This is a genomic window from Neptunomonas antarctica (assembly GCF_001305295.1).
Lineage (GTDB): Bacteria > Pseudomonadota > Gammaproteobacteria > Pseudomonadales > Balneatricaceae > Neptunomonas > Neptunomonas antarctica.
In genome coordinates this window covers 1-115343 of the sequence record NZ_LJSI01000042.1, presented here as the reverse complement: position 1 = coordinate 115343, position 115343 = coordinate 1, and the positions used below count along the sequence as shown (strand labels likewise).

The 115343-nt window shown below is 45.4% G+C and carries 96 protein-coding genes and 1 pseudogene (1 of these 97 running past the window's edge); 44 read left to right on the top strand and 53 right to left on the bottom strand.

All coding sequences use genetic code 11. From position 1 onward, the window contains the following. Positions 1-618: the 3' end of a Y-family DNA polymerase gene (locus Nant_RS10495; protein WP_054341601.1), read on the top strand. Its footprint begins 684 nt before the window's first position; only the last 618 of its 1302 coding nucleotides appear in the window; its start codon lies beyond the left edge, outside the window; the stop codon is at positions 616-618. A 91-nt stretch (positions 619-709) separates the two neighbouring features. Here the strand turns inward: Nant_RS10495 and Nant_RS10490 are convergent, their stop codons facing one another. From Nant_RS10490 to Nant_RS10480, 3 genes are all read right to left on the bottom strand, one after another. After that, positions 710-2293 (bottom strand): FMN-binding glutamate synthase family protein, encoded by a 1584-nt coding sequence (locus tag Nant_RS10490; RefSeq protein ID WP_054341600.1) that lies wholly within the window; start codon positions 2291-2293, stop codon positions 710-712. A gap of 77 nt (positions 2294-2370) precedes the next feature. Then, on the bottom strand, positions 2371-2655 hold the full coding sequence (locus tag Nant_RS10485; RefSeq protein WP_054341599.1) for a hypothetical protein: 285 nt from the start codon (positions 2653-2655) through the stop codon (positions 2371-2373). 238 nt (positions 2656-2893) lie between these two features. Next, a complete protein-coding gene (locus Nant_RS10480; RefSeq protein ID WP_054341598.1) occupies positions 2894-3511 on the bottom strand; it encodes a TetR/AcrR family transcriptional regulator in 618 nt (205 codons plus the stop codon). A 422-nt stretch (positions 3512-3933) separates the two neighbouring features. Here Nant_RS10480 and Nant_RS10475 point away from each other — a divergent pair, with 422 nt between their 5' ends. From Nant_RS10475 to Nant_RS10465, 3 genes are read left to right on the top strand one after another with little or no spacing between them, the layout of a single operon-like run. Next, a complete protein-coding gene (locus Nant_RS10475; RefSeq protein ID WP_054341597.1) occupies positions 3934-5181 on the top strand; it encodes an efflux RND transporter periplasmic adaptor subunit in 1248 nt (415 codons plus the stop codon). Positions 5182-5209: 28 nt separating this feature from the next. Then, positions 5210-8380: an efflux RND transporter permease subunit gene (locus Nant_RS10470; RefSeq protein WP_179078929.1), complete on the top strand. Its 3171-nt coding sequence runs from the start codon at positions 5210-5212 to the stop codon at positions 8378-8380. Positions 8381-8383: 3 nt separating this feature from the next. Then, positions 8384-9796: an efflux transporter outer membrane subunit gene (locus Nant_RS10465; RefSeq protein WP_054341595.1), complete on the top strand. Its 1413-nt coding sequence runs from the start codon at positions 8384-8386 to the stop codon at positions 9794-9796. 125 nt (positions 9797-9921) lie between these two features. Here Nant_RS10465 and Nant_RS10460 read toward each other — a convergent pair whose 3' ends face one another. From Nant_RS10460 to Nant_RS10450, 3 genes are all read right to left on the bottom strand, one after another. Further along, positions 9922-10176: a hypothetical protein gene (locus Nant_RS10460; RefSeq protein WP_054341594.1), complete on the bottom strand. Its 255-nt coding sequence runs from the start codon at positions 10174-10176 to the stop codon at positions 9922-9924. A gap of 2 nt (positions 10177-10178) precedes the next feature. Continuing rightward, positions 10179-11993 (bottom strand): Na/Pi cotransporter family protein, encoded by a 1815-nt coding sequence (locus Nant_RS10455; RefSeq protein WP_054341593.1) that lies wholly within the window; start codon positions 11991-11993, stop codon positions 10179-10181. A 121-nt stretch (positions 11994-12114) separates the two neighbouring features. Next, positions 12115-13683, bottom strand: coding sequence for an inorganic phosphate transporter (locus Nant_RS10450; protein WP_054341592.1), 1569 nt, complete (start codon positions 13681-13683; stop codon positions 12115-12117). A gap of 540 nt (positions 13684-14223) precedes the next feature. Between Nant_RS10450 and Nant_RS10445 the strand changes: the two genes are divergently transcribed. Then, the gene (locus Nant_RS10445) at positions 14224-14427 is read left to right on the top strand and encodes a hypothetical protein (protein ID WP_054341591.1); all 204 of its coding nucleotides are present in this window, start codon (positions 14224-14226) and stop codon (positions 14425-14427) included. Position 14428: 1 nt separating this feature from the next. Here the strand turns inward: Nant_RS10445 and Nant_RS10440 are convergent, their stop codons facing one another. Both Nant_RS10440 and Nant_RS10435 read right to left on the bottom strand, forming a co-directional pair. Beyond that, on the bottom strand, positions 14429-14854 hold the full coding sequence (locus Nant_RS10440) for a VOC family protein (protein WP_054341590.1): 426 nt from the start codon (positions 14852-14854) through the stop codon (positions 14429-14431). 78 nt (positions 14855-14932) lie between these two features. Then, a complete protein-coding gene (locus Nant_RS10435) occupies positions 14933-15262 on the bottom strand; it encodes a YnfA family protein (RefSeq protein WP_054341589.1) in 330 nt (109 codons plus the stop codon). 127 nt (positions 15263-15389) lie between these two features. On the opposite strand from Nant_RS10435, the gene Nant_RS10430 reads away from it, so the two are divergent. After that, positions 15390-16283 (top strand): sensor domain-containing diguanylate cyclase, encoded by an 894-nt coding sequence (locus tag Nant_RS10430; protein WP_054341588.1) that lies wholly within the window; start codon positions 15390-15392, stop codon positions 16281-16283. Positions 16284-16350: 67 nt separating this feature from the next. On the opposite strand, the gene Nant_RS10425 is transcribed toward Nant_RS10430, so the two are convergent. From Nant_RS10425 to Nant_RS10400, 6 genes are all read right to left on the bottom strand, one after another. Further along, entirely contained in the window at positions 16351-16962 is a 612-nt protein-coding gene (locus Nant_RS10425; RefSeq protein ID WP_054341587.1) for a glutathione S-transferase family protein, read from the bottom strand. A 189-nt stretch (positions 16963-17151) separates the two neighbouring features. Further along, positions 17152-17427: a hypothetical protein gene (locus Nant_RS10420; RefSeq protein ID WP_054341586.1), complete on the bottom strand. Its 276-nt coding sequence runs from the start codon at positions 17425-17427 to the stop codon at positions 17152-17154. After that, the gene (locus Nant_RS10415) at positions 17424-18083 is read right to left on the bottom strand and encodes a response regulator (RefSeq protein ID WP_054341585.1); all 660 of its coding nucleotides are present in this window, start codon (positions 18081-18083) and stop codon (positions 17424-17426) included. Before Nant_RS10415 ends, Nant_RS10420 begins: the two co-directional genes overlap by 4 nt. 76 nt (positions 18084-18159) lie before the next feature. Next, on the bottom strand, positions 18160-18606 hold the full coding sequence (locus Nant_RS10410; protein ID WP_054341584.1) for a hypothetical protein: 447 nt from the start codon (positions 18604-18606) through the stop codon (positions 18160-18162). 63 nt (positions 18607-18669) lie between these two features. After that, positions 18670-19509 carry a DNA-binding protein gene (locus Nant_RS10405; RefSeq protein ID WP_054341583.1) on the bottom strand — a complete coding sequence of 280 codons (840 nt, stop codon included), beginning with the start codon at positions 19507-19509 and terminating at the stop codon, positions 18670-18672. Positions 19510-19652: 143 nt separating this feature from the next. Next, on the bottom strand, positions 19653-20324 hold the full coding sequence (locus Nant_RS10400) for a 3'-5' exonuclease (protein ID WP_082400199.1): 672 nt from the start codon (positions 20322-20324) through the stop codon (positions 19653-19655). Positions 20325-20521: 197 nt separating this feature from the next. On the opposite strand from Nant_RS10400, the gene gap reads away from it, so the two are divergent. Next, positions 20522-21526, top strand: coding sequence for a type I glyceraldehyde-3-phosphate dehydrogenase (gap, locus tag Nant_RS10395; protein WP_054341582.1), 1005 nt, complete (start codon positions 20522-20524; stop codon positions 21524-21526). A 45-nt stretch (positions 21527-21571) separates the two neighbouring features. Here the strand turns inward: gap and Nant_RS10390 are convergent, their stop codons facing one another. The 3 genes from Nant_RS10390 to Nant_RS10380 are packed head-to-tail and all read right to left on the bottom strand — an operon-like array spanning position 21572 to position 26742. Then, a complete protein-coding gene (locus Nant_RS10390; RefSeq protein ID WP_054341581.1) occupies positions 21572-24628 on the bottom strand; it encodes an AAA family ATPase in 3057 nt (1018 codons plus the stop codon). A gap of 3 nt (positions 24629-24631) precedes the next feature. After that, complete coding sequence (locus tag Nant_RS10385) at positions 24632-25831, bottom strand: exonuclease SbcCD subunit D (RefSeq protein ID WP_054341580.1); 1200 nt, start codon at positions 25829-25831, stop codon at positions 24632-24634. Between the two features lie 35 nt (positions 25832-25866). Further along, positions 25867-26742, bottom strand: a complete 876-nt coding sequence (locus Nant_RS10380; RefSeq protein WP_054341579.1) for a hypothetical protein — start codon at positions 26740-26742, stop codon at positions 25867-25869. Positions 26743-26928: 186 nt separating this feature from the next. On the opposite strand from Nant_RS10380, the gene Nant_RS10375 reads away from it, so the two are divergent. The 5 genes from Nant_RS10375 to Nant_RS21555 all read left to right on the top strand — a co-directional run bounded on the left by Nant_RS10375 (position 26929) and on the right by Nant_RS21555 (position 31061). After that, positions 26929-27786, top strand: coding sequence for an SDR family NAD(P)-dependent oxidoreductase (locus Nant_RS10375; RefSeq protein WP_054341578.1), 858 nt, complete (start codon positions 26929-26931; stop codon positions 27784-27786). A gap of 97 nt (positions 27787-27883) precedes the next feature. Next, on the top strand, positions 27884-28405 hold the full coding sequence (locus tag Nant_RS10370; RefSeq protein ID WP_054341577.1) for a MarR family winged helix-turn-helix transcriptional regulator: 522 nt from the start codon (positions 27884-27886) through the stop codon (positions 28403-28405). 13 nt (positions 28406-28418) lie between these two features. Continuing rightward, entirely contained in the window at positions 28419-29159 is a 741-nt protein-coding gene (locus Nant_RS10365) for a siderophore-interacting protein (RefSeq protein WP_054341576.1), read from the top strand. A gap of 44 nt (positions 29160-29203) precedes the next feature. Next, positions 29204-29608: a DUF4259 domain-containing protein gene (locus Nant_RS10360; protein WP_054341575.1), complete on the top strand. Its 405-nt coding sequence runs from the start codon at positions 29204-29206 to the stop codon at positions 29606-29608. Positions 29609-30308: 700 nt separating this feature from the next. After that, positions 30309-31061 carry a LamG-like jellyroll fold domain-containing protein gene (locus Nant_RS21555; RefSeq protein ID WP_054341574.1) on the top strand — a complete coding sequence of 251 codons (753 nt, stop codon included), beginning with the start codon at positions 30309-30311 and terminating at the stop codon, positions 31059-31061. Between the two features lie 332 nt (positions 31062-31393). Here Nant_RS21555 and Nant_RS10350 read toward each other — a convergent pair whose 3' ends face one another. The 4 genes from Nant_RS10350 to Nant_RS10335 form a co-directional block, all read right to left on the bottom strand. Continuing rightward, on the bottom strand, positions 31394-32431 hold the full coding sequence (locus tag Nant_RS10350) for a hypothetical protein (protein ID WP_054341573.1): 1038 nt from the start codon (positions 32429-32431) through the stop codon (positions 31394-31396). Between the two features lie 238 nt (positions 32432-32669). Then, entirely contained in the window at positions 32670-33464 is a 795-nt protein-coding gene (locus Nant_RS10345) for a DUF3047 domain-containing protein (protein WP_054341572.1), read from the bottom strand. 96 nt (positions 33465-33560) lie between these two features. After that, positions 33561-34298 (bottom strand): hypothetical protein, encoded by a 738-nt coding sequence (locus tag Nant_RS10340; protein ID WP_054341571.1) that lies wholly within the window; start codon positions 34296-34298, stop codon positions 33561-33563. 74 nt (positions 34299-34372) lie between these two features. Beyond that, positions 34373-34987, bottom strand: a complete 615-nt coding sequence (locus Nant_RS10335) for an SMI1/KNR4 family protein (RefSeq protein WP_054341570.1) — start codon at positions 34985-34987, stop codon at positions 34373-34375. A 156-nt stretch (positions 34988-35143) separates the two neighbouring features. Between Nant_RS10335 and Nant_RS10330 the strand changes: the two genes are divergently transcribed. After that, entirely contained in the window at positions 35144-35575 is a 432-nt protein-coding gene (locus tag Nant_RS10330) for a DUF3010 family protein (protein ID WP_054341569.1), read from the top strand. Positions 35576-35732: 157 nt separating this feature from the next. On the opposite strand, the gene fahA is transcribed toward Nant_RS10330, so the two are convergent. Together fahA and Nant_RS10320 are read right to left on the bottom strand one after the other, a co-directional pair. Continuing rightward, positions 35733-37070: a fumarylacetoacetase gene (fahA, locus tag Nant_RS10325; protein ID WP_202904990.1), complete on the bottom strand. Its 1338-nt coding sequence runs from the start codon at positions 37068-37070 to the stop codon at positions 35733-35735. Positions 37071-37202: 132 nt separating this feature from the next. Further along, on the bottom strand, positions 37203-37745 hold the full coding sequence (locus tag Nant_RS10320) for a VOC family protein (protein ID WP_054341568.1): 543 nt from the start codon (positions 37743-37745) through the stop codon (positions 37203-37205). 205 nt (positions 37746-37950) lie between these two features. Here Nant_RS10320 and Nant_RS10315 point away from each other — a divergent pair, with 205 nt between their 5' ends. Further along, on the top strand, positions 37951-38433 hold the full coding sequence (locus Nant_RS10315; protein WP_162224937.1) for a MarR family winged helix-turn-helix transcriptional regulator: 483 nt from the start codon (positions 37951-37953) through the stop codon (positions 38431-38433). Between the two features lie 97 nt (positions 38434-38530). Then, a complete protein-coding gene (locus tag Nant_RS10310; protein WP_054341566.1) occupies positions 38531-38959 on the top strand; it encodes a hypothetical protein in 429 nt (142 codons plus the stop codon). 19 nt (positions 38960-38978) lie between these two features. On the opposite strand, the gene Nant_RS10305 is transcribed toward Nant_RS10310, so the two are convergent. After that, positions 38979-39896, bottom strand: coding sequence for a DMT family transporter (locus tag Nant_RS10305; protein ID WP_082400181.1), 918 nt, complete (start codon positions 39894-39896; stop codon positions 38979-38981). A 136-nt stretch (positions 39897-40032) separates the two neighbouring features. Here Nant_RS10305 and Nant_RS10300 point away from each other — a divergent pair, with 136 nt between their 5' ends. Continuing rightward, positions 40033-40488 carry an Lrp/AsnC family transcriptional regulator gene (locus Nant_RS10300; protein WP_054341564.1) on the top strand — a complete coding sequence of 152 codons (456 nt, stop codon included), beginning with the start codon at positions 40033-40035 and terminating at the stop codon, positions 40486-40488. A gap of 20 nt (positions 40489-40508) precedes the next feature. On the opposite strand, the gene Nant_RS10295 is transcribed toward Nant_RS10300, so the two are convergent. Next, complete coding sequence (locus tag Nant_RS10295; protein WP_162224936.1) at positions 40509-42242, bottom strand: GGDEF domain-containing protein; 1734 nt, start codon at positions 42240-42242, stop codon at positions 40509-40511. Positions 42243-42349: 107 nt separating this feature from the next. On the opposite strand from Nant_RS10295, the gene Nant_RS10290 reads away from it, so the two are divergent. After that, positions 42350-42625, top strand: coding sequence for an HlyU family transcriptional regulator (locus Nant_RS10290; RefSeq protein ID WP_054341562.1), 276 nt, complete (start codon positions 42350-42352; stop codon positions 42623-42625). 74 nt (positions 42626-42699) lie between these two features. On the opposite strand, the gene Nant_RS10285 is transcribed toward Nant_RS10290, so the two are convergent. Continuing rightward, positions 42700-44211, bottom strand: a complete 1512-nt coding sequence (locus Nant_RS10285) for a two-component system sensor histidine kinase NtrB (protein ID WP_054341561.1) — start codon at positions 44209-44211, stop codon at positions 42700-42702. Positions 44212-44595: 384 nt separating this feature from the next. Between Nant_RS10285 and Nant_RS10280 the strand changes: the two genes are divergently transcribed. Continuing rightward, positions 44596-46311: a proline--tRNA ligase gene (locus tag Nant_RS10280; protein WP_054341560.1), complete on the top strand. Its 1716-nt coding sequence runs from the start codon at positions 44596-44598 to the stop codon at positions 46309-46311. A gap of 117 nt (positions 46312-46428) precedes the next feature. On the opposite strand, the gene ppsA is transcribed toward Nant_RS10280, so the two are convergent. Further along, positions 46429-48804 carry a phosphoenolpyruvate synthase gene (gene ppsA / locus Nant_RS10275; protein ID WP_054341559.1) on the bottom strand — a complete coding sequence of 792 codons (2376 nt, stop codon included), beginning with the start codon at positions 48802-48804 and terminating at the stop codon, positions 46429-46431. Between the two features lie 127 nt (positions 48805-48931). Then, entirely contained in the window at positions 48932-49558 is a 627-nt protein-coding gene (locus Nant_RS10270) for a DTW domain-containing protein (RefSeq protein WP_274378329.1), read from the bottom strand. Positions 49559-49639: 81 nt separating this feature from the next. Between Nant_RS10270 and ppsR the strand changes: the two genes are divergently transcribed. The 4 genes from ppsR to Nant_RS10250 are packed head-to-tail and all read left to right on the top strand — an operon-like array spanning position 49640 to position 54852. Continuing rightward, positions 49640-50461: a posphoenolpyruvate synthetase regulatory kinase/phosphorylase PpsR gene (gene ppsR / locus Nant_RS10265; RefSeq protein WP_054341557.1), complete on the top strand. Its 822-nt coding sequence runs from the start codon at positions 49640-49642 to the stop codon at positions 50459-50461. 60 nt (positions 50462-50521) lie between these two features. Then, complete coding sequence (locus tag Nant_RS10260) at positions 50522-52867, top strand: efflux RND transporter permease subunit (protein WP_054341556.1); 2346 nt, start codon at positions 50522-50524, stop codon at positions 52865-52867. Then, positions 52842-53639: an outer membrane lipoprotein-sorting protein gene (locus tag Nant_RS10255; RefSeq protein WP_054341555.1), complete on the top strand. Its 798-nt coding sequence runs from the start codon at positions 52842-52844 to the stop codon at positions 53637-53639. The genes Nant_RS10260 and Nant_RS10255 overlap by 26 nt, the downstream gene beginning before the upstream one ends. Before the next feature lies 1 nt (position 53640). Then, a complete protein-coding gene (locus Nant_RS10250) occupies positions 53641-54852 on the top strand; it encodes a hypothetical protein (RefSeq protein WP_054341554.1) in 1212 nt (403 codons plus the stop codon). 103 nt (positions 54853-54955) lie between these two features. Here Nant_RS10250 and Nant_RS10245 read toward each other — a convergent pair whose 3' ends face one another. The 3 genes from Nant_RS10245 to Nant_RS10235 all read right to left on the bottom strand — a co-directional run bounded on the left by Nant_RS10245 (position 54956) and on the right by Nant_RS10235 (position 58052). Then, positions 54956-55489: a cupin domain-containing protein gene (locus tag Nant_RS10245; RefSeq protein ID WP_054341553.1), complete on the bottom strand. Its 534-nt coding sequence runs from the start codon at positions 55487-55489 to the stop codon at positions 54956-54958. Between the two features lie 170 nt (positions 55490-55659). Beyond that, entirely contained in the window at positions 55660-56877 is a 1218-nt protein-coding gene (locus Nant_RS10240) for a CaiB/BaiF CoA transferase family protein (RefSeq protein ID WP_054341552.1), read from the bottom strand. Further along, a complete protein-coding gene (locus Nant_RS10235) occupies positions 56877-58052 on the bottom strand; it encodes an acyl-CoA dehydrogenase (RefSeq protein ID WP_054341551.1) in 1176 nt (391 codons plus the stop codon). Before Nant_RS10235 ends, Nant_RS10240 begins: the two co-directional genes overlap by 1 nt. A gap of 573 nt (positions 58053-58625) precedes the next feature. Between Nant_RS10235 and Nant_RS10230 the strand changes: the two genes are divergently transcribed. The 4 genes from Nant_RS10230 (at position 58626) to Nant_RS10215 (ending at position 63464) form a co-directional block, all read left to right on the top strand. Further along, a complete protein-coding gene (locus Nant_RS10230; protein WP_054341550.1) occupies positions 58626-59741 on the top strand; it encodes an ABC transporter substrate-binding protein in 1116 nt (371 codons plus the stop codon). A 62-nt stretch (positions 59742-59803) separates the two neighbouring features. Beyond that, the gene (locus Nant_RS10225) at positions 59804-62113 is read left to right on the top strand and encodes an EAL domain-containing protein (protein ID WP_162224935.1); all 2310 of its coding nucleotides are present in this window, start codon (positions 59804-59806) and stop codon (positions 62111-62113) included. A gap of 233 nt (positions 62114-62346) precedes the next feature. Further along, positions 62347-62718, top strand: coding sequence for an MbcA/ParS/Xre antitoxin family protein (locus tag Nant_RS10220; protein ID WP_054341548.1), 372 nt, complete (start codon positions 62347-62349; stop codon positions 62716-62718). Beyond that, positions 62718-63464 (top strand): RES family NAD+ phosphorylase, encoded by a 747-nt coding sequence (locus tag Nant_RS10215; RefSeq protein WP_054341547.1) that lies wholly within the window; start codon positions 62718-62720, stop codon positions 63462-63464. Before Nant_RS10220 ends, Nant_RS10215 begins: the two co-directional genes overlap by 1 nt. Before the next feature lie 13 nt (positions 63465-63477). On the opposite strand, the gene moaE is transcribed toward Nant_RS10215, so the two are convergent. Continuing rightward, positions 63478-63957, bottom strand: coding sequence for a molybdopterin synthase catalytic subunit MoaE (moaE, locus tag Nant_RS10210; RefSeq protein WP_054341546.1), 480 nt, complete (start codon positions 63955-63957; stop codon positions 63478-63480). An 81-nt stretch (positions 63958-64038) separates the two neighbouring features. Here moaE and Nant_RS10205 point away from each other — a divergent pair, with 81 nt between their 5' ends. From Nant_RS10205 to purB, 4 genes are all read left to right on the top strand, one after another. Next, positions 64039-64482 (top strand): NUDIX hydrolase, encoded by a 444-nt coding sequence (locus Nant_RS10205; protein ID WP_054341545.1) that lies wholly within the window; start codon positions 64039-64041, stop codon positions 64480-64482. A 34-nt stretch (positions 64483-64516) separates the two neighbouring features. After that, on the top strand, positions 64517-65623 hold the full coding sequence (mnmA, locus tag Nant_RS10200) for a tRNA 2-thiouridine(34) synthase MnmA (protein WP_054341544.1): 1107 nt from the start codon (positions 64517-64519) through the stop codon (positions 65621-65623). A 6-nt stretch (positions 65624-65629) separates the two neighbouring features. Further along, positions 65630-66313 carry a high frequency lysogenization protein HflD gene (gene hflD / locus Nant_RS10195; RefSeq protein WP_054341543.1) on the top strand — a complete coding sequence of 228 codons (684 nt, stop codon included), beginning with the start codon at positions 65630-65632 and terminating at the stop codon, positions 66311-66313. Between the two features lie 89 nt (positions 66314-66402). Next, on the top strand, positions 66403-67767 hold the full coding sequence (gene purB, locus Nant_RS10190) for an adenylosuccinate lyase (protein ID WP_054341542.1): 1365 nt from the start codon (positions 66403-66405) through the stop codon (positions 67765-67767). Between the two features lie 106 nt (positions 67768-67873). On the opposite strand, the gene Nant_RS10185 is transcribed toward purB, so the two are convergent. Further along, on the bottom strand, positions 67874-68404 hold the full coding sequence (locus tag Nant_RS10185; RefSeq protein ID WP_054341670.1) for a hypothetical protein: 531 nt from the start codon (positions 68402-68404) through the stop codon (positions 67874-67876). A 403-nt stretch (positions 68405-68807) separates the two neighbouring features. Next, complete coding sequence (locus tag Nant_RS10180) at positions 68808-69122, bottom strand: DUF6172 family protein (RefSeq protein ID WP_054341541.1); 315 nt, start codon at positions 69120-69122, stop codon at positions 68808-68810. A 172-nt stretch (positions 69123-69294) separates the two neighbouring features. Here Nant_RS10180 and Nant_RS10175 point away from each other — a divergent pair, with 172 nt between their 5' ends. The 5 genes from Nant_RS10175 to Nant_RS10155 all read left to right on the top strand — a co-directional run bounded on the left by Nant_RS10175 (position 69295) and on the right by Nant_RS10155 (position 73239). After that, positions 69295-70131 (top strand): alpha/beta fold hydrolase, encoded by an 837-nt coding sequence (locus tag Nant_RS10175; protein WP_054341540.1) that lies wholly within the window; start codon positions 69295-69297, stop codon positions 70129-70131. Positions 70132-70196: 65 nt separating this feature from the next. Beyond that, positions 70197-70934 (top strand): tRNA (cytosine(32)/uridine(32)-2'-O)-methyltransferase TrmJ, encoded by a 738-nt coding sequence (gene trmJ, locus Nant_RS10170; RefSeq protein ID WP_054341539.1) that lies wholly within the window; start codon positions 70197-70199, stop codon positions 70932-70934. Positions 70935-70938: 4 nt separating this feature from the next. Further along, positions 70939-71190: a hypothetical protein gene (locus tag Nant_RS10165; protein WP_054341538.1), complete on the top strand. Its 252-nt coding sequence runs from the start codon at positions 70939-70941 to the stop codon at positions 71188-71190. A gap of 23 nt (positions 71191-71213) precedes the next feature. Beyond that, a complete protein-coding gene (locus tag Nant_RS10160; protein ID WP_238377115.1) occupies positions 71214-72350 on the top strand; it encodes a cupin domain-containing protein in 1137 nt (378 codons plus the stop codon). Between the two features lie 85 nt (positions 72351-72435). After that, positions 72436-73239 (top strand): ComEA family DNA-binding protein, encoded by an 804-nt coding sequence (locus Nant_RS10155; RefSeq protein WP_143773525.1) that lies wholly within the window; start codon positions 72436-72438, stop codon positions 73237-73239. 85 nt (positions 73240-73324) lie between these two features. On the opposite strand, the gene Nant_RS10150 is transcribed toward Nant_RS10155, so the two are convergent. Continuing rightward, positions 73325-74266, bottom strand: a complete 942-nt coding sequence (locus tag Nant_RS10150; RefSeq protein WP_054341535.1) for a LysR family transcriptional regulator — start codon at positions 74264-74266, stop codon at positions 73325-73327. 173 nt (positions 74267-74439) lie between these two features. On the opposite strand from Nant_RS10150, the gene Nant_RS10145 reads away from it, so the two are divergent. Both Nant_RS10145 and Nant_RS10140 read left to right on the top strand, forming a co-directional pair. Beyond that, positions 74440-76038 carry an isocitrate lyase gene (locus Nant_RS10145; RefSeq protein ID WP_054341534.1) on the top strand — a complete coding sequence of 533 codons (1599 nt, stop codon included), beginning with the start codon at positions 74440-74442 and terminating at the stop codon, positions 76036-76038. A gap of 180 nt (positions 76039-76218) precedes the next feature. Next, positions 76219-76782: a hypothetical protein gene (locus Nant_RS10140; protein WP_054341669.1), complete on the top strand. Its 564-nt coding sequence runs from the start codon at positions 76219-76221 to the stop codon at positions 76780-76782. Between the two features lie 78 nt (positions 76783-76860). Here Nant_RS10140 and Nant_RS10135 read toward each other — a convergent pair whose 3' ends face one another. Next, on the bottom strand, positions 76861-77343 hold the full coding sequence (locus Nant_RS10135) for a hypothetical protein (protein WP_054341533.1): 483 nt from the start codon (positions 77341-77343) through the stop codon (positions 76861-76863). A 170-nt stretch (positions 77344-77513) separates the two neighbouring features. Here Nant_RS10135 and Nant_RS10130 point away from each other — a divergent pair, with 170 nt between their 5' ends. After that, positions 77514-78347, top strand: a complete 834-nt coding sequence (locus tag Nant_RS10130; protein ID WP_054341532.1) for an enoyl-CoA hydratase-related protein — start codon at positions 77514-77516, stop codon at positions 78345-78347. 8 nt (positions 78348-78355) lie between these two features. Here the strand turns inward: Nant_RS10130 and Nant_RS10125 are convergent, their stop codons facing one another. The 7 genes from Nant_RS10125 to Nant_RS10095 form a co-directional block, all read right to left on the bottom strand. Continuing rightward, entirely contained in the window at positions 78356-78631 is a 276-nt protein-coding gene (locus Nant_RS10125; RefSeq protein ID WP_054341531.1) for a hypothetical protein, read from the bottom strand. A gap of 315 nt (positions 78632-78946) precedes the next feature. Continuing rightward, positions 78947-82432 carry an EAL domain-containing protein gene (locus tag Nant_RS10120; RefSeq protein WP_076496007.1) on the bottom strand — a complete coding sequence of 1162 codons (3486 nt, stop codon included), beginning with the start codon at positions 82430-82432 and terminating at the stop codon, positions 78947-78949. Between the two features lie 14 nt (positions 82433-82446). Next, positions 82447-85971 (bottom strand): PAS domain-containing hybrid sensor histidine kinase/response regulator, encoded by a 3525-nt coding sequence (locus Nant_RS10115; protein WP_054341530.1) that lies wholly within the window; start codon positions 85969-85971, stop codon positions 82447-82449. A gap of 165 nt (positions 85972-86136) precedes the next feature. Then, positions 86137-87852, bottom strand: coding sequence for a sensor domain-containing diguanylate cyclase (locus tag Nant_RS10110; RefSeq protein ID WP_082400176.1), 1716 nt, complete (start codon positions 87850-87852; stop codon positions 86137-86139). Then, positions 87831-88217 (bottom strand): response regulator, encoded by a 387-nt coding sequence (locus tag Nant_RS10105; protein ID WP_054341528.1) that lies wholly within the window; start codon positions 88215-88217, stop codon positions 87831-87833. The genes Nant_RS10110 and Nant_RS10105 overlap by 22 nt, the downstream gene beginning before the upstream one ends. 13 nt (positions 88218-88230) lie before the next feature. After that, entirely contained in the window at positions 88231-92058 is a 3828-nt protein-coding gene (locus Nant_RS10100) for a PAS domain S-box protein (RefSeq protein ID WP_054341527.1), read from the bottom strand. Positions 92059-92332: 274 nt separating this feature from the next. Continuing rightward, on the bottom strand, positions 92333-94519 hold the full coding sequence (locus tag Nant_RS10095) for an OsmC domain/YcaO domain-containing protein (protein ID WP_054341526.1): 2187 nt from the start codon (positions 94517-94519) through the stop codon (positions 92333-92335). A gap of 666 nt (positions 94520-95185) precedes the next feature. On the opposite strand from Nant_RS10095, the gene Nant_RS10090 reads away from it, so the two are divergent. After that, the gene (locus Nant_RS10090; protein ID WP_082400195.1) at positions 95186-95749 is read left to right on the top strand and encodes an SOUL family heme-binding protein; all 564 of its coding nucleotides are present in this window, start codon (positions 95186-95188) and stop codon (positions 95747-95749) included. 318 nt (positions 95750-96067) lie between these two features. Here the strand turns inward: Nant_RS10090 and Nant_RS10080 are convergent, their stop codons facing one another. Continuing rightward, on the bottom strand, positions 96068-96913 hold the full coding sequence (locus Nant_RS10080; RefSeq protein WP_054341523.1) for a mechanosensitive ion channel family protein: 846 nt from the start codon (positions 96911-96913) through the stop codon (positions 96068-96070). A 464-nt stretch (positions 96914-97377) separates the two neighbouring features. Here Nant_RS10080 and Nant_RS10075 point away from each other — a divergent pair, with 464 nt between their 5' ends. After that, positions 97378-98028, top strand: a complete 651-nt coding sequence (locus Nant_RS10075; protein ID WP_054341667.1) for a peroxiredoxin — start codon at positions 97378-97380, stop codon at positions 98026-98028. Between the two features lie 313 nt (positions 98029-98341). Here the strand turns inward: Nant_RS10075 and Nant_RS10070 are convergent. Continuing rightward, positions 98342-98803 (bottom strand): annotated as a pseudogene (locus Nant_RS10070) (IS5 family transposase); the annotation flags it as partial. 122 nt (positions 98804-98925) lie between these two features. Between Nant_RS10070 and Nant_RS10065 the strand changes: the two are divergent. From Nant_RS10065 to Nant_RS10045, 4 genes are all read left to right on the top strand, one after another. Further along, positions 98926-99549 (top strand): PEP-CTERM sorting domain-containing protein, encoded by a 624-nt coding sequence (locus tag Nant_RS10065; RefSeq protein WP_054341521.1) that lies wholly within the window; start codon positions 98926-98928, stop codon positions 99547-99549. Positions 99550-99627: 78 nt separating this feature from the next. Beyond that, positions 99628-102363 (top strand): XrtA/PEP-CTERM system TPR-repeat protein PrsT, encoded by a 2736-nt coding sequence (gene prsT / locus Nant_RS10060; protein WP_054341520.1) that lies wholly within the window; start codon positions 99628-99630, stop codon positions 102361-102363. 640 nt (positions 102364-103003) lie between these two features. Beyond that, the gene (locus Nant_RS10050; protein ID WP_054341518.1) at positions 103004-103852 is read left to right on the top strand and encodes a PEP-CTERM sorting domain-containing protein; all 849 of its coding nucleotides are present in this window, start codon (positions 103004-103006) and stop codon (positions 103850-103852) included. A 914-nt stretch (positions 103853-104766) separates the two neighbouring features. Continuing rightward, complete coding sequence (locus Nant_RS10045; protein ID WP_054341517.1) at positions 104767-106344, top strand: PGAP1-like alpha/beta domain-containing protein; 1578 nt, start codon at positions 104767-104769, stop codon at positions 106342-106344. A 903-nt stretch (positions 106345-107247) separates the two neighbouring features. Here the strand turns inward: Nant_RS10045 and Nant_RS10040 are convergent. Genes Nant_RS10040 through Nant_RS10005 form a run of 8 tightly spaced genes read right to left on the bottom strand, consistent with a single transcriptional unit; the run spans position 107248 to position 115288 of the window. Next, positions 107248-108654, bottom strand: coding sequence for an amidase (locus Nant_RS10040; protein WP_054341516.1), 1407 nt, complete (start codon positions 108652-108654; stop codon positions 107248-107250). Then, a complete protein-coding gene (locus Nant_RS10035; protein ID WP_054341515.1) occupies positions 108647-109918 on the bottom strand; it encodes a Zn-dependent hydrolase in 1272 nt (423 codons plus the stop codon). Before Nant_RS10035 ends, Nant_RS10040 begins: the two co-directional genes overlap by 8 nt. A 15-nt stretch (positions 109919-109933) precedes the next feature. Next, a complete protein-coding gene (locus Nant_RS10030; protein ID WP_054341514.1) occupies positions 109934-110629 on the bottom strand; it encodes an ABC transporter ATP-binding protein in 696 nt (231 codons plus the stop codon). Beyond that, entirely contained in the window at positions 110622-111383 is a 762-nt protein-coding gene (locus Nant_RS10025) for an ABC transporter ATP-binding protein (RefSeq protein ID WP_054341513.1), read from the bottom strand. The genes Nant_RS10030 and Nant_RS10025 overlap by 8 nt, the downstream gene beginning before the upstream one ends. After that, entirely contained in the window at positions 111380-112372 is a 993-nt protein-coding gene (locus Nant_RS10020) for a branched-chain amino acid ABC transporter permease (RefSeq protein WP_054341512.1), read from the bottom strand. Before Nant_RS10020 ends, Nant_RS10025 begins: the two co-directional genes overlap by 4 nt. A gap of 1 nt (position 112373) precedes the next feature. Continuing rightward, a complete protein-coding gene (locus tag Nant_RS10015) occupies positions 112374-113231 on the bottom strand; it encodes a branched-chain amino acid ABC transporter permease (RefSeq protein ID WP_054341511.1) in 858 nt (285 codons plus the stop codon). A gap of 60 nt (positions 113232-113291) precedes the next feature. After that, a complete protein-coding gene (locus tag Nant_RS10010; protein ID WP_054341510.1) occupies positions 113292-114485 on the bottom strand; it encodes an ABC transporter substrate-binding protein in 1194 nt (397 codons plus the stop codon). A 56-nt stretch (positions 114486-114541) separates the two neighbouring features. Continuing rightward, positions 114542-115288: a FadR/GntR family transcriptional regulator gene (locus tag Nant_RS10005; RefSeq protein ID WP_054341509.1), complete on the bottom strand. Its 747-nt coding sequence runs from the start codon at positions 115286-115288 to the stop codon at positions 114542-114544. Between the last annotated feature and the right edge of the window lie 55 nt (positions 115289-115343).

The following is a 115343-nucleotide window of genomic DNA, read 5'->3' as shown; positions in this document are numbered from 1 at the left end:
GAGCTCAACGGAATACCCAAACTAAACTGGGACGAGGTCCGATCTCCCAAGCAGCAGATATTTTCAACGCGCTCATTCGGGCAACGCGTGACTGATAAAACGGAATTACGACATGCCCTCATCTCACACGTAACTATCGCGGCCAGTAAACTAAGGCGACAAAATAGTCTGCTTAAGACGCTTCAGGTCTTTGCTTGCAGCTCGCCCCACGATAACGATAGTTATTACCGCCAATCAATACTGCATACCTTTCCAGCGCCGACCAGTGATACAAGTATCATCGCTCATGCGGTCAGCACTTTGGTTGATAGCGTTTATCGTAAAGGCGTGAAGTTTTATAAATGCGGAGTGGGTCTGATTGAGCTTGTTGATGCCGCCCATTATCAGCAAGACCTGTTTAATGTTTTACATGATAAAACAGATTTAATGCATTGTATTGATAGAATAAACTCTCGATATGGACGCAATACTGTGCATGTTGCAGCACAAGGAACTATACAGAGTACTACACAAAGCACTACACAAGGAGCTACTCAAAAATTTGCGATGCGTAGGGAGTTTTTATCTCCACAATATACGACTCGACTAGCCGACATACCGAAGATTTTTTGTGATTAATAAAAAATTATTGAACCGCACCCTGCTGGAAATTCACTCTTAAAGATCAACCATCGTACTGAACAAACTTATAAATATATCACTCAAAGGACTACCAAGATTCATAGCTCGCATCTTGCCAATCACTTGCCCAGTCTTCAGGTACAGTTTTCTCATCTAACAAACAATTTATGGTAATTCCTGGATAGAGTTGCGCATAGGTTTTAACATTTGTTCCCTGCACCCTGTGGTTAATATGTTTAGGCTTAAGCTCTGATATATGACCCAGTCCGGCCGCCGCCACGAGTTCCATTAAATTAAACACCGTTTCTTTATGAAATCTGGCGACTCTGGCGCCTTTGTCAGTCACGACTAAACCATTGTTTCTGGAAGGGTTTGACGTGGCAATACCCGTGGGGCAGTGGTTGCTATTGCAGGTTCTCGATTGAATACAGCCTAGCGCTAACATCATCCCACGCGCTGAATTGACTGCATCAGCTCCCAGCGCCATCGATCTTAATATATGGAAGGCTGTAAACATTTTTCCTGAGGCTATAATGCGTATTTTATCGCGTAATCCAACACCCACTAATGCATTATTAACAAAAACTAACGCATCTTTAAGCGGCGTCCCAACCGAATTTGTAAATTCTATTGGCGCAGCACCTGTGCCACCTTCTCCACCGTCTACGGTAATAAAATCAGGTAAAATATTCGTTTTTAACATGGCTTTGCATATAGCAAGAAACTCGTCCCGGCGACCAATACATAGTTTGAAGCCCACCGGCTTTCCGCCACTCAATGTACGCAATTGACTGACGAACTCTAATAGTTCAACCGGCGTGGAAAACGCAGAATGCGCTGCAGGAGACACAACATCGGCTCCCATAGGTACGTGCCTTATTAGTGCAATTTCTTCTGTTAGTTTAGCGGCAGGAAGAATTCCACCATGACCAGGCTTTGCACCTTGGCTCAATTTAATTTCGATCATTTTAACCACGTCGCGTTTTGCATTGTCTTCAAACGTAACAGGATTAAAATCACCGTTATCGTCTCGACAGCCGAAATAACCCGTACCAATTTGCCAGACGATATCTCCCCCGTGCTCCAGGTGATAGGGGCTGATACTTCCTTCGCCAGTATTGTGATAAAACCCGCCTATTTGTGCACCGCGATTAAGTGCCATGATGGCATTTTTACTTAAGGCGCCGTAGCTCATAGCGGAAATATTCAGCGGGGATGCCATGTAAGGCAAGGTGCACTGGTCGCCACCAAATTTTATTCTTGGACGGAAATCTATAGCGTGTTTAGGCTGTAAAGAGTGGTTCACCCATTCATAACCGGCTCGATTAACGTCAAAGACAGTACCAAAAGGACGCGTATCTCTATCCCCTTTCGCTCTCTGGTATATGATCGAACGAAACTCCCGACTAATGGGCATACCATCTGTTTCGGACTCGATAAAATACTGCTGTAATTCCGTACGCACGGATTCGAGAAAATACCGAAAGTGCCCGACAATGGGATATAAGCGACGAATAGTGTGGCGAGTCTGAGTGACATCGATCAACCCTAAAGTAATTATCGGTACGACTAAAAAAAACATCCAAATCATAGAAGGCCAAACTTGTGCACCCAGCAATATTAAAATCGGGCTGATAACAGCGAATATGAAAAAATACTGGCGAGCGCTCATAAAAAATACCCTACTAAATAGTCCAATTTCAGTACTATATTGCATAAAAATTACTTATTTATAGACGACCTTAGCATTTACCTTACAGACAAATGCAGCCATTCAAAAAGCATGCAAAGCTTTCCTTTCGCAGTGCGTTGCAAGGGTGAATAAGGAGGCGATACTTCCTGCTTAGTGACTTTTCTGTCGATGGTTTGACCTTCTTCTGAGCGTAGCGCTGCTTTTTTAGCTTCTCTTCGTTCGAAGGCCGAATTAGCTACTTTAGCAAAGGATGCATACTGCCCAGTAGACATCTGGGTAGCGCCAGTGGGACATTGATTTCTGCTGCTGGACGTGTTTTTTCCTTTCGGTGTGCTACACATAGCAACCCCTCCTGAGTGAACAAAGTTCCCGGAAAAATGTAAGTACCACAGCAATTTAGCAAATGAATATGAAACGAAACTGAAAATATCTTCAGGAGTTTTGACGAAGTGGTTAGCGGGCCAGTAAGCCCCTATTTTGTTGTGATTAACTGGCCATTAGTCAGGTATATCGATGGCATAGATATCTCGTACGGTTACGGAGTACGAAGGATATTAGTGCTCTGAATAGATAGAAGTGCTATTGAGCAATGGGTGGCATAGCAGAGAGTGCTAAATCAGCCACTTCCGTTAATTCTTCCGAGGTCGCACCATTATTGGCCTGGATCGCCATGCCTTGAATAACCGTGCCTATGTAACGCGCCAAAGCACCTACATTAGTTGTCGCCGGGATATCCCCTTCGGCTTGGGCACGTGCTAAGCGATCACGCACACGTTGCTCACCCTCTTGTCGACGGGCAATAAGCGCTTCTTTCACGGTACTGGCTGTTTCGCTGCAAGACAAAGCGCCCTGTATAATGACGCAGCCTTGCGGGTGGCTTTTGTCTGCAAAATTTGCGGCGGCTCCGTACAGCATTTTTTTAACGACTTGGTGGGCGGTTGGTTCATCGAGTGCGGGTCCAAAAAAAGCACAAGGACGGTTTTCATATACCTCGATTGCTTTTAAAAATAGCTGATCTTTATTACCAAAAGTAGAATATAAGCTCGGCTTGTTAATGCCCATCGCTTCCGTCAGATCTGCTAACGAAGTACCGTCGTAACCTTTACGCCAAAAGACTTCTAAGGCTTTCTCTAACGCAACTTCTGGATCAAAGGCACGCGGTCTACCAACCGAAGCTGCACAACGTGAATCCGACATGACTCTTCTCCTAAGAACAATTTTTGTATCGCAAACCTAACCAGACAATTTACCCAGACTCACTAGCCTGCACAGCTACTAACTACCAACCCGGCAGGATGAGGCAAGAACCGCTCAGTTTTGGCATTCAAGTGTAACGCATAGCTACCTAAACTACAGGTATGTACGTACATACAGATTCAATTACATTGCCTGACATTTCTGATTAAAAGCATTGTTGCAATCGCAAGATACAGTGTTCGATAAATATAATACCAATCGGTACAAAATAGATTGTACATACGAGTTACTCATTATATTCTTACCACTCGGTACAAAACTAGTGCAAGCGTCAAGAAAAACTGGATTTCTTCATCGCTGTACTCAGGCACTCGCTTTAATGCGGTTTTATTAAACATCATATGACTCAAGAGACTAACGCTATGAGCACCAAAAAAATGATTAGAAACCTTACGCTTGGCAGTATTGCTGCCATGGTGCTAACAGCGTGTGGTGGTGGTAAAGAAGCAGCCGCCCCTGGTGCGCCACCTCCACCGGAAGTCTCCGTTGCGCACGTCATTCACGAACGCATTACCGAATGGGATGAGTTCACCGGCCGCTTACAAGCTCCGCAGACCGTGAACCTTGTCCCCCGTGTTTCTGGCTATATTGAAAAAGTGATGTTCCAGGAAGGCGCGCTGGTTAAAAAAGACGACGTACTCTTCCTTATTGATTCGAACCCGTTTGATACCGAAGTAAAGCGTTTAACAGCAGATTTAAGTAACGCTAAAGCGGCTGCACGACTGGCTGGCAACGATTATGATCGCGCAAAAAAGCTGAGTAAGCAGCGTGCTATCTCTACAGAAGCAGTAGATAACCGACTCGCTCAGCAACAGCAAACGGCTGCACAAGTCGCCTCTGTACAAGCGGCATTAACACGTGCGCAATTAGACGTGGCTTATACCAGAGTAACGGCCCCGATTGATGGTCGCGTATCCTATGCACGGGTGACTGAGGGGAATTTTGTTAATGCAGGCCAAAGCGAGCTAACCAGCCTGGTATCTACCGATACCATGTATGCCTATTTTGATCTGGATGAACAAACTTACCTAAAATACGGGCAGCTTGCTAATACCGGAAAACGCGCGGATACACGTGATATCGATACCAGCAACCCTGTTTATATGGGGCTGGCTAATGATACTGGTTACTCTCACATCGGTCATATCGACTTTGTTGATAACAGCATGAATCAACAAACCGGCACTATTCGGGTACGTGCCCGCTTTGCAAACAAGGATAACAACTTAATTCCGGGTTTGTTTACACGCCTCAAACTTATCGGCAGCGATACATACAAAGGCATTCTTGTCGACAATAAAGCCATCGGCACCGACCTCAACAATAAATTTGTTTTGGTTGTAAATGCCGAGAACACACTGGAATACCGCCCTGTTACCCTGGGTGAAAGCATCAACGGGTTACGTATTGTGACCCAGGGATTATCGCCTGACGATGTGATTGTTGTTAACGGTTTACAGCGCGTTCGCCCCACCATGAAGATCAAACCTAAGTCCGTTGCCATGGCTAGCGATGCAGCACTCGCTGCCCTACACGCTGAACAACAAACCTTAGATACCGCTAGTGCCGCACTTAGCAGCGCGACAGAACCCACAGACAACCGCGGTTAAACCAAAGGCCAAGGTTCAGTAAGGAGCCATTATGTTATCCCAGTTTTTTATCAAGCGACCGATATTTGCGGCCGTGCTCTCACTGTTGTTTTTTATTGGTGGCGCCATCGCGGTATGGCAATTACCTATTACCGAATACCCTGACGTCGTACCACCCACGGTTGTTGTCACGGCTAACTACCCGGGTGCCAACCCAAAAGTTATCGCTGAAACTGTTGCTTCACCGCTGGAGCAGGAGATTAACGGCGTTGAAGACATGCTGTATATGTCATCTCAGGCAACGTCCGATGGGCGCATGACACTGACCGTCACCTTTGCGATTGGTACTGATATCGATCTGGCTCAAACTCAGGTACAAAGCCGTGTTGAGCGGGCTAAACCGCGCTTACCACAAGAAGTACAGCGTTTGGGTGTGGTAACAGAAAAATCATCACCCAGCCTCACCATGGTGGTGCATTTAACCTCCCCGGATGAAAGGTACGACATGCTCTACCTTTCAAACTATGCGGCACTCAACGTAAAAGATGAGCTAGCCCGTATTGAGGGCGTAGGTGCCGTTCGCTTGTTTGGTGCGGGCGAATACAGCATGCGTGTTTGGCTTGATCCCAATAAAGTCGCTGCACTGGGTTTATCTCCCACAGACGTTATTGCGGCGATTCGCGAGCAAAACCAGCAGGCGGCGGCCGGTAGTCTGGGTGCCCAGCCAAGTGGTAGTGCAGACTTTCAATTACTGATCAATGTAAAAGGCCGTCTTTCAAAAGTAGAAGAATTTGAAGACATTATCGTTAATGTCGGTGCCCAGGGAGAGATTACACGCTTAAAAGCGATTGCACGGGTCGAACTCGGCTCTTCTACTTATGCCCTTCGCTCTTTACTAGATAACAAAGAAGCGGTGGCGATTCCGGTCTTCCAGGCTTCCGGTTCGAATGCCATTCAGATCTCTGATGATGTGCGTTCGAAAATGGCAGAGCTATCACAAACATTCCCGCAGGGCTTGAGCTACGACATTGTCTACGATCCAACCGTGTTTGTACGCGGGTCCATTGAAGCCGTGGTTAAAACCTTGCTTGAAGCGATCCTGCTAGTCGTGGTGGTTGTTATACTCTTCTTGCAAACCTGGCGCGCGTCTATCATTCCCCTGGTAGCGGTGCCTGTCTCTTTAGTAGGCACCTTTGCTTTTATGCATTTTCTGGGTTTTTCATTAAACGCACTCTCGCTATTCGGATTAGTCTTAGCGATCGGGATCGTCGTAGACGATGCCATTGTTGTTGTTGAAAACGTTGAGCGTAATATCGAAGACGGCCTATCACCTGTCGCGGCAACACAAAAAGCCATGAAAGAAGTGACAGGTCCCATCGTGGCAACCACATTGGTGTTAGCCGCGGTCTTTATTCCTACCGCCTTTATGTCGGGTTTAACGGGGCAGTTCTATAAACAGTTTGCCCTCACTATTACCATCTCTACCTTTATTTCTGCGATCAATTCGCTAACCCTCAGCCCTGCTTTGTCTGCTTTGCTATTGAAGGGCAAGCACGAAAAAAAGGATGGGTTAACACGCGCCATGGACGCCTTATTAGGTGGCTGGTTATTCAAGCCGTTTAACCTGTTTTTTGCAAAGCTATCTCACGGTTACGGCTGGCTGGTTAAAAAAGTCATCCGCTTTGGCGCACTGATTGGCTTAATCTACATTGGCTTAATTGCCTTAACCGGTTACCAATTTAACACCACGCCCACAGGCTATGTGCCGGGTCAGGATAAGCAATACCTGATTGCCTTTGCTCAATTGCCCGATGCAGCATCGCTGGATCGTACCGAGGCCGTTATCAAAGAGATGTCTCGTATTGCCCTTGAGCAGCCTGGTGTGTCTCACTCGGTCGCATTTCCGGGCCTTAGCATCAATGGTTTCACCAATAGTCCCAACAGCGGTGTGGTATTCACCCCATTAACTGACTTTGATCAACGCACCGACCCTTCGCTTTCTGCACAAGCGATAGCCGGCGCACTCAACCAAAAGTTTGCAGGGATCGAGGACGCCTTTATTGCCATTTTCCCGCCACCACCGGTGATGGGCTTAGGCACCATTGGCGGATTTCGTCTACAGATACAAGACCGGGCAAACTACGGTTATAACGAACTCTACAAAGTCACTATGCAGGTCATGCAAAAAGCATGGGCTACACCAGAGCTGACCGGTGTTTTCTCAAGCTATCAGGTAAATGTTCCTCAGTTGGATTTGGATATAGACCGGACCAAGGCTAAGCAACAATCCGTGTCGTTAAATGAGCTGTTCGACACACTGCAGGCCTATATGGGTTCTGCCTATGTGAATGACTTCAACCAGTTTGGCCGTACCTACCAGGTAAACGTACAAGCCGATGAACAATTCCGACAAACACCCGAGCAAATCAACCAATTAAAAGTCCGCAACCAAAACGGTGAGATGATCCCGCTGGGTTCCTTTATTAACGTGACGAATACCGCAGGCCCGGACCGTGTTATGCACTACAACGGCTTTACCACAGCCGAGCTAAATGGTGGCCCGGCGCCGGGCTTTAGTAGCGGTGAAGCACAAGCCGCTATCGAGAAAATCCTCGCGGAAACCCTGCCTAACGGCATGACCTATGAGTGGACGGAGCTAACTTACCAACAGATTCTGGCAGGTAACGCCGGCATGTTTATCTACCCATTAGTTATTTTATTAGTGTTCATGGTGCTGGCCGCTCAGTACGAAAGCCTGAGCTTGCCAATGGCCATCATCCTGATTATTCCAATGACACTGTTATCAGCGCTCACAGGAGTACTCATTTACGGTGGGGATAATAATATCTTCACGCAAATAGGCTTAGTGGTGCTGGTGGGCTTAGCGACCAAGAACGCCATACTGATCGTTGAGTTCGCTCGAGAACTTCAAGATCACGGCATGAATCGACTCGACGCCATTTTAGAAGCGGGACGATTACGTTTGCGCCCTATTCTGATGACCTCTATCGCCTTCATCATGGGTGTCGTCCCTATGGTTTTCTCCAGCGGAGCAGGCTCTGAAATGCGCCAGGCGATGGGCGTAGCGGTGTTCTCCGGCATGATTGGTGTCACTGTTTTTGGTCTCATCTTAACGCCATTGTTCTATTACGCGCTGGCAAAACGTGATCCGAAACCAAACGCTAGCGCGGATGCATCCGGGCACAAAGCAGGAATATAAGCCATGAAAACAGCTTTTAAACTAGCGTTCAAATTCACGACGCTGGCCTTGATGGTCGGCACACTCACGGCGTGTGCCGTGGGGCCGGATTACCAGGCCCCTCAACAAATAAAAGACGTGCCTTTTAGCAGCCCTTACCAGCACTCGAATTTAGCGCTTAACTGGTGGCAAGCTTTTGATGATCCGATACTCAATCAACTGATCGAAAAAGCCTTAGTAGAAAACCGCAGTATCGCTCAGGCGCGCGCCAACCTGGGCCGCGCTTATTCGGTCTTCCGTGATACGGATAATAATAGCGCCCCGACGGGCTCGTTGAGTTCCGGCTATCAAGCCTATGAGAACAGCACGCCAGACCCGAGTGATAATGACGTTATTAGCCGCGGCTACAGTACGGGCGCCAGACTCTCGTGGGATATCGATCTGTTTGGTAAAATCCGACGTGCCAGTGAAGCGGCACAGGCCCATGCACAGCAAGCAGATATTTTATGGCACGATGTGCAACTGCAGATCATCAGTCAGGTAGCCATCAGCTATGGTGACTATCGAGGCGCGCAGTTGCACTTACAGGTCGCCCGGGAAAACCTCGACAATCTCGAACAGAGCAGAGCCATCGTTCTTGCTCGCTTAGAGGCCGGCATGGCTTCTGAGCTTGAACTGGCACGAATTGATGCTCAACTTTACGAAGTGAAAGCAAACATTCCTGCTTACGAGAGCCAGCTTCAAACGGCTGATGCGACGCTCTCCTCTTTGCTGGCGCAACGCCCTGATCAGCTTGCTTTAAGCGAGAGTAAAAACTCAGGTCAAGCAAAACGGCTACCTCAATTACAAAAACCCGTCGCGATTGTGGAGGGTGAAAACTACCTCCGCTATCGCACAGACGTTGCCAGTAGTGAGCGTGCGCTGGCAGCCAGCACCGCTCAGATAGGCGTTGTTACAGCAGATCTATACCCCAATTTATCCATAGGCGGTTTTCTGGGCTTCTTATCCGGCCCTGGGTTTGCTTTAAACAGCGGTTCTCAAAGCTGGTCAGTAGCGCCAACGCTGAGTTGGCAAGCGGCTGATTTAGGATCGGTAAGAGCACGCATCAGTGCCGCAAAAGCCAGCTCACGTATGGCCCTGGCTGACTTTGAGCAGAATGTATTTACCGCGCTTAACGAGATGTCGCTATCACTTAAGAATTACAACCTAAGCCGCCACCAAGAACTAATGACAGCACAGCAGCGTGAAGCCAGCCAGAAAGCGGTTCGCATCGCTCGCCAACGCTATAACGCCGGTAGTGGTGAGTTTTTCGATCTGTTGGATGCCGAGCGCGAACTGCTACGCAGCCGCGATCAACAAGCACAGCTAGAACAACAAACCTTCACTCGCCTGGTGAGTATTTATCAGACATTTGGCGGCGGTATTGATGTTCTGTAAGTAGAGTGGCAGATCTCACAATACATCAGTAAGCGTCATCAGCGCTTACTGGATGTATCACGTTACGCGCTAGAGCACGAAACCCGCACTAAATCATGATACCCCTCTATATCGACTCTCTATATTTATATTTCACTCTTAAGTTCTTTTAGTAATTTCAAACCTTTTTTTCGCTGAGCTTTAAGCACTCTCATTTTTTCTTCCAGCCTTTTTTGAGATTTTTCATTACTCTCGCTCCGGATTTTATCCTTCAGCAGGTTTTCTTTTATTTTAAGTTTTTTCAGAAGACGTTTTAGCGACTCATACTTTGTAATCCGCTCCCGTCTGTCCGTATCGACAAAATTCTTTACTTTTTTTAACAGATCATCAGTAGTCATCATTTTTATTTCTCTACATATCCATCAACAACTTCTTTAATTTCTACCTCATCCAGAGCGACACTATTTTCTGCCGCCTCTTCATTCTGATCTGAAGAGATAAATAGTATCCCCCCCATATGAATAAGGTTTCGGCAGATATCCTGATAGTAGGCGCTATCATTCATAAGGGAGATCGCCATGGGTGCACTGATACGGTGCTCGCGAATCAGACGATCCAACCGCCCTGTTTTAATAATGTCCTTCTCATTGATTTCTACTTTAAGGAGATCGAGTGATAAAATGGTAGCTGATTCATCGTCTCCGGCCCGTATCATTTCTAATTCCTGTAACACACGACATATTTGTATGCGCATATTGTTATATTCCTGACGAATATCCGAGTTCGTAGAACTCGTATAGAGTTTCAGGTTTTTTTGTAGATGCTTGATACCTTTAATGATCTCGACCAGATCGCGGCCTCCTTCTCTCAACAGCAACAATCTATCTAAATGTCCGGGCGCCTCCATTGAAGTCTGAGACTGGCTAATAAATTCAACGATGTCTGCATAAATAGACTTGATGCGCCTCTCGTATACATCATCAATATCTTGTTGAAAAACTATTTTGCTAGCGTTATTAATGGCATCTTCAATTTCATTATCTGCAGCAAGCACGCTTCTGTTCAAGCTTAAACCCTGAATGATAATATCAACCGATAAATCAAAAAGGCGAACGGTCTCTTTTCTAACAGCCTCGATAGCAGCGGCAGGGATTCCTGCTGACGCAGAAGATAGATAATGAGCTTTTTCTATCTGAGGGGCCGGCGTGGGTATTACACGCACCAGAAAAGCAACCAGCATCCCTGTCAATGGCACCATAATGACAACACCTGTCACATTAAAAATGGTGTGAAATACGGCAAGTTTAAGGGTATGGTCATCTGCAGCTATACCTATCGAAGTGGATATCATATCGACCAACCCGATAACCGGATTCATCGCAAGCATAAAAACAATACCCGCCGTTACCTTGAAGAGAACATCTGAGAGCGCAAGCCGCTTGCCGTCAGTATTAGATGTCAACGACCCTAACACGGCAGTGATGGTGGTCCCGACATTGGCGCCGATTACCAGAGCAAGTGCATTGTCATAGGTCACCTGTTGGACCGAAAGTGCGGTAATAACCAGTACCAGCGTGGCGTGGCTGGACTGCATGATAATAGTCGCCAGAATACCAACCAGTGTAAAGACTACCACCCCGGCAAAACCTTCCATGGCATAATCAGTCAGACTAATTTGATTCTGGAAGGTCTCAAAGCCCTCTTTCATATAGTGAATACCGAGGAAAAGAAACCCAAGTCCGGCCAGGATATAGCCAAATCCTTTCAGTGATTTTGATTTTTGGAAGATGAGAATGACACCAAATACCAACATCGGCATTGCATAAGCAGCAATGTTCACCTTCAGCCCAAAACCAGCAATCAGCCATGCACCGGTGGTACTACCAACATTAGAACCAAAAATAATACCCATACCCTCAACCAGCCCGATGAGCCCGGCACTGAGAAAAGAGATAGTAATCACGGATACCAGTGAGCTGGACTGCATCACGGTTGCCGCTGTAAAACCAAAAGTCAGGCTTTTCCACATTTTGTTAGTACTCTTACGCAGAGTCCTTTCAAGGGTCCCACCGGCGAATGCATTGAAGCCCTGCTCAAGTGCTAACATTCCAAACAGAAAAATGGCTACACCCGCCGTAATTTCCTTAAAGTCAGGACTAAGCCAAAATCCGTAAGTTAATAACAAAAAAATAGTAGGTAATATTATTTTTTTAATCATGTACTTTCCATACAAACCTGTTGAGTAAAATTCTGCTTTCTGCGAATTAAAATACAGCCGCAGTCAATATTAAGCCTCACATTCAACTGCCTTTTCTAAAAAAGGCTCTGGAAAGCCATCACTATGGCAGCATCATGCCTCTGATCGTAAAGTAAATAATTGCCGCCATCACGCCAGATGCAGGTACCGTAATGACCCAGGCGGCGGCAATTTTCAGCAGGGCTGAACGTTTTACTAATTCAAGCTTATAAACTTTTCGTAGCTCTTTTCGTTCTTCTTTAGATAAATGCTCTTTATCGGAGCTTTTCTTAAGCTGCCTCAACATCTCCCCTTTTGTCTTAATAGATGCTTTTCCAAATTCAGACAAATAAGATGCCACGTCGATAGGGTTATCATTTTCATGGTGATGCATAATTTCTATCGTCATTTCAGTGTAACTGGCTTTTAAAAATTCACGTAAAAAGCCAACACCAAAAACACCGCCTACGGCAATATGAGTAGAACTAACGGGCAAGCCAAGTTGTGAAGCAATAATCACCGTAATTGCTGCTGCCATAGCAATGCAAAAAGCGCGCATTTTATCGAGTTCAGTGATTTCACTTCCCACAGTACGAATTAGTTTTGGTCCATATAGCGCCAATCCAATAGCAATACCCACTGCGCCAATCAACATAACCCAGAGTGGAATAGACGCTTTTGTTGCAAGTCCTCCACTAGTAACAGCATCATTAATTGCCGCCAATGGTCCTACTGCGTTGGCAACATCATTTCCACCATGGGCGAAACTAAGTAGCGCAGCCGCAAAGATTAAGGGCACTGTAAACAAGCTGTTAACACTATCCTTATCATTCTTGAGACGATCTGCAGCCCGATCAACAAGTGGGCGTACAATGACATAAACTACCGCCGCCACAACGGCTGCTATCAATAAAGCGGTTACTAAGTCCACTTTCCAGATGTTTTTAAACCCTTTCATCATCAGGTAAGCACTAAATGCCCAGGCCATAAAGAGCACCAACAATGGCACCACGCGCTTGGCTGACGAAATCATATCGTCTTGATAGGTAATAGTACGCTTAATTAAAAAGAGAAATGATGCCGCAATTATCCCACCAAGGACGGGGGATATAACCCAGCTTGCGGCAATACTGCCAAGCTGCGGCCAATTGGCAATATCCCACCCGCCAGCAGCAATACCAGCCCCCAATATACCACCGACGATAGAGTGAGTGGTTGAAACCGGAGCACCTGCAATAGTTGCTAAATTTAACCAAATAGCACCGGCTAACAACGCGGCCATCATTAACCAGATAAAAGTTTCGCTGTTGGGTATCAGAGAGGGGTCAATTATCCCTTTCTTGATGGTGCTCACCACATCACCACCGGCAATCAAAGCGCCACTGGCTTCAAATATGATCGCGATTATAATGGCACCGGTCATGGTTAATGCTTTTGACCCGACAGCAGGCCCCACATTGTTAGCCACATCGTTGGCACCAATATTCATCGCCATATATCCGCCGATCATAGCGGCAACCACTAGCATAATATGATCTGGGCTATTTATTCCTACCCGGCTTGTAAACAGCATGATGCCTACAATAAAGAGCAACGCCGTACCAATGCGAAAAAGTTCTTTACGCCCATGAGCAGAGGCCGCTTCTAAATCATTAAGATTACTAATATCCATAAAATTATTACCTGTTTAATCGTGACTATTGCAACAAGCCAATCATGAGAGCGAGACTAAAGCATTGGTGATTCCCGCATAAAAACACCCCAAATCACAGTACTTTTTTACAGTTTTTTCTTGTTCATTATGAATGCCTGATCGATGATTTATTATAATTAAGATTTCATTAATACAAACATGCTTATGTTCGTTGTGACAATGACTTGGGTCGCTATTTTGTCGATTTTTTATAGTCACAATGAACGGTGTGAATACTGTCCGAAAAATGCTCTATGGTTACAGGATCCGTAAGGGCTTTAAGTTATTTTTAAGCGGGCTTTGAGTTAATTTTGAGAGAATTGCAAGTCGTCTATTCAAGTGTTTATTATAAAAAATGATATTTTATAATAAGTAAAATGGTACAAAATTTTGTCGCTTCTGCAGATTGGGTGGTAGCCTCTTTCCCCAAGGCGTTGCAATCGCTTTCAATTCAGGATCTGGGCAGCTCAGGACATGATGGTTTCAAGGAAGCCAAATCCAGTCCGCAAGCGCGAGCCTATGAATTACCGCGCCCCAAGTACATCGCAGGTCAGCATAGCGCGGCATCCCTCACGGGGCACTCCCGCCATTTTATTGCTGATTGTAAGTATTCTTGCTTACTTTTTGTATCAAATATTGCATCTCGATGTGCGTGAATGGCAAAAAACACTGCTAGTGATGGGTTATCTCGTCGCGGTCTGGACGGTTATTACCAAGCTATAATTCACTTCGCAAATAACTGCCCCATATCTTTAAATGCTTTAAATTCAAGTGCGTTACCGCATGGATCTAATAAAAACATAGTTGCTTGCTCGCCCACCAAACCTTTAAAGCGAACATAGGGTTCAATCAGGAATTTTATATTGTGAGCTTTTAAACGTTGCGCTAATGCTTCCCACTGCTCCCACGTTAAGACAATACCAAAATGAGGCACGGGAACATCATGACCATCAACCGGGTTAGTTGTCGCTTTTTCCTGATCAACCGTTTTAGGATGGTGGTGAATAACCAATTGATGACCATAGAAATTAAAATCTACCCAGGTTTCAGCAGAGCGCCCTTCTTCTAAGTTAAAAATATCGCGATAAAATTGACGTGCTAACGGCACATCATATACAGGAATAGCCAGGTGAAAAGGTTGTAAGCTCATATAAAACATCCTTCAATAGAGCAGTCAGTTTCTGCACTATTGCAATAGTTTGAAATGTGGTCTGCACCGATTCGCTCGTTAACTTCTTGGCGCAAACATGATAATGGCCATACCTGCCAGTGCTACTAGCGCACCGACGATATCCCATGTGGTCGGTTTAATGTCATCGACAATCCAGAGCCATAGCACAGCTACAAAGATGTATACACCACCATAAGCAGCGTACACCCTGCCCGCGGCGGTAGGATGCAACGACAGCAACCATGCAAATAATGTAAGACTGATTGCCGCAGGGATTAAAAGCCATATGCTTTTATCCTGCTTGAGCCAAAGATAGGGTAAGTAACAACCCACAATTTCGGCGATGGCCGTAATCATAAAAAGAGCTATTGTTTTTAGTTCGAACATAATAAGTTGAATTTCTATTTAAAGAGCATAACGACACTGTCAGACTAGCCTATAATCAGGTTAGTCAGAAAGTAAATCCTGATGCTGCATATGAATCACTTTACCTACAGGCCCTGCTGGAGTTTACATGCTTTCTTCGTTAACTGATTACATTGATCATCTTCTGGAAGCCATTTGCGTGGTAGATGAGCATGGTAAATTTATCTATTTAAGCGCAGGCTTTCCGAGAATTTTAGGCTATGAAGTCGAAGAGCTTCTTGGCCGCTCCATGATCGAGTTTGTGCACCCGGAAGATCATGAACTTACTCAAACAGCCGCTCAGGATATCATGGAAGGTAAATTTAAGATTGAATTTGAAAATCGTTATATCCACAAAAATGGAAAAATTGTGCATATTTTGTGGAGTGCGCAATGGAATGCCACAGATAAGATCCGTGTCGCTGTTGCCCGAGATATTACCAAACATAAAGTGCAGCTTAATTTTCTGGAAAATCTGGCTTTTTACGATAAATTAACCCGCCTACCGAACAGAGCCCTCTTAAGTGATCGCCTGCACCAAGCACTCGCACGCGCCAGACGTGAGAAAACTCAATTTGCCTTATTGTTCATTGATTTAGATAGACTCAAATACGTTAATGACACCTTAGGTCATCAAGCTGGTGATGATTTGCTGTTTAATGCAGCCAACTGCTTATCCAGCTGCGTGCGTGAGTCGGATACTGTATCTCGCTTTGGCGGAGATGAGTTCGTGATAATTTTTGACGGCATAAAGGGTGATGAATGCGCAACGGCAATCGCTACCAAAATCTTGCAGCAATTAAGAACTTCGGTTTCAGTCCAAACCGCGCCGGACGAAACATTCGTCATTCGAGCCAGCATCGGTGTTGCAATCTACCCAGGCCACGGCAATAGTGAGAAAAGCCTCCTGGCGGCTGCTGATAAGGCCATGTATATCGCTAAGCAGCGCGGTGGTAATAGTCTACAAATGGCATCAGATGATTTAGCAAATTCTATTTTATAAAGAGCCCGATTATCTAGTAAAACCCGGCATTTCTGCCAGGCTTTAGTGTACTAAAGGTCTTCAGTGTCTAGCTGCACAACGCCTTGTAGCGTTTCGTGCCGTCACGTTCAGCCAAGCGGGCGCGCCACTGATTTATGTTGTTGTATGGCGCTAAATCAAACTTGATGTCATCACAAATACCCACCACAAATGATACGTTCAGGTCTGCTAATGTAAATTTATTACTCACCAGATAATCTTTACCTTCCAGCTCCGTCTCTAGCGAGCTGAGCATAGCAGGTAGTTTCTCAAAAGATTTCTTGATGATTTCTGCATTACGATGAGGCTCTGGTACAAAGACCAACTGTATAAAGGCGTCGATCATCGGTACTTGCAAGTCTGCTACGGACCAGATGCTCCACTGGCTTACGAGGCCGCGCTCTTGCGCTGTTGTGCCCAGTAATTCAGGTTTGTAAGCATCGGCAATGTAGTTGCTGATGGCCAGCGACTCCCAAATAGTAAAGTCACCATCTTGCAGTGCCGGTATTTTACCGTTGCGGTTTATCTTTAAGAATTCTTCGGACTTATGCTCGCCCGCTTTAAAATCGATAGACTGATTTTTGTATTCCACGCCTGCCTCTTCAAGACACCAAAAACAACGACCTGCACTGGACTTGGGGCTACCGTAAATTGTGATCATTGTGCTTACCTGATTAATTGTAAATATGAGTCTGGATATGATTGTAAGTATAAGCGTGATGCAGATAACACATCATTACAGCATCATTGTTGGCTGGTTTGCCAAACGTTAGGAGCATTGTGGCCGAAGCGTGCAATAAAACAATGACTCAGTGAGTAAAGCAGGGAATACTATTGGTTAAATAAAGATTCAATTAAGTCGGTATTTAACCGGGTTGATTAGATAGTTGTCTACCAGAAATGGATGCACGTTAACGAGTTGATCGGTAATGTCAGACTGCACAACAAATGACATGTTACTTAGAAAAGGCTGGGTTTTAGCCAGTACTTCATAGGCTTTTCCTTGGCGCAACGCGAGCGCACCCTCTTCAAAATAGTCAGCTTCAAGGACGATTTTATCGCCTTCAATTAATGCATGCCAGAAGAACTCGGATTCAATCAGTAAGTTATCGTCTTCGTCTATCAAGGGCGGACCACCCCGTGACGAATAGCCAGATGCACTAGTTCGGCGTTATTGGCGAGTGACAGCTTACGCATAATATTTGAACGATGAGCGTGGACGGTTTTGTTGCTCAGAAAAATATCCTCTGCGATTTGGGTAGAGCGTTGTCCTTCTGCCAGTAACGTAAAAATTTCTAATTCTCGCTTTGTCAGTATTTCAACCGGGCTTATGTCATCATCTCCGTTGATAAGCGCTTTAATATTCTCTGAAAAATGCTTCCCCCCCTGATAAACAGTCAAGACTGCCTGAACAAGCTCTTCCGGTGCGCAGCGCTTGGTCAAATATCCTTTTACACCTGCTTTAACAAGATTGCTGGGGTAAGGGCTGGATTCCCATACCGTAAGAACAATAATTTTTGCGGCTGAATCAAAGTCCATAATGCGCTGTACAGCCTGCGTTCCGCCTTGGGCGCTGGCAACATCCTGGTTCTCTGAACTATTCGGCATAGAGAGGTCCATGATGACAACATCGGGCAATACTGTTTTATAAAATTCAAAAGCGTCATGGCTATTATTTGCTTGAGCTACAATCTCTATATTCGCATGTGAATCAAGCAGTTGCTTAAAACCAGCGCGCACGATGTCATGATCATCAACGAGTAAAACTTTTGCCGTTATCATAAAGCCTACATCTGCTTTTATTCATTATTGGTGGCATCCTGACATTAAAATAGGGGAATGTATGTAAGTTAAATAGTTAATTTTCTATTAATGCTGAATTTGAATCAGCACCAGAGTAAGCGTCACTGCTATCGATATCCAGCGCATAAACTGATGCCTGTGCTAAATCCTTAAGGCTTGCCGGATAGGCGACCAACTCATCACTGTACCCTACCAGCCGTATCCCTTCTTTTTTGCAATGCTGTAATACTTTTTCAAGTGCCTTTATAACGGCAAGCTGGCGATCATTAAACTCCCCATCACCTAGCTCACTACGGTGTTTTCCGGTTACCTGACGGATAACGTAGCCATCGTCACCTAGGAGCTGGATACTAATACCGGTTATTTTTTCCTTAACCAACAATATCTTTGCTCGAGTAAACACATCTTCAGATAGACAGTTAACGGCATCGCCTTCGGAACAGGATAATAGGGCTGCTCTAATGGTTTCACTATCGGCGTCTAACAGTAAATCAGTATCCATGCTTTTTCCTGAGAGCTGCTATCTAAAAGAGCTATTATTATCTAATAAATTGATTGTTAAACATTACTTTTTTGCCAGAGATAGCTGCATTTTGCAATCAGTTAATGCTTTGAGCGCTTCATCATAACGAGTATCTTGCTGCGCGATGACTAGCTCAAGTCGATGCTGCTGCTGTAAAGAGCCGCGCTCCTGCGAAGACAATATCTCTTTAAGTGTTATGCATTCATCACTTTTACTCTGAAGTTGTGATGTTAATTCATTGATTTTTATTATATTTAATTTAGATTCAACACGTGCTTCAAAGAGCTTCTCGCTCTGGCCAGGGTTGCTGACAATATCATCAGACGCACTATGGGCGGCTGTATTAGCCATAGAATGGCGATGAATAATTTCCTGCTGCTTATTTTTTCGATGCAGGTCATCCCGTTCCGAGGTGGCACGAATCAGCGCTGTCTCAGATTCCATGAGCTTTTTCTGTAACTCCAGATACTGCTCTTTTAGCTCATCGCTTTGTGTACGGCCGCGTGTATTTTGCTGTTGCAGCTGGTCAACAGTGCTTCTAAGCTGCTCGATTTGAGCTGAGCCTTGCTCTTTTCGGGCAAGCAGCAGGGACTGAATCTCTTCTCGCTCTTTATTCAGTGAATGATGTGCATAGGCCAGCGCCTGATCCCACAGCTGATTAGCTGCGCTAATAACAGGTTCAGGCAGATTAGGGTGCTGATCTTTACGATTGATTCTGTCTGATAATGTCTGCCACCAGTTATTGAGCGCGGAATTGATCGTGGTAATACTTCCACTGCCGATACGCTCTCTGACGTTTTGTTGCGTGGGGCGAATCCCTTCCTGCAATAAACCGTCTGCAGCATCGAGCACTTTTTCACGGGTGTCTGATTTTTTTGGCATATAATACACAATACGTATTGTTTGATACGCATCATATCCGCGATCAGACTATAAATCACTCAATAATTTACTTCAGAGCCTCTTTTGAAAATTACTAACAAGGCGCACTTCAGGAGCTCATTTTTAGAAGTAAGCTTTTGTGCTTACACATCTGTAATAGGCAGCTCTGATTCATCTTTATTCATAACGCTGAGTACTTTTAATGCCGCATAGGCATCATTAGCCGCATATAAAAGCTGATTATTTTTTAACACCCCTGCTCCCCAATTCGACATGGTTGCCGATTTAGATTTTTGAAATCTCTGCTGAAAGAGAATAGCAACTGCGGCTTTTACGCCCAGCTCTTTTCGATATCCCTCTTGTCTGAAGACTTTATCCATATCAAGAATAGCTTTAGGCGTGACTCCAAGCTTACGCCGCAGATGACTTTTATCCGACTTGAGCCCAAATCCCACTTTTACAGTATGGGTTGATTCAATTATTTCAGTTAAAAAACGATGACTTTCTTCTCTATACAGCTGGAAGATATAGGCGTGCTCAAGTGTGGTTAGCTGTACGATATGTGGACCAGCCGATGCCTCCCCTTTCTGAAAGGTAGGCCTGGATTCTGTATCAAATCCGACAAATCGACAGCGCATCAAATCAGCAGTGGCTGCCTCAAACTCCGCGATTGTTTCAGGTACGATGATCTGCGCTAAAGTCAGCCCGGCAAAAGGCTCCAGCAAGGTCATCTCTGCTTTTGTTGGCGCATCTATTTCGTCAGACTTTTTACCCGCCCTTTTATAAGCTTTCGTGTCAGTCTTCTTATCCAGCATAGCCTCCACCCACATCAATCAAATCATTGGATTTTTACAGAATCCTTATAGTAACTTATTAATGATAAGTAACTGATTAATAATACGGGATTTATTGTTTATCTTGTCTATTTACGCATCCTACTATTCTGGCCTATGCTTGAGGAAGGGAACATACACTGGGGCCAGCATTGAGGGCCAACATCGGGAGTAATGATATGACTATTCGAATTGCGATTAACGGCTACGGGCGTATTGGCAGAAATATCATGCGTGCTTTATATGAAAGCCCACACCGCGAGCATCTATCTATTGTCGCGATCAATGACCTGGGGGACGCTAAAGCGAATGCGCTACTGACTGAGTATGACTCTGTGCATGGACATTTTCGTTATCCAGTATCAGCCGATGAATCCAGCATGCATATTGATGGCGATACCATTCAGATTTTAAAAGAAAGTGATCCGAGTAAGCTTCCCTGGGCTGATATGGATATCGATATTGTATTTGAATGTACCGGGCGTTTTACATCCCGTGAAACTGCCGCTATTCATTTACAGCAAGGCGCTAAAAAAGTGTTGATATCTGCACCCGGTAAAGATGCAGATGCAACCATTGTATATGGCGTGAATCATGATGTATTAACCGCAGATCATCTGATTGTGTCTAATGCCTCCTGCACCACCAACTGCCTGGCGCCCTTAGTTCAGGTTTTACATCAGCATATTGGTATTACTCAGGGAATGATGACAACTATCCATGCCTATACCAATGATCAGCAGTTAACAGACGTTTACAAGAATGATATCTACCGCGCACGCGCGGCTGCATTATCTATCATCCCTACTCGCACGGGTGCTGCCGAAGCGGTTGGATTGGTATTGCCAGAAATGAAAGGACGTTTAACCGGCTTGGCTGTGCGTGTACCTACAGCGAATGTTTCACTGGTCGATCTGAGTTTTACACCCGGCCGCAAGACCAGTATTGAAGAGATAAATCAACTGATGAAGGAGGCAAGCCAAGGGCGACTACTCGGCATTCTTGCTTATAATGAGCTGCCACTAGTATCCATCGACTTTAACCATAACCCCGCCTCCTCTATTTTCGACAGCACCCAGACACGTGTCGGCGACGGATTGGTTAAAGTCTTTGCCTGGTACGATAACGAGTGGGGGTTCTCGAACCGGATGCTGGATACTGCCCGCGTCATGAGTGATCTTTAATACGGGTGACCTTTAACTTAAGCCGCGTTTAACGTCATTCCATTCTTACTGCTGCCAGACTATTTTACTGCCCCGTTCCGAGGCAGCAATATCGATGCGGGCAGAGATCTGCTCTTTAAGCTCGGCGACATGGGAAATAATTCCTACCATCCGTCCGCTTTGCTGCAGATCGGTTAATGTTCTTACGGCCAGATCAAGCGACTCAGGATCCAGACTACCAAAACCTTCATCGATAAACAGCGTATCCAGGCGTATGCCACCGGCATACGCTTGCACCACATCCGACAAACCGAGCGCCAGCGACAATGCCGCCATAAAACTCTCACCGCCAGACAAGGTCGCTACCGCGCGGACTCGACCGGTGTAGGCATCGTCTACTTCAAGATCTAACCCGGAAGCGCGATTGCCTTTAGCGCGATCTTCTTTTCGCAGGAGTCGATAGCGCCCTTTACTCATCAACGCAAGACGGTGACTGGCTTCTATTAATACATCATCCAGCAACACACTCAGCACAAAGCGCTGCAAGCTTACTTTATTACCTGTTTGACCATTAGCAACGTCGCTTAATGTACCGACGACAGCGTAACGTTCCTCGAGTACTTTGCTTTCTTTTTGTAGCGTATTGATGCGCTGCTCTGCATTTTTCAGCAACGTAAACTGATCATGTAACACACCCCATTGCTGATTCGCGAGTTGTTCAGCCTGCTCTGCCGCGGCTATTCTTTCTATATAAGGCGGCATATCAGGACGAGACAGGTTTTCCAAGGCGCTCTGCTGACTTTGCAATGCACCAAGGTTTTGCTGTGCTGCTTGCTTATAGACATCAACGCGCTGCTGGAATTGATCGCGATTGGCGCGAGGCATAACGGACTGCTGAAAATCTTCAACATTATCAAACTCACTTCTTAGCAATGCCACATGCCATTGCTGATGCGCGGCATCCTGTGACTGCTTACTTTGTTCTTGGTTTCCGTTAAGGATAGTCAGCGCTGCCGCTGCCGAATCACGTTGTCCTTTTGCTGTATTATAACGCTGCTGCAAGCTATCTATCTGATGCTCGCAACGGCTGACTGCATCCTGTTGTTGCGTAACTTCCGCTTCCAGCTGAGTATGCGAACGATATGCTTCGGGTACTTCCTGCTCTGCTATTTGATAGGCTTTGCGCTCTTCAGCATGTAATGTTGTGGCGGCATCGAACGCTTTTTGTGCGGCATCCACTGCGTTTGATAATGGCAACTGTGCTGCTTTAAGTGTTATTAAACCCTGCTCGGTTTTGTTCAATTCTGTCTGCTGGCCCCGCAATGTTTCAAGCTGTTTTGTGAGCAAATCGTATTGAGAGCGTAGTGCTTCGAGTGTTATATTTTGAGTGTTTCCAAGGCCGGCATTAAGTTCATGTATTTCATTAGATAACCGAGTTATCTCATTGTTTATAGAGCGATAATTTTCTCGTTCTGCATTAAGCGTATCGTTAGCATACAGTGCTTCTTTCCTCGCCTGCTCAACCATCGCCTGCGTTGGCGGAGCTACTTCGGCATGTGCAGGCGAGGGGTGTTCAGCACTACCGCATACCGGACAAGGCGCTTCATCTTGCAACGTCATCGCTAAAATAGCAGCCTGTGCCAAATGCCAATTACGCTCAATCGCGGTGGCTGTTGTTTGCTGCTCGTCCGCCCGTTTTTTTAACTGACTACCTTTTTGTTGAGAGAGCTGAAGTGCTGTTTCGGCGCCCTCTTTTGTTTTTTGAAGCTGTTCAACTTTTTGCTTTGCTTGCAGGTGCTGGACACATGTTTGGTGTTCAAGCTGAAGTGCGCTGGTCTGCTGAACAGCAAAGCGTAGCTGGATCAAAGTTTCTTCTGCTTGATCCATTTTTTGCGTGTTCTGCTCGGATTGCTGCTTAGCTGCCTGCTGTTGTGTTTGTGCTGCAGAAGCCGCTTTTTCAGCCGTCGATTGGTTTTGCGCTAATGCCTGAAGTTTCTCAACTCTTACCTGAAAACCGAGTAAGGTCTGTTGCTGTTGTTTGTTTTTATTCAGCTGCAACTGCAATTCAGGAAGCGAAGCATGCTCAAGCGTCGCCGTGTGAAAAGTCTGCTCAAGCCTGCTTAACAATACCGATTTAGTTTTAAGTCGTTCGCTGTGCTTTAAAAGCTCCGCTGATAAATATTGGTAGCGCTCAAACTCCGGTAAAATTTCCTGCGCTTTACCGCCACGTTGCAACTGCAACGACAACTGTTCAATTTCACCCTGCCCTGCGGCCAGTTTTTGTTGTTCGGCGACTAAGCGATCCAGCTGTTCAAAACGCGCTAACAGCTCAACGGCCCGTTCTTTTTCGGTGGACGCTTTTAATTTCTCGTCCTGCTTTTGTGTGAGCATTTGCTTGAGATGCTCAGATTCAATCGAAGCCTCCGAGCGCTTTTCGGCGAGGGCTTCGGTCGTGTCCAGTTCAACATTTTGCAGTAAAGCGGTCTTTTGTTTGCTCAGCGCATCGACTTCCCGCCGCACTTCTGCTGACCGGCTCTTGAGTTCATCTTCAAGTTGTTTATAGATCTGAGTTTGAAATAGCTGACTAAATATGTGCTCACGATCTTTTGAGTCAGCCGTCAGCAATTGACGGAACTTACCCTGCGGCAGCACCATTACCTGCCTGAATTGATCGGCACTCAAGCCTAATAATTGTTCAATTTCACGGGTGGCATCCGTGACTTTACTGCCGACGATAACCTTTTCAGGGGTATCATCATCACCGAGCAACCAGAACTGCGCTTCAGCCGCTTGCTGCGTAAATCCGTCGCCTCGCGCTTTGGGCCGGGGCTGATCGGGTACGCGACGTATACGGTAGCGCTGTGCTGCCAACTCAAATGTAAAGGTGACTTCGGTTAGCTGGTCTGGTTGCGCCAGATCCGAGCGCATTTGTGAGCCTTCGCGCTCATCGCCGGTGGTCTTACCATACAAGGCAAAACAGATGGCATCCAGAATGGTGGTTTTACCTGAACCGGTCGGGCCATTAATCAGGAACAGTGGTTTATCGCCCAATCGTGAAAAATCTATCAACTCTTCAGCCGCAAAAGGACCAAACGCACTCATGTGTAACGTTAGTGGATGCATAGGTTAGCGGACCTTTTGAAGTAGATCGTTATCATGCAGATCTGAAAGTGTTTGCGATACATAGGTTTGTTGCTCTGGCGTTAACGGCTCGCCATTCACCTGCGCAAAGAAGTCGCTGAACATCGACATCTCGCCTTTTTTTAACTGCTCCCGGCGGGCGCTTTGCTGCGGGCTGGCTGCCATTAATCCCGGACGTTCAATATGTAGCACATTAGGATAAGCCTGACGCAGTTTGCCCATCACATCTAGGATGGCGTGCTTATCGGTTAAGCGAATCTGTAGATAATCATCGCGTTTCGGGTCGTTAGGCGCCGTTTCAAGTATCTCGCTTAGCGCGCCCGTGAGGGTGCGCATATCTTTTAGCGCGTTTAAAGGCACTTGTTCAATACTGCTAACACCTTCGGCGCCTAGCTCAACCAGCGTCACAGACTTAATCTGTTTTTCTTCTGAAAAGGAGTATTTAAGAATCGAGCCGGAATAACGAATAGTCTCAGAGCCTTTATATTGCCGGCCATGCAAATGACCGAGTGCGACATAATCGAAATCAGAAAAATGCTCATAAGAGATACGATCAGCGCCCCCGATGGATAAAGGCCGTTCAGATTCAGACGATTGGCCGCCATCAATAAAGCAATGGCTGAGCACCACCGTACGAGGTTTCGCCGCAGTCGTTCCATCGAGAGTTTTATCAAGAGTTTTGGCGTGATTTTTGTCGAGAGCTTTTAAGATGCAGCCCACCACATGCCCCATCGCGTCATCATGCGTAGTGGCTTCTACTTGCAGCACGTGCCGGACGGAAGCCGGATCGGCGTAGGGAATACCATAAAACGCCACCTCGCCATGCTGATCACTGAGCATTACAGGCTCGGTAATTTTCTCCAGATCACCGAGTATATGTACACCCGTTTGCGCGAGCTGTGATGAACCAAAACTCAGGCGTTCAGCGCCATCATGATTACCGCTTATCAATATAACCGGTATTTTTAGTTTATTGATCCGGTCAAGCACTTCATCCAGCAACGCCACCGCGTGTGAAGGCGGCACTGAGCGATCATAAATATCACCGGCAATTAAAATCACATCGACCTGTTGCTGATGCGCAATATCGACAATCTGATTCAGCACATGGCGCTGATCATCCAACAGGGACACGTTATGAAACTGACGTCCGATATGCCAATCTGATGTGTGCAGTATTTTCATAAGTTATCGCTTTAATACTCTGTTTATTATAATATTTATTTTTTACATTCACTAATAAACAACTGTTTGAACACTTCAAAATCCTGCATGTTAATGGTTTGCGGTGGCGTAACAAAATCGGCGACTAACTCATCAAAGCACTGCTGGTATGGATCTACTGCGACCCGTGTATTCTCTTCCCTGAAATGCACCCAGGTATAACTTTTTTTGTCGTTTAGCAGGTCGTAGCTTTTCGTCACCGAGCCAATACAGGTCGTCGGCCTGTCATCAAGCTGGCGCTTAGGCTTAAGGCTCAGGCTGGATAATGCAGACTTTATCAGCGATTTTTGCGGTGCTTGATCTGATTCGTTATCTGATCCTGAGCTATCGAGCGACTCCAGCGCCATCAATGTGGCGGGATTAACATTAATATCTACCTCTAAAATCGCTTCAGATATTAAACGTGCCGATTGAATACCGCCGTTACAACGATCGCCGCCTTCACCGATACTGGTAATAAAGGCCCGCGAGCCTTCGCTTAAATGTGGAAGACGGCCAATCACATAAATCGACGCTTGTGTTTCTTTTTGCGATTCCTTGTCATGTACCAGTAATAACTCCATCGCCTTATCCAGCGTACCTATGGGTTGATACACCACGTATCCTTGCGCTTCTCCGGAGGTATTTTCTGGTCGCTTAGCATAGTAGCTACCATCCGGCGTTTGCTTAACGACGATGCTCTGATACTCATCAGAACAACGGCTCATATCAAATGCGCCCCCTTCGTCTTCCTGGCTTTTCAATCCATTGAGACACAACGGATGAAACAGAGGGACCGAATCCGGCCCTTCATAGGTGGCACCTGCATAAGCCATTCCAGTAAAAGGTATGGTGGCGAGTAAAGAGACCAAAGCTAACGATATGAAACGCATTTATGCTCCTGAAACCGTGTATGAGTGTTATTTGCTACTCTTTTTCATAGAGGAGTAGAAGGTATGGGTAGCAAATTTGAACCGTAGGATAGCAAAATATGACGCAATAATATGCGTCTAAACCGTACTAAGGTAATTAGCTGTGTGCTAGTGTCTGCGACATTAATATATAAGGAGGCTTTCTGCATGAATGCTGACAAATCAATACTTATTACCGGCTGCTCAAGCGGCATTGGCTTACAGGTTGCGCTAGGTCTACAAGAGCGTGGTTATCGTGTTTTTGCATCGGCACGCCTCGCCACCGATGTGGCTATGCTGCAACAACGTGGCTTAGAAGCGTGCCAACTGGACCTTGATGACAGCTGTTCAATTGAAGCGGCGGTGGATTGGCTGTTAACACAAACCGGAGGGACACTTTATGCGCTGTTTAATAATGGTGCCTACGGCCAGCCTGGCGCCGTTGAAGATTTGAGCCGCGATGTACTTCGTCAGCAATTTGAAACTAACCTGTTCGGCACGCTGGAACTTACCAACCTGCTGATTCCAGTGATGCGGCGCCAGGGTTATGGCCGTATTATTCAAAACAGCTCAGTGCTGGGGCTGATTAGCATGAAATACCGGGGCGCCTACAATGCCAGCAAATTTGCACTGGAAGGTCTGACAGATACGCTACGCCAGGAATTGCATGGCAGCGGCATTTTTGTATCATTGGTTGAACCGGGTCCGATTTCTAGCGATTTCAGAAAAAACGCCTATACCAAGTTTAAACAGAATATTGTTATTGAAGGCAGCGCCCATCAACGCACGTATGAAGCCGTAGAAAAACGCTTAGCGGCTCAACCTGATCCTGAAAAAAAGGACCCCTTCACGCTAGGGCCAGAAGCCGTGCTCAAAAGAGTAATTCACGCACTTGAAGCCAAAAAACCAAAGGCACGCTATTACGTCACCGTTCCTACCTACCTGTTTGCTTATTTAAGAAGACTGTTGTCGGCCAATATGCTGGATTTAGTGCTGCGCAGGGCCGCGGATAGCGAGAATAAATAGCGGGAAAAAATAGTGATAACAGATAGCGTCGACAATTAGTTGACACTATCTACTACACTCTATAAAGTTGACTATATCAACTAAATAGAGGTTTTCCATGTCGTCGCTTTTATTAAAGGACTCATCACAAGAGCCAGCACCGCAACCATCATCACTCAGCGAGACCCTGCACCGCCTGACACATACGTACAAGTCACGGTTACGCGAAACCATTAAAGAAAAGCAGATCCCTCTACCGATCACGCATATTCGGGCACTTAAAGGAATTAGCCGTAATCCAGCCTGCACCGCTCACTCTATTGCCCAGCGTATGCAGCGCGACAAAGCGCAGATTACCCGCGTGCTCAACGAACTGCTTAAAGACGGCCTGATAGCTAAAATCGACAACCCAAAAGACCGTCGTAGTCAGTTGTTGCAACTCACCTCCAGCGGGGAGTTGATCATGGCACAGCTCAACGCCGTCGAGCAGCAAATAACCGCCCAAATGACATGTAACCTGAGCGAACAAGATGTCGCTGCTTTTATACGCATCTCAAATTCAATAAACGACAACCTCAGCGACCAGACCCTTCAATCACAGCCAGATAACCAGAGCGCGTCAACAGACCCGCAGGTATAGGAGTAAAGTAATTGTGAACAGACCCGCACCCAGAACACTCGACGTAATGCGTACAACTTATGTAACTCCGCACATGCTGCGCGTCACGCTTGGCGGTGAAGGCCTAAACAGCTTCCCCGCTAATCAGGCAAGCACCTACATCAAACTGATCTTTCCGCAACCCGCTGATGCCCGACCCCTACTCCGTACCTATACCGTGCGACAGCAACGAGCGAGCGAAATCGACGTAGACTTCGTGATTCATGACGCGGCAGGCCCCGCCTCAGCGTGGGCTGTTCAGGCGACTCCCGGCGATAGAATATTGGTGGGTGGCCCCGGCCCTAAAAAAGAGATCGATCCAACATCCGATTGGTTTCTTCTTATTGGAGATATGACCGCCCTGCCAGCTATTAGCGTCAATATCGCCTCACTACCGCACGATGCTACGGGCTATGCGGTGATCGAAGTCATCGATGCAAGCGATATTCAAGCCTTGCCGCATCCGGAAAACTTCGAACTGCATTGGGTCATAAATCCGATTACCGACCCTAATGGCAACACCCTACTAGAGTGTGTTCGCCAGCTCACATGGTTAAAAGGCCAGGTGTCCGTATGGGCAGCATGCGAGTTCAGTAGCATGCGTGTGCTACGCAAGTATTTTAAGGAAGAACGCAAGGAGCAGACACACCAACTCTATATCTCCAGCTATTGGAAACTCGATAGCAACGAAGATCAGCATAAACAGGCGAAACGGGAAGATTCGGAGGCAAGTTGAGCTTTACCGGGACAATGAAGCAAAAGGTTTTAAAGGAATAAATCATGGGTGCCTGGGGAATAGGTGTATTCGATGATGATACATCTTGTGAAGTTATTGAAGATGCTATGGATGAAGGCTTGTCAATATCCGAGTTAGTTGATCAGGCTATATCTTCTTCTGAATGCAAATATCTTGAATATACCGAGTGCCATGAAATAATTGTCGCTGCGGCAATGGTAAACTCTTTAATCAATAAAGTTTCTTATGACGGAATAGATGGCCTGGATAAGTGGTTATCTAAACAACATCTAGACACTGTTGTTCCGTTTAAAGGTAAGTTAGCGGCTGCATTATCCCGCGTTCTGGGTGAATCATCAGAATTAAATGAGCTTTGGGCTGGAAACGAAGATGATTATCCAACGTGGAAAGCGAATCTTGAGGCTATAATTCATGACCTCAGCAGTTAACAAGCGGCTGCACAGGGTGTGATGCGAACTTTACGCTGGTGGACACCAAAGATAGTCATTCAAGGCAAGTCTAAATGTGTCAGGTTTTTTTACAATGCTAGAGTGTAGATAGCCGCTGCCGATAGTAGAAGTTACCTCAAAGATAGCTTGATATTGAGCCATCTCAGTCCGTATCATATTGAGTAAACGGGACAGTAAATTGCAGGGACCGTTGTGCAAACACTGGCTAACCTGTAAATCGAGAGACACTAGTCATGTGGGCGTTGAATTTTCGCTTACCTTTAAATAAAAGTTAGTTCGTTGCGCTTTAAATGCCACTTTCTTGCTCCCTCACCTTGTCAAATTAACCGGGCGTGAAGGGTGTTTTTTGATTCAGTAGAAGCTTCTTACAGACCACGCCAGATGCTTTGTGATTGCTAACAAACGAAACAAATTAAAAAGTAGCGAGCCTCGACAACCGTCATCGCAATCGCGGACCGGCCTTGATAATAGATGCTCAGTAAATAGAGCCTTTTTTATGCGCAGGGTGTCAGGATTTTTTACATCTAAAACTTAAAAAATTACATTAATTTATTAAGTATTTGTAATAATTGGATATTTATTAGTTGGACCGATTTTTGCTTTCAATATGTATCATATTTGCGACACTTTTATTAGATCGCCGCGCATAACCAAATTGAAATATTGAAAGGAATATCACATGAAATTTATATCACTATCACTTTTTTGTATAATGTTTTTTGTTGGCACGGCGAACGCAAGTCTAATTGGATTTTACGGTCTTGACGGTAATGGAGATGAAAAAACAGGACTAGGGCCAGATTTAACTGAGCCTGCAGGAACTGTAAATTATGTTACTGGCCTAGATGGTCTTGCCGCTTCATTTGATGGTACTGGTAATTCTTGGTTAAGAGCTTCGATTAACTCAAGTGGCGATACTGTACCTAACTTCAGCTGGGGAACGTGGATAAAATTAAGTGATCCAACTGCTTGGAATATATTCTTGTCGAATGATAATGGTTCCTGGGATCGTTTTTCACAGGTTAAGAATGGGAAATGGTCAGTAAGTAAAAATGGTGTTAAGAATTCACCTATTGCTGCAACCACAGACTGGACATTTATTGCACATACTTTTGATGGAGTAACTCAAAAGCTTTATGTTGATGGGAATCCTGTATTCTCGTTTGCTGATGGCTTAAATCCTTCGCATTCATTCATAGATATAGGTCGAAACGCAAATAGCGCATACCCACTTAACGGGCTAATGGACGGCGTATTCTTTTTTGATCAAACTCTTACTTCTCTAGAAGTGGCAACCATTAGAGCCGGTGGAGCTAGCGGCAACGGTGTGCTTCAAGTTGGTGGTGTTACTGTCCCAGAACCATCTACACTTGCCATTTTTGCCCTAGGACTGATGGGTGTAGCCGTCCGTCGATTTAAAAAACAATCTTAATATTACTTCGCTATTGAAATTAATTATCGACGACGAAATGCCTGTATAAACCCATGCAACCCGACGTCGACCCACTCTTTTAATAAATGAGTGGCATCAAAAAGCATCTGTCCATTTGGCGATGCTTTTTTTATTTCCTTTATATAAAAAGCATGCTGCGTTAACCGACCCTTGAATGATCGGATTGAATATTCGGGCAAGATTTTCCAGCTGTTTGTTACGACGTAATAGCCAGTTTCAATGACGCTATTTGTGCCGGAGTAGTCAGGAAGCCGCCACGAAAATTAATTTCATAATGGCTGCCTGATAGAGTCTGATTCTGTATCGACGTGTTACTGGAGGACAACAGGTATAAAGGAGAAAACTTCTTCGCTTTTTGGATCTACCGTCATTTCAATCCAGCTATTATCTTCTTCGCCAAAAACTTGCACACGTGTGAAGTTCGCCGTCAGACGTCCGTCATCTTCGTACATAGGCTTGTCTACTTTATAGTAGTGAGAGTCACCATGAACTAACAAGACCTGACCGCCGAATTTGTGCGTCTCAGCCTGCAATGTATGATAAAAATCGCTGAAACCGTTTTTTTCGTTCAGGCTTGGCAGGAAGTCGTCTTTGTAACCGCCATCAGAAAGCTCGAATGGGAAAAAAATATCAGCCTGAATAACGATGGCGATACCTGCATATTCGTTATCACGCGCTTCTTTGAAAGACGCTTCAAGCCATTCAATATTTTTTGCATTACGGGCTTCGTATTCATTTGTCGCCGCATCACAATCCACTTCTGTACGTTTGGATTTCTTAATGCAGTGTTTTTCTTTGCCAATCAGATTATTGTTACTTCCCGGAACGGCCAGCGCTACAAATTCAACATTATTCATCGTGAAACGGCTGTTTTCGCTATATGCGTTACCGTCAACCGCTTGTCTTTTAACTGCAATTGGATGCTTGCCTTGAGTGTTTTCTGTTTTGAAGAAGACATTGCGCAGGTAGTCCAAACGTTCCAGCGGATCATAGCCGCCATTGCTGGTACGGTGACAATCTGTCCATTCATTATCGCCAACGCTATAAAGTGTAGGTGCTTTTAATGCATTAAAGGTATTAACAATGTTCGCACCAATGGCGTCGTCTGTACATTTTGTATGCCCGTTTTTGGTATCACCGGTAAACAAGGTGACACTCAGATTATGAGCATTCATCGAATCAACTGTTTGTCTGGCTCTCTTTTCTTTAAGTGCCATATCGTCGCTGTAAAATTGATCTCCCCACAAACCGACTTTCAATACCGAAGCAGACTCAGCCGGTGTGGCGTGAACAGTTGCGGACACCAGAGCGAATGCTCCGAGGGCCGTTAAGGCAACATGTTTAAGCATATGCGATTTCTCCGAAAGAAAAATAAGAACACCAAGACAGCGCTCATTAATTTATTACATAATTCGGAGCACACTATATAGGCCTTATTTTACAAACAGATGTCGTTTAAATGACTGAATTTAAACCTACGGCAAGTTGCCTGAAAGGTAATGCGCAGGAAAGCTCATTTCGTCTGAGCGCCAGTGTGCATAAAAGCTGTCTGAAAAAGTTGAAACTGAAGGGACATTCATTGACCATTTACTCTTCGGTTAAGCGAATATCAGAGTAGTAGCTAATGGCTGAGCTTTTAGAGTTATCGGTATCGGTCATAATGGCGATGGCTTTAATGTAGCGAATCTCTTTACCAAACAGTTTTTGCAGGTCTGCTTTTATATTGCGCTTTTCTGTTACCCAGCCGTTGCCATCTTGATCTGCTCTGACAGCAAGCATCATAGCTTTGTCACCGGTAAACGGGTTGGGCCAGATATCATTGGCGCTCGCTTGTTGTGACCACACATAGCTGATGGCTTTGGTACTTAAAAATGTCCAGCCATCTTGCACGACGATATAAATACGCGCAGCAAAGTCGTCGCCCGCTTTTTTCTTTTCATCACTGATGGTCGGAAATTTCTCGACACGCCATGACCAGTTAAGCCAGGGAGTTTTATCCAGATCAATTTTTTGCTCGTAAAACAAACCTGATGCCGACTGCATGCTACTGGCCTGAATCACTTTTTTTTGCAGTTGCTCGTCATAAACAACGCTATAGGCGGTATCACCTGAAAAACTTTTATGTTTCCAGTCGATGATCGAGGCGGCTGAATAGCTTACATCGGCGGCATAACTACTGGTTGCCTCTATTGCGAACAGAACACCTAAGGAGAGTAGTGTTGAAAGCTTCTTCATCGTCATTATGGCATCCCATGCGTTGCTGAGGTAAACCGCGCTGGCGAGTAAAGCAATGCCACCGCGGATCAGATAAATTATGGAGTCCAGTGAATGGTTATTTTTTGCCTTTGCATGACATGCACTCCTTAAGATAATTATCTTCAAGTGCCACCGCTGCTGCGCATGAGTAATGTCTGCAAAACAGCCGGCAAAACGACTAGCCAGAAAAAAAAGCCTGACGGCTTCCCTTCAAATCACTGCTTAGGCTTTGCGCGCCAGATACACCGTATTAGTTGAGTCTGTCCCCAAATAAGGGTTCGGAAAACTCACTACGTGAGACTCACACGACTCAAATATACGATTAAGCAAAGCCATAAAATCTGCGGCTGGTGGCTCATCTGACCATAAGCCAAAGATACCTCCGGATAGAATTTTTTCTGATACATCACGTAACCCTTGCTCAGTATAAAAAGCACTATTACCTGGGTTAAGCCAATAGCTGGGCGAGTGGTCTATATCTAATAACACTGCGTGTACTTGTGGATGTGGCTGCCCTTCAGAATAAGCTAAGCCATCAAAGTCTTTGGTTTTTGACGTTGCTACATCAAAAAAATCAGCATGGATCAAGGTGCAGCGCGGGTCTGATGTTAACTGGGTACCGAGCGGCACTAATCCGCGACGATGCCAATCGATGACTGGCGCCATCACATCAACGACCTTAAGCGAGCGTACGGCTGGATTTTCCAATGCAGCCCATGCGGTATACCCTAGTCCTAAACCACCGACAACGACGTCGAGCTCATCGCCTTCTAATGCCGCAAGGCAGATTTTAGATAGCTGAATTTCGGCTTCGGTGAACAAACTGGACATTAAATATTCATCATCCAGTTTAATTTCAAAAAGGATTTTATTATTAAGTCGTGGCTCTGAACGTCGTCTAAGGCTAATGACACCTAGTGGAGTTTCCTGATAGTCCAGCTCTTCAAATACAACGGTCATAGATGTCGCCCAATTAAACACATAAATAATTCATTATTCCCTGACACGCAGGGTATCGCAAGCTTACCGCCGGTTTACATTGCATCTTCGTAGTTTTCAAACACGGCCACCCACTCTTCATAATAAGTAGGCGCATGTTGTTTGATAAATGGAAATAACCATTGCGCGGCTTTATCGGCTAAATTGAAATCATCATCCAGCGCTTCATCAACACCCGGAAAATCCATCGCATGCTCAATGGCCGCAGCACAGAGTAAAAACAGCCCGATGGAGTCGGCAATCGGTGCAAATTCCCAGCCCTCTCCTCCTTGTATGGCGCTATACACGGTAGATGTGCTGTTCGTTTCGCTGATATCAACAATAATAGGTTCGCCACCTTCATTCGCAATCAGAAACCAGCTATCTTTCCATCCAACGATTGGCGCCAGAGTTTCCGGATCAATATTATATCCAGGCATACTCCACGATAAATCAGCGGTTGTTAATATATTGATCGGACTCCCTACCCCCTCAAATATGAAGCTTTGTTGCGGACAAAGTGTATCAATGTACGCTTTTAACTCGGGCGGTAACGACACTGATTTGTGCTTCTCTAATGCGCGACTAATAGCGCCATCTACGCCTACTCTGAGTGGCAGCTCTCTTGTGCTAAAGCTGTTAATCAGATTCACTGCTGCTTGTAAGTTCATACCAAAAGCTCCTGCGATGTACTGGCTAATTGTACAGGCTAATAATTCAGGGAGGTAAGGATACAGAAACCAGACAGCAATGGACGCAAGAAATCAGGTTTTTATCCGCGCTTTTAACGTTATAATGCGCATCGTTCAATTTTAGTGGGGTTTGTCATGAGAGTCTGTGGTGTTGAGTTAAAGAACAATGAAGCTATTATCTGTCTATTATCCTTGTCTGATGGGTTGTTTGATATTCCTGAGTGCAGGACAAGCCGCTTTACTTTGCTAGATAGCAACATCAGCCAGAACTTAAAAGACTTCCAGTTTAGCTTTGCTAAATTGATGGAAGATTACAAAGTGGACAAGATCGTCATCAATCAGGCACCGATGAAAGGTAAGTTTGCCGGCGGCGCTATCGCGTTCAAAATGGAAGCGACTCTACAGCTTGCAGAAGAACTTGATGTTGAGATTATGTCAGCATCCGAGATAAAAGAAGTACTTAAATACAATCCGTTAAGTATCCCTTTTAAAGAAACCGGTTTAAAGCCTTTCCAGCAAGTAGCCTTCACCACTGCTTTCGCTTATCAACAACGCGGGCAGCAATAAGTCAGATCGCTTTTCTGGATAGCTTACGCCAATCTGATTCCATGATTGTGTTAGCAATTGAGTGAACGATGCAGACAATGCTAAACACCTCAAACTATCTGAAAAATAGTTTGAGGTGTTATCAGGTCTTTCGCTATTAAGTGTTCTATATACGCGTTTAGAATTTTGCGGGCAGTACCGTGCTACTCACTTCACCAAAACCGATACGTGCGGCACCCTCTTTCTGGCACCAGCCTTTCAGTACAACCGTATCGCCATCATTAAGAAAAGTCCGGCTTTCACCATTTGCTAACTCAATCGCTTCTTTACCGCCGCGAGACAACTCTAGCAATGAACCTGATTGTTCGTAATCAGGGCCTGACTGTGTGCCACTTCCGAGAAAATCACCCGGTTTAAGGTTACAACCATTCACGGTGTGATGAGCGACCATCTGCGCAACAGTCCAGTAAGAATAAGAGAAATTAGATAATGAAACTGACGTAGGTAGTTGATTTTCATTGCGCATTTTTTCAGTTTGAATCAATACTTCTAACTTTATATCAAATGCACCCTGCTCTCGGTTAGCGTCTGACTCAAGATATGGCAGTGGCTGAGGATCGGCAATATCACGTGTCCATGATGTACGGTAAGGAGCCATCGCTTCGAGTGTGACTATCCATGGAGAAACCGTAGAGGCAAAGTTTTTCGCCAAAAACGGACCTAATGGCTGATATTCCCATGCCTGAATATCGCGGGCAGACCAGTCGTTGAACATGCAAAAACCAAATACATGATCATCACTGTTATCCAGCGCAATTCGATCACCCATCTCATTGCCCTGACCGATATAGATACCCAGCTCAAGTTCATAATCCAGACGTTTACAAGGACCTAAGGTTGGTGCTTCGGCATCTGGCGCTTTCGTTTGCCCCATAGGACGATGAAAAGTCTGGCCCGAAACACCAATTGAAGAGGAACGGCCATGGTAGCCAATCGGCACCCATTTATAGTTTGGCAGCAATGGGTTGTCTGGACGGAACAATTTACCGACACTGGTGGCATGATGAACAGAGGTATAGAAATCGGTATAGTCACCGATGGTCGCTGGCAGATCAAATTCCACATCAGACTGAGCAATTAAGCAGCTTTCTAAGGCGTTGTCGGATCCTTCTCTTAACGCGCGTGACAGTACTAAACGTAATGCAGACGCGTAAGCAGAACCCATTCCCATAAACTGGTTCAACGTAGGTTGTGAGCAAGCTTGGACTGCATCAGCAGCCTCACCAGAAAAGAACTTTTTTTCAGCGACACATGCCAGGTCAATTACCTGATCACCAATAGCTACGCCACCGCGAAATGCTTCGCTGGAACCTGCACGACGAAAAATAGCAAATGGAAGGTTTTGAATCGGAAAATCACAGTCAGTTCGATTTGCACTGGCTACCCAACTTTTTAACGTCAGGTCGTGGGTTTCGTTCAACTTATTCAACGTTTTCAACTTAAGCGAATCTGTCATATTAATAACTCTCTGTTCTTGTTCTATCTACCCAGAAACAATAAAAACGAAAGCCCTGTTACTGGCTTTCGCTTATCTATTCAATTTTTTATAAAGAGCTGTCAGCGTTTTATAAAAAAGCAGTGCGTTGGCTTATTTAGGCGCGAATTCTTCTTCATGCATCCACGCGGCATGCTTCGGAGCTTTTTTAGTGCGCGCCCACTCTTCGAGCATCAACGGAGCAACTTCTTTTAGCTGCTGCATCTGCTCATCGGTTCCTGTCAGGCAGGTTAATTCAAGACGATGACCATTGGGATCAAAGAAATAAATAGACTTAATAATACCGTGATTGGTTGGGCCTAATACGTCCAGACCCTTAGCTTCTAGTTCTGCTTTAGCCTCTACCAATGCGTCGTAGTTTTTAACACGAAAAGAGATATGCTGCACCCATTCTGGCGTCATACGGTCACGATCCATCTTGGGTTTAGTCGGCAACTCAAAGAACGCCAGAATGTTGCCATTACCTGCATCCAAAAACACATGCATATAGGGATCAGGTTCTTTCGTTGAGGGTACAAGATCTTCAGCAATCGCCACCAGAAACTCCATATTGAGCATCTTTTGATAAAATTCAACCGTTTCTTTTGCATCGTTGCAGCGATAAGCGACGTGATGGATCTGCTCAAGTTTAATCATGGCTATACCCTCAGCTAACTATTGTTGTTTGTATTTCATCCATACTAGTAACATTCGTTACCGATGTCAAAAATTGAAAAATATCGCTAAATAGCTGTTAAATAAGGATTTAATATTAGATTGTTGATTATTTCCTATCAGGAAATTGTATTTTTACATTTTACATCCTAAGATGGCTAACCAGTTTACTTCTACTACGATGCTTATGACTTCTCAAAAAAAAGTAACCGCGACACAAGCCAGCACACTGCAGTTAAGCCGCTTTTTTCCATATCGGTTGGCGATGCTGAATGCTTCTGTAAGCGCAGTGATTGCACAACTTTATTGCGGGCGTTTCAACTTAACCCCTCAGGAATGGCGTGTTTTGGCGGCCTTAGGTGAAAATCCGAAGATGTCAGCTAAAGAGATTGCAGCGTTTACTTGTATGGAGAAAATGCAGGTAAGTCGGGCCATTTCAAATTTGAAGAAAGCGGCGTTACTTATTCAGCAAACGGATGCCAAAGATCGTCGTTTTTCCAGCGTTTGCCTCTCCGAGCAAGGTCAGCAAATTTACCTGAAAATTGTCCCTTTGGTAATCACCAGGGAAGATTATTTATTGTCGACGCTGTCCAAGGATGAACAACAATTGTTTAATCAGTTTATTGATCGTATTGCCTTACAGGCTGATACACTTAAGCAATTAGGCTAATTTACGACAATATTTAATAAAAGTTTCATATTATCGGGGGTGTTTTTTTGTAACAATGCGCCCGTCTTACTTAAACCTGATACGGCGAGACCTACAGATGAAGATAAAGAAGAGTAATTTAGATGCTGTTGTTCAATGGATTGACGTAAAACTTGCCAAAGATGACAAGTTTCCATTTGACCTTTCTTTAGACAAAGGAAGCTCTTCAAAAGCATCTAAAAAAAACCTAAAGGCACTTAAAGCCTGGCGTAAATGCTCACATAACGTAAATGAAGTGCGAGAGTGGTGCCAAGAATGGCTTGATGAAAAACACGAATCTACCTTGTTCCTGGCGCTGGAACATAATAATACTCATAAAGCAGACCAGATACTCAAAATCACGCTACAGGCTTTTGATTTATTGACGGATCAGGCGGATAAACAGGGTTTGTCTCCTTCTGAATTAATCGTCGCGCATTTGTCTGAAAAACAGTCTAAGCCATCTAAACTACCTAAGACGCCTAAACCACCGAAATCATCTAAATAGCTAATACCCACTAAATATGTCAGTGACGTCTTAACCGCACGCCACTGGCTAATAGCACACCACACGTAATAAACCCAAGCCCTACCCATGCAGCCATTTGTATCGGTTCACCTAATAAATATACCCCCCCCAATACAGCAAGTACGGGGGTGAAGGCCCCAATGGCAGATGTATTTTCGGCACCCAGTTGACGTACAGCAAAACCATAACTGAAACCGGTAATAAGCCCAACGCAAAGCACCTGTACAAACACCTGATACAGTGTTTGTTCAATAGGGGCCTGGACTATATTTAGCTCCCATAACCCTACAAGCAACCCCACCAGTAATATGCCACCAGATGCCACGCATAACCACGCCGCCGCATCCAGGGGCCGCAATCCAGAAAGCTTTAAACTGACGGTAAATATTGCCCAGGAAAGACTCGCACACAGAAAAAACAGATCCCCCTTCCAATGACTTGGGCCCGTACTCATAATCGATATAAACAAGATTGCTGAAATACCCACGAAAATAGCACAAAGCCCCCATGCTCGCTGCGTTGTTAGCTTTTCGCGATAAAAAACCACCGCAGCAAACGTAACGAATAAAGGAAAGGTTCCGGTAATTAATAATCCGGCATCCGCTACCGGTGCATAGCTCATACCTGTTGATGATAAATAAAAAAAAGGAATGCCCGCGCCGAATAAAATTCCGCTGAGGTAACGCTTAGGAGTTTGTCGCAGAGAAGGCAGTGCTTTGATAAAAACAGGCAATAGAATCAGACCCGTGAGACCGTAACGTAGCACGGCCAGATCAATAGTGGAAAGTTGTGACTGAGTTCCCGCTCTCATTGATATCAACCAGCTCGCCCAGATAATAATAGTCACCAGCGCAGCCATAATGCCACCTTGATTTGGTGAAAAATACGTTAGGCGCTTGAGTGCTATTGTGTTCATGGGAATGTCTTCATTAATAAAAACGCTATTATCATTGAAGACAGCGACGCATGTCCTTGCTAACTTAACCCTATATTAGATTGTAATTAGCATATAATGCTAAAATAACATCAGATAAACAGGCATCATGCTATCTATGGATAAAATAGATTTAAAAATCGCTTCACTACTTCAGTTGGACGGTCGTCTGAGTAATGTCCAACTGGCGGATAAGATAGGATTATCCCCTTCGCCTTGTTTAAGACGTTTAAAAAACTTAGAAGATAACGGTATAATTACGGGGTACTTTGCTGCTCTGGATCGACAGCAGCTTAACTTAGGGATGACTATTTTTGTTGATGTCAGCCTCGACAACCACCGTGACGAAGCGAGTTTGCAGTTTGAGAATGCGATATTGAAGATGGAGCATGTCATTAGTTGCTTTGTTGTATCAGGAGCGTCCGACTATCGCCTGGAAGTAGTCGTATCTGACTTAATTAACTACGAACTATGGCTAAAAACCCTGCAATGTCTTCCCGTTGTTAAAGACATTCAGAGTAATTTCGCCATACGAGCTGTTAAAACCGCCGCACCGCTGCCGATTAAGCCTTAGTTATTATATGTGTATCTGCATTACGGCGTCTTGATACAATCACGTCCTGCATCTTTTGCGGCATAGAGCAGGTCGTCACTGCGCTTAAAAATCTCTTCTGCAGAAGTATCAGAATCAAGAATTTCGGTTACACCAATACTAATAGTGTAATGAATAGCTATATTATTATATAACACTGCATTTTGCCGATTGGCGGATAAAATCCTTTGTGCAAGCGCAAGCGTTTCCTCTATTGATGTATTAGGCATCAACACAACAAACTCCTCACCTCCATACCGGGCAAACACGTCGGTGTTTCGCAACAATTTCTGAGTAACCCTAGCGAGAGAACGTAAGACTTCATCCCCTGCCTGATGCCCATGTTCATCGTTAACTTTCTTAAAAAGATCAATATCAATGATCATCAGAGAGAATGGATGATGATACCTGCGCGCCCTTTCGAACTCTTGTTCCAGACTTTTCTGGAATACGTAACGGTTATTTATCCCTGTCAGACTGTCTTGTTCCGCTTGTATCTTAAGTTTTTTTTCTGCGTCTTTGCGTTTTCTGATTTCTTTTTTTAACCTCATCGTTAGTAAAAAAAGATACGCGATAACGCCCGCAGCTATCAAAAAAGGAATAATAAGTAGCTGTATCCACTGCTTGTAAGCACCCCAAAGGTCATGCTGCGCAGGCTGATAAAGAAAACCCTCTAAATTGACCGTCTCAATCAACCCTAATGACTGATATATTTCCGCAATTCTTTGCCAACGTTCTTTATTAACATAACCAATTTCAACGACATCTGAATACATTAGTTGCTTGATCTGTTCCGCTTCATATATAAGAAAATCTTTATCGTAATGCGGACCTCGGGTGGGGTACTTATTCATTATAAGCGTTGCGATCTCTTCGGTATTGTCCATCGCATACTTCCAGCCTTTTAAGCTAGCAGCGCGAAATTTCTCTACAATATCGGGATGATCGTCCAACATTTTTTGACGGGTAAAAAGTAAGTCACCATAAAAATCGATACCGTAGCTTATGGGTTCAATAGCAACAGGAACCTGTCCGGATTTTTCAATGAAATAAGGCTCATCCGTGCTGTATGCCGGTATCAGTTGCGTATGGCCCAACAGTAGATCGCTCAAGTCCCATGTTGGAAAGTGATTGTTTAAATTGCTGAGATCAAGCTTGGACACTTTCAATGCCGCAAGAGCTTCTGCATCCATTCGGTCATCGCCAGCATTAGGCAAGTTTAGCGAAATAGGCCTTTGCGAACCTATATCTTCTAACCGATTAAAACCAAACTTATCCGTTGTTAAAAAAATATAGGGGGAATGCTGCATAATATTAGCGAGTACAACAAATGGCAGACCTTGGCTGTAGTTTATTAATAGATCAGTGCGGGTGGAACCAAATTGAGCACGATTAAATAACACCTCTGCTTCCGGAGCCACGGCATGTCCGGTTTCGTCATATCCGCCATTTTTAATCGTGACCTGCAGGCCGGCTTCTTTATAAAAACCTTTTTCCTTAGCGGCATAGTATCCGGCAAACTGAAATTGGTGATACCACTGCAACTGCAAAGTCACAGGCGTAAGTTCAGAGTCGGCTACTACTTCTGAGGAAATGGCCCTTGTGCAAATTGCCAATAAAGAAAAAAACATAACAAAAGCAACGATAGCCAAAAATATTTGGCGGCAGCATCTGGCCGTGTAGACTACAAAGCTTCGAAGCACCCATAGCCCCTTTACTGTATATATATTATGCATACACATCAGCATAGCAGAGGGTTGAGATTTTTTTATTACGTATAACTATTTTAGTTTGATAATATTCTATAGTCTATCGCGCACTTTTTCATATTCACGAGGCATCCATGAGCTTATTAAAATCTATTGCTAACCTGCTCAGTTCGTCCAAAGAAGCAGCCCCGACCCCCTTATATCAGGAAGAGTATAAGGGCTTTCTTATATTGGCAACGCCCGCAGCAGAAGCCTCGCAATACCGTATCAATGGTCTTATCAGCAAAGAAGGGAAGGAGCACATATTCATGCGCGCCGATGTACTGCCAAATCAGGAATTGTGCGTACAAGAAACGTTTCGTAAAGGCAGGCTGATGATAGACCAACAAGGCGAAAAGATTTTTCAGTAACCTACTCAAGGCTACTGATCCCATTAACCAAAGCGGTTCAGATGTTTTGCAGAGCTGAACCGATACGAGGCTGATTAGTGCTCTATCGGCAATTGAATATGGACGGTTGAACCTACATTAACATCTGACGTAACCGCCATATTTCCCTGATGTTGCTCTGTCACAATGTAGTAGGAAAAAGACAGGCGCTGGCCCGCATCAAAATCGGCTTCAGGTGCTTTATTACTGAAAAACGGCTCGAACAAGCACATCTGTTCTTCGTTAGTCAGTCCTATACCATTATGCTGAATTTTTATCCAAAGGCTGTCATAACACTCTGCCAGTATGATTCTAATCGTTGGCTTAAACCCGCCTTCTGTTGTATTGCCGCTAGCCAGCGCACCCTTAGTAAGGGTTTGCGCTTCACCCATTTTCAATTCCAGCGCGTGACATGCATGGCGGAACAGACTAAGAAAGACTTGTTGAAGCTCTGTGATATAACACGGTACCAAAGGCAAGTTCTTCTCAAAATGACGCTCTAGTATCACTTTACTGAAAGGTAAATTAGGAGACACTGAGATCACATCATTCGCCAGACTGATCGCATTCTCCATAATATCAACAATGTCAGCTAACTGTTTTTTCTCATGACGGCTACGGGCAAAGGTCAGGAGGTTGCTGATAATAGTAGAGACTTGTTCACCTTTATCAGACATATCATGAAGAATGGTATTTAGCTTAGAAGCCTGATCCAGCGAAGCGATGGGTTGTTGCGCGTAATCTTTGTTTGTTAGCGTATGCTGGAAGCTCTTCAGGTCCATTAAAATAGCCTGTAATGGCACATTGATATCATGCGCCATGGTGGAGGCCAGCTCTCCCATGAACGACATCTTATCATTATGAATCAGCATGTTTTCAGCAGCTGTCTGCTTGCTGATATCATCAACCAGAATAACAACGCCTGCATCCTCCTGGCCTTTTAAAGGATAGATCGTGATATCGTAATGTTCTGTACTACGCAGGCTTTGTTTCAGGTGGATAGGCGCCTGGTTTGCAATCACCTGTTGAATTTGCTCTGGTGCTATAGAAACCGTAGGGTAGGCTTCCCATAGGGTTTTACCCAACGCGTGTGCAGCAGGAATGCCTGATACATCTTCAACTTGTTTATTCCATTGAGTCACTCGGCCTTCTTTATCTAAGCCAACCAACATAAGCGGCATAGAGGTAAGAATATCTCGGATGTAAGACTCAGAAGAGCGCAGTCGATCACTGGTTATGACGTGTTGCGACACTTCCTCTTCTAGTAACTGGTTACTTGTTATTAATAAACGGTTGGACTCATCTAATGTCGCGGTCCGTTCCTTCACCCGTAGCTCAAGATCTTTACGGATGGCGGTTAATTCAAGATTAGCTTTACTAGCGCGGCGACGTGCAAAATACAGGCTGACAGCCACAATAGATAACAAAATAATCAGTGTGCCGCTGCTCCAGTTCGCCAGGATTTGCCAGTTGGTTTTTCCATTTTCATCTTTAAAAATGCTTTGAATACCCGCCTGAACCCAGAAACTCTGCATAGAAAGCAGGACTACTAATAAAATACTTTTCATAAAAACCCAATTAAACTAAAAAATCATAAAGTAAACGAAATACTGATCTTATCACTTGGCCTGATATTAACGCGGCAAAGATTACCTGTATCAATACATATAAACAACTGTCGCCAACGCTTCTGATCATTGACATATGAAGAACCGCAGAAGGTACTGCATAAGTTGTCAAAGAGCACTGTATTATGTACAGGATATGACACAAAGCCCATCATCAAACGGTAATTTAACATTCCCATAGCGTTGTTTTGCACATTAAGCAGGAAAATAATCAGTATTAATGGCCCGCTGACTTGTCCCTAACGACACATATCCATAGAATAATGCGATTTTCAAGCGAACTTTTCCCTAACGACACATATCCATGTAAAGGTCATAATTGCTATGCGCGCCAGCCAATTTCTTATCGCAACGCTCAAAGAGACTCCTTCAGATGCTGAAGTCATCAGCCACCAGTTGATGCTACGCGCCGGAATGATCAGACGCGAAGCGTCAGGACTCTACTCCTGGCTTCCTATGGGCTTACGTACACTGCGTAAAGTCGAACGTATCGTCAGAGAAGAGATGGATAATGCCGGCGCCATGGAAATACTAATGCCGGCTATACAGCCAGCCGAACTATGGCAAGAATCAGGCCGCTGGGAACAGTATGGTCCTGAACTATTGCGTTTAACTGATCGCAACAATCGCGCTTTTTGTGTAGGCCCTACGCATGAAGAGGTGATTACTGATATCGTACGTAATGAAATTAAAAGTTATAAGCAACTACCCACTAATTTCTATCAGATTCAAACCAAGTTCCGTGATGAAATCCGCCCGCGTTTCGGGGTAATGCGCTCACGTGAATTTATCATGAAAGATGCCTACTCTTTTCATGCCTCGCGTGAATCGCTGGAAGCCACTTACGAAATTATGTACCAGGCCTACACTAATATTTTCACGCGCTTAGGTCTCGATTTCCGTCCTGTTATCGCTGATAACGGCTCCATCGGCGGAAATGGCTCACATGAATTTCATGTGCTGGCCTCTTCTGGCGAAGACGATATCGCTTTTTCTGACGGCAGTGATTATGCCGCCAATGTTGAGATGGCAGAAGCCATCGCTCTAGGTGAAAGAGCCACACCTTCTGCTGAAATGACGCTGATTGACACGCCCAATGCGAAAACGATTAATGCGCTGGTCGAACAGTTTAACCTGCCTATCGAGAAAACCGTTAAAACATTGATTGTTGCTGCTACTGAAGAATGCGAAGCGGACTTCATTGCTCTACTGGTACGTGGCGACCATGACCTGAACGAAATCAAAGCAGAGAAGCAGACCGGCGTTGCGTCTCCGCTGCTTTTTGCAACTGAAGAAGAAGTGTTGAAGGTGATGGGCGCAGGCCCGGGTTCATTAGGCCCGTTGAATCTGACTATCCCCTGCATTATTGACCGCAGTGTTGCTACTATGGCCGATTTTGCTGCCGGCGCTAACATTGAAGACAAGCATTACCTGAATATCAACTGGGAACGCGATCTGCCTACGCCGCAAATTGCCGATCTTCGCAATGTGAAAGAAGGTGACCCAAGCCCTTGCGGACAAGGAACGCTGCAAATCAAACGCGGCATTGAAGTGGGTCATATCTTCCAGCTGGGTACAAAATATTCAGAAGCAATGAATGCTACCGTTCTCAATGAAAATGGTAGAGCTACCGTATTAGAAATGGGATGTTACGGCGTTGGGATTACACGCGTTGTTGCTGCGGCCATTGAACAGAACCATGATGAAAACGGTATTATCTGGCCAGCCAGCCTGGCGCCCTTCCAGATTGCACTGGTACCATTGAACTACGATAAATCAGAAAAAGTACGTGATGTTTCGGATCAAATCTATGCTGATTTAAAAGCGGCAGGCATCGAAGTATTAATGGACGACCGTAAAGAGCGTCCGGGTGTGAAATTTGCCGATATGGAACTGATGGGACTTCCGCACCGCTTGGTTGTTTCCGAACGTGGTATCGACGCAGGTGCCTATGAATACAAAGGCCGTCGCGACACTGAAAAGCAGGATGTTCCTGCAACCGGAATTATTGAGTTTTTAAAACAGAAAGTCATTAGCTGATAACGTAAAAAAGGCTGCTTATTATTCAGCCTCAAACTACTATAAACATGAGCCTCTTCAGTCGTCTGAAGAGGCCACATGCCTTTTCTAAAAACCTCTTTCTAATACATCACTATATTAACTGAGGTCATTCGCTAAAAAGAACCAGGTATCCAGCACAGAGTCAGGATTAAGAGAGACACTGTTGATCCCCTGCTCCATCAGCCATTTAGCCAGATCAGGATGATCAGAGGGCCCCTGGCCACAAATCCCAATATATTTACCTTTCGCTTTACACGCATCAATGGCCATGCTCAGTAGCTTTTTAACGGCATCATTACGTTCATCAAAGAGATGAGCAATCACGCCAGAGTCTCTGTCCAGCCCCAACGTTAACTGGGTCAGATCGTTGGAACCGATAGAGAAACCATCAAAATACTCCAAAAACTCATCGGCTAATAAAGCATTAGACGGAATTTCGCACATCATAATCAGACGTAATCCGTTTTCTCCTCTTGTTAGTCCATTTTCTGCGAGTAACTCAACGACTTGTTTAGCTTCACCGACGGTGCGTACAAACGGAATCATTATTTCAACATTGGTGAGGCGCATTTCATCACGTACTTTTTTAAGCGCCCGGCATTCAAGCTCAAAACAGTCACGAAACGAATCAGAGATATAACGCGCCGCGCCTCTGAATCCCAACATAGGGTTTTCTTCACTGGGTTCGTACTGATCACCACCAATAAGATGGCCATATTCATTCGATTTAAAATCAGACATTCTGACAATGACTTTTTTAGGGTAAAAAGCGGCAGCCAAGGTTGCAATACCTTCAACCAGCTTATCAATATAAAAATTAATCGGCCCATCATATCCCGCAATACGTCTTTCGATTACCTGACGAACTTCGAGGGGCTGCTCATCCATATTCAATAATGCTTTGGGATGAACACCGATCATTCGATTAATAATGAACTCAAGCCGGGCAAGACCTACACCCGCATTTGGCAGCGATTGAAAATCAAAAGCACGATCTGGATTACCGACGTTCATCATTATATCGAACGGTAATGTGGGCATTGAGTCCACGCTATTGGTTTGGTGTTCGAAATTCAGACGCCCTTCATAAGCGCGTCCTGTATCACCTTCTGCACAAGAAACAGTAACTACCTGACCGTTGCGAAGCCTATCAGTCGCATCGCCACATCCTACTATCGCGGGAATTCCGAGTTCACGGGCGATGATGGCGGCATGACAGGTGCGGCCTCCACGATTAGTGACGATAGCGGCAGCACGCTTCATAACAGGCTCCCAATCAGGATCTGTCATATCAGTCACCAGTACATCACCTGGCTGGACAATGGCCATTTCGGAGATATTAGACACCAGGCGAACCGGCCCAGAGCCGATACGATGCCCGACTGAACGCCCTTCAACCAGAACGTTGCCTTTTTCTTTTAATAAATAGCGTTCAATAACATTGCCGTTATCCCGACTACGGACTGTTTCTGGTCTGGCTTGAACAACATATAACTGACCATCATCACCATCTTTGGCCCACTCGATATCCATTGGACGTTGATAGTGATCTTCGATAATGATGGCTATTTCAGCTAGCGCTTGCACATCATCATCATTGATACAAAAGCGATTTCGGTCCTTAGCGTCTACGGTTACAGTCTCAACTGCCCGACTGGTTGAGCCTTCGCCGGAATACACCATTTTGATCGCTTTAGACCCTAAAGTTCTGCGTAAAATGGACGGTATTTTTTGTTTTAGTGTCGGCTTATATACATAAAACTCATCAGGATTAACCGCGCCCTGAACAATAGTTTCTCCTAATCCATAGGAGGCAGTAATAAACACCACATGTTTAAAACCGGATTCGGTATCCATTGAAAACATAACACCCGAGGCGCTTGTTTCACTTCGCACCATTCGCTGGACACCCGCAGATAAAGCAACATCTTTATGTTCAAAATTATGGTGTACACGATATGAAATAGCACGATCATTATACAGAGAAGCAAACACCTCTTTGATCGCTTGCTTTATATTATCCAGCCCGCGGATGTTAAGAAAAGTCTCCTGCTGGCCCGCAAATGATGCGTCGGGCAGGTCTTCCGCCGTGGCAGAAGACCGCACAGCGACGGTCATCGCGGTATCATTACCCGCCATGTCAGCAAAGGCTAATTCTATGGCGAGATTAAGCTCAGGTTGCAATTGCGCATCATAAATCCACTGCCGAATCTGCTTACCTGCTGCCGCTAGTGCAACGACATCGTTGACATCCAATGGATGCAGGAGTGAATTTATTTTTTCTTCCAACCCACCAAAGGTCAGAAAATCTCGAAATGCTTCAGCAGTGGTAGCAAACCCACCGGGCACTTTGATACCCGCAGCGCTCAGCTGGCTAATCATCTCGCCTAATGATGCGTTTTTACCGCCTACCTTTTCAACATCTCCCATACCCGCCTGATCAAGACGTAATACGTAATTATGCAAAGCCATTCACTCCTACTATCGAACCTAAGCACTGTGTAACACTATTAATAATTCTGTTTTTTATTATTTCAGCACTGTAATGGTGACAGCATACGTTAATTTTCAGAAGAAAATGCAAAACTCAGGTCAGCGTTTAAACTGATTCTTGATTCAGCCGGCCGGGCACATGCCCGACAAAAGCATGAAAGTCCGTTTCAAGCTGATTTGCAAGACTATTTTGATGCTTTAAACGTAATAAAGTGACCACACTCTCCGCTGTACATAGCCCCCCTTCAATCTGATTACGCCGCAAAGTAAATAACGAAGGAGGTGCGGACTCCAGTAATACGCGAGGCAGAGATTGGAGATACGGGCTACGATTATAGATTTTGCGTGCCTCCTGCCACGTACTATCGATCAGAATAAAATGGTTAAGTGAAGCAGGCGCACTAAAAAACGAATCCGTTAGCGGTGGGTTTGGTCCGCCTGCCAGCTCTGCTGGATCAGGATACAGAAGGCCCACACCCCCTTGGCCAATCCACGCCAACAATGCAGGATCGGGTTCAGTACGCTTCCATATAATACGCGTGACATGCAGACCGTCGATCACTTCAACGAGCCGACCTGTATTAGTTTTTTTATCGAGCTCCCTTTCATGGGTCAGTAAAATAATATGCATTAGGTTTACACTTGTCTTAATATTACGAACAATAATTATATATAACCGTGATATAGTTTTCTCACGATTTATGCAGCTAGATGGTTGTGCAGATAAATTCATCAACGAGATACGTTGCATTAACGCTGCTGTCATAAGGCTTGTTTGCTATAATCTGCAGCTTATATACGTATTGAGAATGGCATGAAGCGTACCGTATTTTTTATTTCAGATGGCACTGGCATTACTGCTGAAGCGTTAGGCGATAGTCTGCTTGCGCAATTTGCAGAGATTGAATTTGAAAAATTCACTCTTCCCTATATCAACACACCGGAAAAAGCGGCGGAAACGGTTAAGTTGATAACCACTGCCGGCATAAAAGATGGACTAAGACCGATCTTGATTGACACTATCGTCAATGATGAGATCAGACAAATTTTAAACGGCTGCGACACCTTAAAGATTGACGTATTCTCGACCTTTATCAAACCCCTTGAACTTGAATTTTGTACCCATTCATCTTATTCAGTCGGTAAGTCACACGCTATCGTCGAAGCCAACCGTTATAAAGATCGTATTGATTCAATAAATTTCGCCCTTGAAAATGACGATGGTGCACGCACTAAACAATACAGCAAAGCCGATATTATACTGGTCGGCGTTTCACGCTGCGGTAAGACACCCACCTGTCTTTACATGGCCTTGCAATTTGGCATACGTGCAGCCAACTATCCACTGACAGAAGAAGACCTGGAACATAATGCACTGCCAGAATGCTTACAACCCTATAAAGATAAACTTTACGGGCTAACGATTGATCCTTTTCAGCTCACTGCTATCCGCCATGAGCGCCGCCCTAACAGTCGTTACTCCTCACTGAATCAATGTGATGTTGAAATTCGATTTGTTGAACAACTTTTTAAAAAGTCGCTCATCCCCTATATCAACACCACCACATTTTCAATTGAAGAAATTTCTACACGCATCATGGCTGACCGAGGCCTACAACGCAGATTTAATAATTAATTTTGCATTTATACTGCAGCCAATCATTTAGACGAATGGCAGCCATAAAGGGAGTGACTCATGAGAGAGCGCATATATGATATTGCACTTAAACATCCTATCTGGATTTTACTTGCCAGCATCATATTAGTGATACTGGCCACTGCAGGCGCTAAAAACCTGGTATTTAAGAGCGACTATCGTGTTTTCTTTAGTGAAGAAAACCCGCAGCTCACCTCGTTTGAAAGCATGCAGAAAATTTACAGTAAAAGTGATAACGCCGTTTTTATCATCGCGCCAAAAGAGGGTGTGGTTTTTACGCCTAAGCGACTCGCCGCTATTCACAAACTAACCCATGAGTCCTGGCAGGTGCCTTATTCAACCCGTGTAGACTCAATCACTAACTTCCAGTACACAAGGGCTGAAGAAGACGACTTAATCGTTGAAGATATGGTGTTTGATCCCACACGTCTAACGTCAGCCGATATGCCTGCACTGACAGAGCTGATCGTTAACGATCCTCTGATGCGAAGTAAACTTATTTCTCCTGAAGGGCATGTTAGTGTTGTTAATGTGACTATCCAGTTACCCGGAATCAACCCCGTCGAGGAGGGTCCTGAGGTCGTTAGTAAAATCCGAGAAATGAAAACGAATTTCCTCTCCGAAAACCCAGATATGGATCTTTACCTCTCTGGCATGATTATTATGAACAACAGCTTTGCTGAGTCAGCACAATACGACAGTGAAACGCTTATTCCTCTCATGTTTGGCGTCGTTGTTTTAGCAATGATTTTTTTCCTGCGCACGTTCAGCGGAACCTTGGCGACCATCATCGTTATCATTTTCACTATTTTTAGTACAATGGGATTAGCCGGCTGGACAGGGTTCTACCTTACAGCACCATCAATCAGTGCACCCACCATACTTCTAACGCTTGCCGTTGCTGATTGTGTGCATATTTTAACGACATTTTTCTATGAATTACGTCACGGCGCGGAGAAACGGGCTGCACTTATAAGTAGCTTGCGGATTAATTTCAACCCCATTTTTCTGACCAGTATCACCACAGCCATTGGCTTCCTGAGCATGAACTTTTCCGACTCTCCTCCTTTTCGAGACTTGGGCAACATGGTCGCCGCAGGCGTCATGATCGCGTTCCTCTTGTCGATTACGGTTTTCCCTGCCCTGCTCATGTTATTACCCATTAAGGTTAAGCCGCAGAACACTGAGAACAGTGACTTGATGGATAAGTTTTCGGCATTTGTCATCAATAAGCGCAATATTTTACTCCCCGGAATGACCCTTGTTATTCTATCGATGGTGGTTTTTGTGCCACTAAACACGCTCAACGATGACTTTGTTAAATACTTCGATAAGACAGTGCCGTTTCGCCAGGCCACTGATTTCATGCAGGATAATATTTCAGGTATGACCTCTATTGAAATATCTATCAAGTCAGGCGAATCTGGCGGCATCAATGAACCCGCCTACCTTAAAGCACTTGATAACTTCAGTGGCTGGCTTCGTACTCAACCTGAAACAGACCACGTCAGTACTCTGACGGATATCATTAAACGCCTTAACAAAAATATGCACGCCGATAATCCCGCTTTTTATACCCTACCGGAGAGTCGGGAATTAGCGGCGCAGTATCTGTTACTTTATGAAATGTCACTTCCGTATGGTCTCGATCTTAACAACCAGTTAAATGTTGATAAATCATCTACGCGCGTCATAGGCACCTTTAAAAACCTGACCAGTAATGAACAAATTGAACTAGAAGAACGCCTGTACCAATGGTTTGCAGACAATGCACCACAATACAATATATTGGTTGCCAGTCCGCCGTTAATGTTTGCTCACATTGGCCAGCGCAATATTCATAGTATGCTTATCGGCATCACGCTGGCTTTAATCCTGATATCAGCCCTATTAGGCATAGCTCTGCGCTCAGTACGCTACGGACTTATTAGCTTGCTGCCTAACTTGGCGCCTGCTGCAATGGGCTTTGGACTCTGGTATTTTATTGATGGTCAGGTTGGTTTAGCGCTGTCAGTGGTTGCAGGTATGACATTAGGCATTATCGTGGACGATACGGTGCACTTTCTCAGTAAGTACCGTTATGCCCGCGAACAGAAGAATAAAAACTCTCACGAGGCCGTTCAATACGCCTTCGCGAGTGTTGGCCGCGCACTCTGGATCACCTCCCTTGTTCTGGTCGCTGGCTTTATGGTGCTTGCTCAATCCAGTTTCAAAATTAATGCTGATATGGGTTTGCTGACCGCTATTACTATACTGATTGCGTTGGTGGTAGATTTCTTGTTTTTACCACCACTTCTCATGAAACTAGATACAACACCCAGATACGAAAACCAGACAGACAGCACAAAAGGAGCTCTGCATGAACCTTCAAGCAAAAACAATTAATTGGCTGCTTCCTGCCATTCTGCTCGCAAGTGCGTCCTTTTCCTACGCAGAAACAGCAGAGGAAAAAGGCCTGGCGATTGCCAAACAAACCAAACAAAGTGATATCGGCTGGACAGATATGACAGCCCAGATGCAAATGGTCCTACGCAATAGCGAGGGGCAGGAAAGCATCCGTGATATCCGCATGCAATCGCTTGAAAAAAAGGATGATGGCGATAAAAGCCTGAGTATTTTTGATAGGCCACTGGATGTAAAAGGCACCGCTTTTTTAAGTTTCTCCCATCCAGGCGAAGCTGATGACCAATGGCTTTACCTGCCTGCTCTTAAGCGCGTTAAACGGATAGCTTCACGTAACAAGTCAGGCCCCTTCATGGGCTCCGAGTTTGCCTATGAGGATTTGACATCATTTGAAATCGAGAAATATACTTACAAGTATCTCAGGGATGAATCCTGCGGAACTGAGCAGTGCTATGTTGTTGAACAGTACCCGGTAGACGAATATTCAGGTTACACGCGCAGAGTCGTCTGGATTGATCAGAGCGAAAACCGTCTTCATAAAATTGACTTTTATGATCGGAAAAACTCACTATTAAAAACGCTGACCTACGCTGCATATCAACAATATTTAGGTAAACACTGGCGCCCGGACATGATGAAAATGGACAATCATCTAACAAAAAAAAATACCGACCTTATATGGACAGATTATCAGTTCAATACAGGCTTAAGTGATGCAGACTTTAATAGAAACTCATTAAAACGAGCACATTAAAATGTCATTACATCGAGGCAACCAATACCTGACAGGGTTAGGGCTAATACTAGCCCTAACCGCTCCGACATGCGCCGCCGTGGAATTCGAGTCTTATGGTAAAGCAACTACCGAGTTGCGACTCTTTACAGAAGGCGCTCAATTTACAGACCAGTCCTACAATAGTAATACCTCTTTGTCTGTTGAACCCACCCTATTCTGGCACTGGAATGACAACCAGGATTCTCTGTCCTTTAAACCATTTTTGCGCATAGATCAGCATGATGACGAAAGAACACATGCTGATATCCGTGAGTTTAGCTGGAATCATCAGGGTGAAGATTGGGAATTGCGCTCGGGTATTCGCAAAGTATTTTGGGGCGTAACTGAGTTCCAGCATCTTGTCGACGTTATCAATCAAAGCGATGCTGTCGAAGATATTGATGGTGAAGATAAACTTGGTCAGCCAATGATCAATCTTTCGTTTGTCAAAGAATGGGGGATTGTCGATCTATACCTGCTGCCCGGTTTTCGCGAACGTACGTTCCCAGGCAAACAAGGCCGCTTACGCACAGAACTCTATGTCGATCAGGATCAAGCTCTCTTTGAAGCCGGAAACGAAGCACTTCACACTGATTTCGCCGTACGCTGGAACCATTTCGTTGGCGATTTTGATCTAGGCGCATACTGGTTTAGAGGCACTAATCGTGACCCTATTCTACAGATAGGCACTAACGGTAGCGACATGGTACTTGTACCTTATTATGAGCAGATGAACCAATTCGGTTTCGACGCACAGGCCACATTAGACAGCTGGCTCTGGAAAGCAGAAGCCATCTGGCGCGAGACCGACACACAACGATACTGGGCTACGCAAGCCGGTTTTGAATATACCTTTTATGCCATTCACGATAGTAATGCAGATCTTGGAGTTTTGCTGGAATATGGTTGGGATCAACGCGGCAAGGATGCAAACGCAATATTTCAGAACGATGTCTCGATAGGCGCACGTTTAACACTGAATGACGCGGCCAGCACTGAGTTTCTCGCCGGTATTATTCATGATCTTGACTATGGCAGCAGCAGTTTTCAGGTGGAAGCGAGCCGGCGAATAGGCAATAAATGGAAAGTAAGCTTGGATGGACGTTTCTTTTCTGCAGAGGATGCTCGCGACCCCCTATCAACTCTAGGTAACGACAGCCACATTCAAATCAGTGCAGAACGGTATTTCTAAGCTGGATTTTTTCAGATCAGGGAGGCTTAATAAGGCTTATAAACAGGCTTAGCGAACAATAAAATTCCTCACGCGCGCCATAAGCGGGGGAATTGACTCTTTCTCAGCCCGCAGGATTGGAGCTGAATATCTGGCACTCTTCATCCGACGTATTTCTAAATCGGTGAGGCAGTGAACTGTTAAAATAATAACCGTCTCCCGCTTTAAGATGATAAACATCAAAACCAACGGTCAATTCGATCTCACCTTGCAGAACCAAACCACCTTCTTCTCCTTCATGCTGCAACATATCTGCGCCGGTATCGGCTCCAGGCGGATAATGTTCTCTCAATATATTAGTAGAGCGCCCTTTCACTGTAGCACCAACCAACAGCAATTTAACGTTATCAGTTCCAATATTCGGCTGTTCATCGGCACGAAAGACTACTTTTTCCGGTTGGGTATCATCTGTGAAAAAATCACCAATGGAAATAGGCACACAGGCAAGAATTTTTTTAAGCGAACTAACCGAAGGGCTCACCGCATTTTTTTCAATCATTGAAATAGTACTATTAGTCACACCCGCACGCTTGGCCAATTCGCGCTGAGAAACACCTTTAAGTGTTCTGATCTGCTTTAATCTCTCGCCAACATCCACACTAAATTCCTGTATTTATTGAGTTTTAGGTATACTATAAAAAACTTATAGTATACCTAAAACTCTAGCCACTTACGGTCAATTAATACCGTAAGCAACTAGAAAAATCAGCGTACTATTTATTAGCGCACAACTTAATAAAGCAGGTTGTACTATCGTGATAAAGCACATTAACCTCTTTGTATAACACCCTGATTACAAAGTTTTTCTATATCTTTTTCCGTCATATCTAAAACCGACTTAAGAACCTGTTCGCTATGCTCACCCAATACCGGAGGTGCCTGACGATAGGTAATCGGTGTTTTTGAAAATTTTACCGGATTAGCGACAGAAGGAACATTGCCGGCATCCCGATGTTCCAGAGAAATCTGCATCTCACGATGTTTAATCTGCGGCTCATCAAAGACCTGCGCTATCGTATTGATAGGCCCACAAGGTACACCTACGTCTCCCAGTTTTGCTAACCACACTTCAGTGGTGTTGTGTTTCATCAACGGAAGCAAAAATGGAATCAGATCATTACGGTTCTCTACACGCTTTTGATTACTACTGAACGCCGGATCTGCTGCAAGCTCTGGCCGACCCGCCGCTTCACAAAAACGTGTAAATTGCTGATCATTGCCAACGGCCAGAATAATGTGACCATCGGCTGTCGGAAATGCCTGGTAAGGCACTATATTGGGGTGTGCGTTACCTAATCGCTCAGGAGAAACACCGCTGGCTAAAAAGTTCATCGCCTGATTGGCCAGTGTCGCCACTTGCACATCCAGCAATGCCAGGTCGATATATTGACCCATACCGGTTTCTTCACGATGCAATAATGCCGCTTGCACAGCATTGGCCGCATACAGACCCGTCATCACATCAACCAGCGCGACCCCCGCTTTCATTGGCATACCGTCAGGCTCCCCTGTTACGCTCATCAGGCCACCCATCCCCTGAATCATAAAATCGTAACCTGCTCGCTGTGCATCGGGGCCATCTTGCCCGAAACCGGTGATAGAACAATAGATGAGACGCGGATTCAGTGCTTTCAGTGAATCGTAATCAAGCCCGTATTGCTTAAGCCCACCTACTTTATAGTTCTCTAACAGTACATCCGATACTTTGACTAACTCGCGAATAATGGCTTGCCCTTCAGGACACGCCATATCAACCGCAACGGACTGCTTGCCTCGATTAGCCGCATGAAAATAAGCGGCTTCCGACGTTTTAGCGTCGCTCCCCTGCATAAAAGGAGGTCCCCATTGTCGCGTATCATCACCTTTACCGGGGCGCTCGATCTTAATCACCTCAGCACCGAAATCAGCCAGCATCTGGCCGGCCCAGGGGCCCGCAAGAATACGACTCAAATCAAGAACACGGATATGTGATAAAGCGCCGCTCATCAGAAAAACGCCTGTAAACCAGTCTGCGCTCGGCCAAGAATCAACGCGTGAATATCGTGTGTACCTTCATAGGTATTCACCGCCTCAAGGTTCATCACATGACGAATCACATGGAACTCATCAGAAATACCGTTACCGCCATGCATATCACGGGATACACGCGCAATATCTAATGCCTTACCGCAGTTGTTTCGTTTCATCAGAGAGATAAGCTCAACCGGACAGTTACCGGCGTCCATCATCTGCGCCATACGCAGGCAACCCTGAAGACCAATAGAAATTTCTGTCTGCATATCTGCTAATTTTTTCTGCACTAATTGAGTTTGTGCTAGCGGACGACCAAATTGCTTACGATCCAGTGTGTATTGACGTGCGGCATGCCAACAGAACTCTGCCGCGCCTAATGCACCCCACGCGATACCAAAACGTGCCTTGTTCAAGCAACCGAACGGGCCTGCTAACCCCGATACATTTGGAAGCATATTTTCGTCAGGAACAAACACATCTTCCATAACGATTTCGCCCGTGATCGATGCCCGAAGTGAAAACTTACCTTCAATTTTAGGAGCTGACAGGCCTTTCATACCTTTCTCAAGTACGAAACCACGAATCACATCATCCAATTTTGCCCAGACCACAAACACATGCGCGACCGGTGAATTGGTAATCCACATTTTGCTGCCTTTGAGGATAAAGCCGCCATCTACTTTTGTAGCCTTAGTGCGCATCCCGGCAGGGTCAGAACCCGCATCAGGCTCCGTTAGACCAAAACATCCGATCCATTCACCGCTGGCTAATTTAGGTAAATACTTTTGACGCTGCTCTTCACTTCCGTAGGCGTAGATGGGATGCATAACAAGTGAAGATTGCACGCTCATTGCAGAACGGTAGCCACTATCAACCCGTTCAACCTCGCGTGCTACCAAACCATAGCTGACATGGCTGACTGCGGCACAACCATATTTTTCAGGCAAGGTGCTTCCCAATAAGCCCAGCTCACCCAACTCTGTCATGATCTCGACATCAAATGTCTCATTACGGTTTGCTAGCAATACACGCGGCATTAATTTGTCTTGCATGTAGTCACGCGCCGCATCACGAACCATACGCTCTTCATCGGTAATCTGCTGGTCTAACAAGAAAGGATCTTCCCAAATAAATGCCGCTTTACTCATGCTAATAACCTCAATTTATTATTTATTAATGGTGCTCTAATACGTATATTTGATACCTAATGTGACTCATACGCTAACACTACCTGACAATTTATGTGCATTATTTTTTACAAATAGTAGACTTTTACTTTGATTATTTTTCATCGACAAAAAATATTTCACTCACAGGCTCCTTTAACAACCAATATTAAAAACCTAACTATATGATTTAAATAATAATAATTGAAAAACAGGCTTTAGAATAATAATTCAGCCAACACAGGCTATTAGATCTTAATAAGACCAATTATGAGCAATAACTGACGTTAAATCTGCAGGACACCCTTTCAATTTGTCAGATATATTGAACACATAGTAAGATCTGATTATTTTAACCATGCTTGAACCGGACCCAACATCTCTGCTAAAGAAGCTACCACTAAAATAAATATGGCGAAATTCAACTTCTCTACTAACATGATGATGTATTTGAAATTTTCGTTGAAGAAATATTAAGAAACTGATTTTCGCACATCCTTTTTACTGATAATTGGCATGCTTAAACCGATATAATAATTATAAAAAGTGGTGTTTATGATCTATCGACGAACCTCTGTATTTTTTTTAAGTTTGTTATGCTGTGTTAGCTCCACGTGCTATGCCTTTAATGTCACATTTATCAATCCCGGAAAACAAGGCGAACATTTCTGGGACATGGTCACAGACACTATGCAAGCAGCGGCCATTGATCTGGATATTTCCCTGGAAGTACTCTATGCGGAACGCAACCGTGTACAGATGCGAGATATTGGGATTGCAGTAACGGAACGAGAGCAATTACCTGATGTGATGCTGCTCGTTAATGAAGAGCAAGCCTCTGATTCAATCGTAAAAGCAGCATCCAGAAAAGGAGTTAAGGTGCTTATGCTCCTTAACGACTTTCTCCCTGCTCAAAAATCCAAGCTTCGAACTGAGTTGGGACCTGATTGGGGAAAAGTCATGCTCGGCTCAATTACACCTGATAATTTTGGTGCCGGGGCCAGAATGATGGAGGCACTGCTCACCTGTGCCCGCGACATAGAAAAAACAGCGCCTATTAATGTACTGATGATTGGTGGCGACCAACTCACTCCCGCTTCAATTGACCGCAATGAAGGTGGGTTGTCCATTCTGGAGAAACGCCCGGATGCAATCTTAAAGCGTTTGCTTTACGCCAACTGGAATCAACGCGAGGCAACACTCCTAACAAACAATTATTTAAAATGGAGTGCCAGAAACCAAATCACACCGCATGCGATTTGGGCCGCCAATGACCCTATCGCACAAGGCGCATTAAATGCTCTCAAGCAACACAACCTCGACGCGGGTAAAGACGTCTGCCTGGTTGGCCTTAACTGGTCATCCGAAGGCTTAGCTATGGTTAAGAATAAAGAAATGGTTCATACCGATGGAGGTCATTTCCTGGCCGGCGCCTGGTCTATGGTCTTGCTTAAAGATATCTTTACCCAAGCCATATTACCCGAGATCCCTATCAATATTAATTTTGAAATGCAGGCTATTAATAGCCAAAATCTGGAACAATACCAAACAACATTTGGTCACGCTGCATGGGGAAAAATAAATTTCAGAAAATTTTTACTACACAATAAAAAATCTATGGCTAATTACAATTTCAGCATGGATGCACTCTTTACATCGGTTAAAAAATAACAGATATGAAATTTACGCCTAAGTCATTACAACTTAAATTTTTATTCTTACTGGTACCCTGCATGTGCGTAGCACTGACTGCTGCCTATGTATACGCAAGTTACAATCATCATCAGGATTTCACCACGCTTTCCAAGCATAAACGTAATAGTTTAGAAATCTACCCCGTTATTTTTGCTGAACCTCTCTGGAATTTTAATCAACCACTGATCAGAAATATTGCGCAATCTTTACTCCTCGATACAGACATCATCAAAGTAGAAGTCTTTGATGAAGGAATGCACAACCTTATTAATCTCTCATCAAAGAACAGCGCAAGCTCAGACATAGCCTTTATATTCGAAGCGCCTATTACGTATAAAAATGCACACATCCAGCAGTTGACAGGTTATCTGAAAGTCACTGTTAGTAATGTCAGTTTACAGCAAGATCTTACCAGAGCTCTGTATGAAAACCTGGTTGCAATGACTGTTCTTTTCGTGATGGTTTTCATTAGCATTTATAGTCTTTTTTATCGGTTCATTTCTTTACCCGTCAGCAAACTACTACTTGCCATTAATGACAACGTTGAGCAGCATAACTTTAAACAGGTTCAGATCAATGATAGTAGTGAAATCGGCGATATCATTACTGCATTTAACCACATGCAATCAACTCTGGAGCGAACTTATCACGACCTTAAGGTAAGCGAATCTCGTTTCAGAGAGCTCTATAACAACACACCCGCACTGATGTTTTTGATAGATGAAAACTGTACTATTCTCAACGCGAGTGCTTATTTTTGCCAACACCTAGGCTACGATAGCGCTGACGTGATAGGAAAAAATATTAGTTTCTTCTCCTCAGACCCCGATGCAAAAACACAATGTAATACATTTAAGAACACACTTCAGTTAACCGGTAACCTTCAACAACGCCCCTTTCAATTACAGAATAAACAAGGCCGTTCTCTTGATACCTTGCTTGATGCTGTCTCTCAGGACAACAGCCTCTGCTCCTTAGCCGTGTTAACTGACGTAACAAAATTAAAACAAGCGCACACAGAAATATACTATCAAGCAAGTTTCGATCAACTATCCGGCTTACCCAACAGAAATAGTCTTTTAACCCACTTAAATTTACTCATGAACGACGATCAAATACCCTTTGGCTTGATTTTTATTGATCTTGATCGATTTAAAGCAGTCAATGATATTTTTGGCCATACTCTTGGTGATCAACTGATTAAAGTAGTCGGGCAAAGAATGAGCACTCTACTTCGAAAATCGGATTTATTAGCCCGAATAGGGGGAGATGAATTTGCGATTGTGACGACGGCGGATACCGGAAAATTACAGTTTATATGCCAGCGTATCTTAGGCGCATTGAATCAACCATTTCATCTGGCTGAAAGCAAAATCAATGTATCGGCATCGTTCGGTATTGCTATTTACCCTAATAATGCCAGCACACCAGAACAACTGATTCAAAAAGCCGATAGAGCAATGTATCGGGCGAAAGAAGACGGCAGACAACGCTACAATTTTTATACGCCCGATCAGGAAGCGCATTTCATAGAACAAACGTCGATTGAACTATTGCTACAAAACTGCCTGGATGACAACTTACTCGTCATTTATTACCAACCCATCATTTGCCTGAAAACCGGAAAAATCATCGGTACCGAAGCGTTACTGCGTATGATCGATTACGATAACAACCTGATATCGCCCGATCAATTTATCTCTCTGGCAGAAGAAACAGGCGCTATTGTTAATATCGGTAATTGGTGCATCCATAATGCGTGTAAACAACTCGCGCAGTGGCGAGAGACTATCAATAGAGACATGGTTCTTTCGATCAACGTATCTTCACGACAATTACAAAGCATACATTTCTTAAAACAACTTAACGACAGTATTGCCGCATGGGACATTGATCCGTCTAAGCTCATTATCGAAATAACGGAAAGCTTGTTGATGCATGACAACCATACCAACAAAGAAGTTCTCCAATCAATTGATAAGCTTGGCTGCAAAATTGCTATCGATGATTTTGGTACCGGATTTTCGTCACTCAGCTACCTGATGAAATTCCCGATAAAAATACTTAAAATTGATCGCTCGTTTATCCGGGATTGCCAGACAAACCCTGCCAATAAGGCCTTGATTGGAGGGATATTAAGCTTAAGTCAAAATCTTTCTCTTGAGGTCATAGCAGAGGGTATTGAAACGACTGATCAATTTGATTTTATACTTCAATCAAATTGTGAACTAGCCCAAGGCTTTCTTTTCAGCAAACCGATGGATGCCGATCTTCTGACATCCCGCTGGGAAGAGCTTGAGCAAGCATGCATTACTGAATTTATGCAGTCCGAGCATGCTTATCCCTAAGTAACTAATGTCTCTGCTGGCGCATCCGCACAGCTACCCTGCACGCTAAGTGCGCACATCTCCCGATCGATTAAAAACAGACCAGTTAACTTAGTGTCAGGCGCACCCTGTATATTCATTTGCAACATAAGGACAGGCAAATGACGTGTTTGCACAAATCCTTATATGTAGCTATAGTAGCTAATAACTTTATATGTCGCTTTCATAAAGATAATTTACGCAGGTATTAAACCATGTCAGCACAGATTCAGCATCGCCCTGAACCTTCATTTGTTCTTGCTAAGGCTCTGCTTAACGCGTCCAAACAACTTGAGTTGAAACAGGATGAGCTGGGAAATGTTATTGGTCTGCATCGCACGGGTATTACTCGCTTAAAACAGAGAATGGAGCTAGATCCTACCTCTAAACAAGGCGAGTTGGCTTTATTGTTAATACGCGCAGCACGGGCGCTGTTTGCGCTATCGGGTGGAGATCAGGTTTGGATTTCACACTTCATGCGTGCGCCCAATAAATTAACCGGCGGCGTGCCTGCTGAGCAGGTGCAAACCGTGCAAGGACTTGCTCGTGTTGTTATGTATCTGGATGCGATTCGAGGCAAGGTGTGATGCTCTGGCAGAAATGTAACGGGCAAAATGAGATCAAGCCTATTACCGGCACGCTCTGTCGAATGGTTGAAAGTCAGGAGCAAGTGGCAACACTCGGTTACGTTGATACACTGGCCGAACAATCTGTATTGGAAGAATTATTAGAGGGTTCAAAACCAGCGTACCCAGAGGAAACGACTAGCTTACACTACCTTCTTAAAACGCCGTTTCGGTATCCTCCTTTGTTATGGGGCTCTCGTTTCGGACGAATGACTGAACCCAGCCTTTTTTACGGCGGCAAATCTCTTGAAGCAACACTGATTGAAGCGGCTTATTATCGGCTGGTGTTTCTTTTTTCTATGCAGGGTACGCCACCAAAGCCCAGACTAAACTCCGAGCACACCTTATTCTCTGTAAGCTATAGCAGCCCAAAAGGTATCCGTTTGCAAAACCCACCTTTTGATAACTACCTTAGTCAGTTAACTCACCTGAGCGACTACTCTGCCTGCCAACAGCTCGGCAGCAGTATGCGTGAAGCAGGTGTGGAGGTATTTGAGTACCTTTCGGCACGCGCTCAAAATAATGAGATTTGTGTCGCGCTGTTCTCGCCTGCTGCATTCAGCGATAAAGCACCCACTGGCATGGATCAATGGCTTTGTGAATCGAGCGCCGATTTTGTTGTTTTTAAAACGGCATCTCATAAATCTCCGTATTTTTTCCCTGTTGAACTGTTTTTAGTCGCAGGCACATTCCCTATGCCTGCCTAACCCACCGCTTTCATCACCACTTACCAGCCGCCTCTAAATCAGATGATTTTTGCTCTACCCACGCTTCGGATTCTGCATTTATCTCTTTTTTCCAAAACGGCGCATCTTTTTTCAGATAATCCATTATAAATTGCGCGGCTTCAAAAGCATTTATACGATGGCCGCTGGCAACACCGACAAATACGATATTATCGTTCATCGATAACAAACCTACGCGGTGGATAACCACCACCTTGCCGAGCGTCCAACGCTGGCGAGCTTTTTCTACAATATCCTCCAGTGCACGTTCTGTCATGCCGGGATAGTGCTCAAGAAACATCTGTTGCATCTGTGTTTCTATCTGTTCGCGCACTATGCCGGTAAAGGTGACGACTGCTCCACAGCTGGCATCGTCTGATTTTAGCTGCTCATATAGCTCAGCTATCGAGAAATCTTCTGTCTGCACTTTTATTACATCGTTCACTAGTACCTCTTTTTTTAAAAGCTCAGTCATTATCACACCTCGTTATCTTGAGAAAAATAATACCATTAATGCTAAGGTATACGCCTTATAATCCCGTATTTGGAGCGCGAAATGAGCTGGACACCTCATGCAACGGTCGCCACTATTATTGTCAAAGATAATCGTTTTCTGATGGTTGAGGAGATTGCGGAGGGAAAGCGGGTACTCAACCAACCCGCTGGCCATGTGGAACAGGGCGAGACTTTTGAAGCCGCCGCCATCCGTGAAACGCTGGAAGAGACCGGTCGCCATGTAAAACTGACATCACTGGTAGGCTTATATACTATTGAAGGCAAAACCAACGGCGTGACCTATCATCGGCTGTGTTATGTTGCTGAAGTGGTCTCCCATGATGCCGACTATGTGCTGGATAGTGATATCATCCGCACGCGGTGGTTAACCCGCGAGGAATTAGTGGCACAGAAAGCGTCTTTACGTAGCCCTATGGTGCTGGTATGCATTGATGATTTTCTGGATAATCGGTGTTTTCCTTTAGATTTTGTTCGTCAGTTATAGACTGATGTTTTTTGATTCATGGTTAGAGAGCTAAATGAGCAAGACAACCCCACAAAAAGTAATTGTCGGCATGTCAGGTGGTGTCGATTCGTCCGTGTCTGCCGTTCTTCTGATACAGCAAGGTTATCAGGTAGAAGGTCTTTTCATGAAAAACTGGGAAGAGGATGACGGTACTGACTATTGTACGGCGATGGATGACTTAGCCGATGCACAAGCCGTGTGCGACAAACTGGGCATTCTTTTACATAAGGCCAATTTTGCAGCCGAATACTGGGATAATGTCTTCGAGTACTTTCTTGCAGAGTACAAGGCTGGACGTACACCTAACCCGGACATACTGTGTAATCGCGAGATCAAGTTTAAAGCGTTTCTTGAATACGCTCTCGAACTGGGCGCAGACTATATCGCAACCGGCCATTATGTGCGCCGTGGCGAACGGGATGGGCATACCTGCCTGCTTAAAGGTCTTGATAACAATAAAGATCAAAGCTATTTCCTACATCAGGTGGGCGAGAAAGAGATCAAACAAACGCTCTTTCCTGTTGGTGAATTAGAAAAACCCGAAGTACGCCGTATCGCTGAAGAAAACGGGCTTATCACGCACAACAAAAAAGACAGCACCGGTATCTGTTTTATCGGCGAACGTCGCTTTAAAGATTTCTTACAGCAATACCTGCCGGCACAACCGGGCAAAATTGAAACCGACAAAGGCGATGTGATTGGCGAACACGCCGGCTTGATGTATTACACCATTGGCCAGCGCCAGGGGTTGCATATCGGTGGTCTGAAAAACTACCCGGAAGAGCCTTGGTTTGTTGCCGGTAAAGATTTGGATCGTAATGTCTTGATTGCCGTACAAGGTCAGCAAAATGATTTGTTGTTTACCCACTGGCTGACCTGCGAAGATATATTCTGGATCAATGGCAGTGCACCTGAAATACCATTTCAGTGCAAAGCTAAAGTGCGTTATCGCCAGGCGGATCAGGATTGCACCCTTGAAAAAACAGAAAACGGCGCCTATATCGTTACCTTTACCGTTCCTCAACGAGCAATCACCCCAGGGCAATCGGTGGTGTTTTATCAGGAAGATCTTTGTTTAGGTGGCGGTGTTATTGAATCAACGGGAAAATTAGAGGCGTAATTTACAATGTCCAGAGCGCATGACGAACAAACCATCGCATTAGCCGCCATTTTTCAGGCCGCTACACTCGTTGATCAGATCGCAAACCGCGGCATGGTGCCGCAAAACAGCCTGGAAACCAGCCTTTATAGTTTGTTTGTTACTGACCCAAAAATCACCGAAGACATTTTTGGCGGTGTGCGCGAGCTGCCGTATAATCTCAGTATGGGTCTGAAAGCACTGAATGACGTGGTAGAAAAGAAGAAAGATCCGAAGAGCAACAGTGTTACCAATTATGTTCTCAGTATGATTATGCTGGAACAAAAGCTGTCTAAAAATAAAGAGATGCTTAATACCATCGGCACCCGGATTGATGCGATTAAAGAGAAAGCACGCTATTTTAATCCAGAACATGAAAGCCCATTGGATAATCCATCGTCTTATACGCATTCCAATGTTGTCGCCAATATCGGCAGTCTTTATCAGGATACGATCAGCTCGTTCAAATTTCGTATACAGGTAGGCGGAGACCCTCGTCATCTGCAAAATGCTGAAAATGCCGCCCGTATTCGTGCGCTACTGTTAGCCGGTATACGTGCAGCAATGCTGTGGCGTCAAGTGGGAGGCAATCGCTGGCATCTGTTATTTTTCCGTTCACGCCTACGGCCCTCTTTACATAAAATCATGAGCCAAAAATCCAACACAGACTAACTAGCCGCGTCGAACTACAGATTTTTGAACTTTTATCCGCTATAATCGCGCTCTTTTTTTAACCCTTTAGCAACAGCGAGACGATATACATGGAGCTTTCTGCCCTCACTGCCGTATCTCCGGTAGACGGTCGTTATGGCAGCAAAACTGCTGACCTGCGCCCTATCTTCAGTGAATTTGGACTTATCCGTAACCGTGTTCTGGTTGAGATCCGTTGGTTACAACAACTGGCCGCTCATGCACAGATCCCTGAAGTCCCTGCATTGAGCGAGTCAGCAAACGCTCTGCTCAACAGCATTGTTGATGACTTCAGCGAAGCAGACGCTGAACGCGTTAAAGAGATCGAGCGCACCACCAACCACGATGTGAAAGCGGTTGAGTACATGATCAAAGATAAATTCAAAGACAATGCCGAACTGGCAGCGATCAGCGAATTTGTACATTTTGCCTGCACCTCAGAAGACATCAACAACCTTTCACACGCTTTGATGCTGAAGGATGGTTTAAGCACCGTTCTGCCAATGATGCAGCAAACATCTGATGTTATCGCACAGATGGGCCGCGACCATGCCGGCCAGCCTATGCTGTCACGCACACATGGCCAAACAGCGTCGCCTACCACCGTGGGTAAAGAGATGGCTAACGTTGCCTATCGCTTGCAGCGCCAGATCAAACAACTGGGCCAGATCGAATTTTTGGGCAAGATCAACGGTGCTGTGGGCAACTACAACGCTCACCTGTCTGCTTATCCTGATATCGACTGGGAAGCTAATGCAAAGACCATGATCAACACCCTTGGCCTGAGCTGGAACCCGTACACGACTCAGATCGAACCACATGATTACATCGCAGAATTGTTTGATGCTGTATGTCGCTTCAACACGATCCTGATCGATTTTGATCGTGATATCTGGGGTTACGTCTCACAGGGATACTTCAAACAGCGCACAATTGCTGGCGAAGTGGGCTCATCAACGATGCCGCATAAAGTGAATCCTATCGATTTCGAAAATTCAGAAGGCAACCTGGGCATCGCTAACGCCATCATGCAACATCTGGCCACTAAACTGCCAATCTCTCGCTGGCAGCGCGACCTGACCGACTCTACTGTTCTGCGTAACATGGGTGTTGGTTTTGGTTACAGCATGATTGCTTATCAATCCACGCTTAAAGGCATCAGCAAACTAGAGCTGAACGCAGCGCGTTTGGATCTGGATCTGGAAAATGCCTGGGAAGTCCTGGCTGAGCCAATCCAGACGGTTATGCGTCGTTACGCGATTGAAGAACCGTACGAAAAACTGAAAGCCCTCACCCGTGGCCAGACAATGAATAAAAACACCATTCAGGCATTTATCGATACGCTCGAACTGCCAGAAGATGTTAAAGACGCCCTGAAACAGCTCACACCGCATAACTATATCGGTAACGCTGTAGAGCAAGCTAAAAAGATCTAAACCTTTATTCTATGCAGTAAAGTGACGGATCAGAAAACGGGGCCATGTTAATGCATGGCCCCGTTTTTTATGTCACTGTTTTTGTGTTTTTTTCATTCTTACTGTGTTACTTATTAACAATGGGCACCATGATGTGAGCATAAGGGGTATCTTTCCACATCACATAAGGACCACCGTTATAAGGATCATCTGAAAGACCTTTCAACACTGCCTGTGGTACAACCACCATAATATGCGGGCCCTCCTGAACCCAGACATCTCCATTTCCAGGATCTGTTGCTGCGGGGTTTGAATTACTGACCATTGCATCACCTTTTAGCATATAGGAGATACCAATACGGTCTGTTTCGAAGGGAGCACCCGTCGCAGCAGCTTTCATAAATTCACGCCAAACGGCATCGTTGCACATGGGGTGCATATCTCCGGCAACCACCGGAATACCAGGCATGCAACTCCAATCAGACTCTCCCTGTTTCAGAACCGAGCCATCCACATCCACAATGGTTGCTTTATCGCTTAAATCTGACGGCGCCGCTGAGGAAGCACGTTCTATTTTATCAGTTTTGGATTCATCGCTTATCGCAGGAAAAGCAAGCAGTCCTGCTGTGATAGCGAGTATCACCGTTAAAATACGCATAAATATTCCTCTTTTTTTATTTTCATCTTCCAGTATAACCACACTCATTTCCTGATGAGAACCCGTCGCAAGCTCAATGAAAACTCAACAAAAACTTAACAAAAACTCAATAAAAATGGATAAGGATGTGACGAAACAAACCTTCTAATCGTTAGTTCTTGGGTCATATCGACGGCAGGAGGTATTTTTGAGCACGCAACGGAGGCAAGAAATTCAAGCCAAGGAGACATGAATTACCCGATTGTAGGATCAATATCAAAGGGTGCGTGCAGGAGCCACATGTACAATGAAGCCTGGCGCACTTGAAAACTAGCCTTGCACAAAAAACCAGGCGACAAGGCCATGCCTATTCAATCGGTACGCGGAATCGGGTACCGATTTATCTGCAACGAATAGAGTTAAATTAAAACTCGTCGTCTTCGTCTTCATCTCTGGGTACAAAGACACGTGTAGCAGGTTTCACCAGTATCTCGAGATAAAATGAAGTTAATTCAAGCTGTTCAACTTCATCGATACATTTACTGATATCTGACAAATGGATCTCTTTAGCTTCTGACTCAGTATGACCAAACTTACAATCAAAATCCCAAAAATCAGAACCCTTCGGTAAATGCTTATTCCGTTCTCTTTTTACATATTTTTTTGCATCACTTTTAGCGGCATCAATTAAACGGGCATATTTGATTTTTGGGTGAGACAGTACAAATGTTTTTTTCATGTTTATCCTAAAAAGAGCCGCCAAAAGAGCAGCTCAGACATTACGGAGCGTTACTGCTATTTTACGTTACTTTTGTTCTAGTAGCGATGGGCACTGAGTGCTTATGCTGTGTAGAATTCGGTATGATAAACAGGTTTAAATTTTTCTGCCCTCATTTTTACAGTGGTCCTAAATGGAAATTCTAAAAGCAACAGACAATACCTCTATTCATTACATCTCTCTTGGTGCTGGCGATACGACACTGGTGTTTCTGCATGGATGGACGGCAAGTGTGCGTGAATGGTTGCCGTTTGCTTCTGAACTATCTGAAAAGCACGGCGTTATCTGCTGGGATGCCCGCGGACATGGTAAGCACGCTTACGCAACAGACACAGAAATGACGTTACCCCGCATGGCTGACGACCTTAATGAACTATTAAACCATCTTGATGTGCATGACGTCGTCTTGATTGGGCATTCGATGGGCGCACTAACCGCATGGGAATATATTCGCCGTCATGGCCAAAAACGCCTTAAAGGCCTGTGTATTATAGACCAGTCACCTAAACTGGTTGTCGACGTTCAATGGAAGCATGGCGTATATGGCAACCTTGATGAAACTAAAAATAAACATTTAATACAGCGCTTTACAACCGACTTTGCAGAAGGTGTCTTAGAACTGATTGCTTTCGGCAATAACCGCCGATCGCGTGAAAACTATGACAGTAACTCACGCGGCTTCCAGCAGATGCGAGACTATTTAAAAACACTGCCGGGTACCTTACTGACACGATGCTGGGTAAGTATAACCCAGCAAGATTATCGTGACGTGCTACCACAGATCCACTGCCCTACCCTGCTTATATATGGCGATGAAAGTCAGTTTTATAACCAGGATGTTCAACAGTGGGTTGCGGAGGCTATTGCCGATTCTGAGCTGTATATTTATCCTGATTCAGACCACTCTCCCCACCTCTGGCACAAAGAACGTTTCATTTATGATCTGAATCGCTTTGTTGAGGCTTTGTGACGACGTGTCTCTCCTTTATAATAGCGTCCAAATAATAGCGCCCTAATTCTAATGGTCTGATTTATATGCTTAACAATGTTCGAATAGTGCTGATCAATACATTTCACCCCGGCAATATTGGTGCGGCTGCTCGTGCGATGAAAAACATGGGTCTTTCACAGCTATGGCTGGTCGACCCTCGCGAACACCCGAGCGCAGAAGCCGATGCCCGAGCCGCTGGCGCTAAAGATGTACTGGATAACGCAACGGTTGTTGGTACGTTAAAAGAAGCAATTGCAGATTGCCACTTAGTGATTGGCACCAGCGCGCGTAACCGCACATTTGACCTGCCTATTCTGGATGCCCGTACTTGTGCTGATAAAATTATTTGCGAAGCGCCTCAGGGGCCAATAGCACTGATTTTCGGACGTGAAACTATGGGCTTATTGAACGAAGAACTGCAGTTGTGTAACTTCCATGTGTATATTCCGGCCAACCCTGAATATCCGGTATTAAATGTGTCTCAGGCAATACAACTTTTGAGCTACGAGATCTGGATGGCATCCCAAGCGCCCGCAAAAGAAAAAGCGACATTTGAGTATCCGCGTCAGAAAGAAATGGAGCTGTTTTATGAGCACCTCGAAACAGTGATCAAAGCCACCCACTTCATTATTCCTCAGCATGAAGGACGTGCGATGACTAAATTAAAACGCTACTTTAACCGAACGCGGCCGGAAAAAGCAGAACTTGGCATGCTACGCGGAATCCTGACATCGGTTCAGGAGACCATAGAACGATTATCATCGAATCATAAAAAGGATTAATCCGATGCATACAAACCTTAAAAGCCTTCAAGAAGATGCACGCCGCCTGCAAGCCGGTCTCGAAGCGGTTGCTGCAGAGATGAGCGCTTACGAAAACAACTTAGGCGGCATTCAGGCGTGCGCACTAAAAATTCAAAAATGCGCCAGAGTCATAGGTAATAATCGTATTGCTGCGGTTGCGGCCAAAGATAAGCGAAAAATTATGGCCGAACTTGAAGACGCCGCCATTGAACTAGTTGAGTTACTGAAAAGATGATATCTAATTTCCCCTTGGGTGATATGTCCGTAGAAACATTTCTGCGTGATTACTGGCAGAAAAAACCGCTGCTGATTCGTAATGCTTTTCCTGATTTTGAGCCGCCGGTAAGTGCAGACGAACTAGCAGGCTTAGCCTGTGAGGACGATGTGGAATCACGGCTGGTCTTACAGAATGCCGGGGGAACAAACTGGGAGCTTGAAAACGGTCCTTTTTCTGATGAGCGTTTCTCCAGCTTACCTGCATCACATTGGACGTTACTGGTTCAGGCCGTCGACCACTGGGTACCTGAAGCCAACGCATTACTGGAACAATTTCGATTTATTCCCAGCTGGCGCATTGATGATCTGATGATCAGCTATGCGACCAAAGGTGGCGGCGTAGGCCCGCATTATGATAATTACGACGTTTTCCTGATCCAGGCCAGTGGCCAGCGCCGTTGGGAAATCGGTGGTATTTTTGGTGAAGACTCACCTCGCCGCGATGACACACCGGTTATGATCCTGCCCGAGTGGGACGCACAAGAGACATTTATCCTGAATCCTGGCGACATGCTTTATGTTCCGCCACGCCTTGGCCATAACGGTACGGCGGAATCAGATAACTGCATGACCTATTCTGTCGGTTTTCGTGCACCTTCACATGCCGATATATTGCGTCAATTTACTGATTATGTGGGCGAACAGCTTAAAAGCGAAACCCGCTATAGTGATCCCGACCTCACATTACAGAGTAGCCCTGGCCAGATTCTGCAAACAGACATCGAGAAAGTCCGTTCCATCATGACAACTTACCTGAATGAACCGGACTTACTGGAAAACTGGTTTGGCGAGTACATGACCGAACAAAAATACCCCGAACAATCCGGCCCATCTGAAGATGCCGAGCTGTATGCTGTTGAAGTATTAACAGAGTACCTGGAGGACGGCGGTTTGCTGTATCGTTCAGAAGGCAGCCGATTTGCTTACCGCGAGAAGCAGGATGGCGGCGCCGTGCTCTTCGTCAACGGTATCGCCTGCGAAATTTCTCCGGACTCTGTCGATTTTGCCCGTGCACTCTGTGATTTACCGGCCATCAGCGCCATAGATGTGCCGACACGAGAAGCACAGGAAGTAGTCACCGAGCTTTACAACATGGAAGCACTTTACGGCGAAGAATAAACCTCTCAACCAATGCTCTCTTTAAGTAATGCTCTAGCGCCTTTAAAAGGCGCTTTTTAAAACATATAAACAAGGACCTTTGTACGTGAACGTAATAAGCCAGCTTAGCCCGGTAACAACTACCATCGCTAACCTTAATTTATCCGGCGGGTGTGGATATAAAATCATACAAGACCGGGTAATGATAAATGTCGGCAAAATTTCTAACCTTCGTTCCACTCATAGTAGAAGTGGCACGTTAGCGTTGGAGCTATGGGCACTGGAACAGCCTTATAACGGTAACGGTTTCCACGGAATTGCGCTGGCAACCACAGCCGTTGGCGTATTATCCGATCAATATTTTCTCGCCAACAATCACTACAACCTGCCCTTCCAGGCACCCTCTGATGGAACGTGGCACCTCACTCTCATGTTGCGAGAGTGGCACGGCAACGGCTACATCACCCGAGACTATGTAAATTTTAATGCGCCTTATATCGTCAACACCAATAGTATTAATACGAAACCGGTCATAAGCCGCAGCGAAACCGACAACGTTATTACGGTTGATTTTACCGGCAACAAAAATGCTTCAGATAAAATCAGCATTGATACCCATAGCGCTGATCAGGAGCCCATGGCTAAACCAGCTGCAGAACTTGAGCTGCCTGTTCAGAAAACACTGACTAAAAAGACAAGCGTAAAAGCAGACATCAATCCTGATATAGACGCCAAAGTATCTATTAATAATGCGACGCTCAGCCAGCTTGAAACGGTTAAAGGGATGTCGAAAAAACTGGCACTTAATATGGTGGCCGCCCGACCTTTTATGTCTCTTGACGAGGCAGTAAAAGCCAAAGGTATGGGACCTAAACTATTGCAGAAAATGCGTGAGTTTTTGTCTTTATAAGCTGCTAAAAAAAACAGCAGGGCTACTCGGGTTTTTCGATAGCCCTGTGATCATCTTATTTCAAATAATCAGCTAGAACCCATTATTAAGTTGACGACGCTTGAGCAATATCAATAATCAAACGTCTCAGCCACTGATGCGCCCGGTTGTGCTGGAGTAATGGACTCCATGCCATTTTAAATTCAAATGCCGGAATGTCGAACGGCGGCTGCTTAATCACCACACGAGGGTTATATTGCTGAGCTAAAGCCGCGCGCGTTGGAATGGTGACCACCAGCCCTTTTTGTTCTGCCAGCAAGGCGGCTGATTGATAATGACGGGTGAACACTGAAATATGACGTTTATAACCCATTCGTAATAGCGCCTCATCGACCCGGCCAAGTCGATTGGTATCTTTAGGTGTGATGCCCATGCCCGCACCCATGCCCGTTTTACTCACCCAGACATGATTCGCCTTAAGGTAACTTTCAAGCGCAAAGTCTTGAGCCACTGGATTGTTGACACTGAATAAACAAGAAAAGGAATCATGCCATAGCGTCACCTGATGAAAAGACTGAGGCATACTGTCAAATCGGTTAATCACTAAATCTACCTGACCTTGCTCGACTTCAAGAAAACTCATATCACTGGGGTTCAGAATATCTAAAACGACCCCCGGCGCTTCTTGTGCCAATCTCTCAAGTACATAAGGTATTAATGTCGATTCTCCGTAATCACTTGTTATGATACGAAAGACTCGGTCACTAGACGTGGCATCAAACTCAGTCGTGGGTTCAATTACCTGCTCAATACTGGCAAGGATCTGCCTGACCGACGATTGCATCTGCTGCGCACGCTCTGTTGGCATCATTCCATCACTGGTTCGCACCAGTATCGGATCATTAAATGTTTCTCGTAAACGCTTAAGACTATTACTCATCGCTGGCTGGGTAATGCCCAGTAAGCTCGCTGAGCGGGTAACGTTGCGCTCACGCAATAAAACATCAAGATATATCAATAAATTAAGGTCTATGTGATCAAGGTTCATAGCGACTACCCAATATTTTTTTTATAATACCTGCGCCCATATCCGTACATTCACAACATGAATGGCAGACATAACTGACATTGATTTCAATTATACTGGAATTTTCCATATAATGATCTCAACGTTAACCAAGGCAGTTTGTGACTACCTTCAACAACCAGACGGAACTAACCATGTCAAATTACACAAAAGATATCGATACAGTTGCTACGCTTCGTGAAACGAACGGCTCTCCTTGGGACACTATTAATCCTGAATCTGTGGCCCGCATGCGTGCACAGAACAAATTCAAAACCGGCTTAGACATTGCTAAATACACGTCTGACGTAATACGCGCTGACATGGCCGCTTTCGACGCTGACAAGACTAAGTACACTCAGTCTCTGGGTTGCTGGCATGGTTTTATCGGTCAGCAGAAGATGATTTCTATTAAGAAACACTTCAACGGCCAAACTGATCGTTGTTACTTGTACCTGTCTGGCTGGATGGTTGCGGCCCTGCGTTCTGACTTCGGTCCTCTGCCTGACCAGTCTATGCACGAAAAAACTACCGTTGCCAGCCTGGTAGAAGAGTTGTACACCTTCCTGCGCCAAGCTGATGCACGTGAACTCGGCGGTCTTTTCCGCGAACTAGACGCGGCTCGTGAAGCTGGCGATGCTACTGCTGCAGCGGCTGTTCAGGATAAAATTGACAACCATGTGACTCACGTTGTACCAATCATTGCTGATATCGATGCGGGTTTCGGTAACGCTGAAGCCACTTACATCATGGCTAAGCAGATGATCGAAGCCGGTGCTTGTGCACTGCAGATCGAAAACCAGGTTGCAGATGAAAAGCAATGTGGTCACCAGGACGGTAAAGTAACGGTTCCTCACGCTGACTTCCATTCTAAGATTCGTGCATTGCGTTATGCTTTCCTTGAGCTAGGTGTCGACAACGGTATTATCGTTTCACGTACTGACTCTGAAGGTGCTGGCCTGACTAAAGAAATCGCTGTTGTTAAAGAGCCTGGCGATCAAGGTGATCGTTACAACTCTTTCCTTGACGTTGAAGAAATCGATGTAGCTGACATGGCTGAAGGCGATGTATGCTTCAACCGTAACGGTAAGCTGGTTCGTCCTAAGCGCCTTCCTTCTGGTCTGTATCAGTTCCGTCAGGGTACAGGTGAAGAACGTTGCGTATTTGACTCTATCGAAGCGATTAAAGCCGGTGCCGACCTTCTTTGGATCGAAACTGCAACGCCAAGCGTTCAAGACATCGCCGACATGATGAACGAAGTGCGTAAAGAAATTCCTGATGCTAAGCTGGTTTACAACAACTCACCTTCTTTCAACTGGACTCTGAACTTCCGTCAGCAGGCGTTTGACGCCATGGTTGCAGCCGGTGAAGACGTATCTGCTTACGACCGCGCAGGCCTGATGGATGTTAAATACGACGAGACAGAATTGGCTGCACGTGCCGACGACAAGATCCGTACGTTCCAGGCTGATACTGCTCGTGAAGCAAACATCTTCCATCACTTGATCACTCTGCCGACTTACCACACAGCTGCACTGTCTACTGACAACCTGGCTAAAGAGTACTTTGGTGAAGCAGGTATGCTGGGTTATGTTGCTGGCGTACAGCGCAAAGAGATCCGTCAGGGTATTGCCTGTGTTAAGCACCAGAACATGTCTGGTTCAGACATGGGTGATGACCACAAAGAATACTTTGCTGGTGAGAACGCTCTGAAAGCTGGCGGCGCGAAAAATACGTCTAACCAGTTCGGCTAGAATTAGCTTTAAGGAAAGTGCTCTGGTTGCTCCATAACCATGGCATAGTCCACCCTTAGACATAAAAGGCGGCCCTTATATAAGGAGTCGCCTTTTTTATGTCTACGAAAGAATCTACTGGCTTTTTAGGTTAGAATTCAAACCTGCTTTTTACTACATACTGATTAAGTGATGTTGAATATGTCTGATACACCTGCTTTTCTTAAAGATGCTAAATATTTGTTAACCGAACAAGGGTTTACTACCAGCGATATCTGGTATCACGGTACCTCATCGGCGCTGGTCGACTCAATTAAAGAGCAAGGTCTGAAACGATCCGGTGATAAAGCGCTAAAGGATGCTGCCAAAAAAACTATGGCTACTATCGGTAATAACTATACGGAATCGGTTGAGCCGGTTTTTCTGACGCAAAGTAAAGAATTAGCTTTTTACTGGGCAAAACAAACGGTGAGAGACCGCAGTGTGCGGGTTGAGGGTGATGAGCAGCCAGTCGTTATTGCAGTAACATTCCCCGAAGCATTGAGTGCCCAAGTAAAGCCCGATGTCGGCGCAGCTAGCTTATTGTTAGTCAAAGAGGGTGAAAATTTTATGGCTTATCTGGCGGGTATTTATCAGGAGAATAGTTTCAGTGTACCTGAAATAGATCTGATGAGAGCAGACCGTATGGAGTACTTAAGTAAACTCGGCATGGCTTATTTTACTGAGGATATTGGTGTTGCATGCCTGGATATAATTACGGGCTAATGCTACTTATAATGGTATTTATAGCATGATGACTTACATGTCTTTTAATCAGGTTTAAAGACATGTGACGATTGTTTTTTATTCCAAAGAGGTTATTACTAAATTCTTAGGCGTGCAATCCTGCTGCTCTTGTTCGGTGATATCAGCCAATTCAAATGCAACAGCAACAGGAACGTTTTCGGATAGACGAGCCGTTTCATTATCATCAACTGACAGTTCAAGCATTATATTCTGCCCTATCACCCGCACATACATCTGTGACTGATCGACCACACTAACGTAAGGCTGCTGAATAAGGTTGACGGATTTATCATCGACAGACACCCAGCCGCGATAACACACGACGGCCTCAGGCACACCGGATGCAGTAGGTTGCTGCCTTAAGGTTGGGTCACCGCCAGCAAGAATAGTTTTTTGTAACTGCAAAATATCCCGATTTTCACCACCGCCATTAAAGGCAAATAGCGGAATATCCCAACCATGGTTACTAGTGTTCAGCACCCAGGTAATAGCAACAGCAGTTATTGTTAAAATGGATATTCCTTTTACCGTATCGTTCATGACTTACTTCCTGATTTTCATATTCCCTTATTTCCATATAGACGAGTATGTTTCAAAACAAACTTTTAAACAATCAAACGGTTGTTTGTTTTGTTTTGATGAATATAAAGGAATTCCCTTAAATTGTACTGAAATATCACGTATTCTTAAGAAAAAACAGAGAATTGATTATGCCTACTACGCTACCACAACTTACGGATGCCACACTTCTACTGAGTAATCGTATCGCATTGTTAACCTTCAATCGCGATGATGTACGCAACGCATTAACAGGCACTCACCTGATTGATGACATTCTTACTACCATCCAATGGGTTAACCAAAACGATAACGTATCGGTACTGGTTATGACCGGTGCAGGTAAAGCCTTTTCTGCCGGGGGCAATATCAAAGAGATGCTTGAGCGCGAGGGAGAGTACCGTGATGGCGCTTTTGGTGGTGATGTGTATGAGATTCAGAACAAATATCGACGCGGTATTCAAAAAATCCCATTAGCCGTATACAACTGCGAAGTTCCGGTTATTGCCGCCGTTAACGGAGCTGCCATTGGCGCAGGCTTCGACCTGACCTGCATGTGTGATATGCGCATTGGCTCTACTGATGCGCTACTCGGCGAAACGTTCGTTAACCTGGGGATTATCCCCGGCGATGGCGGTGCCTGGTTCTTACAGAAGCTTATAGGCTATCAGAAAGCGGCAGAGATGACCTTTACAGGCCGACTGGTAAAAGCAGATGAAGCCAAAACGATGGGTCTGTTACTGGATGTTGTTACTCCAGAAGAGTTGATGCCAACCGCAATGAAACTGGCTCAGCAAATTGCCGCTAAACCCCCTCAGGCATTGCGCATGACCAAGCGCTTGATGAAAGCAGCCCAACGACAAGAGCTCGCAGAGTTTTTGGATCTATGTGCCGTATTTCAAGGTATGTGCCATAACACTGAAGACCACATGGAAGCAGTCACTGCTTTTGTTGAAAAACGGCCTGGAAAATATCAGGGAAAATAACTAAGCAACTAAAACCGGCCACCTTGCCCTATCAGCCATTGAACAACTTGCCCTTGTTGTTGCTTATTAAGCAACATAACTTCGCATTGCTCCTGTATTACAGCTAAATCGTCCGGGTTGTTTTGGTAAGCCCGGACAATAGGTGCAAGAGGAATCCCATTAAGATGCCACACTCCAAGAGGCTGATCTGGCGAAGTGACGACATCGACCGCATCGATCAAACCCTGATTGACCACGGGCAGTGTCTTCACCTGTAGTTTTGTTATATCAGGTTGTTGATGCATCGGTTGATTATCTGGCCACTGGGCACGAGCGTCCCAAAAAGGCTGATCCGATCATTGCACAAAAATGATGTTTGTATAGCCCAGTTTTTTAAGGCCCAGAGCAACCGCTCCACCTGCGGGCCCTGCGCCCAGAATTACAATGGAGGTTGTTTCTGCTGATGTCATAAAGGCATGACTCCTGGTGAATAGTGCTGTCTGGGTTCGAGTCTAAAGTTAGGGTGAAGCCAGCAGACTGTTTACCGGACCAACCCCCATGCCCAAATACGTTGAAAAACCGATCAATGCACCTATGTGTGTCTAAGATATCCGAACCGATTATGGCACCAGAAACTTAGTTTCAAACTCCTCGCACGGCACTGCTTTGCTTAATAAGAACCCCTGTATTTCGTCGCAGCCAAGGACCCGAAGCATACTCGATTGCTCCTCAGTTTCGACCCCTTCTGCAACCACCTTGAGCTTAAAGGCATGCGCCAGATTGATGATAGTCGCCACCAGCGCCAATCCCTCTGATCCTGTGGTCATCTCAACCACGAAGGCTCGATCAATCTTCAAGGTGTTCACCGGTAGCTTGGAAAGGTAGCTAAGCGAGGAGAAACCTGTGCCGAAGTCATCGATGGCGATGGTGATACCCATGGCACGGATCGCTTTCAAACTATCGATATTGCGCTCGATATCTTCCATGATCATGCTCTCGGTGATCTCCAGTTCCAACCCCTGGGCGGCCTGTGCATCGAGAGCAACCGCCTCTTCGATTTCGGAGATAAAGCTTTGACGGTGTAGTTGCAGTGCAGACACGTTTACCGCAATACGAATGGCAGGCAGCCCCGCTTTGCGCCAGCGCAGGTTATCTGCAATGGCTTTGTGCAACGCCCAGCGCCCGACTTCATAAATTAACCCGGTTTCTTCCAGAATCGGAATAAACTGTCCCGGAAACACCAGACCGGTGCGCGGATCGTTCCAGCGAATCAGTGCTTCGGCACAGCGGATCTGACCGCTCAGGAGATCCATCTTAGGCTGGTAGTAGAGCACAAACTCTTCGTTATCGATCGCTTGGCGCAAGTGATTTTCCAGGGTCAGCTTGCTGATCACCGCTTCGTTCATCTTCTGGGTATAAAACAGATAGTGCTCGCCGCCCGCCTTAGCCTTCTTGAGCGCAGCTTCTGCATTTTTGAACAGGGTATCGGCATTGTTGCCGTCGTCCGGGAATAGCGCGATTCCGACTTTGGTGGCGATCCGGAAATCGGCGTCATTAAGGCGGAACGAATAATCATTAAAAGCTTGCACCATGTCTTCGATGAGACGTATCACGTCACCTTCTCGCTTTATTTCCGGCAGCAGTAAAGCAAAATGGTCTGCATCAAGTCGCGCCAGCAGTTTGACATCCCCGGTGTGGTTCGTTAACCAATCTGCCGCCAGTCTTAACAGCTCGTCACCCGACGAACGACCCAAACTGTCGTTGATGTTTTTAAAGCGTTCCAGATCAATCAAGCACAAGGCAAGTTTGTTGCCGCTACAAACAGTGCTATCCATGTGCTGCACTATCCGTTCGGAAAAAAAACTCCGGTTGGCGAGTCCAGTAAGTGCATCGTAGTAGGCGAGATAATCAAGTTTGTCCTGCTTATCGATGTAATCGATCGCGAACGAGATATCGTCAGCCAGCTCTATCAATAATTTCAGCTCTTCTTCGTGGAAGAATTCAAACTCTCCGGAGTAGAGAGCCAGCGCGCCCACTGCTTCGTCTGCAACAATCAGCGGTAAAACAACCATCGAGCGAACGCCGCATTCGACATATTTTTTACCGAACAAGATTCTGGGGTCGTTTAACGAATCATTGGAAACGATAAACTGTTTCTCTCTGATCACCGTGGCGACCATAGTATTTGATACATCTTTGTTCGAGCCCAGAAAGTCTTTGATGCTGTTCAGGAGCTCGTCATCCTGACCAGCGGTAGCGACCGGCACTATTTTTTTGGTTTGCCTGTCCACTATACATAGCATGGCCATGTGGAATCCGCCTTTCTCGACAGCAATGCGGCATGCCTCTCTGAATAATTCGTTACGGTCCTGTACCCGCACAATCAAGCTATTAATGTCGCTCAGCATGGCATATACGCGGTTGAGATATTTAATCTTTGACTCTACTGACTTGCGCTCTGTAATGTCCTCAATCATATTGAGATGGCGCGGAGGTTCCTTATCTTCAACATTCAATGGGCTGATCGTCATATTAATCCAGACACTGCTATTGTCGGGACGAACGTAGCGTTTCTCCATCTGGTACCCGTTTATCTTACCAGCATTCAACAGTGCCATTTGTTCAAGGTCTGCTTGCAGGTCATCCGGGTGGGTAATCTGCATCCAATTCAGACTCAGCATCTCTTCTATTGACCTACCGGCAATCGCTGCGAAACGCGAATTGACTTCGCAGTGATTCCCAGAAAGAGAATCGATGAAGGCAATACCCAGGGGCGCTTGCACAAACATAGTTTTAAAGCGTTCATCACTGGCTCGTAATGTCTGCTCTATCTGCTCGGTCTGCTTGCGTGCGCTGATGTTCTGACTTATACCCTGTAAACGAATGGCCTGTCCTGCCGTATTACTTTCAACTTTAAAACGGACATCCACCCAGATAATTTCGCCATTGCCGCTCAATATTCTAGTTTCTATTGCCGCAGAGTAATTCGGATCGACAGATTCAAAAGCCCGTTTGATATTTTGACAAACCACTGGTGCATCCTCAGGATGAACGTAGCGACGAACAAAATCAGCTGAAGGCATGTGGTATCCTCCCGCTTCTTCCGCTGTTATTTTATGCAACGAGTAATATTGGTCGTTAAATAAAAATTTTTCGCTGGCAAACTCATATTCCCAATAACCCACTTTGGCAATTTTCAAGGCTTCAGATAGCTGGCTGTCACTTTGCTTTAACGCGGCAGTGCGTTGCGAGACCGTTTGCTCAAAAAAGCGATGCAATAGGCTCAACTCAAGGTGAGTTCGGATCCTGGCGCGAACTTCATGAATATCGAACGGTTTGGTAATAAAATCGGCAGCCCCAATGGAAAACCCCCGGAGTTTTTCCCATGACTCTTCGACCATACTAAGAAAAATAACGGGGATTTGATTGCCCAGCTCTGTCGCCTTAATGCGTCTGCATACCTCAAAGCCGTCCATGTCCGGCATCAGAATATCCAGCAACACCAAATCAGGAGGAGTTGACCCCAGCACCATCTCAATAGCTTTTGGGCCATTGTCAGCAACCATGATGCGATATTCATCGCTCAATGCACTAATGAGCTGATGAATATTTTCCGGCACATCATCAACGACCAAAACAGAGAATTTTTCTGGCGGTATTCCATCGGGGCTCACCACCGGCAGCATCGGCTTTCGGCGGTAGCGCCGCAACTCTAACTGAGTGAGCACCCTTAATTTCAACCAATCGGGGTTGACCGGTTTGCCGATGTAATCAGCGGCACCCATCCTGAGCCCCCGGGCCTCATCTTCGGATTCTGACAAAGAGGTAACGATAATGACCGGAATGTCGGCTGTCAGCGAGTCAATCTTCAGCCGGCGCAATACCTCATAGCCATCTATGTCAGGAATTTTAATATCGAGTAATATCAGATCAGGTTGCGGTTTATGCACTGCTAATTCCAGCGCCTTTATCCCACTAATCGCGGCGGTAACAGCGTAACTGTCACCCAGCATACTCATCATCGCATGCAGATTATCACTGGCATCATCCACGACAAGTATTCTGGGTTTATCGCCGTCGGGTTTATCAAAGCCAAGATCTGTCATGATAGCGTCCTTGTTCATGCTTCAGCACGCAGAAGCGTACACAATTTATCGATCTGAGCAAGCGCGTCGTCAATGGCAAACTTGTCCACCTGGGCAGCGATCTCAGTCATTGCCTGTTCGCATTCACCACCGACAACCCCTGCTCGCATTACCACCAGCAGCGATTCGGCCTCCCCCAGATCACTTTCCAGTAGTGTGGCCAGCCTTGTCAGCAGGGTAAGCAACCTGTCGGGCGCAAGCAAAGTTCCTGCTTCAGGATTCGCGGCAGAGGTGTTGAGCCCCTCAATTTCGGCCATAACCTGCTGTAGCAAATACTGCAGACTTTTGTATTGAGCAGGCGTTGGCTTCTTGCCCTGCTTCAGTAACACATCCAGCGTATCAGTAGCGGCAAATAATGTATGCGCACCGAGCGTGCCGCAAACCCCTTTAAACTCATGGCAAAACTCTTCGCCCGCCGCCATGCCTTTATCTGCGACCAGGCGTTGCAATTTGTCGACCGCACTGTGGTAATGTTCCCGGAAACGCCGCAATTGCTTGCGGTAGGCATCTGCTTTGCCCCCGAAGCGATGGATGGCGCGCGCCACATCAATGCTTTTTATCGCCAGCAAATCCGCTTCAATTGCCCTGGTATTCGTTGTCAGATGAGAGGAGCCTGCCCGCTGTTGTTGATGGCCGTGTGCAGGCAGGCTTGCGGTCGATACGTTGTCGTCGGCCTCAGGCGGCACCTTGATCCACTTTAGCAGTACTGTCCAAAGATCGTCCGGTTCGACAGGCTTAGGGATGTGATCGTTCATGCCCGCCTCCAAACAACACTTACGGTCATCTGCCATCGCATTGGCGGTCATAGCGACCACAGGCAACTGTGCAAACTGCGGCAGCTTGCGGATTTCCCGCGTGGCCGTTATGCCGTCCATCACCGGCATCTGCATGTCCATTAGCACGATATCGTAGAGGGTTTCCTTAACCTTACGTACGGCGACCTCCCCGTTCTCGGCCAGATCAACGCTAAAGCCGGCATCGCGCAGTAATTCTGAGGCCACCTCCTGATTGAGCTCGTTATCCTCGACCAGAAGAATGTGAGCCCCCTTGATAGCGCAGAGATTGGTCTCCGCCAGCGAGGTATTATCACGCAGTTTCCTGCGCACTGAACCTCTATCACCCAGAACGTTCATAACACTGTCAAACAGTACGGAAGCATTCACCGGCTTAATGAGGACGTCATCCAGACCGTCCGCTTCGGCTTCTTTGATGACGTCCTCATCACCATGGGCCGTCATCATGACCATACAGGGTAAAGAGTTTGATGAACGTGCGCGCAGTTGGCGTAACGTCTCGACGCCATCCATGCCGGGCATCAGCCAATCGAGAAAAACTATGTCGAAAGCCTGACTCTGCGCTTCGGCGCGCACTACAGCATCTATCGCCGCTTGCCCGGAGGATGCTTCGTCAACAATCAGATGCATGTTTTCGAGCAGATTCTTAACCACCGAGCGGGCGTTATCATTATCGTCGACCACCAATCCTCTACGATCTTTCATCTCCGCTCTCAATACCCGTTGAGGTTTAGTTCTTGCTCCCTTACCAAGAAGAACAGTAAACCAGAACGTACTACCCGCGCCGAACTCACTATCGACACCCACATCGCCGTGCATCAGTTCCGCGAGTTTTTTTGAAATAACCAGCCCAAGTCCGGTACCTCCATACTTACGTGTGATCGACGTATCTGCCTGCTGAAAAGACTGGAACAGTTGCCCGCGCTGCTCAGGAGTAATGCCAATGCCAGTGTCACGCACGGCACAGTAGAGCAACACATCCTTGTCGCTTTCTTCACGCACGCGGATGATGATATTAATCTCACCCGACTCAGTGAACTTGACGGCATTGTTAGCGTAATTGATCAGTATCTGTACTAAGCGCATCGGATCGCCGATTAACTCATTGGGCACGTCATGGCCAATATCGAAAACAAGTTCCAGCCCTTTAGCAGCGGTTTTCGGGGCGATCAGATTCGCGATATTTTCAAGTTCTTTTTCCAGATCGAAACCGATTTTCTCAACAACCACTTTGCCTGCTTCGATTTTTGAGAAGTCGAGGATGTCGTTGATGAGGCGCATCAGGTATTGGCCCGACCCCTTAATCTTTTTCAGGTAATCGCGCTGGTGCGGCGTCAGCTCAGTTTTCAGCGCCAGATGCGACATACCGATGATAGAGTTCATCGGTGTACGTATTTCGTGGCTCATATTCGACAGAAAGTCCGACTTTGAGAGACTCGCTTTTTCCGCGACTACTTTGGCGTTTTCCAGCTCGACCATCATCCGATTACGCTCAGTAACATCGCGCGCGGCGGCGAATACGCCCTGCAATTTTCTGTCGCGATCGTAGAAGGTGCTGGCATTATAAGACACCACGGTTTTCTTGCCGCTCCAGCTAAGCGCGGTGAGTTCATAGTCGGTGACCTTGCCTTCGGCCAGCACCTGATTGATGCCTGCCTCGGCATGCGCCGGATCGGTGAAGTAATTTTTAAACGGGGCACCTATCAACTCGTCGCGTGTACAACCGGTGAGCGCTTCCATCTGCTTGTTGACGTCACTGATAATACCTTTCGCGTCGGTCGTTATCAGCGCGTCGATGTTAGACTCAATAAGAGAGCGGGTATAGAACTGCTGGTCACGCAGGCGCTGATCAAGAATCATCTGCTCCGCTTCCGCTTCTTTACGCAGGGTATTGTCAGTGCCGATCAGCAGATAGCCGATGATGGCATTTTTCTCGTCACGCAAGGCTGTAACCGATACCACCGCTGGGAAGCGACTACCATCCTTGCGAAAATAGGTTAATTCGTAGATATCCTCGATGCCGCGTGAAGCCTTGAACACCAACGCGTCGAATCCCGGTTCTATCGGTGTGTCCAGTTCAGCAGAGAGTCCTTTGGCTCGCGCGATAACTTCCTGCGGATCAGAAATATCGGCAGGCGTAATCTTGTTTATCACCTCATCCGCCGTGAAGCCCAACATACGCTCGGCACCCACATTGAATATCTGGATCACGCCATGGGCATCAGTAGCAATACTCGAAAAGTTGGCGCTGTTGAAAATGGCACTCTGCAGAGCCCCCGCCTTGAGCAGCGCGTCTTCCGCCTGCTTGCCGACACTGTTGATAAACAGATAACCGATAATACTACTCTGTTCGTCGCGTAGTGCCGTAACCGACACTACCGCCGGGAAACGGCTGCCATCCTTGCGGATGTAGGTTAATTCGTAGATATCTTCAATGCCGCGTGAAGCCTTTAAAATCAACGCGTCGAACCCCGGCTCTACCGGCTCGCCCAGCTCAGCAGAGAGCCCCTTGGCACGCGCGATAACTTCTTGCGGATCGGAAATATCGGCGGGCGTGATCTTGTTCATCACTTCGGCCGCAAGGTAACCCAGCATACGCTCGGCACCGACATTAAAAATCTGGATTACGCCCTTAACATCAGTGGCAATGCTGGAAAAATTAGCGCTGTTGAAAATCGCACGTTGCAGGGCTTCTGCCGTTAGCACAGTATCCTGCTGACGCTCGTCCGTCGGGACATCTGACGAGTCATCGATCGTTTCGGTAGCACACGGGGCAGCAATTTTCCTGGCTATGGTACTTCTCCTATAATCACGCCCCTCAGAGCGCTTGTTACGCTCGTGCTTATTTATTAAGCACGCTGACCCGACCCTTTATGAATCATCGGTTCCCTTATTACCAAATAAATTTTGCTCAGTACTAATAACGACCTGATTACGGCCTCCATCTTTTGCTTCATATAGCGCTTTGTCCGCTTCTTCAATGAGGTCACTGGCATTGTCGAGATCAGGAAATGCGGCAATACCACAACTAAAACTACAACGAAAAACCCCTTCATCACTTAAATGACTCATTTCACTGAAGCAGATCCTTAGTTTATCCATAACGATTTTTGCGGTTAAGGCATCAGCATTAGGCAGCACTACCAAAAATTCTTCACCGCCGTAACGGCCAATAACATCATACTGACGCAAGTTCTGTTTAAGCAAATTAGCCAGATTCTTGAGTACCCGGTCACCCGCCGGGTGGCCATATGTGTCGTTCACATGCTTGAAAAAGTCCAGATCTAACATGACAATAGAGAGTGATATTTTCTCACGCTTGGCCCGGGTAAGTTCAGCTTCGAGTCTCTTTTTACTCTTGTTATGGTTAAGTAAGCCGGTCAATCCATCCGTGTCGGCCAACTTGCTAATCATTCGCCCACGCTTAACCCGACTGGTGATGGCAGAGGTCAGGTGCCACGGCAGCACTGGTTTGCTCAGAAAATCATCGCCCCCCAGACTCATAGCACCCAGTTTTTTCTTCAGGTCTGCCTCAGAGGATAAAAATACAATAGGCACATTGACATAAGTATCCATCTGCCTGACAACCTGACTCAACTCCAAGCCGTTACAACCCGGCATATAGATATCCATCAGGATAAGGTCAGGCTGGAATGAAGCAAGCACATCCAACAGTAGCAACGGAGCGTTGACTTCTATTGTTTCCATACCCGACTGTTGTAAAATCAGGGCTGAAAATGCAGATTGCTCTTGTGCATCATCAACGATCAAAATGCGATAACGTTCTTCCGTAATCTGATGAGTGAATGTTGCAATAGCATCAACCAGAGCCGCCACCGCTATCGGCTTGGGGAAGTAAGCCAGACCATTGGCACGCACCGCAGCAAGACGCATTTCAATATCCTGACTGCCACTAATAAAAATGGTCTTTAGCGGTTGCATTCGTTTGGCATTAACGCGCGCGATATGCTCAATCCCCGCCTTAGGCTTTTCATCCAGTACTACATCCATTATGACGATATCCGGCACCTGGCGTTCCAGCGCCTCATCAAATGAGGCCAGATCAGAAAAGGCCACAACGGTATCGCCAAAGTTCTGAATTTGCAGGACCATGTTACGAAGAAAATCGATATCATCATCCACCAGATAAATCAATTTATCCCGGGAACGACCCAAAGACAAGGTCATATTATGGGGTTCTATTGGTGCCACAGCAGACGCTTTTTCTACAGTCTCACTACCGAGTGCTGTCGCCAGTTTTTCCAGCAAAAAATCGATCTCATCCACGGGCAAGCAATCCACCTGCTGAGTTTCCGGCAAACGTAATGTAATCATGCGGGCAACATCAGCGACGGCTTCAAAGCCGTAAGTTGCACTGGTTCCTGCCAGCGTGTGGACCTGGCGATGAAAAACCTCAAATAGTGCCTCATCGGCCGGTACAGATTTAAGCATTTTCCAGCTTTGTCGAATCGCTTTAACTTTGCCTGGAAGCTTCTTAGCAACCGTCTGTGTTAATACAGCCAATGCCGCCTGAATATCGGGTTCGTGATGCCGGGTACTTAGCATCAATGTTGAGTTCTTGCCCATATGTCACCTATTTGCGTAGCCAGCGTCATAGGATCAAAAGGTTTGGCTATCACGTCGACCGCCCCCATATCCAGATAACGCTGTATTTCATTCGGTTGAACCTTAGCCGTCATAAAGATTGCTGGTGTCTTTCGGTAAGCATCCATTTCACGAATTTTTGCCAATGCGCTCGGACCGTCCATATCGGGCATCATCACATCAAACAACAGCAGTTGTGGCGCAAACGCCTCAACCTCCGCCACCGCTTCCAGACCCGTGTTACACGTTTTCAGCGTAAAGCCGCCCACCACTTCCAGTGCAAGCGACGCCACCTGTCGGATGTCGGGTTCATCTTCAGCATATAGAATACGTTCCAGAGTCTGCATATTATTTATCCTGTCATGATACTTGTTTGTTTATCGCCGCTTTAATCTGTTGCATCAGCGCCTCGTTACCAGTCCTTGACTTGAGCAGTGCGCCTTGTACCTGCGCACTGATATCTTGGCTAATTTCCCGGGCCGAAAAAACAATGATGGGCGTTTGATGTTCAGGGCTGTTCAATATGGGCAGCAAATCTACCCCGGAGCCATCCGGCAAGCCGATATCCAGCAGGACCAAATCAAAGTGCTCGTCATTGATCAACTGCTTAGCCTGCGTCAGCGTTTTCGCCAAAATAACCTGATATTCACTATTCAACAGAGTGTCAACAATCATGGCAATATCCAGGTCATCTTCCACGTGCAGAATGCGCCGCTTACATTGCGGATGAAACATGCTTTTACGAATAGAGCTCAGCAGCCTGTTTTTATCGATGGGTTTCTCAATCCAGTCGACCACGTTCAGTACATCACCTTTCATTTCAAGCTGGCCTTGATGTGCCTTGGCTGACACCACGATAACAGGGAGCTCTCGAGTGGCGTCATCGGCGCGCAGTTTACGCAATAAACTGATACCGCTCCCGCCGGGGATCATCAGATCCAGGGTGACAGCGTGATACTGATGGGTTTGTATCTGCTCTATGGCTTGCTGATAGTTAAATGCCTGATGATAACGATAGCCGTCATCCTCCAGCATCATGCCGAGCAAACCGGATACATCCTGGTCATCCTCCACCACCAGCAGCAACGGCCGAGATGAATGAATTTCCTTACCCATCTTTATTTCTTTCTTCTGCGCGCTCTGGAACAATATTAAATCAACATAAAAGGTGGTCCCTTTGTCTGTGGTGCTCTCAAAACTAATGCTACCGCCATGCTGCTCAACAATGGACTTGGTGATACTTAACCCTAACCCCGTGCCACCCTTTTTACGCGTGTCGGAGCTGTCGGCCCTTGCAAATTTACTGAATATTCTGGATTTGAACTCTTCGGGTATTCCCTTTCCGTGATCGTGCACTGCAATGCGGGCATGTCTGTTTTTTACCCTCACTGTAATTTCTACCTGATCGTGAGCCGGGGAGTATTTGGCGGCATTAGAAAGCAAATTTGACATCACCTGAGCGATGCGTTTTTCATCGATGCGAACGATCACGTTCTTATGCTCACCCGCATCAAATACAAAATGGACATTCAGTGGATCAGCATAACCCTGATTCGATTCAACCGCGTTCTGAATGACAGAAATCAGGTTGGTGACTGTATAATCAAAATGCATTTTCCCGGCGGCAATCTGATCAATATCCAGAATATCATTGATCAGATCTATCAGCCGCTCACTGTTGCTGTTAGCAATGCTGACAAGTGCCTGCGCCTTTTCAGGAATTTCTCCCACGACACCGCCTAAAAGAAGACCGAGGGAACCACGAATAGAGGTTAAAGGTGTGCGCAATTCATGACTGACCGTAGAGATAAACTCTTTTTGCATCTGCTCAACACGTTTACGTTCGGAGATATCTCTGACGATACCCGCGAAATGGCTTTGGTCACCGATCAGCAGCGTACTGAGGGCCATTTCCATCGGAAAGGTAGAGCCATCCTTTCGCAGACCCACTATCTCAAGACCTACCCCTTTGACCTTTTTCGCGTCGATGCTGACATGATTCGACAGATAATCATCGTATTCAGCATGGTAAGGACCAGGCATCAGTACCTTAACGCTGTGTGCTATCACTTCATCAGGACGGTAACCAAAAATTCTGGCGGCCGCTGGGTTAAAGGTTTCAATAAAACCCTGTTCATTCAGGGTAATGATGCCATCAACAACATTATTAATGACGGCCAACAGGCGAGCTTTTTCGTCGAGTACATTCTGTTCGTCCGTTTGGCGTTCTGTGATGTCTCTGACGATAGCAGCGAAGTGATGTTGTTCGCCGATAAGTAGCGTACTGACAGCCATTTCCATCGCAAAGGTAGAGCTATCTTTACGTACGCCAACACTCTCAAGACCCAGAACTCTTACCTTATCCTCGTCGTTACTGACATGATTAAGCAGATAATCATCGTATGCATCATGACAAGACACGGGCATAAGCCTTTTAACCCTCTGTCCTATTGCCTCATCCGGACGGTAACCGAAAATCCTAGCGGCAGCAGGGTTAAATGTTTCAATGAAGCCATTTTCATTAATCGTAATGATGCCATCAACAACATTGTCAATGACGGCCAACAGGCGAGCTTTTTCGTCGAGTACATTCTGTTCGTCCGTTTGGCGAGCAGATATATCGCGCACAATGCCTGTGAAATGACGCTCATCCCCCACATTCAGCTCACTAACCGCTAACTCCATGGGAAAGGTAGAACCATCCTTACGCTTGCCGACCATCTCGCGCCCGATACCGATAATTTTCTTGTCATCAATGAATAGACGCTTTAAAAGGTAATTATCATCTTCGCTATGGTAGGAGCCAGGTATCAGCAGATTAATATTCTGGCCGATGACGTCATCAGCCGAATAACCAAAAATACGTTCGGAAGCAGGATTAAATGATTCAACCATACCTATTTTATTGATAGTGATCAGGCTGTCGATCAGGCTGTCGACAATCAAAGAATGTCTTTTTGTCTTGAGTATTATTTCGGCCTCAAGATCTGCTTTAATTAGCTGCTGATCCGCCGCTAAATCATTGAAAGTTTGATACAGGATGCGAAACTCGTCTGTAACCGATGACACGTCGGCACGAACCATCCTATCACCCTGCTGCATTTTTTTAGCGATCTCTGCAAGCCGGACGACAGGTGCTACAATGTTTCGGGTGGTCATCCAGAGGGTAACCATGAGTGCGAACAGCCCCATAATGATACCGGCCAATAATGAGCCACCCCGTTCGGCAATAATCGGAGCAAAAGCAATATTTTCAGGAATACTGAGGCCCAGCAACCAGTAACGACTATGATCTCTTGGGCTGAAAAAAATCTTCTGGAAACCATCCACTTCATGCTTCTCGCTGTCATAGCGGATCAGGCTATCCTCTTTCTTTGATAGGGCAAGGAGTTCCGGGTCATCCTGAGATAGATTGTGGCCTGAGCCTAATGCTTTGCCAAAGATTTTGGCAGCATCAGAATGCTTGATGTAGTCCCCGTGTTCGTCACTGATAAAGCGCTTCGCACCCGATAAGTCGGTAAAGACATTTTTGAACAGCTGATCAATGAAGATATTGATGACAATCAGGCCTTCAACGTTATCATCGTCTTGTAGGTATACCGGTGTCGCTATTCTGAATATCGGCGTATAAGGTTGCCGAATCATCCCGTCTTCACGGTTCAGATTGACATCGGAATGATAAATCTTACCGGCTGCCAGCTTGAGGGTTTCAGATACATAAAGATTATCTTCTTGATTCTGAAAATCATCCACCACGGTTGCTTGTCCCGTTAAGGAATCCACTCGTACCAGCTCATGACCTTTTGCATCTATGTATTTAAGCTGAGCATAGGATGTATTGTTGTGCGTAAAGGACAAAAAGGTAGCTTCCAGGCGTTGCTTCCATTGATCCAGCGAGCCACCTCTCACCGGATCAATGCCGCCCGCGTTGCGGCTCCGGATGATAGCTGACACCGCAGGAACATCACGCAGGGATAACAAATTTTCGCGCTCGGAATTTAATATCGTGGAAATTTCATGACTCAACAGCTGTAGCGCTGTTTGTTTGAGCGCAATAATATTTTTTTCCGCATGAACACGCGAAGTCCAGTAGCTGTATTCACTGGCAATAAACAAGGATGTAAAAATAAGCAATCCCAGCCCCAGTGTGGTTTTCCCCCTCACCCCCAGCTTTAATTTACTGAACATATCAGTTCCTTATCGCCACTACAGATGGCTTATATATTCTATATTAGCCTATATTTTTGATAAATACTGAATAAATGCTGAACAAAACAGATTCATATAATAAAAAAACCCCAGTCCGAAAGAACTGGGGTTCATATGAGAAAAGATTAATTACATCAATAAATTAATTAAAAAAACATTAACTTCCGCCTTTGAAATATCGAAGCACCAGAGCCCTTAACAACAGTCCTTAACAACAGCCCTTAACAACCGCTCTTAAAAAGCGCACTCCTGATTACTTATACATTCCCGCTTCTCTGACTTTATGAAGCTTCTTATAGCTTTCAATCAGCTTGAGGTGCCTATCCAGCCCTTCCAGTTTCATGCTCGTTTTTGTCAAGCCGTAGAATTTAACCTCACCGGTTACAGAGCCCACTACATTGTCCATGGTCTCGACCCCATACATTCTGATCAAATTTGCTAAATAATCTTCAAGCTCAAGTTCGTCATCCAGAGTAATATCAAGTACCGCATTGAGGGCTTGATAAAACAAACCCCGGGCGACTGTATTATTGTTAAATATCATGTAGTTTTGTACTAGCTCACTTGCCTCTTCATATTGCTCAAGCGCCAAATAGATGAGGATCTTCAATTCACCGATATCGAGTTGGCCCCACACGGTATTTTCATCGAACTCAATACCGATAAGCGTTTTAATATCAGTGTAATTATCCATCTCGCTGTCTTCTAAGCGCTCGACTAAATCTGCCAGCGCGTCATCATCCAACGAATGAATATTGAGAATATCGGCTCTGAAATCGAGTGATTTGTTAGTGTTATCCCAGATAAGATCGTCAACGGGATAAATCTCTGAATAGCCAGGCACTAAGATTCGGCAGGCCGATGCACCTAAATCTTCATGAATAGCAATATAAACCTCTTTATCAAGATCCTTTAATATATTCATGAGGCAGGTAGTTTCCTCCTCGGTGGTGCCAGAGAAATCCCACTCGCAGAAATCATAATCGTGCTTAGCGCTAAAGAATTTCCAGGAAATGATGCCCGTTGAATCAATAAAATGTTCAACGAAATTATTCGGCTCAGTTACCGCCATGCTATTGAACGTTGGAGGTGGCACATCATTTAATCCTTCAAAGCTTCTGCCCTGCAATAATTCAGTCAAGCTGCGTTCCAGTGCCACTTCAAAGCTCGGATGCGCTCCAAAAGAGGCGAAAACACCACCAGTTTTTGGGTTCATTAACGTCACGCACATGACCGGAAACTGTCCTCCCAAAGACGCATCTTTAACCACCACAGGAAAACCGTTCTCTTCCAGTCCTTTTATACCTTCGAGAATCTGCGGGAATTTTTCTAGAACATGCAGAGGAACATCCGGTAAAACAATTTCCTCTTCAATAATCTGTCTTTTGACCGCACGTTCAAATATTTCTGAAAGGCACTGCACCTGCGCTTCGTAGATATTATTCCCGGCACTCATTCCGTTACTGAGAAATAAATTCTCTATCAGGTTGGATGGAAAATACACCGTTTGCTGATCGGATTGGCGTACAAAAGGTAAAGTACAAATCCCACGTTCGATAAGCCCCGAATTAGTATCAATTAAGTTAGACGCTCGAAGTTCATCATCCGGGTTGTAAATATCCAGACATGCTTCATCCATAAGGCCTTCTGGCAAGGCATCATCCGGGCCTGCTTTGAACCATTTTTCATCGGGGTAATGAACAAATTTACTATTACAAATATCTTCGCCAAAGAACTGGTCGTTGTAAAAAAAGTTACAACTGGCACGTTCAATATATTCGCCAAGTGCCGAGCATAGCGCGCTATCTTTAGTCGCCCCTTTACCGTTGGTAAAACACATAGGTGAAGCGGCGTCGCGGATATGCAGCGACCATACGTTCGGGACGATATTTCTCCACGACGCAATTTCGATTTTAATGCCAAGCTCAGCCAGAATAGCGGTCATGTTCGCAATGGTTTTTTCCAGAGGAAGGTCTTTGCCAATAATCGTAGTATTAGCATCGCCGTCGGCGTTGCCGATGTACATAAGAGAGGCATCTTGCTCCAGGCTCTCGACCGGCTCAATGATAAACTCGGGGCCTTGCTGAACGACTTTTTTAACCGTACACCGATCAATCGATCGTAAAATCCCTTCACGATCACGATCAGAAATACTGGCTGGCAGTTCTACCTGTATCTGAAATATCTGCTTATATCTATTATCAGGATCAACAATATTATTCTGCGAGAGCCGGATATCATCCGTTGGAATATCACGCGCCAAACAATAAACCCGTACAAAATATGCCGCACAAAGCGCCGACGAAGCCAGGAAGTAATCAAAGGGACCGGGGGCAGAGCCATCGCCTTTGTAACGAATAGGCTGGTCTGCGATGACGGTAAAATCATCAAACTTTGCTTCGAGTCTGAGGTTGTCTAAAAAATTTACTTTGATTTCCATTTGAATATTCTTTCCGAGATCGTTTGACGCAAGATGAGTATTTGTAGCGGTGTATTTAAAACGAAGACAATTTAGCCTCGCAGGCCGCCTGATTTGGCGGGCATTTTAGCATTAATAGTGGAATTAAAACGACGATAATCTTGAGCCCCCCCTGAGTTGCGGCATTTGACGTCCATTGAACTAACCATGCGGCATATCCTTAGCCTGCATAGCTTTTTACTAGAAAATATGAAAGCTGGTTTAGTAGCAAGCCTGATGAGAGCGAACACACCTGACATTTACAGATAAATGCTTTGCTACGATTATTCAAGACAGAATGCAGAAAGAGCCTGCAACGGAGTAGTTATAATCAGGTACCCAATGATCCCCTTCGCTGGCTCATTTAGCCGTATTAAAAATTACTCAAAAGTAGTGAAAGCAACACATACATCTCTCTTACTCTCTTCGTATGACATAAAATAGATACATTCTGCGTTAAGAAAACATGCACAACATGCTTAATTACTTTTTAAACAGTATTGCCGCACTGATGGCTTTGTTAAAATAAGTGTGATCAAGGCACGGCATCAAGCTCTGATGATTTTTACAGAGATAGTCATACCGGAGGTTAATATGCTAAAGCGTCTACTTTCAGGGCTAGTCATTTTATTTTTTACGGGGTCTGCAATGGCAACTGAAGAACCAGAATACACAGTCATAGAAAAGTCTGAGGCGTTTGAGTTGCGTGCTTATAGCCCTAAAATTGTGGCGGAAACACGGGTGTCAGGGTCGTTAGATGAAGCATCCAGTGCTGGATTTAAGTTAATTGCGGGTTATATTTTTGGCAATAACACGTCGCGTAAAGGTGGCAATGAGAAAATCAGCATGACGGCACCCGTTACTATGGAGCCTACGTCAGAAAAAATCAGTATGACCGCACCGGTGAGCATGGAGCAGACAGGTGGCCAATGGCGTGTACATTTTGTCATGCCCAGCGAATACACTTTAGATACCTTACCTACGCCTAATAACCCTGCTGTGACTATACGTGAAGTGCCTAGCAGCAATTATGCTGTGATTCGTTTTTCTGGCTTCGCCGGGGAAGACAAAATCGCTACCAAAACGGCTGACTTAATGGCATGGCTGGATAGCAAGAACATTACACCTAGAGGCAAGCCTGAACTCGCACGTTACAACCCACCCTGGACATTGCCATTTTTACGCCGTAACGAAGTGATGGTGGCCTATTAGCCACCTACTCTATTTTTGTTAACCAAAGTGCGGATTATACGAGGATAATAGTTTTGATAAATATGATTAGAAGGCTGCCATGGTTTGTGCTGATCATTGGGACACTTACGCTAGGGCTCGCGCCTTTTTCCCCTCAGCCGCATCTTTTTGAAAAAATTCAAATGCTCAGCAATGGCGAGTTATCCCGCAGCATAGATGTTTTTGATCTTTTTATTCATGGGCTTTTCCCGTTATTGCTAATCGTAAAAATCGCCTTATCTTCTTTCAGGGCTAGAAAAAAGCCTTAAGTTAGCTAGTCGCCTTATTTAGGAGCCACGCTTAAGAAGCGACTTGTTCAGATTTTTTTAGCTCTGAATACCATAATTCCATAAAATCCTGAGTTATTTTTTGTTCTATATCCAGTGCTTGGTCTGAAGGACAAAAAATCGTCACACTCGCTGTATTTTTCCCAATATCTGATGTCGAAATAGTGACGGTAGGGGCTGGACCGGCGATCGTCACATCTAAACGTTTCTCTATTAAAGAATTATACCTGTGTGCAACTTCATAGAAATCCTGACAGTGAAGCGCTGCTCGTTCCAGTAACTCATCCCTAAATAAAAACAGGTTTACGCGCTGATTACGGGTGAGCGTGAAAGTGTGTGTCGCATACCGTTTCATAAAGTTGAGATTTTTTATGGTATTTAAAATCAACAGACTATTGGGTAAATAAAGCGTTTTTCCTGTATGGCTGTACGAATCGATATCAACCTCTAATAAGGTTAATTTTGCCCAATTAGTTTCTGTTACCTCTCCATAATTACTGCCCACCTGAATCCAGTCTCCCACCTGAAATGGCCTTGATGCAATGATATAAATATAGCCAATAATACATTGAATAAATTCACGCGTAGCGATAACAATAGCGACAACAAACGCAGCTACGGACAATGCAAATTTTTGTAATTCATCCGACCATAAGACAAAAAATAAAACAATAACGGTCAGGTTAATTAAGTTTTTAATTAGATTGATCAGAGAACGTCCATCTTCCCCTTTCGCTTTACTTCGTCTTCTTATGACTTTTACAAACATCAACTTCAACAAATAAGCTAAAACAATAAACGTCAGCGAAGAAAGCAACTTGTGGTCAACAAGCACCTTAAAAATATCAAACTCGATCATAGATTATCCCAATTTTTCATATACTTATAAAACAACATGCAGTTACAGTAGAAATATTAAAGTCAATCATAGAAAACTCAAAAACCGACCACATCCGTTACAATCGCCAGTATAACGACCCCTGAAAGTGCAGGATAGCTATCTATTGAAGTATTTAAAATGAAGACAAGGAGAAGCCCTGCGTTACGAGACATCAAAGCACCCTAAGCCCCACCACATCAATCCTCACCCTACCTTTACAACCGTTTTTTCTTCAATAAGCCAGGAATGAGTCGAAAGTTCTCGTGAACATAAATCCCGACTTAACTGCTACTATTTGATTGATATGCCTCTGCGAAATAGCTTTTGGATCGCTAACGATCCTACGCGGTATGCTTTTAGGTTTTAATCGCGTGGGATGGTACAAAACAGGTATTATTCCTGTACTCTTTACTATCAATAACTCACTAAAAGAAGGAAAAGTTATGTCGCTTCGTATCAATGATGTTGTCCCTGATTTCTCGGCTGAAACCGATTTAGGTACTATTAATTTTCACGAATGGATTGGTGACAACTGGGCTATTTTATTTTCTCACCCTAAAGACTTCACGCCGGTATGTACAACTGAGTTCGGTGCGGTGGCACAGCTGAGTGCAGAGTGGGTGAAACGCAATACTAAGGTGATTGGCGTATCTGTTGATGGTGTGGAAGACCATAAAAAATGGAAAACGGATATCGAACAGGTTGCTGGTGCTAAAGCCGGCTTCCCTATTATTGCGGACGAGACCCTGCAAGTTTCCAAGCTTTTCGACATGCTGCCGGCAGAAGCTTATTTGCCGGACGGACGGACGCCAGCAGATAGCGCTACCGTACGTGCTGTATTTATCATTGGTCCGGATAAGCAGCTTAAGCTGTCTATGACCTATCCGATGAATGTCGGCCGCAACTTTGCCGAGGTCCTGCGTGCTTTAGATGCTTTGCAAACAGCAGCTAAAAATGGTGTTGCTACACCGGCTAACTGGGTTGTTGGTGAAGATGTAATTATCCCGCCAACAGTGAGCACTGAAGATGCGACAGCCAAGTTCGGCGCCTTTGAAACCGTGTTGCCATACTTGCGTAAGACCTCTTTAAAGTAGCAATATAAAATAACGACAATCACTTCATCACGAGCCTACCCCAGTAGTGTTAACTGCAAAGCGTCGTTAACACTGAACTGGGTCAAGGCTCGCGCATCAGTATCTATTGACTCGCTGTACTAACAACTCCGCGTGCGTTTTCCGTTGGAGAATGAGCCCCTGTTTCACCACTAGAATTTAGGAACATACGATTAAGTTAACAACTAGCTGACAAAAATCTATAAATCCCCCAAGCAACAACTACTTGTTATATCTGTGCCCATTTCTTCTGTTTTTTAACTGCTTTTCCGCATTTGTCGGCTGGTTTGCCGTCACTCATTTCAGACCGCGATGCTGCTGTGGTCGTGAGGCTATGCGTAATACCTGTGCGTGCATCCACACCAACATGAGCTTTCACCCCAAAGTGCCATTGGTTACCTTTTTTGGTCTGATGCATCTTCGGATCGCGTATTCCCACTTTATTCTTGATCGAGTTCAGTGCTTCAATGATGGTGGCATCCATGAGAGAGCCTTCTTTCAGTAACACACCGGCTTCGAACAGCCACCTCACTACATCATCAAAAATAGTGCGAGCGAGATTCTGCCGCTCTAATAGATGACGGAAGTTCATGATGGTAGTGTGATCTGGAATAGAACGGTCTAACGATAAACCAACAAACAGACGCATAGAAGCAATCTCGTAAAGCGCGTCGTCCATGGCGGGATCGCTTAAGCGGACCGGCCTTGATAGTGGATACACAGCCAATAGGGTCTTTGCTGATGCGCTTGGTGTCAGTATTTTTTACATATAAAACTAAGAAAAATTTAATTGATATTTAAGTATTTGTAATAATAAGATATTTATTAATTGGCTTGATTTTTGCAATATTTAACTAAATGAAAAAACGGGAAATGACAATGAAAATCTTAACCGTACTTGCCAGATCTACTCTACTTATTACAGCACTTGGTGCTTCTTCAATGGCTAATGCAACAGCAGTTACTGACACTGTGTCGGTCGATGGAATAAATTGGGCTCAAACATCTTTATTTGCTAATTTATCTTGGGATCAAATGAATACGCAATGCCCAACTGGGGTATGTGGTGTTAGCAGCAGTCTCAATGGTTGGGATCTCGATGGCTATTCGTGGGCGACAGCAACTCAAGTAGGCGATTATCTATTTTCGTCAATAACGCCTCACTCTGGTGGCATCGGATCTTATTCTGAAGCCTATTCTACTTGGGCATCGGCTATATTTTCTACGACAGGTTTCAACCAAACAGGTGCTAATAGTTTTGGCAAGTGGATTGGAGGATTAACTTCTGACTTTCGGTCTGCCGGAGTAGTAGACGAATACGGACCATACAATAATACTGATACGGTTCTTACTGATCAGCTTATATCTGATTCATCTAGTATTTCAGGAGGCGGCTGGTTTTACCAGACAGCGCCTGCTACCGTTCCAGAACCTGCTACCGTCTGGATATTCGGTTCTGGACTTTTAGGCTTAATTGGTTTTGCCAGAAGAAAAGAAGCATAGCGATTAAATATCAATCAAATGCGGCCTTAACCGTCTGCTAGATTGCCACCCCTACTCCACCCTCTGGAAGTTAACGCCATGAAATTAGTCGTCGCGGTTCTCCTGTTCGCACTACTCTACCCTGCAGCAGCCTTCTCCGGGGAGGACGCCCGTTTTGACGAGGCTGTGACTTACCTGAATGAGAATGAAGTACAGTCAGCTGTTATCCTACTCAAGAATATTTTGCAGGAGAACCCAGATAATCTGAAAGCGCGAAATCTTCTGGCATATGTATATATGAAAACGGGCCAGTTCATATCCGCTGCCAAGGAATACGGACATGTTGTACGCCTAAGCCCCGGCTCCAACGAAGCCCTGCTTATGCAGGCCGAAATGTATCAGCTATATGGTGACTATGCCTCGGTTCTGAAATTACTGGATCCGGAGTTGATTTTTGAACCCAAGCAGAAGGCTGAGGCGCATGCAATACTTGGGTTGACTTACATGGGATTGAAAAACGAAAAAAAGGCGGAAGCAGAGTTTGTGCTCGCAATAGATAGTGCGGAATCCCCACGTGCATACGCAGGCTACGCAACCTTGGCTATGTTTCGTAGAGATTATGTTAATGCTCATGAATATGTAGATATTGCGATAAAATCGTCATCCGGGGATGTTGGGCTCACCACTAAGGCAAATATATTTTTGAGTGAGGGTGACTACGCCAAGGCACTTGTCACCTATGAGCAGGCAGAACAGAAACGGGGGCCAACCTATAATATAAATCTGGGAAAGACAGAGGCCCTTTATCATCTCGGTCGCTATGAAGATGCTGATAAATACATAGATCAATATATTGAGATACAAAAATACGATGTTAGGGCAAATTACCTTAAGGCGGTGATCGCGCTTGCCTCCGGTGATTTTAGTGCGGCAAAAGAGGCCACTGATAGAAGTCTGGCTACAGGTATCTTTCATTATCCAACCTACCTAGCGGCGGGATACGCAAATTATTTAGATCAAAACCTGAATCAGGCTGAGCGCTACTTGAGCATCTTTCTTTCGCAGAACCTGGGAGCAGATACAAACAAGGTCGAACGACTGCTAGCAAATATCTACTTTGAATTGGGTCAGCCGGAGTCGGCTGTAAGTCTCATAGAAAAACTGACCAGTAGAGAAAACTACAAGACTGCAGTGGCCGTAGCCTTTGGAGAAGACGCTCGCGAAAAATTTGATCAGGATATCCAATTATTAGACAGGCAGACCCTGGATCGATTGCAAACGAAGCTCGCTATCGGGAAGTTTCTTCTGGGTGATGCGGACGCGGCGATAAGAGAACTTACACAGGCCCTTCCAAATGCTGAACTGAAAGAGCCGATACTTACCCTGCTTGTACTCTCATATTTACAGGCTAATAACTCTAAGTACGCATTGGAAGCTATTGATGCGTATATCGAGGAAAATGAGTCTGCTTATGTATATTTTCTTAAAGCTGAGGTGCTGCGTTCTCAATTTAAGTTAAAAGAGGCTGGCGAGGCGTTTGACAAGAGCCTTGCGGCAGAGCCCGATTATGTATCCGCATTAATTGGTAAGAGTAAGGTTGCTCTCGGGCAGGGGAAGATCGTCGAGGCGAAGGAGTTGTTGAATCGTGCTAAACAACAAGACCCATCTAATCCAGCTACTTACATTCAACTGGCGGAAATTGCAAAGATGCGGCGCGAGTATGTCGCGCTGAAAGATATTATCGAGGAAGCTGCCAGCTTGACGCAAAAAGAGCCTGAAATAGTCGTGATGTTAACCAATTACTACTTAGCGATGAATCAGGTGGACACGGCAATGAAGGTCATACAGGCGCCTTATGAGGCAATGCGTGATAACCCCATGCTGGTGTCTTCTTTCGCGAGAACGATGATCGCTGCCGGTCAATACGAGCAGGGCCTTCCGTTGCTGGAGAGACTCGTTCAGGCCAATATCGGACGCTCGGACCATACCGTGTTGCTTGCTGAAACGCTTGCCAAGCTCGGGCATGCCGACACTGCACTGCTAAAGCTGGACTCGGTGCTCGTCAACCATCCCGACCATACATTCGCAATTTATAAGAAAGTGGATGTTCTCCTGGAGTCCGGCCAGATTGAAAAGGCCCGCTCTTTTTCTCATTCGCTCAGTTTAAATCCTCAAACGGAGGACCTGTCGTACCGGGTAACAGGTGATATTGAATTTCATCAGGGCAATTGGGCGGAAGCGGTCCGTAACTATAAACGTATACTGACCAGCATCTCTGATCCCGCGCAAGTGCGTAAACTGGTTCAAGCGATGAATCTATTGGGTGAGACTGAAGAGTTAGAGGGTATCCTCAGGGATTATGTCCGAAACTATCCACAGGATCTATCTTGGCGCAATGAATTAGCGATCCTGCTGATGCAGCAGCTGAGATATGAAGAAGCTCAAAAGCACTACCTGGTGATCTTAGAATCGAACCCCTCCAATGCTAAAGTGCTTAATAATCTGTCATGGATATACAGCCAAGACAAGAAAACGCTACGCAAGGCCCGCGAGATGTCTAGCCTGGCGGTAAAATTCGCTCCATCGTCTGCACCTATTCTGGATACTTATGGCTGGATACTTTACCTGTCAGGCGACTTGGATGAATCGTTGGTATATGTCGAGAAAGCCTGGCAAGAAAACCCTGAAAATCCGACTATGGGCTATCATTATGCCGTTTTACTCCATGCAACCGGAAAATCCACCCGGTCTAAGGAATTACTGGTTGAGTTAGTCGACAGCGAGTATGACTTTCTCGAAAAAAGTGATGCGGTAGCTCTTTACAAGAGTCTGTAGTGGATAAGAAACACCACGATAGAAATAGTATCATATTGTGTGTTGCTGATTTTTTCCTCACCTGCGCCGGCGGCACTAGCGGTAGCTACGCCGCAGTTCGAAACGCAAAGCCTCAACAGGTCGCGCTACTGAAGCCCTTCAAGGAGGGTTTTTTATTGGATGTGATTTGGAATCGAGTGAGTCTCACAATAGGCGAAAGCAGTCATCCAGGTGAAATTGGCTTCATACCTCTTTCTGCCTCTCGGATAAATGTCAGTTTTTTTTACAGTAAATAATTGGATTTCTAGTCATATTCTAAGGAGTATGGTACCTGTAACGGCCACTAACGCAGCAAAATAGACATGCTGGATGCCAATAGTCGCGTATAAGCAATAATAAATGATGTCAATATTTTTTACACTATTAGAAATACCTGGTTCAGTAAAAAATGACTCCCCCCGTTAATCATGAGGTTGCCGGGGCTGGCTCGATTATTGCTATAAGTTTAGTACGGTATAGAATTATTCATTCTCCTTGGTTCTTTCTTGGGCATCGCGTCTCCCCACACCGTGACAAAACCTCAACTGCCCTAAAGCAAACGCAGCATCATGCGGTTAACAGGGGCAAAACTAGCATTAATCGCTACAAGGAACACAGGCTTATGAAAACTATAATAACCATTCTATTGCCTTTAGGGATCACCACCCCCGCATGGGCAGGCCGGATCACACTGAAAAACCTCAAATCAATTGCTGCTGGCCTATTTATGGCCGTTACAGCCGTGGTAATGACGGCTACCCCGGTGATGGCAGCCCCGACTACAGCTCCGACGTTTCTTAACCCCGGTGATCAATATCGGTTAGCGTTCCTAACCCAAGGAAAAATTAACGGGAATTCCTCCGCAATATCTACATACAACAATTTCGTTACCAGCCAAGCCAACACAGAAGCTGCACTCGTGGCTCTCTCAACTACCTGGACCGCAATCCTCTCAACCAATGGGAGCGATGCCCGCGTCACCACTGGCACCGCGTCTGGAGTCGGCGTTCCGATTTTTTTGCTAGACGTCGCGTCTACCAGAATTGCTGACAACAACGCGGACTTGTGGGACGGATCTATCTACAATCCGTTAAACATCAATCAATACGGTGACTTGAATCCCGCAACCGTAGCTTGGACGGGTAGTGAAAGTAATGGTTTGCGAGCACCGGGTCAAAGCGCACTCGGCAATAGCATAAGCCGCATAGGTATAACGACTGCAGTTAACGGCACTTGGATATCTAACCAATGCTGCTATGCAGGCATTGGTTTTCAGGGTGCCAGTCAGTTGTCAATATATGCGCTATCCGGTGTGCTTGAGACTCCCGCAGCGACAGTTCCGGAAGCGGGATCCTTAAGCTTACTGACCTTGGGGCTGGCCGGACTTTGGATCGTACGACGTAAGCGGATTGGCAAGAGGGATCTCTCCCACGAGCCCTTGTTCATATCAAAACCTTTAATCGTGGCGTAGGCTGTTTTCATCGGTTTGAAATCCTCGCACCGGATTTCAAACCGTTTCAGCTTACCATTGTCGGCTTCTACTCTTATTATTGAGGTACTTGACCTGCAGGCGTTCTACATCCTCCGGGCATTATAAAATTTCACCGTTAGCCTTTCCCCGGTAAAACGGAAATCACTCCAGACAATACACCAACCTATAGTTTACTCCGATGTGTCGGACACATTATTAAGAGTAGATAATCTACTTTAAAGGAAACTACAAGACTGCAGTGGCCGTAGTCTTTGGAGAAGAAGCTCGAGATCGGGAACTTTCTTCTGGGTGATACGGACGCGGTGATAAGGGAGGTTGCGCGGACGATGCTCCCCCCCTCCCCCGATTCTACGCGACAACTGCGGGACACAGACTCTATGCAGTGTGTGCCACATAGAGGTGACAATTCGGTCGAATGGATTGTGAGTAATACAGATAAATGATCCATTTTTAACACTGCTAAATGACAAGTCAAAGAATTAGCTAATTCTAGGGAACCTGCTAACAAGCACTTATCCCTGCTCTAAAGGTCGCGTAGTTAGGACGCTGCAAAACTGAATTAGGGACTTGTTCGTACCTTCCATGGAATATTCGTCTGTTTCAGGTCGGGAAAATGAACCAGAAAAAGAGTTAGTTTATATAGTTGCTTAAAATCGATAAATATAATGATTTTCCGCAACTATATATGAAAATTGTGAGGTACAGTGGATCGACAGTGATACATAGTAAGTCCTTCAAAATGATAAAAAGCCGTTGGATTTTGCTCTTTGATCGCTATTTTTAGCCAACAATTCTTTGCCTCTCAATGAGGTGTGAGGCCTTTTAGATACTTTAGGAATCGCCTTTGATGGCAGTGATCGAAGTTCAATCAGCTAAAACAAGGAGAAGTTTTAATGCCTACCACCTCGCATCAACCATACCATCCGATCATCTACGTGCGCGGTTTCGCAGCTACGCAGGGCGAGATCGAGGAGACCGTCACCGACCCGTACATGGGCTTTAACATCGGTTCGACCAAGGCCCGCACGGCCTGGACCGGCGACTTGAAGCGATTCTTCTTCGAGTCGCCGCTTGTGCGTCTGATAACCGACCACGACTACCACGATGTATTCGAGAACGGCGAGGATCTCGTGGCGTCCGACCGACCTGATTGCATCATCCCGTATCGGAGCATCATTATCTACCGCTACTATGATGAGGCCAGCAAGGACTTCGGCACAGGCGAAACGCCGCCTATCGAACATTTCGCCAAGGGGCTGAGCGAACTGATATTGCGCCTGCGCGACAAGATCTGCGCCAATCCGAAGAACTCAATGACGCCCGAGGACTTCCGAGTGCATCTCGTGGCACACTCCATGGGCGGGCTGGTATGCCGCGCGTTCCTGCAGAACACGAAGCTGGGCAGCGAGGCTGCACGCGGCGCAGTGGACAAGCTCTTTACCTATGCCACTCCTCACAACGGCATTGATATGCGTATCGTGCGCAATGTGCCAGGCTGGCTTTCCTTCGGAGATGCGAACAACTTCAACCGCAAGCGGATGGCTGGGTACCTAGGTCTGTCCGAGGATGATGACGTCTCGATCGTGAAGAACTTTCCACCCGAACGCATCTTCAACTTAGTGGGCACTAACCCCCGCGACTACGCCGCGGCCGGCGGAATCTCGGCCTGGGCAGCGGGGGACGCGAGCGATGGGCTCGTGCGCATTGAGAATGCAACCACGCATGGCTTGGGCTCTGATGGCTTAGACGTGAGCTCACCGCGCGCCTTCGTTCACCGAAGCCACTCTGGTCCCTACGGAATCGTAAACTCCGAGGAGGGCTACCAGAACCTCACGCGCTTCCTTTTCGGTACGCTGCGCGTCGATGGAATCCTCGATATAGACGACATATCCCTGCCGATAGAAGTGCAGAAAGCCTTCAAGGCGGGCAAGGAATTACGCGCGTCCTACCAGTTCGAGGTCGCCGTCAGCGTGCGTGGTTGTCAGTGGCAGATGACGCGCCGCGAGGTCCGCGAGAACTCTGCAATCTTTCGTAGTTACGGTGACCTATTCCCCGGCGATGATCGAACTGAACGCCTACCGAATCGCGCTAAGAGCCCGCACCTCTTCTCCATATTTCTCGACTCAAGCAAGAGCGTTAAGACGTCGGGAGCGGTCAGCTTCGCGTTCGATATCAAGGTGCTCGTGCCTGACTACGAGGTCGATGGCCTGCTCTTTATGAAACGCCACTACGAGGGTGGCTACATCCTGCGCGAGCTCATCATGGTCGAGGCTTTCCCCGACGAGACAGCGCTCGGAGGTTGGCGCATAAAATATGGCTACCAAGAGGTCAACCCCGGCAAGCCGGGCATTGACGCAGTAACACGCAAGCTCGAAGGTGAAGAGGACAGGGGCATAGTCTTCGAAATTCCCGTTGCCCAGAATACGCGTCCGGGCGTGAAAGGAAAGTTACGCATTGAGGCTCGACGGTAATTATCAATCTGGTAACTACATGGGCAATGGCCACATTTCGTTTGCGCCAATATGAGCGGGCTAATAGGGTAGCCGAGGTATCTAACCCTCAGCCCCCATAAGCCCCTGGCGCCGGGGTGGCTGTCGGGAGTGCGGCGAAGATAACAGCGCGGCGCTGACGGGTCTCTCCTCCCCTGCCCCGATTCTACGCGACAACTGCGGTGACACAGACTCTAGGCAGTGTGTGTCATTCGCAGGTGTTTCAGGGGCGTCGAACAGAGTCACGTACACGCTATAGGCCATAGCGATTCACGCGTTAGTCTAGGTATGGCTTGATTCAAATTTATTGCACAATCTTGGTCGAGGGATGTTAGTTGCCTAAAATGGCTTTAAAAAAATCTCAGTGCCCGCTCATAAACACCAATGCCCACCCTGTAACTCATAAGCCCTGCCAGAGTATTGCGGTCTTTTGCCACATTTAGATGTGTTTCACCAAAGGTGATCAAATAGCTTGCCAGAGAATCACCGTTCCATTTCACCAGAATTCGCAGCGGTTTGACGCTACCATCCCGGTCCCGTGTGGTATCTGTTTGGAACTGTCTATCTTCGGTACGGAGGGTCTTGCTGGAGTAGCCATTATGGCTATTATCAGACGGGCTTTAACGTGTTTATGATGATCATCTAGTAAGGTATTAAGTGGGGTTTCTACGGTAATTTTGGTTAACATCTGCCTGAAGTCATTCAGGTCACTTTGTAGTGATCAGAGGCTTCGAGTTTTTCCCAGAACATACTGCCTATCATCATCCATTGCTGGTCCAATGATAGGCAGTTAAAAAGAATTATTTACAGGATCTTACTCGGGCTTCCTATTATCAAGTGCCCTTGAAAAGGACGACTACCAAACATGATCCAGAGCTTATTATGTTAACTTCTAGGGGCGTCCAAAAACTGAGTTGGTATTAAGTCCTCAATGTACTTTGCAATACTAATAGCAAGTAAATCATTTCCCCTATCAGCTACGACTTGAAGTCCGACAGGTAAACCGTCAAGCACCCCACAAGGTATAGACAATGCGGGTTGCTGAGTAAGATTGAACGGGTACGAGAAAGGCGTCCAATCAGTCCAATGCTCTTGGTAAGCTGACTCTGTATTTTGACCTGCTTTAAATGCAGTCCGCGGAAGTGTAGGTGTAATTAAAATATCGTATTTCGAATGAAACTCCTGCATAGAGCGCCCTAACTCGGCTCTTTGGTCAGAGGCCTTCATATAGTCCACAATATCAATTTTACTTCCTTCGATACCTATTTGTAGAAAACCTGGATCCAGAAGCACACGTTGTTGCTCGTTAAAAGTTGAAACAACTTTCGCGGCCCCCGCAAACCAAAGGGTTGAAAAAGTATCGATAGGGTCCTTAAAGCCAGGATCGATCAGGTCAACTTCTGCACCCATTTCTTTAAGCGCATTCACCGCACAGTCGACAAGCTTAAGCACACCCGCATCTACATCGATATACCCAAGGGTTGGACTGTAAGCTATTTTCAGGCCCTTAAGAGGGAGTTTTTTTTGATCGCTCCAACTACCGTCGAAAATACGCGTTGAGTACCAATCCCTTAAATCTGGCTTCGCTATAACATCCATCATCAACAAACTATCTTGCACTGTTCTGCTAATTGGTCCGAGATGAGAAAGAGTAGTCATTGCACTTGCCGGCCACTGAGGGACGAAACCAAAAGTCGGCTTTATACCAAATACACCGCAAAAAGAAGCGGGGATTCGAATAGATCCACCTGCATCACTGGCTTGATGTAAAACCCCCATATTTAAAGCCGCGGCTGCAGCCGCTCCGCCGGAAGAGCCTCCAGATGTGAGTGTTGTATTCCATGGATTTCTTGTAACTCCGGTGAGAGGACTGTCAGTAACGCCCTTCCAACCGAATTCTGGTGTTGTCGTTTTACCCAGTATTACAGCGCCTGCTTGCCGCATTTTTTGTGAAAAGGGAGCATCAACATTAGCTAAGTTTTCTGAACTGGTAAGTGAACCGCTGCGGTGAGGCCACCCAGCAACAAGCGTTAAATCCTTGATTGAACTTGTCACTCCATCAATTTTACTAAGGGGTTCGCCCTTGAACCAACGCTTTTCCGATTCTTTTGCAGCGTTGAGCGCATCCTCCTCAGCAACAAAGCAGTATGCATTGACTGAAGGATTGCATTTGGCAATTCGCTCCAGCGAAGCTTTGGTCGCTTCTACAGGAGAAAGCTTTTTAGTTTCAAATAGATGGGAAAGTTCGACCGCCGTCATATCTGCGACATTCGTTTTACGAGCTTTAGTCATGTACTGCTACCCCCGCAGACGAGAGTAAAACGTTAAGTAGAACAGACGCCCCTGCTCCAAGATCCTCAGCTTTAGCCCTTTCTAGCTCATTGTGACTAATCCCCCCCTCGCAAGGGACAAAAATCATTCCTGCAGAAGTAACCTCTGCCATAAAGATGGCATCGTGCCCCGCGCCACTAACAACATCCATATTCGGATACCCTAACTTAGAAGCAGCATCTCTGACGTTACTAACACATGTGGAATCAAACGCTATCGGAGGGAAGTCTGCTGTAGGGGTAATGATTGTTTGAACGCCGTACTTTTTATCTAAAGAATTGATTTTACTACGCAGGTCTTGAACCATTATTTCAAGGACATCGGATTCCAAGTGCCGAAGATCTGCAGTCATTTTAACTCGACCGGGTATAACGTTTCGTGAACTAGGAAAAACGTCAAAACAGCCAACGGTTCCACGCCCATGGGGTGTGTTTTTTATCGCTAGCTCATTTATAAACAGTATTAATTCTGCGCCCGCAAGGGAAGCATCTTTTCGAAGGTGCATCGGAGTTGGACCAGCGTGAGCCTCTACACCTGTTATCTCAATATCAAACCACTTTTGGCCTAGAGCGCCAATAACAACCCCTACTTGCTTTCGCTCATCTTCTAATACAGGTCCTTGCTCAATGTGAGCTTCATAGTACGCGGCAGCTTTATGACCAATATGACTTTTAGTTCCGTTGTAACCAATTGCATCCAGCGCTTCTTTCACTGAGATACCCGCATCATCTTTTGTCGACAGCGCGTCATTTAGTGAGAACTTACCCGTGAATACACCAGAACCCATCATACATGGCGGAAACCGCGAACCTTCTTCATTTGTCCATGCCACAACTTCGATCGGAGCATGAGTCTGAATGTTAAGGTCATTTAGCGTGCGAATCGCTTCTAAACCAGCCATAACCCCAAAGCATCCATCAAATTTACCACCTGTTGGCTGAGTGTCTATATGGGACCCGGTCATAACGGGAGGCAAATCATTGTTTAAACCGGGTCTTCTAGCAAAAATATTACCTATTTCATCGACAGATACGGTGCACCCAGCTTCTTCACACCACGTTTTAAATAAGTCACGCCCTTGTTTGTCTAACTCAGTTAAAGCCAAACGATTTAAACCGCCTTTAGAAGTATGTCCAATTTGACCATGCGTCATCAGACAGTCCCAAAGACGTTCGGTATTTACTGTGATCCTTCCGATACTCGGTGATAACTCAGATGTTTTCATAATAGGTCACCTCTACTAAACAGCAAGATATCGGTTCTTGATGTCGTCTTGTTTGCTAAATTCGGTTTGAGAGCCCTGATAAACAATTTCACCAAGCTCAACTACATAATGTTTGTCCGCAAGCTTCTCGCATACAGATAAGTTTTGTTCGACGAGTAACACACCCACTCCTGCTGCACGAATTTGACCTAAAATTTTCACAATCTCATCAACGATGACGGGGGCTAGACCTTCTGTTGGCTCATCAAGGAGAAGAAATTTCGGGTTATTTACAAGTGCTCGTGCAATCGCGAGCATTTGCTGCTCACCACCAGACAGCGCGTTACCACCGTTCTTTCTTCGCTCCTTTAGACGTGGGAACATTTGATAAATATCTTCAACAGCCCAAGGGCTTTTTTTGTTGATGGCAATCATAAGATTTTCTTCAACTGAAAGAATTCCGAAGATTCCACGATGTTCTGGCACTAAAGCGATGCCTCGACGAGCTATCTCGTATATTTCTTTGCCTACAAGATTCTCGTCATCTAACAAGATAACCCCTTGTTGAGCTTTGACGATGCTTACAATCGTCTTAAGTGTCGTAGTTTTACCGGCGCCGTTTCGTCCCAACAGCGTTACAATTTCTCCCGATTCAACCGCCAAATCAATTCCGTTCAAAATATGGCTTTTACCATAATAAGAATGCAGATTATTGATAACTAATCTACTCATGGCCACTTTCTCCTAGGTATGCTTTCTTAACCTGCTCATCACCTTTCACTTCCTCAGGGGAGCCTTCAATTAATATATTGCCTTGGTGCATCACCGTGATTCGATCGGAGATTGACATGACCAGTCTCATATTGTGTTCAATAAGCATCACAGTATGATCTTTTCCAAGCTCCGAAATTAAGCCTGTCATTATCGGGATATCATCTACGCCCATCCCTGAAGTAGGCTCATCAAGTAGAAGCAGTGATGGAGAGCCGCACAACGCCATACCAACTTCAAGGACACGCTGCTGTCCATGCGAAAGCTCACCCGCTTGTCTGTCAGCGTATTTCTCTAATTTAATTCTTTCTAAAACCTCATCCGCCTTAGCGACATTAGCTTTGTTGGCAGTTTCGGGCACCCAAAACTTTAGTGCATTCAGACCGTCTCGACCTTGCGCGGCTATTCTTAGATTCTCTCGCACGCTTAAATTTTGAAAAAGGCTTGTGATTTGAAACGAACGAGACATCCCTTTAGATACTCGCTTATGCGCCGCCAGAGATGTCAGGTTCTCCCCGTTAAAATGGATGCTTCCACGAGTCGGTTTCCTTTCACCTGTTAAGCAATGAAATAGAGATGTTTTCCCTGCACCGTTTGGTCCTATTACGGTATGAATGGATCCTTTTCTTATTTTTAAGTCAACATTCCCAACAGCAGAGAATGCTCCATAATCCAATCCCAAACTTGAAGTTTCTAATAAATAACTTGAGTTCATTTTGTCACCTCCGAGGTGACATTTGTCTTAACTTTTTTCCACGGAAATTTGGAAGTCAAAGAAAGAATTCCACCCCATAGTCCACCTGGAAGAAATAAGACAACAGCAATAAGCACAGCGCCTAAAATCATCATCCATCTAGGCCAGATAGATGAGAGAAGATCACCCATCAACACGATCGATCCAGCTCCCAAAATTGAACCAATTAACGAGCTAGTCCCCCCAATAATTGTCATAATCAAGATGTTTTCTGACATGAGAAGCTCGACATTCGAAAGAGGTGCGAAATTTAAAAGCATCGCGTAGAGTGCTCCAGCAAGACCAGTGATCGCACCGGAAATAACGAAAGCGACAAGCTTAAAGTGGTTTGTAGAAAACCCTACAGCCGATGATCGCCCCTCGTTTTCTCTGATAGCAACAAGTGTCGTTCCAAATGGAGAATGTATAACTCTTCGAGAAAACACGAAGACAATTGCAAAGACTGCTGCCACAAAAATATAGAATGCTTCACTGCTTTGTAGGTCGCTGATGGTCATTCCGAAAAGTGTTAATGCAGGCCGAGGAACATCCAATAATCCGTTGTCTCCACCTGTCCAATCACTGAACGTGTAAGCAAGGAAATACGCCATTTGAGAAAAAGAAAGCGTGAGCATTACAAAGTAAATACCCGTTCTTCGTATGGCTAACGCGCCGACGATTAAAGCGAGTAATGCTCCCACTAGAATGGCTGTGATTAAAGCACTAATCAGCCCAAAATTAAGATGAAGCATGACTAATGAAGCACTATAGGCCCCGCCTCCAAAAAAGATACCTTGTCCGAATGATAAGAGGCCTGTGTAGCCCAGCAGTAAGTTGCAAGCCAATGCAGCCAAAGCAAATATCAGTATTTCCGTAGCAAGGGTAACGGAAGGTAGTAATATCGGCATCAACACCATAAGAGCCAAGGCAATTATGGTTACTCCTCCGAATATAGAAGTTTTTTTATTCATATTATGCTCTCCCGAATAGTCCGTATGGCCGCACTAGAATGACAAGAGCCATAGCTGCATAAATCATCAAGCTGGCACCCTGTGGCCAAAGTGTGCTCATTACACTTTGCACGATCCCCACGAGTAGTCCGCCGACTAACGCTCCCGTAAAAGACCCCATGCCTCCTATCACAACGACAACAAACGCAATCCCAAGTACTTCTGGGCCAACAAATGGGTGAATGCCTTTTATTGGCGCTGCTAGTACACCGGCAAGACCGGCAAGACCAACACCCAATGCAAAAGTGATAGAAAACAGGCGATGAGTATGTGTTCCGAGTAAGGAAACTGTTTCGGCGTCTTCACTACCGGCACGCACAAGTGCACCAAATTTAGTTTTATCCAGTAGATACCAAACAAGAAGAGCAACCACGGCCGCAAAAGCGATGACAAATAGGCGATACTGTGGATAGTAAAACTCACCTATTGCTATTACACCTTTAAGTGAATCAGGTGGAGAAATGCTTTTCCCGATAGGTCCCCATATAGAAATACAAAGTTCTTGAATAATTAAGGCAACACCTAATGTCACCAAGATTTGGTACATATGAGGAAGATGGTAGACCCTTTTTATCAACGTTCTTTCGCATACCCATGCAAAAAATGCGATACAAAGAGGTGCAATGATAAGAGCTAGCCAGTAGTTTCCTGTAATACTTACTGCCGTATAACTTAGATATGCCCCTAGAAGATAAAAAGCTCCATGAGCAAAATTCACAAAGTTAAGTAGTCCAAAAATGATTGAAAGCCCCACCGATATGAGGAAATAAATCATTCCAAGCCCTATCCCATTTACTACCTGAAATAGATACAGATTCATAGTTCACCTCTAACAAGAATGAAGCGCCACTCACTATTAAAACAAGTGGCGCAAATCGTTTTACATGCCTTTACATTCAAGAGATGACTCATCTGGGAAAGATTTACCGTAGCTCACTATTTCGGCAAAATCGTCTGCATTCTTCATTTCTGAAGGTGACTTTCCTTTTAATAAGTAATAATTTTTGAGGACTTGGTGATCGGCTGCTCGAACAATCTCGGTGCCTGTCGGGCCTTCATAAGACTTACCTTCCAGCACTTTAATAACGTCACTAGGGGTCGTTGTTCCCGCTTCTACTATCGCATCAAGGAGCAGTTTAGTACTGATATAATCCGCAGCTAATGGATAGTTGGGGGTAATGCCATATGTGTCTTTGACTTCTTTGACAAGCTTGTTATTCAGTGGAGTATCAACTGTATGCCAATACTGTGCTCCAAAGTAAACATTCTCTGTTATATCTGCTCCTAATTCCTGGAACTGTTCTAGACCAGAGGACCATGTTACTAGGATGGTCATTTGATTCTTCAACCCAAAATTTATCGCCTGTCGTAAGGCATTAGAGGATTGAGAACCGAAATTTAGAAGTAAAAGAACATCTGGTTTTGCAGCCATTGCATTCGTAACGTAGCCTGAGAACTCTTGCTCTTGCAGAGAGTGGTAGCTATTACCTACATGTTCTATACCAAGCTCATCAAACACAGCTTTAGCATTTGAGAGCAATGCTTCGCCAAAAACATATTGAGGTGTAATTGTATACCAGCGCTTCTTTTCTGGATGTTCTTTTAATAAAGGAACAACGGTCTCTCTGATTGCGCCATATGTCGGCACCGACCAACGGAATGTAGAGGTATTACAATCAACCCCCGTTAGTTCATCAGCTCCTGCTGGAGTAATAAAAACACCCCCTGATTTATTGATCTCCTTACCTATGGCTAAAGAAGTTGACGATAGTGTGCCTCCATTGAAAAATTTCGCTGAATTTTGATTAATCGCCTCCTGTACCTTGCGGAGCGCTTTGCCTGCATTACCTTCTGTATCTATACTCATATAACTTGGTGTTTTCCCAAGTACTTGTCCATATTGCTCAACAGCTAATTTCGACCCCATATCAGCATACTTACCATAACTAGCGAAGCTTCCCGAAAGGGATTTAACCCCATATATAGTCACTGCCTCTTCTTGCGCCATTACAACGCAAGAAGCAGCTGCTATCGAGAATACTAGAGCAGTATTTTTCAAATATTTTTTAATCATTTTCGGATCCTTTTGTTATTTTATCATTTCGCCAAAAAGCTTGGCTTTGTGGTGCTCTACATTTTTTTCGAAATTTCTCCGTCAAGTGCAACAAAGTGCACTTCCGCTTCACACATGTGCTCCGCCATAAGCGTTCGCACCTGTTCTTTATCTTGTTTTTCATAAGCGTTAATGAGTGCGTAGTGATAATCGACATTTGATTTAGTGAAGGCGTAGTAATCAATTAAATAAGCTTTTTTTAATACAACAAGATCTCTTAATGATTCATTTAGAAAGCGACCAAAGAAACCTAAAATCGGGTTAGGTGAAGCGTCAGCTAGAACATTATGGAACTCTAACTCGGCTATTTTCTGGAGCCGTTGCTCCTCTTCTGTGGTAGGTTTTTCACTGCACTGATCGGTATATTTTCTAAGAAGTAAAAGTTCTTCTTCAGTTAAATGCCCTACAACGGATACTGCTAACTCAACTTCAATTAGCTTTCGCGTCTGATACAATTGTGCGGCACTTATATGCCGAAAATATAAGTAATTTCGTAGCGCTTTGCTTGCGGGCTCTGTCCCTACTTCGGTAAGCCACGCACCCCCACCTGGACCTGGTTTGGTTTTGATTAATCCTTCTACTTCCAAAGCTTTCAGTGCTTCCCGAACAGTTCCTTTTGATATTCCGTACTGCTCAATCAAATCTCTTTCACTCGGCAACCGGTCTCCAGGCTGTAGCTCTTCAGCCATAATAAGGCGCTTTACTTCATCAACGATCAGGTCCGACAGCTTGCGCTTTTTTTTATTCTTGAATTCAGATGTCATTTCAGTCCCAGAAAAATAAGTTGAAAAACGATCAATATTTAATATAAATAATTAT

Excerpts from the sequence above, each read along its gene's own strand:
- Nant_RS10490 (WP_054341600.1), bottom strand. The coding sequence starts at position 2,293 with ATGAGCGCTCGCCAGTATTTTTTCATATTCGCTGTTATCAGCCCGATT.
- Nant_RS10485 (WP_054341599.1), bottom strand. The coding sequence starts at position 2,655 with ATGTGTAGCACACCGAAAGGAAAAAACACGTCCAGCAGCAGAAATCAA.
- Nant_RS10480 (WP_054341598.1), bottom strand. The coding sequence starts at position 3,511 with ATGTCGGATTCACGTTGTGCAGCTTCGGTTGGTAGACCGCGTGCCTTT.
- Nant_RS10475 (WP_054341597.1), top strand. The coding sequence starts at position 3,934 with ATGAGCACCAAAAAAATGATTAGAAACCTTACGCTTGGCAGTATTGCT.
- Nant_RS10465 (WP_054341595.1), top strand. The coding sequence starts at position 8,384 with ATGAAAACAGCTTTTAAACTAGCGTTCAAATTCACGACGCTGGCCTTG.
- Nant_RS10460 (WP_054341594.1), bottom strand. The coding sequence starts at position 10,176 with ATGATGACTACTGATGATCTGTTAAAAAAAGTAAAGAATTTTGTCGAT.
- Nant_RS10455 (WP_054341593.1), bottom strand. The coding sequence starts at position 11,993 with ATGATTAAAAAAATAATATTACCTACTATTTTTTTGTTATTAACTTAC.
- Nant_RS10450 (WP_054341592.1), bottom strand. The coding sequence starts at position 13,683 with ATGGATATTAGTAATCTTAATGATTTAGAAGCGGCCTCTGCTCATGGG.
- Nant_RS10445 (WP_054341591.1), top strand. The coding sequence starts at position 14,224 with ATGAATTACCGCGCCCCAAGTACATCGCAGGTCAGCATAGCGCGGCAT.
- Nant_RS10440 (WP_054341590.1), bottom strand. The coding sequence starts at position 14,854 with ATGAGCTTACAACCTTTTCACCTGGCTATTCCTGTATATGATGTGCCG.
- Nant_RS10435 (WP_054341589.1), bottom strand. The coding sequence starts at position 15,262 with ATGTTCGAACTAAAAACAATAGCTCTTTTTATGATTACGGCCATCGCC.
- Nant_RS10430 (WP_054341588.1), top strand. The coding sequence starts at position 15,390 with ATGCTTTCTTCGTTAACTGATTACATTGATCATCTTCTGGAAGCCATT.
- Nant_RS10425 (WP_054341587.1), bottom strand. The coding sequence starts at position 16,962 with ATGATCACAATTTACGGTAGCCCCAAGTCCAGTGCAGGTCGTTGTTTT.
- Nant_RS10415 (WP_054341585.1), bottom strand. The coding sequence starts at position 18,083 with ATGATAACGGCAAAAGTTTTACTCGTTGATGATCATGACATCGTGCGC.
- Nant_RS10410 (WP_054341584.1), bottom strand. The coding sequence starts at position 18,606 with ATGGATACTGATTTACTGTTAGACGCCGATAGTGAAACCATTAGAGCA.
- Nant_RS10405 (WP_054341583.1), bottom strand. The coding sequence starts at position 19,509 with ATGCCAAAAAAATCAGACACCCGTGAAAAAGTGCTCGATGCTGCAGAC.
- Nant_RS10400 (WP_082400199.1), bottom strand. The coding sequence starts at position 20,324 with ATGCTGGATAAGAAGACTGACACGAAAGCTTATAAAAGGGCGGGTAAA.
- gap (WP_054341582.1), top strand. The coding sequence starts at position 20,522 with ATGACTATTCGAATTGCGATTAACGGCTACGGGCGTATTGGCAGAAAT.
- Nant_RS10390 (WP_054341581.1), bottom strand. The coding sequence starts at position 24,628 with ATGCATCCACTAACGTTACACATGAGTGCGTTTGGTCCTTTTGCGGCT.
- Nant_RS10385 (WP_054341580.1), bottom strand. The coding sequence starts at position 25,831 with ATGAAAATACTGCACACATCAGATTGGCATATCGGACGTCAGTTTCAT.
- Nant_RS10380 (WP_054341579.1), bottom strand. The coding sequence starts at position 26,742 with ATGCGTTTCATATCGTTAGCTTTGGTCTCTTTACTCGCCACCATACCT.
- Nant_RS10375 (WP_054341578.1), top strand. The coding sequence starts at position 26,929 with ATGAATGCTGACAAATCAATACTTATTACCGGCTGCTCAAGCGGCATT.
- Nant_RS10370 (WP_054341577.1), top strand. The coding sequence starts at position 27,884 with ATGTCGTCGCTTTTATTAAAGGACTCATCACAAGAGCCAGCACCGCAA.
- Nant_RS10360 (WP_054341575.1), top strand. The coding sequence starts at position 29,204 with ATGGGTGCCTGGGGAATAGGTGTATTCGATGATGATACATCTTGTGAA.
- Nant_RS21555 (WP_054341574.1), top strand. The coding sequence starts at position 30,309 with ATGAAATTTATATCACTATCACTTTTTTGTATAATGTTTTTTGTTGGC.
- Nant_RS10350 (WP_054341573.1), bottom strand. The coding sequence starts at position 32,431 with ATGCTTAAACATGTTGCCTTAACGGCCCTCGGAGCATTCGCTCTGGTG.
- Nant_RS10340 (WP_054341571.1), bottom strand. The coding sequence starts at position 34,298 with ATGACCGTTGTATTTGAAGAGCTGGACTATCAGGAAACTCCACTAGGT.
- Nant_RS10335 (WP_054341570.1), bottom strand. The coding sequence starts at position 34,987 with ATGAACTTACAAGCAGCAGTGAATCTGATTAACAGCTTTAGCACAAGA.
- Nant_RS10330 (WP_054341569.1), top strand. The coding sequence starts at position 35,144 with ATGAGAGTCTGTGGTGTTGAGTTAAAGAACAATGAAGCTATTATCTGT.
- fahA (WP_202904990.1), bottom strand. The coding sequence starts at position 37,070 with ATGACAGATTCGCTTAAGTTGAAAACGTTGAATAAGTTGAACGAAACC.
- Nant_RS10320 (WP_054341568.1), bottom strand. The coding sequence starts at position 37,745 with ATGATTAAACTTGAGCAGATCCATCACGTCGCTTATCGCTGCAACGAT.
- Nant_RS10315 (WP_162224937.1), top strand. The coding sequence starts at position 37,951 with ATGACTTCTCAAAAAAAAGTAACCGCGACACAAGCCAGCACACTGCAG.
- Nant_RS10310 (WP_054341566.1), top strand. The coding sequence starts at position 38,531 with ATGAAGATAAAGAAGAGTAATTTAGATGCTGTTGTTCAATGGATTGAC.
- Nant_RS10305 (WP_082400181.1), bottom strand. The coding sequence starts at position 39,896 with ATGAACACAATAGCACTCAAGCGCCTAACGTATTTTTCACCAAATCAA.
- Nant_RS10300 (WP_054341564.1), top strand. The coding sequence starts at position 40,033 with ATGGATAAAATAGATTTAAAAATCGCTTCACTACTTCAGTTGGACGGT.
- Nant_RS10295 (WP_162224936.1), bottom strand. The coding sequence starts at position 42,242 with ATGCATAATATATATACAGTAAAGGGGCTATGGGTGCTTCGAAGCTTT.
- Nant_RS10290 (WP_054341562.1), top strand. The coding sequence starts at position 42,350 with ATGAGCTTATTAAAATCTATTGCTAACCTGCTCAGTTCGTCCAAAGAA.
- Nant_RS10285 (WP_054341561.1), bottom strand. The coding sequence starts at position 44,211 with ATGAAAAGTATTTTATTAGTAGTCCTGCTTTCTATGCAGAGTTTCTGG.
- Nant_RS10280 (WP_054341560.1), top strand. The coding sequence starts at position 44,596 with ATGCGCGCCAGCCAATTTCTTATCGCAACGCTCAAAGAGACTCCTTCA.
- ppsA (WP_054341559.1), bottom strand. The coding sequence starts at position 48,804 with ATGGCTTTGCATAATTACGTATTACGTCTTGATCAGGCGGGTATGGGA.
- Nant_RS10270 (WP_274378329.1), bottom strand. The coding sequence starts at position 49,558 with ATGAATTTATCTGCACAACCATCTAGCTGCATAAATCGTGAGAAAACT.
- ppsR (WP_054341557.1), top strand. The coding sequence starts at position 49,640 with ATGAAGCGTACCGTATTTTTTATTTCAGATGGCACTGGCATTACTGCT.
- Nant_RS10260 (WP_054341556.1), top strand. The coding sequence starts at position 50,522 with ATGAGAGAGCGCATATATGATATTGCACTTAAACATCCTATCTGGATT.
- Nant_RS10255 (WP_054341555.1), top strand. The coding sequence starts at position 52,842 with ATGAACCTTCAAGCAAAAACAATTAATTGGCTGCTTCCTGCCATTCTG.
- Nant_RS10250 (WP_054341554.1), top strand. The coding sequence starts at position 53,641 with ATGTCATTACATCGAGGCAACCAATACCTGACAGGGTTAGGGCTAATA.
- Nant_RS10240 (WP_054341552.1), bottom strand. The coding sequence starts at position 56,877 with ATGAGCGGCGCTTTATCACATATCCGTGTTCTTGATTTGAGTCGTATT.
- Nant_RS10235 (WP_054341551.1), bottom strand. The coding sequence starts at position 58,052 with ATGAGTAAAGCGGCATTTATTTGGGAAGATCCTTTCTTGTTAGACCAG.
- Nant_RS10230 (WP_054341550.1), top strand. The coding sequence starts at position 58,626 with ATGATCTATCGACGAACCTCTGTATTTTTTTTAAGTTTGTTATGCTGT.
- Nant_RS10225 (WP_162224935.1), top strand. The coding sequence starts at position 59,804 with ATGTGCGTAGCACTGACTGCTGCCTATGTATACGCAAGTTACAATCAT.
- Nant_RS10220 (WP_054341548.1), top strand. The coding sequence starts at position 62,347 with ATGTCAGCACAGATTCAGCATCGCCCTGAACCTTCATTTGTTCTTGCT.
- Nant_RS10215 (WP_054341547.1), top strand. The coding sequence starts at position 62,718 with ATGCTCTGGCAGAAATGTAACGGGCAAAATGAGATCAAGCCTATTACC.
- moaE (WP_054341546.1), bottom strand. The coding sequence starts at position 63,957 with ATGACTGAGCTTTTAAAAAAAGAGGTACTAGTGAACGATGTAATAAAA.
- Nant_RS10205 (WP_054341545.1), top strand. The coding sequence starts at position 64,039 with ATGAGCTGGACACCTCATGCAACGGTCGCCACTATTATTGTCAAAGAT.
- mnmA (WP_054341544.1), top strand. The coding sequence starts at position 64,517 with ATGAGCAAGACAACCCCACAAAAAGTAATTGTCGGCATGTCAGGTGGT.
- hflD (WP_054341543.1), top strand. The coding sequence starts at position 65,630 with ATGTCCAGAGCGCATGACGAACAAACCATCGCATTAGCCGCCATTTTT.
- purB (WP_054341542.1), top strand. The coding sequence starts at position 66,403 with ATGGAGCTTTCTGCCCTCACTGCCGTATCTCCGGTAGACGGTCGTTAT.
- Nant_RS10185 (WP_054341670.1), bottom strand. The coding sequence starts at position 68,404 with ATGCGTATTTTAACGGTGATACTCGCTATCACAGCAGGACTGCTTGCT.
- Nant_RS10180 (WP_054341541.1), bottom strand. The coding sequence starts at position 69,122 with ATGAAAAAAACATTTGTACTGTCTCACCCAAAAATCAAATATGCCCGT.
- Nant_RS10175 (WP_054341540.1), top strand. The coding sequence starts at position 69,295 with ATGGAAATTCTAAAAGCAACAGACAATACCTCTATTCATTACATCTCT.
- trmJ (WP_054341539.1), top strand. The coding sequence starts at position 70,197 with ATGCTTAACAATGTTCGAATAGTGCTGATCAATACATTTCACCCCGGC.
- Nant_RS10165 (WP_054341538.1), top strand. The coding sequence starts at position 70,939 with ATGCATACAAACCTTAAAAGCCTTCAAGAAGATGCACGCCGCCTGCAA.
- Nant_RS10160 (WP_238377115.1), top strand. The coding sequence starts at position 71,214 with ATGTCCGTAGAAACATTTCTGCGTGATTACTGGCAGAAAAAACCGCTG.
- Nant_RS10150 (WP_054341535.1), bottom strand. The coding sequence starts at position 74,266 with ATGAACCTTGATCACATAGACCTTAATTTATTGATATATCTTGATGTT.
- Nant_RS10145 (WP_054341534.1), top strand. The coding sequence starts at position 74,440 with ATGTCAAATTACACAAAAGATATCGATACAGTTGCTACGCTTCGTGAA.
- Nant_RS10140 (WP_054341669.1), top strand. The coding sequence starts at position 76,219 with ATGTCTGATACACCTGCTTTTCTTAAAGATGCTAAATATTTGTTAACC.
- Nant_RS10135 (WP_054341533.1), bottom strand. The coding sequence starts at position 77,343 with ATGAACGATACGGTAAAAGGAATATCCATTTTAACAATAACTGCTGTT.
- Nant_RS10130 (WP_054341532.1), top strand. The coding sequence starts at position 77,514 with ATGCCTACTACGCTACCACAACTTACGGATGCCACACTTCTACTGAGT.
- Nant_RS10125 (WP_054341531.1), bottom strand. The coding sequence starts at position 78,631 with ATGCATCAACAACCTGATATAACAAAACTACAGGTGAAGACACTGCCC.
- Nant_RS10120 (WP_076496007.1), bottom strand. The coding sequence starts at position 82,432 with ATGACAGATCTTGGCTTTGATAAACCCGACGGCGATAAACCCAGAATA.
- Nant_RS10110 (WP_082400176.1), bottom strand. The coding sequence starts at position 87,852 with ATGGGCAAGAACTCAACATTGATGCTAAGTACCCGGCATCACGAACCC.
- Nant_RS10105 (WP_054341528.1), bottom strand. The coding sequence starts at position 88,217 with ATGCAGACTCTGGAACGTATTCTATATGCTGAAGATGAACCCGACATC.
- Nant_RS10100 (WP_054341527.1), bottom strand. The coding sequence starts at position 92,058 with ATGTTCAGTAAATTAAAGCTGGGGGTGAGGGGGAAAACCACACTGGGG.
- Nant_RS10095 (WP_054341526.1), bottom strand. The coding sequence starts at position 94,519 with ATGGAAATCAAAGTAAATTTTTTAGACAACCTCAGACTCGAAGCAAAG.
- Nant_RS10090 (WP_082400195.1), top strand. The coding sequence starts at position 95,186 with ATGGCAACTGAAGAACCAGAATACACAGTCATAGAAAAGTCTGAGGCG.
- Nant_RS10080 (WP_054341523.1), bottom strand. The coding sequence starts at position 96,913 with ATGATCGAGTTTGATATTTTTAAGGTGCTTGTTGACCACAAGTTGCTT.
- Nant_RS10075 (WP_054341667.1), top strand. The coding sequence starts at position 97,378 with ATGTCGCTTCGTATCAATGATGTTGTCCCTGATTTCTCGGCTGAAACC.
- Nant_RS10065 (WP_054341521.1), top strand. The coding sequence starts at position 98,926 with ATGAAAATCTTAACCGTACTTGCCAGATCTACTCTACTTATTACAGCA.
- prsT (WP_054341520.1), top strand. The coding sequence starts at position 99,628 with ATGAAATTAGTCGTCGCGGTTCTCCTGTTCGCACTACTCTACCCTGCA.
- Nant_RS10050 (WP_054341518.1), top strand. The coding sequence starts at position 103,004 with ATGAAAACTATAATAACCATTCTATTGCCTTTAGGGATCACCACCCCC.
- Nant_RS10045 (WP_054341517.1), top strand. The coding sequence starts at position 104,767 with ATGCCTACCACCTCGCATCAACCATACCATCCGATCATCTACGTGCGC.
- Nant_RS10040 (WP_054341516.1), bottom strand. The coding sequence starts at position 108,654 with ATGACTAAAGCTCGTAAAACGAATGTCGCAGATATGACGGCGGTCGAA.
- Nant_RS10035 (WP_054341515.1), bottom strand. The coding sequence starts at position 109,918 with ATGAAAACATCTGAGTTATCACCGAGTATCGGAAGGATCACAGTAAAT.
- Nant_RS10030 (WP_054341514.1), bottom strand. The coding sequence starts at position 110,629 with ATGAGTAGATTAGTTATCAATAATCTGCATTCTTATTATGGTAAAAGC.
- Nant_RS10025 (WP_054341513.1), bottom strand. The coding sequence starts at position 111,383 with ATGAACTCAAGTTATTTATTAGAAACTTCAAGTTTGGGATTGGATTAT.
- Nant_RS10020 (WP_054341512.1), bottom strand. The coding sequence starts at position 112,372 with ATGAATAAAAAAACTTCTATATTCGGAGGAGTAACCATAATTGCCTTG.
- Nant_RS10015 (WP_054341511.1), bottom strand. The coding sequence starts at position 113,231 with ATGAATCTGTATCTATTTCAGGTAGTAAATGGGATAGGGCTTGGAATG.
- Nant_RS10010 (WP_054341510.1), bottom strand. The coding sequence starts at position 114,485 with ATGATTAAAAAATATTTGAAAAATACTGCTCTAGTATTCTCGATAGCA.
- Nant_RS10005 (WP_054341509.1), bottom strand. The coding sequence starts at position 115,288 with ATGACATCTGAATTCAAGAATAAAAAAAAGCGCAAGCTGTCGGACCTG.